The sequence below is a fragment of the Arenibacter algicola genome (genome assembly GCF_018860365.1).
In the GTDB taxonomy this organism is placed as follows: domain Bacteria; phylum Bacteroidota; class Bacteroidia; order Flavobacteriales; family Flavobacteriaceae; genus Arenibacter; species Arenibacter algicola_B.
On the sequence record NZ_JAHKPO010000001.1, the window covers coordinates 115,344 to 230,686 of the forward strand.

The following is a 115,343-nucleotide window of genomic DNA, read 5'->3' on the forward strand; positions in this document are numbered from 1 at the left end:
AGCAGGTACCAGTCTTCGAAAAATCAAGCATAGATGAATTTTATGCAGATCTTACGGGAATGGACCGGTTTTATGGTTGCCACCAATATTCTACCGAGCTACGCCATAAGATTATCAAGGAAACCGGACTTCCCATTTCCTTTGGCCTGTCGGTAAACAAGGTAGTATCCAAAGTAGCCACCAATGAGGCCAAACCCAACAATGAACTGAAGATAGATATAGGCCACGAGAAACCTTTTTTAGCGCCCTTATCCATTAAAAAAATACCTATGGTAGGTGACAAGACCTATCAGACCCTAAGAAATTTGGGGTTGCGGCAAATAAAAACCATCCAGGAAATGCCCATGGATATGATGCAGCGGGTATTGGGTGCCAATGGGGGCGTAATATGGAAACGGGCCAATGGTATAGACAACACCCCTGTTATCCCCTTTTCCGAACGTAAATCCATTTCCACCGAACGTACTTTTGAGAGGGATACCATAGATGTCATTAAACTACGGGGAATCCTTATTGCCATGACCGAGAATCTGGCCTATCAGCTGCGGAGGGGAAAAAAACTTACGGCCTGCATTGCGGTAAAAATTCGCTATTCGGATTTTAATACCTATTCCAAACAATTAAAGATTCCGTATACCAGTGCGGACCATATTCTGATTCCCAAGATTTTGGACCTGTTCAATACACTTTACAACAAAAGGCTGTTGATTAGGCTTATCGGTATTCGTTTCAGTCACTTGGTTCAGGGCAACTACCAGATAGATCTATTTGATGATACCGAGGAAATATTAAACCTATACAACGCCTTGGACAAGATTAGGGAACGCTATGGGGACAAGAGCGTTATAAGGGCCTCTGGTATGGATGCCAAGACCATTGGCAGAATGCAGAATCCGTTCAACGGCCAGCCCCCTATTGTATTGGCACATAGGAAACAGTGAGACTGTTTTTAAAGTTCAAAGTTGGAAAGTTTAAAGTTTAAAAAACGATTCGACAGTTGTAGGGAATCGGTGTGGAGTAGTGAGAAAAAAGAAACTAGAATCTAGAGACTAGAGACTAGAGACTAGAGGATATAAATCGAAAGTCATTTAGGGGATTCGGCCTACATAACTGCAGGCAGGCCTGTCTACCGGCCTCTAGGTAGACGTAATAGAAATCGTAGTAGACAGCAAAAATTGCAATCACGCTAAAAAAGGCTCCTTCCCCTAGTTAGGGGAAGGTGGGTCCTCAACTATCAGGAGAGGAGACGGAAGGGGTGCCAGCTTATGGTTTAGGAAATAGGTTTATTAAGTAGTAGTGAGCATCCTGTATTCCAAGATCTTTAACTTTAAACTTTCCAACTTTGAACATTCAACTTACGTTTAGGGAATATTCAAATACTTATGGGTCTGCAGGGACACTTTCCACTTGGGGTTTTGCATTACATACTCCACGATCCAGGGAACTACCTTGTCCCTTACGCTCCATTCCGGCTGTAGGTACAAAATACAATCCTTATTGGTCTTGGCCGCCTGTTCCTCGGCAAAAATAAAGTCGTGCTTATTGTACACGATCATCTTTAGTTCGTGCGCCTTGTCATAGATAATCCCTTCTGGCAACTTGTTCTTTTTAGGGGACAGACAGATCCAGTCCCAGGTTCCGGAAAGCGGATAGGCTCCGGAAGTCTCTATATGGGTCTTTAGGTTTTTAGCCTTTAGAGCTTTCGTTAGGGGCCCCATATCCCAGGTAAGGGGTTCTCCCCCGGTAATGACTATGGTATCGGAATATTTGGCCGCATTGGATACAATATGGTCTATCCCTGTTGGAGGGTGGGTTTCCGCATTCCAACTTTCCTTTACATCGCACCAATGGCACCCCACATCGCAGCCGCCCACACGAATAAAATAAGCCGCGGTCCCCTTATGGAAACCTTCTCCCTGAATAGTGTAAAACTCCTCCATTAGAGGCAGCATAAGGCCTTGATCTACCAACGCTAAAACATCTTCTTTTACCATGGCGCAAAGATAGAAAATACCCCGCTCTGGCACTACTAATTAAGAAAAAGATATTTTGGCAATCCCTAACCCCTGCTTTTCAATTAAAATTGTAAATTAAATTTTTATTGCAGCCTTAAGAATACACTTATAACATACGTTTGTATATGGGTATGCCTATAGTTACTGATACAGTTGTGTTATCATTCAGTACAATCCAAAATAAACAAGAGAATATTTTATGAAGCGAGCCTATTACTCCAATAACATCCAAGACTTTTTACTAGAACCTGATTCAAGTGTATTAGGTGAATTAACTGCTAATCATAGTAATAGAACACTTGAAGAATTGCAAGTAAAGGCATGGCGTAAACAAATCACCATTCTAAAAAACCAACTTCATGGATTTGAAGGTCAAATTTATTTTGAATTTGCAATTCCAAGAATGGGCAAACGAGTTGATAATATTGTGATCATTAATAATGTTGCCTTTATAATAGAATTTAAAGTTGGTGATAGCGGCTATGAAAAACATTCAATCGAACAAGTGATTGATTACACGATTGACCTAAAAAACTTCCATGAAGGAAGTCATAAAATCAACCTCATCCCAGTTTTAGTTGCAACAAATGCTACAAGTGTTGAAGAGCAGAATGTTCATATTATCGATCATAAAACTGCTGCGAAGTCCAATCAATATGATTTAGCAAAAACACTCGAGAAATTTTTAAACCTTGATAACGAACCAATAAATATTGAGTATTGGGAAAATTCAATCTACAAACCAACACCAACAATTGTAGAGGCTGCTCAAGCTCTATACAAAGGGCATAATGTTCAGGAAATAACAAGATCGGATTCTGGAACTATCAATCTCTCTAAAACCGCAGATTGTATTAATTCAGTCATTGATAAGTCAAAAGCAAAGGGAATTAAATCAATATGTTTTGTGACCGGTGTTCCCGGAGCTGGAAAAACCTTAGCGGGATTGAATATAGCAGTAGAAAGAATGAAAGCAGATGAAGATGAACATGCAGTATTTTTATCTGGGAATGGACCTTTAGTAGATGTGCTACGAGAAGCACTAACCAGAGACGAAGTATTGACAGCAAAAGAAAATCATGAAAAACTGAGCAAGAAGCAGGCTGGGATTAAAGCGAATGCTTTTATTCAAAACATCCATCACTTTCGAGATGATAATTTACTTTCAAATAAAGCTCCAATTGAAAAGGTAGTAATTTTCGATGAAGCTCAAAGAGCTTGGACAAATGATCAAGTTAGCTCATTCATGAAAAGAAAAAAGGGAATTGAAGAATTTAACAAATCCGAACCTGAATTCCTGATTGATGTAATGAATAGACATACTGATTGGTGCACTATTATTTGTTTAATAGGTGGTGGACAGGAAATTAACACTGGGGAGGCAGGATTGGAAGAATGGATTAATTCACTTAAAAATCATTTTCCTGACTGGGAAATTCATTATTCTAGTTCAATATTAGATAGTGATAATTACCTAAAATCTGACGAATCAAAAAAATGGTTAGTTAGAAAAGGTATCAGTAAAATCGGATTACACCTCGCAGTATCTGTAAGGTCGTTTAGATCAGAACAATTATCCAATTTTATCCACGAGTTACTAGATATTAAAATTGAAAATTCACAACGTATTTACTCTGAAATTAAAAATTCATATCCTATTGTTCTATCTAGAAATCTTGAAAAAGCAAAACAATGGCTTCGGTTTAAAGCCAAAGGAAGTGAAAGAATCGGATTAATAGGTTCCTCTGGTGCAAGACGACTTAGACCATTGGGCATTGATGTAAAGAATGAAATATCTGCGCCAAGTTGGTTTTTAAATAACAGCCAGGATATTCGATCTTCTTATTTCTTAGAAGAAGTAGCTACAGAATTTGATATTCAAGGACTAGAAATAGATTGGGCTTGTATCGCTTGGGGTGGTAATTTTCATATGAATAACACTGATTGGAAATATCAAAACTTTAAAGGAACTAAGTGGCAAAATATTAACAAGGAAATAGACAAAGAATATTTAAAGAACACGTACCGAGTTCTTCTTACTAGGGCTAGACAAGGAATGGTCATTTATGTTCCAGAAGGTAATGACCTCGATCACACTAGACCAAAAGAATTTTATGACAAGACTTATGAATATTTAAGGGAAATTGGAATCAATGAAATTGAATAAATAAAACCCCGCTAGCTCGAGCCTGCCTAAATCGGCATACAGGCTTCACGTCTACCTGACCCATAGGCAGGCTCGTGCCAAAAACAACTTTTTTTTAAAACTAAAAGCTTCTTACATTATTAAAGAAAAATTGTTGAATTTAGTGATGTCCAAAAATGGGTAGGTCTACATACCCCTCTAAAAAGTAAGCAAACCCAATGATTAAAATAACACAGGCAAATAGGGAGCACTCCCAAATAATTGCCGAAATAGGAAAACAGGCCTTTTGGGAATCTCACGGGCACAGCGCTTCAAAAGAAGACATCAACAGCTTTATTGCTAAAACCTATAACAAGGCGGCCATTAATAAGGAATTTGAGAATACAAATATCCTATACCATCTGGTCTATTTCAATGATAAAATTGCAGGGTTTTCAAAAATAGAATTAAACACTTCCAACAAAAACATTAACGATCTACCCATAACAAAACTGGACAGGCTGTATCTTTTAAAGGAGTTTTATGGGAAAAATTTAGGTGCAAAACTATTCGACTTTAATATTGAATTATCAAAACAAAACCATGAGAAAGGTATTTGGTTGGCTGTTTGGAAAGAGAACCAAAAAGCTCTGAACTTTTACTTAAAAGCTGGATTTAAGATTGTTGGGGAGTTTAATTTTAAAATATCGGAAACACACTCCAACCCCAATCACATCATGTATCTGAAATATTAATATTATTTGCCGAAAATTTATAAATTGCGGCGAATTACTGCAATTAAGTACCTGGTTATAGAATACTTACAAACTTATACATTATGAACCCTAAAGTTGTGGATAGATTTTTAGACAGGGCCAAAAAATGGAAACCGGAAATGACTTTGTTGAGGGAAATCTGCCTGGATTTCGGCCTCACAGAGGAATTTAAATGGATGCACCCCTGCTATACGTTCCAAGACAAAAATGTGGTCTTAATCCATGGTTTTAAAGAATATTGCGCCCTTCTTTTTCATAAAGGAGTCCTGTTAAAGGACACCAACAATATGTTAATCCAACAAACCGAGAACGTACAAGCCGCCCGTCAACTAAGATTTACAAGCCTAAAGGAAATCATAGATTTAAAACCTACTATCAAAGCCTATATTTTTGAGGCCATTGAGGTAGAAAAAGCCGGCTTGGAAGTGACATTGAAAAAGACCTCCGAATTTAATATGCCTACTGAATTTAAAAAGGCCTTGGATAATGATCCCGATTTAAAAGCTGCCTTCCAAGGCTTAACACCAGGAAGACAAAGGGGGTATTTGCTGTATTTCTCACAAGCCAAGCAATCCGCCACAAGAGCCAACAGAGTGGAAAAATATACCCCTAAAATTCTTCAGGGCAAGGGGTTAAACGACCAATAGCAATGAGGGACATTAACATATCCCAACAGTCCAAAACTTATTATAAATAAACAATGCCCAGGATTCAAGACCCTGGGCATTGCCATTACTCCAACGAACCATTTGGTTACAATGGTTATTATCTGGAGCTACCTTCTATTATACATGAATTCCACATAAAAAAGAATTACAAAACATTCATTTAGTGTCAATTAAAGTCAATTAAATATAAATCGAAATAAAGTTATTAAACATTTTCGGGAACTTCAAATCCTTCCCTATAATCTCGTCTTAACATTTTATCCGCTTCAGGGTCGTTTATGAACGACTCGGATTTTGGATTGAATGTAAGGACACGGTCCAATCTATAGGCTATGTTGCCCAAATGTGCCAAGCCAGAGGATAGATGGGCTGTTTCTACAGGCCCGTTCAAGATAGTTTTATCGCGCTTGCGCACCGCCTCTATAAAATTGGCAAAATGTCCGTCGGTTCCACCGGCACCACGGTCCATTCCACTTCCAGATTCTCCACCGTCCTCGCCAGATTTACCTGGTGTCCTATCCTGTCCTAGATATGTTTTATACTTGTCATAACCATCTACGACCAATATACCCTTATCGCCATAGAAAATGTTACCTACGGTAGCACCTTCTTCGGTATTGGTACACCAAGGGCGCACTTCAAACTGTATGATCTTTCTTTCTTCAGGGTAGTTATACACAGAGGTAAGCACTTCTGGCACCTCCTTGCAATCGTCCCAAAGATACTTTCCGCCCATAGAGGTAATCTTTGTAGGAAGCCCTACATCCAAGCCCCACATACATAGATCGGTTTCATGAATACCTTGGTTTCCTACATCCCCATTGCCATAATCCCAGTGCCAGTGCCAATTGTAGTGCACCAAATTTCTGGTAAATGGCCTTTTTGGAGCTGGTCCTGTCCATAGGTCATAGTCTATTCCTGCCGGAACGGGAGAGAAACCTTTGTCCCCGATATCGCCCCTCCAACGAAAAACAATACCTCTGGCCATATAAACCCTTCCTATATATCCGTCTCGCATTAAATTAATAGCCTCGTTCACGGCAGGGGAACTCCTTAACTGAACCCCATGCTGTACAATACGATCATATTTTGCCGCTGCCTCTACCATTTTACGGCCTTCCCAAATATTGTGGGAGCCGGGTTTTTCAACATAGACATCCTTCCCGGCCTGACAGGCCCAAATTACAGAAAGGGCATGCCAGTGGTTTGGCGATGCAATACTTACCACGTCTATATCCTTATTATCCATTACCCTACGAAGATCTTGCTCCAAAGCAACATCTTTCTTATAGGTTTCTTTAAACGTTTTTTGGCGTTCCCTTAAAAGGTTCATATCCGGATCGCACAAGGTGATAACCTGCACATTCTTTTGTGCCATGAGGCCCTGGATATGGCTTTTTCCACGGCCATTGACCCCCAAAACTGCCGCATTGATACGGTCGTTGGCCCCAAAAACAGTCGATGAGATGATGGTAGGTGCCGCAATAACGGCAGAACTTGCCACAGCCGTTCTTTTAATAAATGATCTTCTCGTAGATTTCATTTGCAATTATATTTACGTTAACTATTAATTTTATTGACATTATACAAAGGCCCGACCTAAAATCCAAAACCGTTTAATCCTTTAAGCAGCCCAGCGCCCATTCGGCATTTTTGCGTTGGAGACCAACATTTACAATTCATATAAAAGATACCTTGTCCCCTTTTGCAATGAAAGTTAGCATTATTTTTTTATTCGTTAACGTTAACAGGGGTAGTTTTTTGTTAATTTTTCAACTTTAGTTGTTGTTTATAATATATATCATACTTTTTTTTCGATAAATTTCATTTATCCATTAGCGGTCTTTATCCAAATTATGGCTTAGGACCAGTTTACGGCTACCTTCAAACCGAAATTATATCCCTCAACCTGTTTATGAGGCCCCGCCGCGCATTAGCAATTATTGGCAGCAATGGACCAAGAAATCGTACCCATTATCAATAATCAATAAGGGGATAAAGCCCAAAAAGCCAACAGATTTGTTCTTCCAAACGATTTAAAACACCCCTTTACCATTGGAAATCAGCTATTAGCATTTTCTTATTTAGATTTAATATAAATAATTTGCTCAATTCAATTCTAGAAGATATTTTTGTCGCCGAACAATTATTTATTATTAGTCTAAATAAGAATAGATGAAAAACCAACTAACATTACTACTTCTCCTTTGCCTAAATTCCATAGCATTTTCACAAGGCCCAACCGTTAGCGGAACCATAAAGGACAACACCGAAACACCTCTATTTGGGGTAAATATTCTGGTAAAGAATTCCCAAACAGGGACCCAGACCGATGAAAAAGGACACTTTGAAATCGCCAATCTTAACGACGGCGCACACACCTTATCCATTTCATATCTTGGGTTTAGAACCAGGGATGTCCCATTTACCGTTACCAACGGAAAAACACTAGATCTTGGGGACCTAATCTTATATGAAGGAAACGAGATACTCACCGAAGTAATCGTTGAAGGGGAGCGCATCAATAAATTTTCAAGAAAGAAAACGGCCTATGTATCCAAACTCCCACTGAAGGACATCGAAAATACCCAGGTGTACAACACTATTACCACCGATCTTTTGGAATCACAGATAGTGACCAACTTTGACGATGCCCTTAAAAATGCCGCCGGAGTGGAAAACCTATGGACCTCCACAGGTAGGGGCGGCGATGGGGCCGGATACTATTCCATGCGCGGATTCTCCGTACAACCACAATTGGTAAACGGCCTACCAGGTTTAACCAACGGTACTATAAATCCGGCAAATATAGAACGGATAGAAGTCTTAAAAGGACCTTCCGCAACCTTGTTCGGCAATGCGGTAAGCTCCTATGGCGGTCTAATAAATGTGGTTACCAAAAAACCCTATGCCGGTAGCGGTGGCGAACTTTCCTTTACTTCCGGTACTTACGGACTAAACCAGATTACCGGCGATTTCAATACGGCACTCAATAAAAGTGAAAACTTATATTTTAGGCTAAACACCTCCTACTCCACAGAACAAAGTTTTCAGGATGCCGGCTTTAGAAAATCCTTTTTCGTAGCCCCTTCCCTATCCTACAAGGTAAACAACAAATTATCCTTCTCCTTCTATGGTGAAATTACACAGGCGGAACAGACCAACCCTACCTTCTTGTTTCTAAATAGAGGGGCTCCTACAGAATCCAAAAACCTGGAGGAGTTGAACTATAACAACAAACTGTCCTTTACAAGCAATGACCTTAGCTTGGAAAATCCGACGCAGAATTATAGGATTGAAATGGACTATAAATTGTCCGATACCTGGCAATCACAGACCTTACTTTCCAAAAGTTCCACTTCTACAAAGGGCTACTATTCCTATCTGTACGATTATGGCATCTTAGGGAACGATACCTTTACAAGGTTCATCAACAAACAAAACGCCAATACCCAAACCACGGATATACAGCAAAATTTTATCGGCGATTTTAAGATCGCCTCCCTTAGAAACCGAGTCGTAATTGGTCTGGATTATTTCAACGCCACGGAAATCAATAATAGTACCGGCTATGCCTTCTATGGGAATGTAACTCCAGAAGGTGGGTCCAATGGGGACAATCCTTTTACTGCCGATGTGGAAACCGATACATATGCCCTATCTACGGCAGCAGTAGATGCCGTGTTGGCCTCACAGGCCGTAGGGAACCTTAAATCCAAATATCAGATTTATAGTCTTTATGCCTCGGATGTCCTAAATATCAGCAATAACCTATCGGCCATGCTGGGACTGCGGGTAGATCGTTTTGACAATGAAGGCAACTTGGCCAGTGTGGATGATGATTATGACCAAACCACTTTATCACCCAAATTTGGATTGCTTTACCAACCAATTTTGGATCAACTTTCTATCTTCGCCAATTACCAAAACGGGTTTACCAACGTTGCCCCCCAATTGGTAGGGGATCCGGACGCGGGACCGCAGACTCTGGAAACCTTTGATCCGGAACAGGCCAATCAATTGGAATTTGGAGTTAAGACCAATCTGTTCAATAATAGATTAAATGCAACCATTAGTTACTACAACATTAAGGTAAAAGACCGTGTAATCACCGATCCCTCCTCACCTTTTAACAAAATTCAAGGCGGGGAAGTGGAAAGCAAAGGTTTTGAAATTGAAATCAACGCCAACCCCGTTAAAGGTTTGAACCTAAGGGCCGGCTTCAGCAATAACGATAGTGAAACCACCAAATCTGACAATACCGAGATTTTGAATCGCAGACCCCTGGAGGCCGGTCCCGAAACACAGTATAATTTTTGGGCCAACTATGAATTACAGGAGGGTATGTTGGACGGTTTTGGAATGGGACTAGGGTTTAACGGGGCAAGTGAACGCTTTGCCATAAACTATGCCTCCACAGGAGAATTTATCCTGCCAAGTTATACCATAGCCAACGCCTCTCTTTATTACCAAGCCAACAAATATCGCATTGGCCTAAAGCTAAATAATGCCTTTAACAAAGAATATTACAAAGGCTGGTCCACTATAAATCCACAGGCCCCAAGGGTGTTATTGGCCAATTTCACTTACAAGTTTTAAGCAAAAAAATATAGATTTTCAACCTTGCACAAATGAACCTCAGAAAAATTATCTTCGAACTTCATAAAATTTTAGGCCTTACCACTGGTATCGTTGTATTTATTGTTGCGATTACCGGCTGTTGCTGGGCCTTTAGGGATGAGATTGAAAGTCTATATGACGACTATAAAAAGGTAAGCCCCCAAAACGAACCCATTCTTACCCCTACTGAGGCCAAAATGTATGCCAAGGAGGTTTTCCCCGATAACCATATACATGGCACCCTATTTAAAAAGGCGGATGATGCCATTGAGGTTATTTTTTACGACCCGCAACCAGAATTTTACCAAAGTGTTTTTCTAAATCCATATACTGGCAAGGTGATACAGGTGGATGACCATTTATCCGGATTTTTTGCCTTTATCCTAAAAGGGCATATGCGGCTATGGTTGCCAAAAGAAATTGGGGAACAGGTGGTAGGAGCGTCCATCCTTATATTTATGGCAATAATCCTTTCCGGAATCTTCCTTTGGGTACCTAAGAAGCGGAAAAATCTTAAACAACGCTTAAGGTTTAGCTGGAAAGATACTACCCGTTGGAAACGAAAGAACTTTGACCTTCATACCATAATAGGTTTTTACATATGTTCACTAGCCCTGATCCTTGCTTTTACGGGCTCGGTAATGTCCTATAATTGGATGAAGTATGTACTTTATAAATCTTTGGGGGGAGACAAGGAAGCTGCATTTATAATTCCTGAAAATATTGGCTCCCCAAGCCAAGGCGAAGGTGTAATGCCGATTGACCTTCTTATTCCCAAACTTCAGGCAGCATCGCCCGATGCGGAAAGTTTTGAACTTCACTATCCCACAGGCCCGGATGCAAGTATTTATGTAGAAGTTTCCAATAGTTCTGGTCTATACTACGATTCGGACTTTCGGTTTTTTGACCAACATACCCTAGAGGAAATAGATACCCCAGGTATATACGGTAAATATGAAAATGCCAAGGTAGCGGACAAAATTCTACGAATGAACTATGACATCCATATTGGGGCCATAGGGGGCATTGCCGGAAAAATAATTGCCTTTTTGGTGAGCCTGCTTACCGCTAGTCTGCCCGTAACCGGAATATTACTTTGGTATGGCAGGACGTATAAAAAGAAAAAGAGTTTGGTAAAAATAGAAGCCTAATACAGGAGAAAAAAATCAAAATAATTCCGTACTTTTCAACCAATAGATTTACCGATTAATCCTGCATGAAGCCCAAGATCGAAATAAAACTGGCCCAAACAACAACCGACTATTTAGCGGCAAAGGAATTGATTTTGGAATATGTAGCCTGGCTGGGCATTGATCTATCCTTTCAAAATTTTGACAAGGAAATGGCGGGTCTGCCCGAAATGTACAATCCTGAGGATGGGGGATTATATATTGCCTATATAAACGGGGAGGCCGTTGGCATCGCTGGGATACGTAGATTCAACCAGCAGGATTGTGAAGTTAAAAGAATGTATGTAAAACCCAATAGCAGAGGCTTGGGCATAGGGCAACTGTTATTGAAGCAATGCCTGGATACCGCCAGAAAACTACAATACGACAGTGTAAAATTGGACACGGCCGACTTTATGAAATCGGCCATAAAATTGTATACTGATCATGGTTTTAAAGAAATTTCTGCCTATCGCCATAATCCCCACGAATCGGCCAAGTATTTTGAATTAAACCTTAAAGAGTAATCGTTTTAAGAAACCGGAAGCCCGGATTTACAGGTGCATTCAGGAACAGCTCTCCAGAAAATTCTAATCCAACTAGAACCAATACCCCTTTCAAATTAGGTCTATTTCATATTAAAATATTCATAATAATTTGTTTAGTTAGGATTCCTTACTATATTTGTATGGCAATAGTGCTATAACCTAAATTTTAGAACAATGAAAAAATCTGTTTTTTATCACGCAGGATGTCCCGTATGCCTTAGTGCAGAACATGAGATCTTAGAACTAGTAGGAAAGGACAATGTGGAAATTGTACATTTCGGAACCAGCAAATCGCGCATTCCCGAGGCCGAAAAAGCCGGCGTTAAATCGGTTCCAGCTTTGGTCACCCCTACTGGAAATGTACTGCACATTAACTTTGGCGCCTCCATGGCAGATGTAAAGGGTTAAAAAAATTTAACCTTAAAAGTTAGGATTCCTAATATTTTAAAATTTTAACAGTGAACGCCATGAAAATATCTGTTTGGGACACTTATGTAGCCCGTGAAGACGGCAAGAACATGCATTTTGATATACTCGTACCTGCTACTATGGAAGATAAGGACAGTATTTTTAAATACGGTCGTGAATTTCTATCCACAAAACCGTTCAAAACAGCTGAACTTTCCTCCAAGGAATGCAAGTTCTGCCATATGGAACAGGCAGCAAATACCATAGCGGATATTATCAATAAAGAAGGGTATTACATCATAGAAATGGAAAATTGCGAATAATTTAATTAGGATAACTAACTTTGCCTGTCGGATAAAATCCCGGCAGGCTTTTTATATGGACAAAAGTATTTTTAATCCGGACCATCAAGAGACCGACGTTTCCAGTAAAATTGTTGCCGGGCTTGAACGTATATCCGAAGCATTCAAGGTTTTGCTATGGGATAAGGCCAAATTATTGGGATTAAGTCCCATCCAGATCCAGATCTTAATTTTTATTGCCTACCACAAAACCGAGTTCTGTAATGTAAGTCACTTGGCCAAAGAATTCAATATTACCAAACCTACTATAAGCGATGCCATTAGGGTATTGGACAAGAAAGGCTTCATTACCAAAAACTACTCCTCCAGCGATAGCAGAAGTTATTCCATTGGTTTGTCCACTGAAGGCAAAAAAATGGTGGAAGAAACATCTGATTTTGCCAATCCCTTAAAAACTGAGCTCACCACTTTGCATCAGACCGACCTGGAAGCTCTATTCGGTACACTTAGCAAACTTATCTATAAATTAAATAGAAGCGGAATTCTTACGGTGCAAAGAACCTGTTATGGTTGTAAATTCTACAGTAGGAAGACCGATCAGGACTATTGCAATTTACTGGACAAGGAATTATTGAATACAGATATTCGATTGGACTGCCCGGAATTTGAAGAAAGGCCTACCCACTAAACCCTCCAATCCAAACTCCCACTATAATTTCCAAAAGCCGAATATCTTGTCTACAACTTTGTGATATTTACCAAGATTTAGGATATTTACCGCTTCCATGTTTTAAGAAAAACTGGCAAATCCAAACCTAAGGTTATCCTAGGCTTATAAATAAAGTAAATGAAGAACACTTGGCTACTGTGCGGCATATTTCTATTGTCCATTACTCCTTGTCTTGCCCAGCAAGGAAATACCTCAACGTTATCGATCAAAGAAATTATGCAGGGCGATGACTTTGTGGGGCATCTTCCTTCCAACCCGCAATGGTCTGTGGATGGTCAGACCCTATATTTTGATTGGAACCCCGTCAAGGCCCAAAGTGACTCCCTCTACAACTACCATTTAAAATCGGACAAGACAGTAAAAACCAATTTTGAGACCGAATATGCCCTACCCAGTACTTACGGGGTCTATAACCAGGATAGATCCCTGAAATTATATGCCAAGCGGGGAGACATATTTATGTTGAACCTTAAGACCCGACACATTACCCAAATAACCCAGACCGAAGAATACGAAAGCACCCCCCATTTCACCGAGAACGACACCAAAGTGGCCTACCAAAAGGGCAAAAGTCTATTTACTTGGAACATCGCCAATGGGAGTACCGTACAGCTAACCCAAATTAAGTCCAAAAAAACAGATGACGAAAAAAGTAAAAAAGACCAATGGCTATACGAAGATCAATTAGGCCTATTTGAGGTATTGCGCGAACGAAAAGCAAAAAAGGATGCGGCCGAGGAAATGAACAAACGTCTGGAAGCCAAAGAACCCTTACCTATTGACCCCGAAGACAAATCGATTTACAATCAAAGGATTGATCCCAAAGGAAAATTTATTACTTACATAGGTGCAAAATCACCAAAAGCCAATAAGGGTACCATTGTTCCCCATTACGTTACCGAATCGGGCTATACCGAAGATGAAAATACAAGATCTAAGGTGGGCAACGAACCCTACGAATATGAAATGTTCGTATATGACATTGCCAACAGAAAAGCCTACCCAGTAGTCCTTGACAGCTTGGAAGGTTTGGATTACGTACCTGAGTACACCAAGGACTATCCGGATAAGACTTATGAAAACAAAAACAGGTTAGGGTATATTGATGGGCCTCTTTGGAGCGAGGACGGAAAATACGCGGTATTGGACATTAACAGCAATGATTATAAAGACCGGTGGATCGTACTTCTAGATCCAAAAAACGGTACGGTTGCGCAGTTGGATCGCCAACATGATGAAGCTTGGATAGCCGGACCCGGCATAGGAGGATACGAAGGAGGCGAAATGGGTTGGATGCCCGATGGAAAAAGTATCTGGTTCCAATCCGAAAAAACGGGCTATTCACATCTCTATATGATGGATGTAAGCACCAAAAAAGTAACGGCATTGACCTCGGGGGAATTTGAAATCTACGACCCACGAATCTCAAAGGATAAAAAGCGTTGGTATTTTACGGCAAATAAGAACCATCCCGGTGACCGACAGTTTTACACCATGCCCATTGATGGTGGAAAACTACAGCAGCTGACCCAGATGACCGGATCCAATGAGGTTACCCTGTCCCCAGACGAGCGTAAAATGGCCATTTTGCATTCGTACACCAACAAGCCTACGGAACTGTACCTGCAGGACAACCCTATTTGGGGGAAATCCAAAGCAGAGGCAAAACAAATCACTTTTTCCACCACCAAAGATTTTAATGGGTACGAATGGCGCGACCCAGAAATAATCACCTTCCAGGCCGAAGATGGCGAGGCAGTACACGCTCGGCTATACAAACCTAATTCCGAGATAAAAAATAAGGCTGCCGTTATTTTTGTCCATGGAGCTGGATATTTGCAAAACGCCCATAAATGGTGGAGTACCTATTATAGGGAGTATATGTTCCACAATCTCTTAGTGGACAATGGCTATACCGTGTTGGACATAGATTATAGGGGCAGTGCCGGTTATGGTCGGGACTGGAGAACAGGAATTTACAGACATATGGGTGGAAAGGACCTGTCCGACCAAGTGGATGGAGCAGCATATTTGGTAAAGGAATTAGGGATAGACCAGAATAAGATAGGCATCTATGGTGGCTCCTATGGAGGATTCATCACCTTAATGGGAATGTTTACCACCCCCGACACCTTTAAAGCGGGAGCAGCAATCCGGTCCGTGGGAGACTGGGCAGCATACAGCCACGGATATACGGCCCGTATATTGAACACCCCGGTCACGGACAGTTTGGCCTACCGAAGAAGCTCCCCTATTTATTTTGCGGACGGATTAAAGGGCGATTTATTGATCCTGCACGGCATGATAGATGACAACGTACATTTTCAGGATATGGTTCGATTATCCCAACGCTTGATAGAGTTGGAGAAACACAATTGGGAAATGGCCGTGTACCCGGTAGAAAGGCACGGTTTTGTGGAACCCAGTAGCTGGACCGATGAATACACCCGTATCTTTAAGTTGTTCCAAAAAAGCTTATTGGATAAAAACTAGCACGAACCAAACGTACTACAACAGGACAGGTCGGCCAACACTTAATGGTCGCCTGGGCATACCCATTATTCAATTCCATATGCTACTACCTTTCATTTAGACTGTACCTATAATAAATTAAGCATAGTACCTACGCTCTTAATAAGGGGTAACATCCCAGGTGAATAAGGTATTTGGTACCTTTTAAAGGCACAAAAAGCTTAATTGTACATACGTATTTAAAAAATAAGCCGTTTGCATTATATATTATCTAAATTGAATCATATCTTAACATTTAAATTTAATTTGGACAAAGTCAATTCTACAAAGTAATTGGCATTACAGGAAAAGCAACTAGGTGAGGTTTTAGGAATATGGGAACGCAGAAAAAGTATTATGGATGGAGATGGGATAAAGAAGACCCTATATTCAAGAATCTTGAATATATTAAAAATGTCCTGGGATATGTAGCTCCCGACGATCAATCATTTACTTCCAGCAGTTTCAAGGAATTATTCTATCCAGGAGATTTTGATCTACTTCAAAAATCTTGGAAGGCATATAAAAAAGGCACCGATCATTCTTTTGAAATATCCTATAGGTTCAAGCATAAGGATGGGTCATGGAGATGGATAAAAGAATCTGGTCTAGCCAATGAATTTAACACCTCCAACAATCCTATTGGAGCAATCGGCACCATACAAGAGGTAACGGACAAGAAAAAAAAGAATACCCATTTAAAATCTATCCTTAAAAGCGTTTCCATAATAATACTCCGCTTAAAACAAGATTCCAATAAAAATCTTAAAGTTGATTTTATAAGTGAGGAAGCCCTACAACATTGGAATATTCCATGCAAAACCCTTTTAAAAGATGAAAACTATTTACGTAATTTAGCTCATGTGGATGATCTTGGCAGAATTAGATCTGCCTTAAACAATTCCTTCACGAAAATGGAATTTTTCGAATGCCAATGGCGGGTGGTATCAAAGGAAGATAAGATTATTTGGTGTCAGGGCGTAGGAACACCTATAAGGGATAAAGATGGCAGTTGTTTTCTGGACATTGTAATTACGGATATCACTAAGGAGAAATTGTATACCGAACAACTTAAAGTATCCGAAGAAAAATACCATAGCCTTTTTCAGCATTCCCCCCAGCCTTCATGGGTATATAACCTAGAAACATTAGCTTTTTTGAATGTTAATACTGCTGCCATAGAAAAATATGGTTATAGCAAAGAGGAGTTCATGGGCATGACTTTGGCGGATATAAGACCAGAAGGTGAAATGACATATCTGGAGAAACAGGTTAAAAAAACTAGAGAAAATTATTCAAACCTTTTCGATGGACATTTTAAACATATTACCAAAAATGGCCAAATATTAACAGTGCATCTATATAGCAGTCCTATTACTTACAATGGCAAAAAATGTAGACAGATCATCGCTATAGATATTTCAGAAAAAATGAAATATTTAAAATATATAGAAAATCAAAATAAGAGTTTAAAAAAGATTGGCTGGATGCAGTCCCACGAACTTAGGGCTCCTTTGGTTAGATTAATGGGCCTAATAAATTTACTAAACGATCATGACTCCATATGCAAGGAAGAAATGAATTATATCAATAAGGAAATTATAAATTCGGCCAATGAAATGGATGTCATGACCAAAAACATAGCCAAGATTATTAATGATACCCAACTAAAAGAGAAAAGGAATGACGCACAGATTATTGCAGATTGATGACGATCCGGTAATTCTTTTTTTGCACAACAAACTGTTTTCAAAATACACCAATTCCAAAATTGAACAATTTAAGAATGGGAAATTGGCATTGGATCATATACTAGACAACAATGGTCCTGACATTTCATACATGTTGCTTTTAGATATCAATATGCCAGTAATGAATGGTTGGGAATTAATGGATGAGATTTGCAACCTTGGCTTGGCTAAGAGCATTAGTGTCGTAATTTTAACTTCCTCCGCAGATTATGCTGATTTGGACAAATCCAAATCATATGCCAACATTGTACATTTTATTCAAAAACCTTTGACCAAGGAAAAGATTGAAAAAATACCATTGCTTATGGAATATTTGAATTTACAGAAGTAACTTTTATGGCCGTCTGGCATATATGACTTTATTTAATAATTCTGGCAAGCAATAAACCGTTCCCATTACAAGTAGTTTGGCACAGGATCAAACAGACTGAAAAGTCCTATTGATACACCCTAACATAATCCACCTCCATAGTGGACGATACAAAATTTGGATCGACAGTGAACCAACTTCCCCCCATGGCTACATTCAAAATAATAAATTGATCTGCCGTATATGGCCAAGTATCCTTGTTTTTGAGGGTTGGATTATAAGCATAGACAAATTTATCATCGATAAAAAATCTTAGGGAATCTTTGTTCCAATCAACCCCATAGACATGAAATTCCGTATCGTAATCCGCAATAGTGGTGGTTCCAACAGTTACATCGGCGCATCCGCCATGGCAGGATGGTGTATGGGTGGCGCTTGAAATTTTCTCTGGTTCATGGCCCCAATGCTCCATAATATCTATTTCTCCACAAGCAGGCCAACCCACGGTTTCAATATTGGATCCCAACATCCATATGGCCGGCCATGTCCCTTGTCCATATGGAAGCTTAGCCCTTACCTCTACCCTTCCATAGGTAAAGGAAAAAAGCGAATTTAATCTCGCCGAAGTATATTGCTTGGTGGTTCCTTGGGCCGTGTATTGCTCCTTTTTCGCCACAATTTTGAGAGTCCCGTCCGAAACATATGCATTATCCCGTCTGTTTGTATAGTGCTGCAATTCCCCATTGTACCAGCTTCCATTATCTGGGGCTATGGTTTCCAACTTCCAATTTTGCGCGGAAAGTGCCCCATCCCCTTCAAATTCATCAGACCAAACGAGCTTGGCTTCATATTCGGTCACAAAAACAGTAATCGTTTCCGAAATATCTATAGAATCTCCCGTACTGGAATAGGCCAAGACCGTTATTTTGTAATTATGGATACCTTCCTCTGTAAAGGTATAGGTGAAATTGCCATCCATACTTACTTCCTCTGATCCGTCGTTAAACTTATAACCATATTTAACCGCATTTTTGGCTACTGCCGAAAACCGTACCTCACCTGTACCATTACCATTTGGATTATTGCTATCCACTCCCAATACCTCTACGGACAGGTTAAGCTCTGTAGGTAAAACTTTCTCCTTATCCCCATTGGTGTAGACAAAGCCACTCTCCTCATTATTATTGCCGCCACAAGCCACAATAATTACCAATAAAAAACAATATATCAATCTCATAATCCGCATTTACCCATTAAAAATCAACTGTTATAAAGAAAAACCTTGCTGTCTTTGACCATAGACCAGCAAGGTTTTTTAACAACTAAATCAACCAACCTGAAAAGGTTTGCATGCCGTTGAGATTACTTAAAATGCAATACACTTCCTTTTCAAAAAATTCAATTAAATGGACCTTTTTACAATATTCAACCTTTCTAAAGGTTGATCCATTTCCTAGTAAAACACTTTTATTGCAACTACTCCGGCTTAAAGATCCAGGTCCATCCAGTACCACCACCATTATTGGCAACATATAGGACCATTTCCTCCTCAGTCAAAGAAACAATGGTATAAAGTCCGTCCGGATTACCTCTAGGCTCCTCTGCACCCAAAATATTTGCATTATTAATTTTTAAGGTTTGATTGGCAACATCCAAAACAAAATTTCCTGATCGCGGTGTAGCATCCGGGCCTGAATAATAGGTGAAGTTTGCACCTCCATCCAGATCGAACTTCATGCTACCCGCCGCATCAGCTGGAGGACAACAGTCCCCGGCTGCATTCCACCATGCCGTTGCCCAAGCTCCTGGGTCATTTGGCGGAGACATATACCACCATCTTCCACCATCCGGTGAAGGGCCTCCATTAAAAACCCATGTCTTGCCTTCAGAAGTGTTTTCACTTACCAAATCATACCAATCCTGATCCAAGGCACTGTCCAATTGATCTATCTGAACATCTATAGTTTTGGTAAAAAATTCGGCCCCAAGAGTTCCTGTAAAGGTAAAGGTGGCCGTCCCTGGAATAGGGTATACAAATTCTACCTTATCCGAATATGCCCTACCCAAATTGTAATCCCAATAACCAGTAACCCCAGGGGTAGCCATATTAAGTTCAATTTTATTTCCCCCAGTTGTGCTTTGGGTGGCAACAAGCTGTACTCCGGCCACATCGGTAGTATTCTCCAAATAGTCCCTATCTTCTATTGGTTCGCAGCCCATGGTAATCAGGAATAGAGAAGCAATAAACGATCTTAAAATTATTATTCCATTATTTTTCATCTGTCTATATTTTTTGTGATTTCAACTATTTTACCAGCCTGGGTTTTGTGAATATACTCCCCCGGATAATCTTATCTCAGTCTCTGGCACAGGGACCAATCCTTTTGTTTCCGGACGGTAGGTAACTTTGTAAACGGCATCGATCCCAGAATTTCGAACATTGATGGCATCGTCAAAAGCTGTGTTTACATCACCCCAACGTACCAAGTCGAACCATCTTATTCCTTCAAACGCCAATTCATGCATACGCTCTTCCTTTAAAGCTTCCAAGGAATACCCTATTTCACCTAGACCTGCTCTAACCCTTACTCTGTTCATACCAGTTGCCGTTCCGGAAATTTCGGAATGCATCAACAGTACATCTGCAAAACGCATCAATATATAATCTTGGGCCGCCCATAACTGCATAGGGTCACCATTGTTCATGTCGTACAAGAAGTAGAACATACCTTTCACCCCGTCCACTCCGTCTGGATCGGGATGCTGTACCGTAGTGTATTTTTTATTGAAGAAGCCGGTCTCGTGATCACCTTTGTCCGCTTCGTAACCAGCGGTACCCTGATCGGCATTGCCCAATTCAATAATGGACCCTACCTTTCTTTTATCGGCATCGTCCCACTGGTTCCAAAGTTTTGGGTTCACGGTTCCCCAGCCCCAACCTTGTCCAAATGGGACCATGGAGTTATCACGGATACCCATAAACAACGGCATCCTATTGTTGTATTTCTGGCCTTCACCCCAGCTGGTGGTGGAATATCTGAGGGCAAACATGGTTTCCTTGTTGCCAGTACCAAATGTTGGCGAATGTCCGTCCTGTCCTACCCAGGCCAAGCCTTCAGTTTCTGCCCATGGAAGTACAGTTGTACCTGCGCTTTCATTTACATAGGAATAAGGCCATAAATTCCTAAAATCCGTGGCCAATTCATAACCACTATTATTAATACAATCATCCAAATAGGTAAGAACATTGTTCTTGGATAAAGATCCTCCATCTGCCAAAGGCAAATCTGAAGTAGACTGGCCTTCAATATTGGTCATGTACCCTGTATAGAACAGATAGGCTTTGGCCAGGTAGGCTTCGGCAACCCATTTATTGGCATGGCCATAACTGGAAGTAGGGATATCATTAAAATTAATAGAAGGCATGGTTTCTATGGCCAATTTAAAATCGGACGCAATTTGTGCAAAAGTATCGCTAAAAGAAGCCCTTGGTGCATCTCTGGGATCATCTATTGCCAAGATCAAAGGCATGCCACCAAAGAATTTCGCTGCTCTAAAGTAGTAATATCCCCTCATAAAATAGGCTTCCCCTACCGTCTGGTTCTTAAAAGCAATGGACTCCTCAGGGGTATCGAAGAAAGAAGAAAAATCTACTTCTTCCACCTTTTCTATAATGGCATTTGCACGGGTTACCCCATTGTAGGTTTCCACCCAAAGATCACGATAGGTATCCTCTTCGGGATCTTCAAATTTATCCACATTTTTAGCCGATTTATCATCTGGGCCACCACCACCCAACATCATATCGGACAGTAAATTGGCTGCAATACCTTCGTCACTATGAACACCTCCTGTATACATGGCGTTATAAACACCGGACATGGCCTCCTCTATATCTTGTGGACTGCTGTAAAAATTATCCAAACTTTTCTCGTAAAGATTTTCGGTGTCCAAAAATTTCTCGCTACAACTTGTGGCAAGCACCAAAGTTGCAATGCCTATGTTATATATTAGTTTTTTCATCATCTACTATTTTAAAATTAAAAATCAACACTAAATCCAAACATTACAGTTCTAGGTAAGGGATATAGACCAAGGTCTATACCGGAGGCCCAACTGGCATCGTGGCCAAAGGAAACCTCCGGATCCATACCCGTGTAATTGGTAAAAGTGTACAGGTTGTTGATAGCGGCGTATACTTTAATATCGGAGAATAACTTTATGTCAGAAATATAGTCGCCCAATTTAACCCCTACGGTCAGATTATTGATCCTTAGGTAATCTGCATCCTGCATATATATATCGGAAATCCAGTTGGTATTCCTGTTGGAAACCGAGCTTAAGCGAGGTAGCGTATTGGAGGTTCCCTCACCGTGCCAGCGCCCGAATATCTCGGTAGTATAGTTTTGGTCAAAACGGTCAGCAAAGGATCTATAGGATTGCATAACCTGCATTCCATATTTCCCGGACAAGGTAACGTTGGCATAGAAACCTTTGTATTCCGCGTTAAGTTGAATACCTAGTTCAAAATCGGGATTAGGATTCCCCAACATCTTTTTATCGCTCTCGTCTATAACTCCGTCCTGATTCTGATCTACGAACCTAACATCACCAGGACGTTGATCACTAAAATAAGGGGTGCCATCCGTTGGCTTCACATATGCATCAACCTCATCCTGAGTTTGTAGAATGCCGTCTGTTTCATACCCGTAAAAGAATCCTATTGGCTTGCCTACTTCCGCTCTGGAAACCGAGGCCGTACCTTGCGACAATACAGAGCTTGGTCCTTGGATAATACCGTCCGAGTTTGCTATTTTAGTAATTTCATTCTTGTTGAAGGCCCCACTTATGGTGGCCCCATATTTAAAATCGCCAATATTATCGTTCCATGACAACATAAGTTCATAACCCGTATTCTCTATGTCACCACCGTTAATGTACGGTGCTCCTGCACCCGATGTACCTTGAATAGGGGCAACCACTAACCAGTCCTTTGTAGTTTTCTTATACCAGTCGGCCGTAAAATCCAGCCTGGAATTAAAGAACCTTGCATCCAATCCAAAATTTAATTGCTCCGAGGTTTCCCAGGTTACATCCGGATTGGTTACCCTGGCAGGGACAGCTGTTGCTCCGGAAATAGGTTTGGTATCACCAAAATAATATCCTGGATTTAGATATGCGATATTAGAGCTATAGATAAAATTATCTATGGATTGATTTCCGTTCTGCCCCCAACTTCCCCTAAATTTAGCAAAGTCCAAAACACCACTGTTGTTGGATAGAAAATCCTCGTTGGTAAGGATCCATCCTGCAGATACTGAAGGGAAATAACCCCAACGGTTGCCTTTCGCAAAGTTGGATGATCCGTCTGCCCTCATGGTTGCCGATAACAAATACTTTTCCTTATAATCGTATTGTGCCCTGGCTATATAAGACAGCAATCCTCCTCCTCCTGCCGCGTAGTCTGCGCCAAAAGTATTAATGGAATTTACATCGGTCTTATCCACATTGTTCAAATAAGCGTATTCCGGCAATCCAAATCTTGTGTTGGCCATACTGCCACCAACGGAATTATTGATCTGGTTTTTATATACCTCATTACCTATCAATGCATTTATATTGTGATTCCCAAAAGTACGTTCATAGGTTAGCGTGTTGGTCCATGTTAAATTGGCTCCTAAATATTGGTATTGAGATGCCCCGTCGTTGGCATTACTGAAAAGCACTCCCAAAGCAAAGGTTGGTGTCCAGGACCGTCCGTGGCCAAACCATGAATCCAATCCGTAGGATGATCTAAATTTCAAATCTTCTATAGGCTCCAATTCCATATAAACGTTTCCGACCAAGGTATTGTCCTTGTTCCCCAAATTGCTGTAGTTACTTCTGTAAAACATAACCGCGAGCGGATTCGCCTGATCGTTGGCAAGTCCATCCAAAGTTGGAGTAAACCCATTTGCATCTGGTGATTTGTCCCAATAAGCAGGCATTAATGGGTTTTGAACCAAGGCATTGTGAAGATCGTTCCAGTAAATGTTTCCAGTGGCCACCCCTCTGTATTCCGAATTGGTATATGTAAGGTTCTCCCCTATGGTAAGAATACTATGATCATCATTTTTAAAAAGTACAAATTCGGTGTTCATTCGGGCAGTAAGCCTTTTGTAGCCCGCATCTATAATATTGCCCCCTATGATCCCGGTTTGATCCAAATATGAAACACCGAACGCATAGGTACTGTCTTCTCCACCTCCGGTAATATTTACGGAGTGGCTGGTTACAGGGGCACTTTTGGTAGACATTTCATCTATCCAATTGGTTCCTTCCCAACCATTTTGCAGCATACCCCATATTTCAGAACCTAATTCGGTTCCCAAATTATTGGGATAATTATTATTTAGCCAGTTATTATTTTGTAGAATAGCCTCCCAATTGTTCGGCTCCAAACCATCATTTACCCTTCCTTCGTCCATAATGTACATGTATTCCTGGGCATTTAAAGGGGATAGATTCTTGTATATCTTCTGAATTCCGTAATAGGAATCGTACTGTATTTGCGCCTTGCTACCTTTTCTTCCTTTGTGGGTCGTTACCAATACCACTCCGTTGGCTGCTCTAGACCCATAAATGGCCGCGGATGCAGCATCCTTTAAAACGTCAATGGACTCAATATCCGAAGAGTTTAAATAATCAATATTGCCAACCGCTACCCCATCCACAATATATAATGGACTGGAATTACCAATTGTACCCAGACCACGAATAGTAACCTTGGTACCTGCTCCTGGTTCCCCATTGTTCCTGGTAACGCTTACCCCGGGTGCAACACCTTGAAGGGCCTCCATGGCTGTTGATGTGTTCAACTCGGCAATATCTTCTCCTTTTACGTTAAGATTGGCCCCTGTGGTCAAAGCCTTTTTTTGAACCCCATACCCTACTACAACAACCTCTTCCAAAGACTCATAAGATTCCAGTAAGGTTACATTGATAGTGGTTTGCTGTCCTACGGTGATTGTTTGGCTGACCATACCTATATAGGTAAAAACCAAGCGATCCTCTGGCCCCACATTTCCAATGGAATAATTCCCATCGAAATCCGTGGTGGTTCCATTAACGGTTCCATATGCAACTACCGTTACTCCTGGCAATGGCAAGCCCGCCTCATCGGACACCAGCCCTGTTATGGTTTTGGTCTGCGAAAAGAGATTTTGCGCACAAACCATTACCAAAGTAATAATCAAGAATTTGAACTTTAGCATCATTTAAAAAAGTTTAGGTTAATTAATCGAGTTTTTGTTAGTCTTAAATTTTGTGTTTTCACTTTGAACCAAATGGCCCGTAACCGTATTATTAAAGAATAAAAAGGATAACAAAAACCAGCAATGCAACGATGGCCATTATAAGCAGCAACTCTATCAACTGCTTCCATTTGAATTTTGAATCCTTGTTTTTCATTCCTTCAAATGTTAAATAAATATTAAATTGTGCATGCCAGATATCGTGCAACCCGTAGAAGTTTTGCTGCAACTTTCATTTATAAATCTGGTATGCAACATCCTTTGCATACCCTGCATCATTTGTTATAGTATTTCTTCAATACAATGGAGAGAACCTAATTTTAAAGGACTTCCTTAAAATGACAATTTAACCTAATGTTAAAATTACCTGAGCTTAAAGAAGGCACGTGGAGGCCTTTTTATATTAAATAATAGGTTGGAGGACATGGACTGTAGATCAAAAAGTTCATGTTTTGAAATAAAGAACTATAAAAATTAAAATATAGGGCAACCGTAGATGCTTTTTGTCAAAAATTAATTGCGTTGCCATTAAGCATTTGTCGGAAATAGAAAGGCAGCACCAAACCAGCCCCCTTGAAACATTTTGTAATAGGACAGACCAATGTTCTACCCTAACATTATGACATACATATAATTCCTAAACCAGAATCAAAGAGTAAGGATTTAAGATTTTATTGGATCAACCTCTGTAGGCAGGATCCCAAAATGTTCTTTAAAGCATTTTGTAAAATATGAAGGAGTGGAGAACCCAACCTTGTAACAAACCTCACTTATATTAGTGTTTCCATTTTCAATAATTTGTTTGGCCCTTTCAATCCTTATTTTTCTCAAAAATTCATTGGCCGTTTGATTGGTAAGCGCCTTTATTTTTCTATAAAACTGACTTCGACTCAAATTTAAATGCGAAGCCAAGGCTTCTACACTTAAGTCTGGGTCATCTATATTATTATTGATGTAGTTCAGTACCTTTTCAATAAAATCCTTATCCAGGGAGGTGGTATTCTTATTCACCGGAACATCACTGATAACACTGAAATATTTATTGAAAATTAGTTGCCTACTGGTTATTAGTTGGGATAATCGAAGTCTCAGCAACCTAAGATCAAAAGGCTTAACCATATAGGCATCGGCGCCAGTTTCAATCCCTTCCATTCTATCGTCTATACGCGCTTTGGCCGTAAGCATCAATAAAGGAATATGGCTGGTCCTCATATCTCCCTTTATTTTTTTACAAAATTCGAACCCATCCATTTCGGGCATAATAACATCTGTAATAATAATATCGGGCAGTGCAGACTTGGCCAGTTCCAAACCTTCCTTTCCATTTTTAGCCAAAAGTATCCTGTATTGATTTTTGAGTTCGTTCCTTAGATAGCTCCTAAGTTCTCCATTATCCTCAACAATCAATAAGGTGTAGGAGGTCGTTGCCTCCTCTGGGTTTACATCGGATATGGCCTCAGTTTTGGATTTTACCAAGTTAACCCGTTCTTTTTGGGAATCTGGCTCCTTAACGTCCGTAAATATCTCGTTCTCTGTAAAATGCTGTGGCCCTTTTGGCAAAATTATTCTGAAGGATGTTCCGCTTCCAACCTCACTCTTAACTTCAATTTTACCTTTGTGCAATTCCACAAAACTCTGCACTACTTCCAAACCAATACCCGTACCACCGTAATAGGTCTTATTGAGGTTTTCTACTTGATAAAACCGCTCAAAGATCCTCTCGGTTTCCTCTTGTTTAAGACCTGGTCCCGTATCCGAAATTATTAACTCTACTCCTACGGTCGGCTTTGATTTATCCACTAATGGGAGGCTGTACAATTCATCCTTGGAAAGTAGTTCTATATTTATGGCACCACCTTCAGGAGTAACCTTAAAGGCATTGGAAAGTAAATTGAAAATTATTTTCTCCATCATACTCTCATCAGCCCAAATGTTCAGATCTTCGGAATCCGAATCCATACTAAGATGTATATTTTTCTCCAGTGCTTCATCCTTAAAATGGCTGACCACTTCCTGCGTTAAATTGCCCAAGTTAATTTCCTTGGCCCTTAAACCAATTTTATTTAATTCCAATTTTCTAAAGTCCAACAGCTCGTTCACCAATCTATAAAGTCGGTCCGTATTCTTATAAATTATATTGTGCTTTTCCTTTATTCTGTGTGGCAGGCTTAGACTATCGTCATTAAGAATGTCCTTAAGAGGATTAATAATTAAAGTAAGAGGTGTTCTAAACTCATGGGAGATATTGGTGAAAAATTGAAACTTTTTTTCATCCAGATCTTTTTCCTGCAACCTTTTTTCACGTTCAGAATGTATTATCTGCTTTTCCCGTATTCTGGACTGTGTCATTTTATTTAGTATGAAGACCCCTAAAACAAACAAAGCGATATAAGAAAATAAGGCCCAATTTGTTTTCCACCAAGGCGATAAAACGGTGATGTTTAAAGTTAAGGGAGTTACGTTCCAAACACCATCATTGTTGGCAGCTTTTAATTTAAAGGTATAACTCCCCGGGTCCAAGTTGGTATAGGTAGCACTTCTTTTCTTACCCACATAATTCCAGGTTTCTTCATAGCCCTCCAAATAATACGCGTATTCATTTTTTTCAGGGCGGGTAAAGTTTATGCCCGAATATTCTATTGTAAAAACAGACTGATCATGTTTCAATACAATACTATCCGTTTCCGAAATTACTTTCTTTAAGGGTGAATCCTTCTGCGTGGGCAAAACTTTTTCATTGAACAACCTAAATTCTGACAGATATAATGAAGTCTCATTGGTGTTCGTAATTATCTCAGAGGGGTTAAAATAATTGACTCCCTGATAACTTCCAAAGTAAATATTCCCTTCGTTATCCCTAAAGGCCGAATTAATATTGAAATCGTTGGCCAAGAGTCCATCATCCATGGTGTAATTTTGGAATTCCCTGGTAGCTATATCCAATTTTGAAATTCCCGCATTGCCTCCCATCCAAATGTTGCCATCCAAGCTTTCTATAATTCCGCATACATTTTCCTCTTCAAGGCCTTTAAATTTATCATACCAAATAAATGTATCGGTCTTGGGCAGGTAGTTACATAGACCCGCACCTTTGGTCCCTATCCAAATAGTATGGTCCGAACTTTCATAAATTGATAAAATGTAATTGGAGGCAGAATTATTTGTAGATTCCTGGGACATTCGGTCTATCATGGAGACCGCTGTAAACTTTTGGCCCGGTTGCTTCATTATTTTATATAGCCCTTGGGTAGTCCCCAGCCATATGTTGTCCTCAAAATCCACCAATACCTTATAAGCACTGCTTCCACTGATTCCCAAATCATTAAATGGCTGGGAATTATAATGTTTAAAAAGGCCCGTTTCCGGGTCGAAGGAATGCAACCCACTATGATAGGTTCCAATCCAAATAGTACCGTCCCTGTCCTCATCAAAACTCATTACCGTATTGGACGTTAGGCCACCTTGGGTGCTGTTGGTATTGTAGTTAATGAATTTCTCGGTTCCTTTTTTTAAAAAATAGATTCCTCCATCCCAACTTCCTGCCCAAATATTATCCTTGCTGTCCAAAAAAATGGTTTGTATGTAGTCGCTGGTCAGTCCTTTATATGCACTTTTACTGGCCTTGTTTATATGGATGTAATCATTATTTTTTAAATCTAGAATGTCTATCCCTCCACCGTCCATTCCTATCCATAACTTGCCAGAGGGATCCTTCGCGATTGAGGTAACCGAACTTATTTGCAATGAGTTGGGGTTGTTGTATAGGCTTTCTATGTCTTTAAACTTGTCATATAACCTGTCGTATACTGCTACCCCTTTATTATAATATCCCAACCATATTTTTTCATCATTGTCCAAATACAAAGTCCATATGGAATTTGACAAAAGACTTTTTTCGTCTTTTTTGTTGGTCAAATAATGTTTCAGTACAGCCCCATCCCTATTTATATGGAACAGGCCGTCATTTTCCGTACCACACATTAAGGTACCGTTCGGAAGTGCCATTAAAGTAAAAAAGGGATGGGTAGAAAAGGAGTACCTTTCCATAACGGAGGGTTGGCCTAATTCCGGATTGACAATTTTCACTTTATATAGTCCATCGTAGAAAGTCCCGACCCAAATATTATCCGCATCGTCTATTAGCAACGACCTTATGGCGACCTCTATGGTCAACATTTGTCCCTGCTTCCAAATACCCAAACGTTTAAGTATCCCCGTTTTTCCATCGATGGTATAAAGGCCCCTATTGGTCCCGACAAAAATTTTGCCGTTCGCATCTCTCTGTATTGCCCTCACTACCAAAGGATCTGCTACATCTAATTCGTTGACCGTAACTTTTTCTACCTCAAAATTATCCAAATTCATTTTGAACATTCCCGAACGGAAAGAACCAATAAGTAAATTCCCCTCATTATCTTCCATTAAAGCACTTATAGGCATTATGGGACCGTTCTGCACACTGGCGGACAATACTGGAATTCGCCTAAACTGATCTTTATCACGATCATAAAGATTTAGCCCTACCTCTGTACCTACCCATAATCTATTCCTACTATCCAAATACGAACAATTAATTTGGCTACTGCTTATGGAAGTGGAATCATTAATAATATGTTTGTAGGATTTATAATCTATCCCATCATAACGGTACAATCCAGAACCGTTGGTACCTATCCAAATAAAGCCATAATCGTCCTGCAAAATGGAATAGACCCCTACTTTGGATATCCCTTCCTTAATATTCACAAAATTTAAGATTGGAACATCCTCTTGAGCCTTCAAATCAGAAGTAAAAAGACTTAGGACTATAAAAAAAACAAAGATTCTACTAAAATCTACTGGCATTTAACCGAAGTTTAAGTTGAGCTTTTAAGACACCGGTAAAATAGGAATAAAAACATAAACTCCATATTACAATTAGCTTTTAGAAATCACAGGCATATAAATTTTGATTAATGGAGGAGCCGCAATCGGGACAATATTCCTGCATAAAAACAAGCTTCATGCAAGAAGGTATAGGAAGAACTAAAAAATCAACAACTTTTCTTTTGATTAAAATTAGTCTATTTTTATCAAAAATTAGCCCAATGGACATCAAAGACAAATTCTTTGCACATATAGAGGAAGGATATACCACAAAAGGAGACTTTATCACTATGGGTTCCGCCATGTTGAACGGGGAAACCATAACCAATGCACACGTAAAAATCCCATTAAAAACACTTAATAGGCATGGTCTCATTGCCGGGGCAACCGGTACAGGTAAGACCAAAACCCTTCAGGTAATTGCGGAAAATCTTTCGGACAAAGGAATTCCCGTATTGCTTATGGACCTTAAAGGGGATCTTAGCGGTCTGGCCCAACCCAGTCCTGGGCATCCAAAAATTGATGAACGTCACGCCAAAATAGGTGGCCTACCATTTACTCCAAAAGCCTTTCCTGTAGAAATACTTTCCCTTTCCGAACAGGACGGTGTAAAATTGAGGGCCACGGTTTCAGAATTTGGACCGGTTCTTCTCAGCCGAATTCTAGATCTTTCAGTTACACAGGAAGGTATTGTAGCGGTTGTTTTTAAATATTGTGATGACAACAAGCTTCCGTTATTGGACCTTAAGGATTTTAAAAAAGTATTGCAGTACGCCACAGAAGAGGGCAAAAAGGAATTTTCCGATTCCTATGGGCGAATCTCTACCAGTTCTACCGGGACCATTCTTAGAAAAATAATAGAACTGGAACAGCAAGGTGCCGATCTGTTTTTTGGAGAAAAATCTTTTGATGTAGAGGACCTTACCCGTATTGACGAAAATGGCAGGGGTTATATCAATATTCTTCGTTTAACGGATATACAGGACAGGCCTAAATTATTTTCAACTTTTATGTTGAGTCTATTGGCTGAAATTTACGATACTTTTCCTGAGCAAGGTGATACCGGGAGACCGGAACTGGTCCTTTTTATAGATGAAGCCCACCTTATTTTCAACGAAGCTTCAAAAGCACTTTTAAATCAAATAGAGAACATTGTAAAATTAATACGATCCAAAGGTATCGGGGTGTATTTTGTAACCCAAAACCCTACCGATGTGCCAGACGCAGTCCTTTCCCAATTGGGATTAAAGGTGCAACATGCCCTACGTGCGTTTACTGCAAAGGATAGGAAAGCCATAAAACTTACTGCAGAAAACTATCCCATTTCCGAATTTTATGATACCAAGGAAGTTTTGACTTCCCTGGGAATCGGGGAGGCATTGATCAGTGCCCTGGATGAAAAGGGAAGACCAACCCCCCTAGCGGCCACTATGCTAAGGGCTCCTATGAGCCGGATGGATATTCTTACCGACAGTGAGCTTAAAGAGGTAATAGACAAATCTAAACTGGTTAGAAAATACAATGAAACCATAGACCGGGAAAGCGCCTATGAACTCCTAAACGTTAAGATTGAAAAGGCAGAAAAACTGGCTGAAGAGGAAAAGGCCTCTTCCAGCAGTAAATCAACCCGATCTAGCTCCAGAAGGACCAGCACACGCCAAAACCCTGTAATAAAAGTATTGACCAGCGCAACTTTTATTAGGGGAGTCCTGGGCGTATTAAAGAAAGTTATGCGATAGTCCTATGGATTATCCACCAACAAGACACAAAAAAATTAATCTTTAAAAATACCTTTTACCTTTAAAATGATAAGAAAATCAATTTTTGCCGTAGCAATAAGCGCGCTACTCTTTATTCAATGTAATACCAATACCGATTTTGTAATTGCCAAAGACCAAGTAGGCAAATTGATGAAATCCAATACCGTTGATGAAATTGAAACTGTATTTGCCAGTGATTCCATAGTTAGGGATACGGCAATTACCAGAATTGGTGCAGCAGTAAAAAAGATCAACATTTATGAAAAGGGAGGCAAGCATTTACTTACCCTCACCCCCAATAAGGATAGTATTCCAAAAATAGAAATTATCCGTATTTACGATCCAAGATATGTTACTGAAAAAGGCGTTGGACTCAATAGTACCTTTAAGGATATCAAAGACAAACACAGTATTAAAAAAATTATAACAGCCCTCAACAATGTGGTGATTTTCCTTAAGGACTCCGACGCCTATTTCACCATAGCCAAGACCGAACTTCCCAGCAACCTTCAATATGGCAACAACACCGATATTGAAGCTGTTCAGATACCGGACAAGGCAAAGATCAAATATATGATGGTGGGCTGGGAATAACAGCAACGCAATTCTATGCGAAAACTATTTTACCGTACTCTGGCACTTTCCTATGGTGCCTACTTTAATTCCACGGCACTTTTCTCTGAAAAGGAGGCGGGAAAAAAGGCGTTCAAAACTTTTACGACCCCAAGAAAGGGCAGGATATTGCCAGTACAGCAAGAATACCTACAAGAGTATCTGGGCAAAAGGGTTAGGGTGAACAACACTGGGCTGCAGACCTATGAATGGCCAGGAACCGGGGAAACCGTACTTTTAATGCACGGTTGGGAAAGCAATGCCTTTAGGTGGCGGTATCTTATTGAAAAATTACAGGAAAGGGAATTCAATATCATTGCCTTTGATGCTCCGGGCCATGGATATTCCGAAGGAAATAGTTTAAATGTGGTCACCTATGCGGACAGCGCTCGGCAACTCATAGACCTATACCGGCCCAAACATATTATTGGCCATTCTATGGGGGGACTTGCCACCCTTCATAATCAATATCAAAATCCCAACACCTCCATCGAAAAAATAGTGACTTTGGGAGCCCCGGCCGAACTCTCCGAGTTAATGGCACATTACCAGAACCTGGTCAGGTTCAACAAGAAGGTGTTAGAGGCCTTGGATAAGCACGTATATGAGCATTTCAACTTTAGAATTCACGATATCTCCACCCCCAAGTTTGCCAAATCCATTGACCAGAAGGGGCTCATTATACATGATGAATGGGATACAATAACCCCGTTCAACGCTTCCGAACGTCTCCACCAAAACTGGAAAAACAGCAGCTTAATAAAAACCACCGGGCTTGGCCACTCCTTGCACCAAGAGGAAATCAACTTACAAATAGTAGACTTTTTATTGTCTTAAATTTGCAATGCAATTTTATTCCCCAACCAATTTCCTTTTTAAAATATGCTTATTTTTAGAAAGTTTTACAACCCGTATTCCATAAATTAAAGAATCTAATATATGTCTGAAATTACTCCCTTTCATATTGCCATTCCTGTCCATAATTTAGCCGAATGCCGTAAATTTTACGGGGAAATATTAAACTGTGAAGAAGGAAGAAGCAGTGATCATTGGGTCGACTTTAATCTGTTCGGTCACCAATTGGTAATCCATTACAAACCTAAGGCCAAGGGCGAAGAATTGCACGTTAACCCTGTAGACGGCAAAGATGTTCCCGTACCGCATTACGGAGTAGTCCTGCCTTGGGATACTTTTAAATCCTTTTCGGAAGAACTTATTGCAAAAGGGGTAAGCTTTGTTATTGAGCCCTATATCCGTTTTAAGGGAGAGGTTGGCGAACAGGCCACCATGTTCTTTCTGGATCCTGCAGGGAATGCCCTGGAATTCAAGGCCTTTAAGGATATGGGACAATTGTTTGCCAAATAACCAATCCAATACCTAAACTTCAACCAACCCTTAACTTTAGGTTCATGAAAAACCTTTATAGGTTTTTCATGAACTTCATATTGTGCGTCATACTCTCAAAAGGGGTACTGGCATACTCCTCTTGCTCTATAAATATATACTTAAGTCCGGATTCCTTTTTATATTTCAGCATTTGGGCTATGTCCAAACCTCCTTTTCCAAACTCGGTGCTTTCCTTTTTCACCATGTCCATATCCTTCAAATGCCATAATGGAAACCTACCTTCATACTTTCTAAAATAATCCAAAGGATCCTTCCCGGCAACCACGACCCAACCTAGATCAAGTTCCATATGCACCAGGTTGGCTTGGGTATTTTTCAACAGGATATCATAGAACACTTCCCCGTTTTCGGATTCAAATTCATATTCGTGATTATGGTATCCGAATTTAATATTTCTACTGCTACATTCTTCCCCTGCCTTATTAAAGGCTTCGGCTACGGCCTTATAGTTGTCCGCCGTTTGTCCTTCGGTAGGCATGGAGGAGCAAATTAGATATTCCTGTCCGGCCTCGGCCGCCTGATCCATGGTCTCCTTCCAATGTTCGTCCAAGGCTACATGGCCGCTTCTGAGGGTCATCCCCAGATCTTCACAAACACCTTTCATTTCTTTCGGCTTTAGACCGTAATACAGTCCCTTGGTACTTCTTGCCGATTCAATTTGTTTAATTCCCAAGGCCGCTATTCTCTTTAAAGTACCAAGAGCATCTTCCAACATCTCGTCACGAAAGGTATACAATTGAACCCCTAAATTCTTTTTTGGATTCTTATAGGGCAAAGTAAAGGATGGTAATAAAACCACACCTGCTGCCAACATTCCTGACTGCATTAAAAATTCTTTTCTCGTTGTCATATTCTATCCTTTATATTACTGTGACCAAGAGGTTGGTTTTCTATCCCACCTATGGCCTTTCAATTCCTTATATAACCCTATTGGTAAGCCTTTGCCATCACTTAAGGCCGTATTCATTAACACGTTCTTTTCCTTGCGCATTCCAGGAATTATAGTACTTACCGTTTTGTTCATTGTAATAAAGCGCAAAGCCATTTCTGCCATGGTCATCCCTTCCGGAACAACCGGTCTCAACAGATCTGCCCTTTCCGCACTTGCAATTAAATTCTCGGGAACAAAATATGTCGCCCGCCAATCCCCTTCCGGAAATTGGGTCTCTTTGGTAATATTCCCGGTCAAGGTACCTTCATCAAAAGGCACCCTTGCAATGACAGCAATATCCAAGGCTGAACATAAGGGGAAAAGAACATCCTCCGGAGCTTGGTCAAAAATATTGTAAATCACCTGCACCGCATCAAAAGCTCCTGTTTTAAGGGCCTTGATACCATTTTCTGGCTCCCAGCGGTTTACACTGATACCCATGGCTGCTATCTTCCCTGACTTTTTTAAATCTTCAACAGCTCTTTGCCACTCCTCACGATCGGACCAACTGTCGTCCCAGGTATGGAACTGCATTAAATCCAATTGCTCCGAGCGTAAATTCTTCAGGGTCTTTTCCGTATATTCTACAATATGGGACGTAGGATAGGATTCCTCTAAACTATATTCCGGTTTTGCCGGCCATTTAAAATTTTTAGCTGGGATTTTGCTGGCGGTAAAAAGTTTTTTATTGGGATATCTCCGCAATAGATCGCCCAGTAATTTTTCACTGTGCCCATGGCCATAGGCCCAAGCCGTATCGAAAAAATTAACTCCGTTTTCCACGGCCAGATCCAATGACTTGGCAGACAATAGATCGTCGGACTCTGTCCATCCGCCCATGCCCCACATTCCATATCCTATTTCACTTACATCCCACTGGGTTCTACCAAATTTTCTTTTGATCATACTTCTTGTTTACTTTCTTGCTCCTTGAAATCCCGTATACTAGTTAATGTGAGTTTAATTTAAAATTAAATACAAATACCTAAAGACCAACCTATTAAAGTTAATGCTCTGTCTCCTGGAGCGCAGTCGAGAGGTTATTGACAATTACAGCTTTAAAATAAGGTCTCGACTGCGCCCGCCTGAACGGAACGGGCAGGCTCGACCGGACAACATTACACTAAGCAACTCATTCACAATTAAAATCAATCGAACTCACCTTATTTATACATCAATACTGATGGAAGGCATCGGAGACAAATTCCAAAACCACGGGAAGGGACTCCCGCCAATAGGTCCAACTATGACGTCCTTCCCTTACCCTATATTCATGGGGCACCTCTTTCTTTTTCATGGCAATGTGCACTAAACTATTGCCTTCATAAAGAAAATCATCGTCCCCGCAATCTATGTACCATCTAACCGATTTTAAATCTTCCAGGGATGAAGCCTGTATTAGGGATAGGGCATTGTGCTTTTCATAATAGGCACTTACAAGGCCATCTTCATAACTCTCATTATTACTTTTAAGTCTTTGTTTAAATTCGTCTAAACTTAAGGCTCCGATATAGGCACTTAAAGGACAGGCCGAAGAAAACAGTTCGGGATGGCGCAACGCGTACATAAACGATCCACCGCCTCCCATGGAAAGTCCGGCTATGGCCCTAAAGCGTTTCTCCCCCTTAATGCGATACTTCTTCTCTACATAGGGCATTAACTCTTCAAAAAAGAAATCCTCATACCTCCAATCCCCTTTAATGGAATTAAAATATCCCCTGGTTCCCGTGTTGGCGTCTGGCATAACAATAACCATAGGAGTAGCCTTGCCCTCTTTAATGGCGTTATCCGTAATGCGCAACACCTCTCCAAATTGCACCCAACCCGTTTGATCATCACCAGCACCGTGCAACAAATACAATACAGGGTAACTCCTATTGGAAGTTTCGTAATCCGGTGGCAGATATACGGCAAATTTCCTTTCACTTTTTAGGATTTCACTCTTCATTGTGAGTGCGTCAAATACCTTTCCGGTCTGCGCGCTGGAGACGGCCAGGCACATTAGCGTACATAGCAATAATAGATTGTTTCGCATATTTATCAAATTTCTACCGAAGCAGTATAAATTTATGATTGGGTAAGGGAGGCAAATATTTACTGAAGCCCAGGAATTTCAACCATTTCGTTCACGTCCGCATCATAATCTACCCCATCTACCATAAACCCGAACAAATTGAAGAAATCTTTTTCATAGCCCTTAAGGTCACCAATTTTAGGCAAGGTTTCCGTAGTGGCCTCTTTCCATAGTTCTGCTACCCTGGCCTGCACATCTGCGCGCATTTCCCAATCATCTATTCGTATTCTTCCTTTATCATCTGTAGGTGTTGTGCCTGCATACAATCTATCTTGGAACAAACGTTGGATCTGCTCTATACAACCTTCATGTATACCTTCTTCCTTCATTACCTTGTACAATAGGGATATGTATAACGGAATTACAGGTATGGCAGAACTTGCCTGGGTTACCAATGCCTTATTCACGGAAACATAAGCTTTCCCATTTAACGGTTTTAAACTGTCCGATATGGTAAAAGCAGTAGCCTCCAAATGATCCTTGGCACGACCAATGGTACCTTTTCTATACACTGCCTCTGTAAGCGAAGGGCCAATATAAGAATAGGCTATAGTAGTAAATCCTTCTGAAAGCAATCCTTCACTTTTTAAATCATCGATCCACATTTTCCAGTCCTCACCTCCCATCACGGCAACCGTATTCTCTATATCATCCCCTTGGGCCGGTTCTATGGATACTTCGGACACTGCCCCAGTATGAAAGTCCACCGTTTTGTTTTGAAATTTCGCTCCTATGGGCTTTAAGACCGATTTATACTTTACCCCGGTATCCGGATGCGTCCTTACCGGTGAAGCCAAGCTATAAATAACCATATCTATTTGGCCCAAATCGGCTTTGATCAGGTCCAAGGTTTGTTTTTTAATTTCATTGGAGAAGGCATCCCCGTTTATACTTTTGGCATACAATCCTGCCTTATGTGCTTCCTTTTCAAAGGCGGCACTGTTGTACCAGCCTGGCGAGGCCGGCCTGCCCTCTGAAGGCGGTTTTTCAAAAAACACCCCTATTGTAGCAGCTCCGGATCCAAAGGCACTGGTAATCCTCGAAGCCAAGCCAAATCCAGTGGAAGCTCCTATTACCAATACTTTTTTAGCGCCATCAATGGCCCCTTTGGATTTTATATATTCAATTTGATCAATAACATTTTGTTCACATCCTTTAGGATGGGAGGTAAGGCATATAAATCCGCGTGTTCTAGGCTCTATTATCATTTCTTAATTTATTTTCTGCACTTTCCCAATATGGAATATGTAGTAGTGCATATTATTTATAATTTTCCCAATTATCGAAGATATATAAAAGATTCAAAAGATAAAGTTGTAGTGGGGAAAATTGCATCCTATTATGCAGATTTAAATAAAACTACACCAATGCTAAGGCAATTGTTCCGACAAAAATCGCTTAACATTCTCGCCCATTATGGCTCTTATCTCCAATTCTGAAAACCCTTGGTTCATTAATTCCTGAACAATAAAAGGCAGGCCGGTTACATCAATAGGTGTTGTGGCTGCCCCATCAAAATCGGACCCAAGGGCCACATGCTCAATGCCGACTAGGTCACGGACATACTTCATAGCCTCCACAATGTGCTTAATCTCCCCTTTTATGGCACCCTTAAAGAACCCAATGCCTATTAGTCCGCCGGATGCTGCAATTCTATTTATATGGCGATCCGATATATTCCGGGGGCTATCCTTGGTCCCTTTAACGCCAGTGTGCGACACCACTACTGGTCGGGTAGTTTGGTCAAGTATTTCATCTATCATTTTTGGGGAGACATGTGCCAAATCAATTATGACACCCAAGCGGTTCATCTCGTGGATTACCTCCCTGCCGAAATCGGTAAGCCCTGCCCCGGAAAGACCATGTGCAGACCCACCTAGTTCGTTATCAAAAAAATGCGTGGGAGCCATCATTCTAACCCCTTCGTAATAAAGATTTTGTAGATTATCCAAATTCCCTTCCAGACAATGGCCACCTTCAATTCCCAGGAAACCTCCGATCACCTCAGGGTCTGTTTTTTTTAATTCGATCAAATTTTTTAAATCCTGGCGCGATTTCACCAATAAGAACTTACCGGCATACTTATCTTGGTAGTCCTGCAAAGCCCTTGCCTGGTACTCGGCCCGCTTATAAAGGCTAAACCACTTATCTGGCAGTCGGCCCTGTACGAAATTCAACATCGTAATTTTATCGAAGGCATCCGCACTGTTCTGCTTAAAATTCTGTCCTTTGGGAGATTTGGTAACAATGGTAAACGCCTGCAAGCTCATATTTGCCTGTTGCATTCGCGGAAAATCCAAATGTGCATAATCCAGCTTTTTTGTCAAGTCTCTATCCCATAACAAGGCGTCGCAGTGCAAATCTGCAATAAACTCCAATGACTTATACAATTCTTTTGCTTCGGCTCCCAGTTGCCTGGGATCGCTATATTCAACAAGGTTCATCTGCTTGTCCAAGATGGGAGACACAATAAACGTTGCCAAGAAATATAGAAGGAGGACAATGGCCAAAGCGTACCTAAGAAATTTTTTCATGCAATTTCGCCTGTTTAACGAGCTAAAAATTAATCAAAATAAATTAAAAACCGCTATAAAGTATATTGATTTATAAATTTTAAAACTCAATTGAGCAGCTATCTTTTTGGTGTTCCCCGAAAACATAAAGGTCACAAAACAAAAATGAAAATTAAACGTTATTACATTAAATTGAATTTGGACACACCTACTAAAATCTGAACTCATGAAAAAAATAATCTACTTAGCCACATTCCTATTTTGCACGCTAACCATCAGCAGTTGTACCAACGACGAAGATGAGGAAAAAATTGATGTCCTAACGCCTACCGACAGTACCCAAAACTCTCTAGAGATTTTTGAACCAACGGAATAGGCATAAAAAAAGGTCGGTTTGGAGAATATCATGCTCTAAACCGACCTTTATATTATCATTCTACTTCCTTAACAAGCCCTTTCAAAGTTGCCTCCCAATCATTTAAAGGTAATCGTAAAGGTTGCCCCTTTATTAACTTCACTTTCTACCGCAATAGTACCCCCTAGACTATTAATATGATTATATACCAGGTAAAGTCCAACCCCTTTACTATCTCCATTATTATGGAATTTTTGATTGAGTCCAAAAATTTTACTCCCATATTTTTCCATGTCAAAACCAAGACCATTATCTGAATATATCAGCTGTTTTTTTCCCTCTACAACTTGTGATTTTATAGAAATTACAGGTGGAACATCTGGCCTGGCGTATTTAATGGAATTGGTCAACAGGTTCAGAAAAATACTTTCCATATAATTGAGGTTGTGCCGTACACTGCCCAGTGCAGAAAAATCTACCTTAAAAGTTACCCGTGCATTATTCAACAAGGAACTTATAGATTGTTTAACCTGCTGTAGGACTATTTCAAAGTCTACCTCCTTCAAATCTATCTGAGAGCTGTCTTTTTTAGTCAAAAGGTCCACATAGTTGTTTAGTGAATTGTTGATGCCTTCCGTAGCCATCTTCATATAATCCAAGGTTTCCAATATTTCATCATCATCAATTTTACTAAAATCCAAAAACCCGAATATGGACAATAGGTTGTTTACCGGAGACCTTAAATCATGGGATGTGGTATAATTGAGCTGTTTTAATTCTTGATTTTTATTTACTAGGTCAATAAGATGTTCTATACGCTCTTTTTCCAATTTCTTTTTGTGGGTAATATTTTTGGCAATAGCATATATAAGATTTTCATCCTCCAAGGGAATCGACGTCCAATGCAACCAAACTATTTCTCCCGATTTGCAGACATATCTGTTTTCATAATTCACCAAAGGGACATTGTTTGTCAAATTATCCCTATATCTGGCTGTCATATCCCTATCCTCCTCATAAATAAACTCTCGTATTTGTCTGGAAAACAACTCCTCTTCAGTATAGCCCAATAGTTGCACCAATGCTGGATTTACTTTTTTAAAATAGCCCTCATAACCGGCTATACATAATAAATCCATGGAAAGATTAAAAAAGGGTTCTAGGCTAAGGTCTTTTGTTTTTTGCATGCTCCTGATAAGATAAGGGTAATATACGGTTTTTAAACAAAAAAATAAATACTTCTACCGGTACTGCCCAAGACCAAACTCCGAGGTGTTTGTATAACAAACACAAAAAGCTCCTGTTTCAAATCTCGTCATGAGGATCTGGGTAAAAACAAAAAAACCGCAGATAAAATAAATGCGGTCTTTAAGCATTATTTTTGGCTTCTATGCCTTTCCCGTGCCAACAAGGTATTTTTCAACAACATGGCAATAGTCATTGGCCCCACACCTCCGGGAACCGGGGTAATATAAGAGGCCTTCTTGCTCACATTTTCAAAATCAACATCGCCAGTAATATAATATCCTCTTTCTTTGGTGTCATCAGGGACACGCGTAATACCCACATCGATGATTACCGCATCATCCTTCACCATTTCGGCTTTTAAAAAGTTGGGTACTCCCAATGCCGAAATAACTATATCGGCCTGCGAAATTATCTGGGTTATATTTTTGGTATGGCTATGGGTCAAGGTTACCGTGGAGTTACCGGGCCAGCCTTTTCTTCCCATAAGTATGCTCATAGGTCTACCCACAATATGGCTACGACCAATAACCACTGTATGTTTCCCTTTGGTCTCTACTTTATATCTTTCCAAAAGTTCCAATATACCAAAAGGCGTGGCAGGAATAAAAGTACTCATATCCAGGGCCATCTTTCCGAAATTGGTAGGATGAAATCCGTCCACATCCTTATCCGGATCCACTGCCAAAAGAACACGTTGTGTGTTGATCTGCTCTGGTAAGGGCAATTGGACAATAAATCCGTCTATATCGTCATTCTGATTAAGTTCTTCTATCTTGTTCAACAACTCCTGTTCCGAAGTAGTGCTTGGCAACTGCACCAAGGTAGATTCGAATCCTACTTTCTCACAAGACCTTACCTTGCTACCAACATAGGTAAGACTGGCACCGTCGTTCCCAACGATAACTGCCGCCAAATGTGGCACCTTTTCTCCGCGCTCCCTCATTTTAGCCACCTCAGCGGCTATTTCCTCCTTAATTTGATTCGATACTTTTTTACCGTCCAGTAATTCCATTTTTTCTTGTATTCAGTTTACAGTGGCAGTTGGCAGTCCCTTAAACACCATACTTGCCCTGGTTGTTAATCATGTATTGTAATAATCGTCCTGTTTCCAAACTTCCTTCAATAAGGTTCCTTTTTATCAACAGCTGATATATTTTGACAAGATTCGGTAAATTTCAACCAAACCTGGGTTTCCGAATTTTCACTATCAGCATCTGTCAACTTGCTGATAAAATATTTATCATATCCCCCGAACCAACTGCCATATTCCCAAATCTTCAAGCCTTTCAACCTTTGCCATTAGGACATCTCATTTACACCAGGAACCTTGAACCTTGAATAAAATTACTTCATCCCCTTCATGGCCCCCATCATCTGCATCATCTTTTTGCCGCCGCCGCCCTGCATCATCTTCATCATCTTGCTCATTTGATCAAACTGCTTCAGCAATTGATTTATTTCCTGAATGCTGGTACCACTGCCTTTGGCTATCCGCTTTTTACGGCTAGCATTTAATTTGGCAGGGGTAGATCGTTCATCCGGGGTCATGGAATGTATAATGGCCTCTATATGTTTAAAGGCGTCATCATCTATATCCAAACCTTTTAATGCCTTTCCAGCACCTGGGATCATCCCCATAAGGTCTTTAAGACTCCCCATCTTTTTTATCTGCTGGATCTGGCTTAAAAAGTCATCGAAACCAAATTTGTTCTTGGCTATCTTCTTCTGGATTTTTCTGGCCTCTTCCTCATCAAACTGTTCCTGAGCCCTTTCCACCAAAGAAACCACATCTCCCATACCAAGAATTCTCTCGGCCATACGGGAAGGGTAGAAGACATCTATGGCATCCATCTTTTCCCCAGTACCTATAAACTTAATTGGTTTGTTTACGACCGACTTAATTGAAATGGCCGCACCACCACGGGTATCACCATCCAATTTTGTTAATATTACCCCGTCAAAATTAAGAACATCATTAAATGATTTGGCGGTATTAACAGCATCCTGACCAGTCATGGAATCGACCACAAACAGGGTTTCCTGAGGCTGAATGGCTTTATGGATATTGGCAATTTCATTCATCATTTGCTCATCCACAGCCAAACGACCTGCCGTATCTATAATAACTACATTAAAACCATTGGCCTTTGCATGGGCAATACCTGCTTTTGAGATGGCAACGGGATCATTATTTCCCCGGTCCGAAAAAACCTCAACACCAATCTGTTCCCCAACTACATGAAGTTGGTCTATCGCTGCAGGCCTATAGACATCACATGCCACCAACAATGGTTTTTTAGTCTTTTTGGTTTTAAGGTAATTGGCCAATTTTCCTGAAAAGGTAGTTTTACCCGAACCTTGTAAACCGGACATTAGGATAACGGAAGGCGTACCGGATAAATTGATGCCCTCTGCGTCTCCGCCCATAAGCTCCGTAAGCTCATCCTTCACCAATTTTACCATTAACTGGCCTGGCTGAAGGGAGGTCAACACATCCTGTCCCAATGCCTTTTCCTTCACCTTATTGGTAAACTCCTTGGCAATTTTAAAGTTGACATCCGCATCCAAAAGTGCCCTACGCACTTCCTTTAAGGTTTCCGCAACATTGATCTCTGTAATTTGTCCATGTCCTTTTAGAACATGTAACGCCTTATCCAACTTTTCACTTAAATTATCAAACATAGTCTTACTGTATTATCAGGAAAGCGCAAATTTAAGAATAACTGCCGTAAGTGTGAAGCTTGGGATGAAAAATATAAAAGTAAAAAAAGGGCAGCTTCCTGAAGAAGCCACCCTTTTCCAAAAATTGGGGCAAAATTTTTATTTCTTTTCGAAGACCAGAACTTCTACACTGTTCTCATTAACCATCTTCAACTCTATACGATCATTGGTAATGGAGACAATTTTCCAATCGTCCATTAAGACCTGCATAGCAGTCGCCAAGCCAAAATTAAGATAACATTTCAATTCCCCTTCACTATCCCTGATTATTCTCCATAGTCCTGGGTAAGTAGGTCCAGTTTCTCCTGCTGTAACATTAACAGCAAGTTCGGCCTGAAAGGCAAAGGTAAAGGCAGCATAATTCTGGGTTTCATCATTATCACCCTCCATATATTTTGCAATCATCCATTCGCCACCCATCATAATATTTCTTATCTCGGCAACATCGTCATCATCGGAATTATTATCACAAACCCTTTCCAAAATAAGTTCATAATTATCATCTTCAATACTAAAGCCTAAGCGTTTGTCCCTAAGATCGGACAACAACCATTCAAAGCTTACCCCTGGCTCGTCCCCCATGGTAATTGCCATAACCAAACGCCCTTGGGCATTGGTAGTAACAGCCCATGTTCCTTCGGAAATATTGGACTCGTTACTTAAAGTCACCACTCCTTCAGCATGAAAACTAAACTCATATCCTAAAAGCCTATCAACATCCTCGTTGTTCAGCTTCACCTTTTTTATGACCCAGCTACATTCCTTCAAAATTTCCCTCAAGGTATCCGGCGTATTATCTACGATATCACATGCCTTTTTCATAATTATCCGCTCCCCTTCTCCGGCATACAATTTAATTTTACCATCTTCCAGATCATAGACAAACCACTCCAGATCAAAATCGGCCAAGGCTTCAAACTCCAACTTCAACAATACTCTGTTGTCTCCAATTCTGGTACTCCAAGTTCCCATTAAACTGTTACCGACCCTATCTTTCATTACCACATTCCCGTCTTCGGTAAAATTCATTACGTAGTCAAAATACTGACCTGTGTTGTCTACATTGGCCCTTATTACTTCATTTACCAACCATGGGCAGGCAACAAGATATTCCTCCAAACGCTCTTGGGTAAAGTCATCATAATAATCGTCATCATCATCCTCATCACATTCACTTTTAGCAGTTTCAATAGCATTGGCCAATTCGGCATTATTATTTACACTAACCTTGGTATCATCATATAACTCCAATGTAATTGGGAAATCGAAACTAAGTAGATCATCGTCCCCACGCTCCGCAAAATAGCGTCTTAATTGCATATCATTTTGCACAGTTACATTACCGGTTTGCTGCAGATTAATATCAAAGGAATAAACCACTATTGGATACACAAAATCTATACATTCTATGTCATCATCATCCCCACCTTCAATACATTCCTCGACCTTTTCACGAAGTTGTTCCTTGTTACTTATGGTTATTTCGGTATAATCCGACAAGGTAATCTGTATAGGGAAAATAATTTCCAAGATATCATCATCTACCTCCACCTCATTAAAAAGCTGCTTTATCAACTTTAAATCTTCAACAGCATCTATATTAACATCTAGGCCATTTACATTTACCACATAAGGAAAGTTGATTGCAAAACAACTTGCCCCATCCACAATATTGTCATAAGAACCATCTTTAGAGGAAGTTCTTTTTATTAATTGTGCCGTACTGGAACTTGCCAATATGGCTTCCTGACTATCCTCACCAGGCAATTCTTCAAATTCTTCCTGGCAGGAAGTAAAACTTAATGCTACAAGAAGTAGGCTCGAGAACATTAAATATGACATAAACTTTTTCATAACGATTTGGTTTTTATTTGTTCGTATATCTCTAAAACAACTCACTTTTAAAATACCCTACCCAATTTTTCATTTTTTTTAAAATATCTTTGAAAAAATTAAAAACGACCAGGATTGAAAGCTATCAAAGAAGAACATGTATGCAAGGATGACGTTTACGCCTCAATCTTCAGCACTTATTCCAAAACGGTCTTTAACTATATATATTATAAGTTTGGCAACGAGGAAAAAGCGTATGACGTTGTACAGGAAGCATTTATAAAATTATGGGAGAATTGTTCCAAGGTTGCTCCAGATAAAGCAAAGTCCTATGTATATACCATTGCCAACAATTTATACCTGAATGTTTTAAAGGCGGAAAAAGTAAGATTAAAATACGCGCCCGAGACCAGTGCAGTTGTAAACGAGTCCCCGGACTTTTTATTGGAAGAACAGGAATATAAAGAAAAATTGGAACGGGCGTTGGCGGCTTTACCCGAAAACCAACGTACTACCTTTTTATTGAATAGGATCGACGGAAAGAAATATGCGGAAATAGCCGAGATGGAAGGTGTAAGTGTAAAAGCCATTGAAAAAAGAATGCACCTGGCCCTAAAAACACTTAGGGAACAGATTGAAGGGATATAAAAGATGGTAATGAGTATTTAGTAATGAGTAAATGAGCTATTGGATTGTTTTATACTATATAGTGTTATAAAATTTATATTTTATTCAGCAGTCCCAATCCCAAAACCCAATACTAAAACCTAAATACCAATAATAAATGTTTATTTGAAAGTAGGGTATTTTCTTTTTTGATTGTTATACCTATATAAAGCTAGAAACCATGCAAGAAAATTATTTGGCAAAATGGCTCAACAACGAACTGACGGAAGAGGAGTTGGCTAAATTTAAGGAGTCCAAAGAATATGCCTCGTATTTAAAACTACGGGAGGCCACCAATAATTTGGCAGCGCCAGACTTTGACATGGCCAAGGCTTTTGAAGACCTCAACAAACACAAGGCTTCCACTAAGAGCAAAGTAATTAAACTTAATCCCTATAAAAAATACATGGGCATCGCTGCTGCCATAGCCCTGATTTTTGTTGCCTCCTTTTTGTACTATGGCAATTTAAACGAAGAAATAAGTACGCAATATGCCGAAAGGGCCCAAATAGTGCTTCCGGACGCATCGAAGGTTCAACTAAATGCCGATTCCCAAATTTCGTACAGCAAAAAAAATTGGTCCAAAAAAAGAGATATAGCACTGAACGGAGAAGCTTTTTTTAAGGTTGCCAAGGGCAAGCGTTTTACCGTAACAACAGAGAATGGAACTGTTACCGTTCTAGGCACACAATTTAATGTAGAAAATAGAAAAGGCTATTTCGAAGTAGCCTGTTACGAGGGTTTGGTAAGTGTCATCTACAACAAGGAGGAGGTTAAACTTCCCGCCGGTAATTCCTTGGTGGTTATAAATGGTGAATTACAGGCCCTGAAAATACCAAATATCAAGGAACCATCTTGGATAAGGAACGAAAGCAGTTTTAAGAGTATTCCCTTGAAATTTGTTTTGGATGAATTTCAAAGACAATTCAATATTGAAGTCGCTACCGAAAATATTGATACCAATCAATTATTTACAGGATCCTTTAGCAATACCGATAAGGAATTAGCGTTGCAAAGTATAAGTACTCCTTCTCAGATCAAGTTTAAACTAGAGGGGAATAAAGTGCTATTTTATGCTGAAACACAATAAATACGTTGTATTTGTCATTGCCCTATATTTGTTTCTACTAGTTCCTTATTCCAATTGGGCACAAGAAAATAGTGCACAAAAAGTAAATCTAATTAGCTATTTGGAAGAACTGGAACGGGAGTTCAACATTAAGTTCTCCTATGTGGATCAGGACTTGGGTCAGCTGCAGTTTTCCGTTCCGGATACCGATTCACTACCCCAAATACTGGAAGAGCTCCGCAAACAGACCCTGCTGGACATTACTAAACTCAATGACCGTTATTTTGCCATATCCAAAAGCAAGTTCGTGGATATCTGCGCCAATGTGGTGGACAACTTTGAGAACAGCACCATCATGAATGCTACCGTGGAGGTTTTGGGCAGTAATATATCCCAAATTACCGATCTGGAAGGACAGTTCAAAATAAAGGAGGTACCCAGAAATGCGAATATCGCGATCAAACATCTTGGCTTTAAAACCAAATATTTGAGCGCGGAAGAACTGGCAGCTAACAATCCCTGCAAGACTATTTTATTGTCTCCAAATTATCAGCAATTGGAAGAAGTTGTTGTCTATCAATTTCTTACCACAGGCATTACCAAAGAACCGGATGCCAGCATTGAACTCAATACGGATAAATTCGGAATTTTACCTGGTCTTATAGAGCCTGACGTACTACAGACCATACAAGCATTGCCCGGTATTAAGAGTGTAGATGAGACCGTATCCGATATTAATGTTCGGGGAGGCACCAACGACCAAAATTTAGTGTTGTGGGATGGTATAAAAATGTACCACTCCGGACATTTTTTTGGTTTGATCTCTGCCTTTAATCCCTATTTGATCGAAAATGTGAACATCATAAAAAATGGGACCAGTGTACAATATGGCGATGGTGTAAGCAGTGTGATAAATATAAGGACTAGAAACGATATCGGCGATTCATTCGTGGGCGGGGCAGGATTTAATCTATTAAGTGGCGATGTTTTTGGACAACTACCCCTTTCCGAGAAAGTATCCGTTCAGTTTTCAGGAAGGCGATCTACCACAGATATTATAAATACCCCAACTTACAATCGGTATTTTGATAAAGTGTTTCAGGACAGCGAGGTCAAGGAAAACAACAACTCCTCCAATCCCGAAAACACAGTTAGGGACGAAAACTTTTATTTCTATGACTTTACGGGTAAACTGCTTTATGACATCAATGAAAATCAGAAGGCCAGACTAAGTTTTATCAATACCAACAACCACCTTAAATACACTGAAAAAACTGAGGAGGGCACTGCTAAAAGCTTATTGGAACAGACCAATCTTTCCTTTGGGGGAAGCTTGGAAAGTAAATGGACGCCTAGATGGAGCACTCATTTAAACCTGTATTACACCCGTTACAATTTGGATTCCCAAAACATTCCTTCACAGTCCCAACAGCTTTTTCAGAGTAACCAGGTTTTGGAAAAGGCAATAAAGTTGAACTCTAATTACAACCTGGGGCAAAACCTTAATTGGTTGAACGGATATCAGCTTAATGAGGTAGGCATAACCAACTTTACCCAAGTTACCCAACCCGCATATAGAAGCAACATAAAAGGGGTAATTATGACCCATTCCTTATTTTCTGAGTTGGATTATAGGTCGAAAAATGAAAAATTTAATGCCAGGGGCGGACTTAGACTGAATTACATTAAAAACCTAAAGACCTTTAAAACCTTTGATGAAGTTATTCTAGAACCTAGATTAAACATAAATTATGCTTTGACCGACGGCCTTAAGACCGAATTACTGGGAGAATTTAAAAGTCAGACCACCAACCAAATAATCGATCTGGAACAGAATTTTCTGGGGATAGAGAAAAGGCGATGGACACTTTCTGATAATGAAATACTGCCCATTACAAAAAGCAAACAAATATCCCTTGGGATAAACTATGACAAAAATACACTTTATGTAGGTGTTGAAGGGTTCTACAAAAAGGTAGACGGTATAAGCACGGCTACACAGGGATTTCAAAACCAAGATCAATTCAACGGCGAAATAGGAAAATACGATGTATCCGGAATAGAATTCTTGATCAACAAAAAAACTGCAACCTATAGCACATGGCTCAGTTATGCCTACAACACCAATAATTACACTTTTGAGAATATAACGCCCAACCAGTTTCCCAACAATTTGGACATTAGGCACACTTTAACCTTTGCAGGCACCTATACTTATAAGAGTTTTAGAATGGGACTTGGAGCCAATTATCACACGGGAAGGCCGTACACCAAGCCACAGGAAGGCAACAATTCTATAATACTGAATGTTTTCCCAAACCAAATTAACTACGAGGATCCCAACAGCAGTAGGCTCCCAGCCTACCTAAGGGCAGATGCTTCGTTTATCTATAACTTCAAAATTAGCCAAGGTATAAAATCCTCGGTAGGTGCTTCCGTTTTGAACCTATTGAACAAAAAAAACATCCTGAACATCTATTATAGGATAAATGAGCAAAACGAAATTGAAACCATAGAAAGGGTTTCCTTGGGTATTACCCCCAACTTTAGTTTCCGAATGAGCTTTTAGCGCACCTCCTGTTTTTTACAAAACAATTAATCAAACTCACTTCAAAATAAAGGCCCTTGGATCTTTGCCATAAAAAAAGCCGGAAGCTTTAGGATAACACCTATCCAAAACTCCCGGCATATAAATAAATAATCAATCAAATTATTTGCTCAAATCCTTAATTCTAATATTTCTAAAGGCCAATTCTGCACCATGGCCCAAGAAACCAATATGACCTGTATTCCTTTCCAGGCCTGGGTGATCCTTATGGTCTGCCGTCCCGTTCTTGGACGCTTCTTTCCAATCTCCATCCACAATGACGGTGCCGTTCAAGGTTATTTTTACATGATTCCCCTTAACGATTACTTCTTGTGAATTCCACTCCCCTACCGGGTTCAGGGCACCTCTTTTGGCCGCAATAATTCCGTATACGGACCCATGGTATTGGTAAGGTTTTAGATTGGCGTATATTTCAGCTGTATCGTCCAAAATCTGCAATTCTTTACCTTCATAGGCGGCATCACCTTTTAAGGGAGCATGAATACCCAAACCGTTATTGGCGCCAGGGGTTAATTTAAAATCAAATCTGAAAATGAAATCCGAATATTCTTCAGCTGTAAACAAGTTGCCATGTCCACCTCTTTTAGGGCGTACCAAAAGCTCATTGTTTTCCATGATATAATCCGTCTTATTTCCTACCCAATGATCTAGATCCTTACCATTCAACAAAGATTTAAAACCTTCCTTCTTTTCTTCCTCGGTCAACTGATCATCACCAGAACCTATTTCCCTTACATAAATATTCCTAAAGCCCAGGTCTTCCCCATGGGCCTGCAATTCAATAGCCTCTTTGGCAAATATAGCCTGCTTGCGACCCCAATAGTTTTCCAAAACCACATTATCCGTTACCAAGACTCCATTTAAGTGTACCGTAACGCGCTCACCTACCATTTTAATTCTAAAAGTATTCCATTCATCTATGGGGTTATCGGCCACCTGTAACGGTTTGCTCTCATGTTTCTGGTTGTTGTACAAACCACCTGAACCCACTTGGGCACCAGCATCTACTCTGGCAATGTCCCATATTTGAACCTGAGGTGTACCTCTCAGATAAATACCGCTGTCACCGCCATTGGTAATCTTCCAATCCACGATCATTTCAAAATCGCCATAATCCTTTACCGTACAGATATTATTATATCCTTCCCCTTTAAAACCGATAACACCGTTTTCTATATACCAATCCTTCATCATTTGCTCATTGGCCTTGGCTTGTTCCGCTGCCAATTTTCTTGAGGACATTTTGGATCGGGCTATTGGGTTTTGCACCAATCCCTCCCATCCTGTAAAGTCCTTGCCATTAAAGATCGACACAAAGCCTTTTTCGTTGGGCATTTTATCCAAAAATTCCTTTACATCAATTTTTATATACTGACTATCGGGACCTGTAAGGTTGTCGATACTTCTAGAGACTATATCCCTAACCACTTCGCCGCTTAAACCATCTTGTTTACCAGGAGTAGGCAAAGCAATGGCAATGGCCACATTTGATGCCGTTGTCAACAAATCTTGGTCATCTAAATAGTCCGATACAAAAATCAGGGAAAGAAAGGTTTTTATAGTCCGTGCTGCAGAAAGTACTTGTTTCTTTTCTTCGATAGTTTTGGCTTCGGGCATCAACTTCCTCACCAAAAGCAACTTCTGGTCAGCAGGGTAATCAGATTTTCTAACCTTGGCCAGATAGTTGTTAAACGCATTTTTCCTGATAGCGGCATCAGAACTAGCCGTGGCCGTCTTAAATAGATATGGCAATGCATCATTGTTTTTCCAGCTGGACAAGGCATCCAATGCTATCATTTTCTCACTATCATTACCTGTAGAAAGTCTTTGGGAAACTAATTCCAATGCCTCCTGGTTACTTAAAGAAGCCAATACAGGTAATAATTTTGACTTATCCGCAGCCATTTTATACTCCTTGAACACAGCATCCGCATATTTGCCATTACTTTCATCCAGAATGCTCAATATGGCCTGCTGTGCATTTTTTATGTTTTCGGACTTATCGGTCTTGTTCAATAGACTTATTAATGTGGAAAAATCCTTCTCTGTTGAAATAGAGGGCAAAGCCTTGTATACCGCACCAGCAACATTTTCACTTCCTGATTCGATATACGCTACCAGCGTACCAAATTGATCCGTTGCGTTTCTGTCCGCCAAAACATTGACCAATACTTCCTTGCCAGCCTCATTTACATTGGGTAGCTGACCTGCTAATACCCCACTATCCTTGGCATCGCACAATCTCAATAAGGTTTCCTCCACAGCACTATATTCCTCAGGGGAAGTAGCCAATTTTAAACTGTTGAACAATACCGGCAAGGCCTTGTTCTTATCTTGATAGGATAATGATTTTATTCCGGCCTCACGTACAGAAACATCCTTGTCTTCCACTGCCTTCAAAATAACCTTATCAAAAACAACTGCGCCATCACTTTTACTGAGCATTCTTATTATAAGCGGCTTAATTTCAGCAGATGACTTCTTATACTGTTTTACCCAAAGTGAAACCTCAGTGGATGTAAGATCGGAACCAGCGGCATCCAATACGGCACCAACATAATTCTTATTGCTGTTCTTGGATTCCTTCAACAAAGTCTTGGTAAAGGCAGTGCCTTCATTGGCACTCAACATATGAATTCCCGCAGATCGATAATGTAATTGGTCATCCAGCTTGCAATTTTTAAGCAAAGCGTTGGCCACGGTGTTACTTAAGCCTTTATTGCCTTTCTTTTGCAGTTTATTGCCATAGTGAATAAAGGCTATAATACTTTTGGTGTCGTCCAATTGATAATTAGAGCTGGCTACAGCCTTTTCCAATACCTCGTATGAAGTTGGACTTCCTATTTCGGCCAAAGCCATCAAAGCTCTTTGTTGAACTGTTTTTGACGATGAGTTCACCTTAGCTTTCAATACTTCTTCGGCAGGAGCAAATTGCAAGGCTCCCAAAGCCTCTACAAAAGCAGCTTGCTTTTTCACATCCCCGAGCTCTGTAGCTTCAAGAATAGCCAAGGAGGCGTCTGTTGTGCCTATGGCCGTTAAAGCGGCCAATGCAGGCTTAAACAGGTCATTATTGGACAGATACTTGCTTAAAACCGGAACGCTTACATCTGTTCCAACGTAAATTAATCGGTCCATTAAAAAGGTCTTTACCTCGTCGTTAGAGGCGGACCCCAGCGCTTTTAACAAGGCATTTTCAACTACACCGTTCTGAATTAGAGGTTCTTCGCCGCCACTGTAAATGGCCACACTCTGGATGGCATACCTGGCCTTGGTGTCATCCCCGCTCCCTAGCGGCACAAGCTTATCCGTAATTTTTAGGATCCCATCCCCACCCAAGTCGATTATTTCCTGCATTAAGCGATCTGAATGATCCAGATCTTCCGTTGGCAACTGCATCAAAATATCGGCTACCTTGGTGTCCAAGGTTCTATTGTCCTGTGCACTAAGGGCAATTGTGCCCATAAATAGCATTAGCACACCTATGTTTTTATATAATGTATTCATTTTATAATTCTAATATTTGGTTAATAAGCCCAAGAGGACCTCATTGGTTGATCTATTAATCGATTGGCTTCCTCATCATTGATAAACTCCTGTTTTACCGGATCAAACTCCAAGGTACGACCCAATCTCAAGGCAATAATACCCATGTTCACAACCGTTGCGGAACGGTGGCCATTCTCTTCGTTAAGTGCAAATTTCTGTCTAGTTTTTACCGATTCCGAGAAAACGGTAATCTGCTCCTCAGGATCAGGTATACTATTGATCAAGCCCTCTATATTGGGGATGGTAGATTTAAATCCGTTATATATTTTCCCGTTGGGCCCTTCAATATATGCGGCATCCTTATCCCTGTTTTCACCATCGAGAATAATCTGACAACCATCGGCATAGGTATAGGTAATTCTTCTCCAGGTACCTATGGCATCATAGTGCTGCTCCGGTGCATCTACCTCAACTTTAACCGGACTGGTGTTATCTTTTCCTAAAAAGTATTGTACCGGATCAATATAGTGCTGGCCCATATCTCCCAATCCACCACCATCGTAGTCCCAATATCCTCTAAAGGTACCGTGTACCCTATGTGGATGATAAGGCTTTTCCGGTGCCGGCCCTAGCCACATATTATAGTCCAATTCTGCAGGCACGGGTTGAGGCGTTAAATTTTCCTTACCAACCCAATAGAATTTCCAATTAAATCCAGTAACCCCGCTAATGGTTACTTTTAGCGGCCACCCTAGGGCACCACTATCCACTACCTTCTTCAACTTTTTTACCGGAGTACCCATTCCATAAAAATTATCCTTAAAGCGGAACCAGGTATTTAAGCGGAACATCTTGCCGTGCTGTTGCATGGCCTCCACTACTTTTTTACCTTCACCTATGGTCCTTGTCATCGGCTTTTCGCACCAAACATCCTTTCCTGCTTCCGCAGCCATTATAGACATAAGACCATGCCAGTGGGGAGGAGTGGCTATATGTACAATATCCACATCCGGTCTCTGCAAAACTTCCCTAAAGTCGCGGTATCCTTTTACACCACTTCCCACTTTTTGTAGGGTACTGGACAAGTGATTGGCATCAGCGTCACAAATTGCCAATAGCCTTGTTCCTTCATAATCCAAATGTCCTTGGCCCATGCCCCCAACACCTATTACGGCCTTGGTCAATTGATCGCTAGGCGGAATAAAATTCGTCCCTCCCATGACATGTCTTGGAATTATACTGATTCCTGCAGCTGCCACTAGCGACTTTCTAACAAAATCCCTACGGCTGGTTGATTTTTTCTCCATCTATGCTTATTCTATTAATTATTTGAAGTTTCAATATTTAAACCCACAAAGAAAAACGGCAATGCGTAAAAAAGGGGGTAATATTTGGGGTAATAAAATTGAAAAAAGACGAATTATATAATTATTTTTAAATATCCATGGGTGCTATAAGGGGTTATTAACCACCATATCCTCAAATTTAACGGTATAAACCTCTCCATAAATCTTTTCATAAAGCTTGGCAAAATTGTCGTAAGCAGTATGCGCCAAACTTAATTTTCCCTGCCTAATAAGAATTTGCAATTTGATCTGTAACGCATGCTCATTTAAATCATCGTAGATATACATAACGGATGCCAAGTCGTACATTAAAGTGCTATGCCTATCCAGATCCAGTATTTTTGAAATATCATAGCAGAATTCTATGATTCTATTGCTCATATTTTCAACTATGGGATCCAACCATGAATCACTCATGTTTACGAAAAATCTATCTGCCTTTAATATAGAGAACATTTGCGGTAATTGCTCTTCCAAATAAGCAACCGCTATATCACTTCTACCCAAATCGTTCAAATAATTCAAAACCTCCTGATAATCACAAAAACAATTTTTTCCGATATCCAGATACCAACTTTTGTCCCGAAATGTCAAATTCATTTCTTTGGCTTCGGACAAAATGGCCCTAAGGTTCTGTATATTGGTCCCTCTGGTATTCTTGGCATTCTTTGGGCTCATCCCCGGCCAAAGTGCCTCGGTAAGTTTTTTGGTGCTAATTCCATCCTTGTCGCCAATACTATGCAATAAGACAATAACAAATAGCTGTTTTAACTTGGGGGACAATTTTTTGGCAATATCAACACCTTCAGAATTTATAATGCGCAGGGTTCCAAAACAAAGTATTTTTTCAGCTGCATTAATTAAACTCTTCTGGTCCCTGTTGTGATGTTTTTTTACCGGTTCTTTGGGTACCGGCGACAACTTTGCCCTGATTAATCCTTTCTTCCAGAATTTAAGCGCCAAGAAAATAATTAAAAATGCAGCAATAGCTATTCCTATTTTTACATACAGGGATGATACCACAGCATAGTTCACTTCTATTTTTTGGTATTCCTTGGCAATTTCATTCGCATTAAGTTCACGTTTCCATATTTTAATATTTGACAAGTATCCTATAAAAAATTCTTGCCATAAATTACTTCCTATTACAATATTATAATCGGAGGTATCATAGTCCTCAATTAGCTTGATCTTATCCGTCTGCACCCCATTCACAAAGAACAAAAGTTCATCGTTCACTTTGGAGTGCACCAGAGCCACATGGGTCCATTCATTTAATGGCACTGGAGACGTCTGTGATATATAATCTTTTATATCCGCCATGGTAAAGGTCAATAGGCCTTCGTGCAACTTTAAAACAAAGTTATCCCCCTTCCCCAATATACTGTTGTTGCTCGTTAGAACAGTTGGCTTAACCCAAGCCAAGATGGTAAAACTACCCTCCAAGGCCGTCCTACTGTCCAATCCTGCATCCACATAAGCCCCCTCATTAAAATAACCCACCTTTCCATGCACCTCATCTTCTTGAATCTTTACATTATTAACGATAAGTTCCTTGTCGTTTTTCCTAGTGGTATTCTTAATTGCCGTGCCAAAGGTAAAATGGTCTGTTAGACCGTATTCAAAATCCAAGGGAAAACCAATAAATTCCTTAAGATTACCACTATTTTCCGGGGTGGTATAAATGATATCGGGTGAGAAATAATAGCCCGCTTTGTGCGGAATAAACACGGGCAAGTTTTCATTTAGATCTATTGGAAGGCTAAAATGTCCGTTTACAACAAGGTTCCTATGATTTTTGAAGCTAACCCCATTCAACAAACCAGACTTGGACCTTACTGTTCCAAATATCCTGCTTTTTTTATTTAGGTCGAAGACAAGGCTATCTGCTTTAGCGAACAACTCGGGATCAATATGAATGAAATTGGGCATTTTTCCGGAACGCTTCCAAATATCCGTAAAAACACTATCCTTTAAAAATTCCTTATCCAACACCCTCACCTCCCCCAGTTCCTTTGCGGTATCAAATTTGGAGGCCTCTTTACCACTGGCCAATGCATCCAATTGAATAGTCTCTACCTTTTGTACTGGTATCTGCGGAACCCAAGATTGAGAAAGGAAGTCTTTTTCAAAAACCTTATCGGTCAGTAATATGAGCGAATCATTTTTTTTCGCCAATTGTTCCAAAAGAGGATTGTAATTCTCCTGATAGTCCGAAATATAGAGAGCTATGGTAGTTTTACCATTAAGCAGAAAAGGTAAATCATTACTTGTAATTTGATCAATATCGATCAAAATATGGGAATGTAGACGTATATCCCATTTATCCTCTTCGGAAAGAAGTTGATATTCCTGTGCGGTTCCCACTTTCAACAATAGAAGTAAAAACAACAAACAACATTTAGAAATTATACTTCTTTGCAACATTTACGTAATAATCCCGTATAGGGCATTTGTATCAACTACGCAATTTACTAAGAATAAATAAAATTTCGTCCGTGGAAATTATCCGAAGTATATCTGTACCGAACAATTTAATTTTAACACCTAGAATGCCATCCCATACAAAGGCTATGACCTGCCTACATCCTATCCGGCACCTGTATCCCCAAAAGTCCGAAGGCCGATTTTATAACCTCGCTAACCTTTTTAGCCAATTGAACCCTGAATATTTTTTTGCTCTGATCTTGCTCCCCTAAAATGGAAACATTTTGATAAAAGGAATTAAACTCCTTCACCAAATCATAAGTATAATTGGCAATTAGAGCCGGACTATAGTTATCGGCCGCCAATTGGATAGTTTCTGGAAACAACTGCAATTGTTTCAACAATTCTTTCTCTTTCTCGTGTAAATCCGTCAACTTTTGAGAGCTGTTCAGGTTCTGTTCCAATTCTTCCGCCTTTCTCAAAATAGATTGGATCCTGGCATAAGTATACTGAATAAAAGGCCCGGTATTTCCTTGAAAATCCACAGACTCCTCCGGATTGAACAAAATTCTCTTTTTGGGATCCACCTTAAGAATGTAATACTTTAAGGCGCCCAGTCCTATAATTTTATAAAGCTCTTGTTTCTCTTCTTGGGAGTAATCTTCCAACTTGCCCAATTCCTCGGAAATATCAGCGGCAGTTTGGCTCATATCATCCATTAATTCATCGGCATCCACTACAGTACCTTCCCTACTCTTCATTTTTCCACTGGGCAGATCTACCATGCCGTAACTTAAGTGATACAGTTTTTCGGCCCACGAAAAGCCCAACTTCTGCAAAATGAGGAACAATACTTTAAAGTGGTAATCCTGTTCATTGCCAACGGTATAGACCATACCTTTCACATCTGGGTTATCCTTTACCCTTTGTATGGCAGTACCAATATCCTGGGTCATATACACTGCCGTACCATCTGAACGGAGTACAATTTTTTCATCCAGACCCTCGTCCGTTAGGTCTATCCAAACACTGCCATCTTCCTTTTTATAAAATATTCCCCTTTGCAATCCATCCTCCACAAAGTCTTTGCCCAACAAATAGGTGTTGCTCTCGTAATACAGTTGATCAAAGTCAACTCCCATGTTTTTGTAGGTTATCTCAAAACCATCATATACCCATTGGTTCATTGTCTTCCATAGACCTACCACCTCTTCATCGCCGGCCTCCCATTTTCTCAGCATTTCCTGAGCTTCCAATAAGATAGGTGCCTCTTTTTCTGCGACTTTTCCATCAACACCATTAGATATCATGGTAGCAATTTCGGCCTTATAGGCCTTGTCAAAAGCTACGTAATAGTTCCCCACCAATTTATCACCCTTTAGCCCCGTACTCTCCGGAGTTTCCCCATTGCCAAAGCGTTGCCAGGCAAGCATACTTTTACAAATGTGTATCCCCCTGTCGTTAATGATCTGGGTCTTATAGACCTTCTTCCCTGAAGCCTTTAGGATTTCTGCCACGGAATATCCCAATAAATTGTTTCGGACATGTCCCAAATGCAGAGGTTTATTGGTATTGGGGGACGAATATTCCACCATTATGGCCTCATTAGTACTTTGGGAAACAAAACCAAAATCTTGCAGATTCCTTATTCCTTCAAAAAAATCGAGGTAATATTCATTGCTAATGGTAATATTCAAAAATCCTTTGACCACATTGAAATCGGTCACCTCTTCCACTTCCTCTTTTAGGAACTGTCCTATTTGTTCACCAATTTGTACCGGATTTCCCTTTACAAATCGCAACATGGGAAAAATAACCGCAGTAATATCGCCCGCAAAATCTTTTCGAGTAGGTTGAAATTCTACCGTTGGCAATTCAACTTTAAAAATAGAGGTAACGGCTTCTTTTACCTTTTGGCTTAGGACTTCTTGAATGTTCATTAATTTCGGCGTTTACGGCTGCAAAATTAAGCATTTTTTATTCTTTCCCCTTATTGTTAGGGATAAGTAGACTATAAAGAGGGAAGATTTTTTTAACTTTATATTTCTATGTGGTGCAAATTACCATAAGATGATGTTTTAATCTGGATATCCATAAAGTTTATGTTGCTGAACGTTTCCTATAACAATAAAGAAATTACAAGAAAAATTGATGAAGAGGTAGGCAAACCTTTTACCTTAAAAGAACGCTTTGCCTTGGACGGCATTGGATCTCCCAAATTATTCATCGTTGACAGTAGTATAGAAATTAAAAATCTATTGATCCTGGACAACAATACCAACACCTGCAATATTGAATTACGGCCCAAAGGGATCATAATTCGCTTTAGGTCCCTACTCGAGACCTTTGGGCTTATTATTCCATACTATAAGTTTACCCTGTACAAAACCGATCTTGGCCTATATACTATATACAGGGACCAGTATTTCATCAAAATAAAATCTGACACCAAGGCGATCCAGAAATTTTTTACAAAATTATTGGGACATAGGGCGGACAATGCGCCTACCAATATAGAGGACCTCTAACAACTCATAGAATAAATACCAAAAGCCAACCTATAAAACAATGAAGCTTTTTGTTACCTTGTATTAAAACCGGTATTATCAAAATATTTAATTCTTATCGTAAAATCCCATTACTTTCCGTCTCTATCGGAATCCTTTTGATATCTACATTGATTGTCTTTATCGCTACCGAGGAAACCTATAATGCCATTGAAATAGCCTCCATTTGGGTAAGAAACTATTTTGGTTATTTCTATTTATATCTTGGTTTGGGATGTGTGCTTCTATTAGTGGCTATAGCACTATCCCCTTTGGGAAAAATAAAACTGGGCAAGAAAAATGAAAAACCCGAGTTTACCATTTGGGCATGGACAGCCATGCTTTATAGTGCAGGAATGGGGGCTGGAATTTTGCTCAGGGCAGTACAGGAACCCGTTTTCATGCAACAGAATCCTCCCTACCTTTCAGATTTACCGTCAGATATCCTAGCCTTGGAATTTACTTTTTATCAATGGGGGTTTACAGCATGGGCGTTTTATGGACTTTTTGCCATGACCATAGGTTATTATCTTTTTGTAAGAAAGAAAAAAGTATTGATCAGCTCAACTATAGAGGATATATTACACAATAAAGCAGCTAGAACAGGTATTGACGTGCTCACCATTATGACCACGGTGTTTGGCCTGATTGCCGCAATAGGCCTTGGGACAACCCAAATTAATGGTGGGCTGATCCACATTACCTCCTCAAATTTCGGCTTGGTCACTACCTTATTCCTAACCACCGTTATTTCGGCATTGGCCTTTTATTCTGCATGGAAAGGAGTTAACAAAGGCATTCAGGTACTCTCAAAAATCAATATTCTTATTACCCTGGCCGTACTATTTTTTACTTTTTTCCAAAGTGATATTCTTAAGGTAGTTGGTAATTTTTTAGAGGCTAGCTTTCATTATATAATGGACTTTATCCCCATGAGCCTGGCCTATGGCAGTTACGACCCTGGATTAACCTTTCTTACCGACTGGACTTTCTATTATTGGGCATTTTGGTTGGCATGGGCACCTTTTACAGGAATATTTATTGCCCGGATCTCCAAAGGGCGCAGCCTAAGACAGCTATTATTGGGTGTTTTGATTATCCCCAGCATGGGCACCTTTTTTTGGTTTTCAGTATTTGGCACCTCGGCCTTCCAACTTATTGAGGGATGGGGAAGCTATAACAACGAATTTGACGGAGTGTTTTCCTCTATTTTTGTATTCTTTGGGAACTATCCTTTTTCCACATTCCTAAATATTACCACCATATTATTGCTGATAGGTTTTTTGGTAACCTCCGTGGACTCTGCTGTTTTTGTATTGAGTATGTTTTCGGACAGGGGCAAAAAAGACCCCAGCAAAAAACATCGCTTAATTTGGTCCCTGTTTATCTTTTTGGCAACGATTGCCCTAATTCTATTGGGCAATGCCAAACCAGAGGTAGACATATTGATTGCCGCCCAAAAGTTACTGATTATAACTTCGCTTCCCTTTGCCTTTTTCATGGTATTTATGGCCCTGGTATTTGTCAAGGAGCTATTGAGGTACCATAAGAGTTATCCTTTGATCGGCAAAAAATAGGAAACTATTATTCTTTGGGCAGAAACACCTCGGCCATCATACAACGTGCACTTCCACCACCGCAGGTTTCAATGGTATCCAAAGGACTATGGATAATGGCACAATGCTTCTCTATCGTTTGAATCTGTTGTGGCTTTAAACTATTGTATGCCGCCGTGCTCATTGCCAAATATCGTTTTTCACCCATTCCTAAAACTTGTAGCATATTCCCTGCAAAATGGTGCATTTGCTTTTCCGAAATGGAAATAATCTCCTTACCATCCTGTTTTAAGTGGTTCACTACATTCTTCTTTTCCTTTTTATCGTCGATGGAATCCAAACAGATAACGGCAAATGTTTCTGCCAAACACATCATTACATTGGTATGATAAATAGGTTTTCGGGTACCTGCCACAGATTGATTGGCCGTAAATACGATAGGGGTATACTCAAAATCCTCACAAAACTCTATAAACAAATCCTCATCCGCCCTATCCGACAGAGCGCAATAAGCCTTCTCATTTACCCTATCCAACACAACACTGCCCGTTCCTTCCAAAAAAACGCCCTCTTCCTCAGCCGAGGTATAATCCATTAGATTTTCTATAACAAACCCCCTCTGCTCCAAAAGAGCAAGAATATCTTCCCTTCTTTCATTTCTTCTATTCTCGGCAAACATAGGATAAAGCCCTACTGTTCCATCGGCATGGAAGGAAACCCAATTATTGGGAAATATGGAATCTGGAGTATCCAAATCCTTCTTGTCATCTACAACAATAACATTTACCCCCTTTTCCCTTAACTCCAATACAAAAGCATCAAACTCCTCCTGTGCCTTCACATTTATTTCCTGGTTTTTTAAATCGAGGTCCTCCTGAAAATAGTTGTTTACTGCGGTTTGCTCGTTCATTCGAAAATTCACTGGGCGCACCATCAAAATGGTATTTGTAATTTGCATTTTATTCGTCACTTTTCAAATTGGGTATTACAAAGCCTTCTCGCTTTAAATTTGTGCAAAATTAATTCATTTATTTCCCAGTATGGACTAGTATGTGAAAAATAGAAATACATTAGTCCCTTACCAAGGGCAAGGTGCTACACCTTAAAAGTCCTTCTTGTTTAGCTATCTCGGCATATGCTATTTCCTCGACCGTAAAACCGTGTTCGCGCAACCAGTTATTCAATCTGGTAAAATTACGCTCAGAGACCACTACACTGGGGGATATGGAAAAAACGTTGCTCACCATATTATACATCTCTTCCTTGCTGATCTCAAAAACATTGTCGCTTCCAAAAAAATCCAACAGCCATTGATACTCCTCTTCCCTTAAAAATCCATTCTTATGTAAAATGGCCTTATTTTTTCCAACGGGCTGAAAACAACAGTCCAAATGCAGGGCATTTTCCCTGGCATTGGTATTCGACTTTCTAAGTTCAAAAGCCTTTACCTTTTTATTTGGGAATTGATTGGCAATAAATTCCACCGCCTCTTTATTGGTACGGGCCGTAATATAATCAGCGTAGTCCGCCCCCGTATAAGTACCCATAAAAATATACTCTCCCCATGGCATAACATCGCCTCCTTCTACATGAACCTCCTTTGGAGGGTAGATTATCTGATCCTCATCTATTTTACTGAGCACATATTTAATTGCTTGAAATTCCTTTTCCCTATCCGGAAGAATATTAGCTTTCACCAACTTATTATCTATAACAAAAGCAATATCCCTAGAAAATATTTGATTGCAATCCTTTAAGACCCTAGGCCTAAACACTTGAACATCGTATTTGGCAAATACTTGGGCAAAACCGTCCATTTCCCTTACCATATCCGCTTCCATAGGATAGGTACCGGCCAATATATGCTCCAATGACTTGGGGTCGTAGGCCTCTTCAGGTTTTGGAATGGGTCCACAGCTTTTGGCAGTTCCAAGAACCACCGATCTTAACCGCGAAGTTTCATCCTGTACATTCAACTTTAGCATAACTGCTTTTTAGGTAAAGATAGAAATACTTATTTTGATAAATAAAAACTGCCCTTTGTATATTTAACACAAAGGGCAGTCACAAATAATTTGTTTTCTATCTATCTCTTGTCCAAAGGAACAAAAGATCTGCTTTTCTCACCAATATATACCTGTCTTGGTCTACCGATAGGCTCATTGTTCAATCTCATTTCCCTCCATTGGGCAATCCAGCCCGGTAAGCGTCCCAAAGCAAACATAACGGTAAACATTTCGGTAGGTATACTCAATGCCCTATATATTATTCCTGAGTAAAAATCTACGTTGGGATATAATTTTCTGTCTACAAAATATTTATCCTCCAAGGCCTCCTTGGCCAAGCCTTTGGCGATATCCAAAATTGGATCATCTATACCCAAATCTCCCAAAACTTCCTCTGCAGCCTGCTTGATAATCTTTGCCCTTGGATCAAAATTCTTGTATACCCTATGTCCAAAGCCCATTAAACGAAAAGGATCGCTCTTGTCCTTGGCCTTGGCCATATATTTTTTGGTATCCCCGCCATCGGCCTCAATTGCCTCCAACATTTCCAATACCGCCTGATTAGCTCCTCCGTGAAGCGGTCCCCAAAGCGCACAGATACCTGCAGAAATAGAGGCAAATAATCCAGCATGTGAGGATCCTACAATACGAACGGTAGAAGTAGAACAGTTTTGCTCATGGTCTGCATGCAAGATCAATAATTTATCCAAGGCCTCTATGACGATCTTATTCTTTTTATATTCCTGGTTAGGCTTTTTGAACATCATTTTATGAATATTCTCAACATAACCCAAAGAGTCGTCCCCATAATCCAAGGGCAAACCTTTTTTCTTTCTTAAGGTCCATGCCACCAAAACAGGAAATTTGGCCAAAATCCTAACAATGGCCCAATACATTTCCTTTTCCGAGGACACGTTTACCGAGGTTGGATTAAAGGCGATCAGGGCACTGGTTAAACTGGAGAGTACACCCATTGGATGTGCCGATTTTGGAAAACCATCCAAAATCTTCTTCATCTCCTCATCTACATGGGACTCAGCTTTTATATCCTGATGGAATTTATCCAACTGGTCTTGATTTGGCAAGGCTCCAAAAATCAACAAATAGGCTACTTCCAAGAAATCGGCCTTTTCCGCCAATTCCTCAATAGAATATCCTCGATACCTTAAAACTCCTTTTTCACCATCCAGAAAAGTAATGGCACTCTCACAAGAGCCCGTATTCTTAAACCCAGGGTCTATCGTTATCATTCCTGACTCGGCTCTCATAGTTTTGATATCTATAGCCAACTCATTTTCGGTACCTTCTATAACTGGAAATTCAAATTTCTTTCCGTTGTATTCTAATGTTGCGTTATTCGCCATTTCTTAAATTCCTGTTTTATTCGATTGTTCGTAAAAATACTAAAAACACCCAAGGTTAACAATTGAAGATTTTGTTATTTATTGAATAATTATGAAATATTTTGAAAACCGGATATAAATGCAATTCTATTGGTTAATGGAATATAGATATTTGTAGTAATCATCTACCGATTTTTCCCAAGTAAACCTCATCTTTTTGGCATTATCCTGAATCTCTTTCCACTTTGGCTTGTCATTTACAAAAACATCCAAAGCCTGATCAAGTACCAGGATCATATTTTTAATTTTATCATCATAGGTCTTGCCATCGAAGCTAAATCCAGTTTTCATGTGTTCCACAGTATCTCTCAAGCCACCAGTATTATGTACCAGGCATGGATTGCCATTACGCATGGCCAACATTTGGCTAATACCACAGGGTTCAAATAAACTGGGCATAAAATACAGGTCCGACTCCAAGTAAATGGAATCTATTAAATCTTCGGATTGACCGTTGGTGAAAATAAAATTTTTATGTTCATAGCTCAACTGACGAAATAGTTCCTCATATTCAGGGGCACCCGTACCCAAGAGCATAAAAATTCCATCCACTTTCTTCAGTCTTTTCAAAATCTCTACAAAGGCTTCCGGCGAACGTTTAAAAAAATAGAATTTCTGTTCGGTTAAACGTGCCACACTTGAAACTATAAATTTAGGCCTATCCGTTACAAATTCCATTACCTTTTCTCCGGTATGCGCTAGAAAATCGGCCTTGTATTTCTTGGATTCCTCCTGTAGCCACCTAAATAGTGCCTTAACAGTATTTCTATATAACAACCCCTTTTCTGCCGCGCGAATATTTTTGTAGTTGGAACCATTGAGAATCCCGAACAACCTCCCTTGATTGTTTGCTTCCTGTAAATCCGTTTCCAAACCTTCACCTCCAATAAATTCGGGCGGATTACTAGGCCTAAGCACATCTTCCTTATAAGAAGGGGATACCGTATGAACGGCATCTGCCAACCGGATACCCACAGCCATAAGGTTAATACAGTCCTGGTATCTATAGTCCATCAACTTCTTTTCATCTAAGGACAAATTGGGAAACCAATTTCCCAATGAAGAGTAATTATTATAAAAGGGACGAATACCTTGAATGGCCAAATTATGAATGGTATAGACATAGCGCATTTTCTTTAAGGCCTGATATTCCGGATGGTAGGTTTTTAAAAACAAAACCAGACTGGAATGCCAATCATGCATATGAACAATATCCAATTCCCCAAATGCCCCCACCTTTATAGCTTCTGCCACGGCAGTACAAAAAATAGTAAACTTAATATTATCCGTATAAAAAGCTTCTTCCGGATCGTCGTGATATATATGTCCTATTTCCCCTGCAGTAATTTCAGGGTGATGTATAACGTAATGATGTAAATTTGCAAACTCCTTTTTAGGGGGTACTTCGTACAGCTCTGCAACATAGACCATTCCCCGTAGGTTTAGATTAAGATTGGTAATGAAGGTTCCATTTTGATGTAATCTTGAATAGGAAGGTACTACTACATGCGCCATGTCCCCCCTTTCAGAAATCTGCCGAGGAACATCCCTAACCACATCACCCATACCGCCGGCCTTACACTTTGGAATACCGTCATTCTCAGCAGCAACAAATAGAAAGTTATTCATTTAATCTAGAATTTGGTTATATATATTGGTATACTAATAAAAGTAGGATAATATAATTATTTATTTCTGATAAGTAAACAAACCTCCATGATATTTAAAAAAAAAAGCCATTCTACATAGAATGGCTTTTCTTACGACCTTAATTTTGTATTATTTTATTTTGAAGGCTTGTACTCCTGGGTAATATGCAGTACTCCCCAATTCTTCCTCTATCCTTAACAATTGGTTATATTTGGCCATTCTATCGGATCTGGAAGCCGAACCGGTTTTAATTTGACCGGTATTCAAGGCAACTGCCAAATCGGCAATGGTGTTGTCCTCAGTTTCTCCTGAACGGTGAGACATTACGGATGTATACCCTGCGTTCTTGGCCATATTAACGGCTGCTATGGTTTCTGTTAAGGTTCCTATCTGGTTAACCTTGATCAAGATGGAATTGGCAATACCTTCTTTGATCCCTCTGGACAAACGCTCTACGTTGGTCACAAATAAATCATCGCCTACCAATTGTACTTTATCCCCAATTTTATCTGTCAAAGCCTTCCAGCCTTTCCAATCATTCTCATCCATACCATCCTCAATGGAAATAATAGGATATTTGGCACTTAAATCTGCCAAATATTGAGCCTGCTCCTCAGAAGTTCTTACTACTCCCTTATCTCCTTCAAACTTGGTATAATCGTATTTTCCATCCACATAAAATTCTGCAGCAGCACAATCCAAGGCGATCATTACATCGTCCCCTAATTTGTATCCCGCCTTTTCAACCGCTTTTGCAATAGTATCCAAGGCATCCTCGGTACCGCCGGCAAGATTCGGTGCAAATCCACCTTCATCCCCAACAGCTGTACTTAGCCCCCTATCGTGCAAAACTTTCTTTAGGTTATGGAATATTTCCGTACCCATTTGCATGGCATGCGAAAAATTGTTTGCCTTTACCGGCATCACCATAAATTCCTGAAAAGCAATGGGAGCATCAGAATGGCTACCTCCATTAATTATATTCATCATTGGTACTGGCAAAGTATTGGCACTAACACCACCCACATACCTAAACAAGGACAATCCCAACTCATTGGCTGCTGCCTTGGCAACTGCAAGGGAAACACCTAAAATGGCATTGGCACCCAATTTCGATTTATTGGGCGTACCATCCAAATCTATCATGGTTTGATCCACCAAATTTTGTTCAAAAACGGACATACCCAGAATCTCCTCGGCAATAACGGTATTTACGTTGTTAACGGCCTTTACTACTCCTTTACCCATGAATGTTTTCCCTCCATCACGAAGCTCAACCGCTTCATGCTCACCTGTAGAAGCTCCTGAAGGAACTGCTGCCCTTCCCATTACTCCATTTTCGGTAATTACATCTACCTCTACTGTTGGATTACCTCTTGAATCCAAAATTTGTCGTGCATGAACACTTAGGATGATACTCATATGTCTATCTTTTATTTTTTAGTTAAATTATTATGCAAATATAGCAAAGGAAGTGCTTTTAACCCCACTATTATTGGCTTTAATGACCCTTTGATAACAATAAAATAAAACTATAACGTTTTAGTTTACCGTGGATTGGATCATTTCGAAAAATTGGTCGAACAGATAATCTGCATCATGTGGTCCTGGACTTGCTTCAGGGTGGTATTGAACAGAAAATACGTTCTTATCTTTCATTTTAATCCCCGCCACCGTATTGTCATTTAGATGAAGATGGGTTATCTCCAAATCGGGATTAGCCTCGGCCTCTTCCCTGTTAATGGCAAAACCGTGATTTTGGGAAGTGATTTCTCCCTTTCCTGTAACCAAATTCATTACAGGGTGGTTTATACCCCTATGCCCATTGTGCATTTTATAGGTAGAAACCCCATTGGCCAATGCCAACACTTGATGCCCTAGACATATACCGAACAATGGCTTATCCGATTTTATCATTTCTTTGGCAGATGCAATGGCCTCGTTCAATGGATCCGGATCTCCGGGGCCATTGGAAATGAAATAACCGTCCGGATTCCAAGCACTCATTTCCTTGAAACTTGTATTGTAGGGAAAAACTTTTATGTAGGCGCCCCTTTTGGCCAAATTCCGTAGAATATTTTTCTTAATTCCTATATCCAAGGCAGATACTTTATATTTCGCATTCTTATCACCGTAGAAATATGGTTCTTTGGTAGAAACCTTGGAAGCAAGCTCCAAGCCTTCCATACTTGGCACTTCTGCCAACTTCTTTTTTAACCCCTCAATATTATCCACATCAGTGGATATTACGGCATTCATGGCACCGTTATCCCGGATATAACCTACCAAGGCCCTAGTATCCACATCGGAAATGGCAAACAGATTATTTTTATCCAAAAATTCCTGTAAACTTGAGTCCGCATCTGGTCTAGAATAGTTGTAACTAAAATTTTTACATATCAAGCCTGAGATCTTCACAGAATCGGATTCCACCTCCTCGTTATTGGCTCCATAATTCCCAATATGGGCGTTTGTGGTTACCATTAATTGTCCAAAATAGGATGGATCTGTAAATATTTCCTGATAACCGGTCATTCCAGTGTTAAAACAAGCCTCTCCAAAGGCAGTTCCTTCTTTGTCCCCTACGGCCTTTCCGTGAAAAATGGTCCCATCGGCAAGCAACAGTATTGCTTTTTTTCTTGTTTGATACTTCATTTTTGGTCTTACAATTTTTCGTTTTGCAAAAATAACATAAAAAAAGGATAAGCTTTTAGGCTTATCCTTTAACAATTATTAATATTTAATAACAATTTTACTCTTTAGCATCATCAGCTTTTTTATCTGCCTTCGGCTCTTCTACTTTTGGTTCTTCAGCCTTTGGACTTTCAGCTTTTGCAGTTTCTTCAACAACCGCTGTAGCATCATCTGCTTTTTTACTTCTACCCCTTCTTGTGGTCTTTTGCTTCTTAGGCTTGCCGGCATTGTAGATTTCATTAAAATCTACAAGCTCTATCATTGCCATGTCAGCATTATCCCCAAGACGATTACCTAATTTGATAATTCTGGTATATCCTCCTGGTCTGTCGGCTACCTTTTCAGCAACGCTGCTGAAAAGCTCTGTAACCGCATACTTGTCGCGAAGGCTTTTAAAAACAATACGTCTGTTGTGAGTACCCTTCTCAACTGTTTGATTATTCTCAGTCTTTGATTTGGTAATCAATGGTTCCACAAACTGCTTTAAAGCTTTTGCTTTGGCAACAGTTGTATTAATTCTCTTGTGCTCTATTAATGAACAGGCCATGTTTGCCAACATAGATTTTCTATGGGCTGCCTTTCTTCCTAAATGATTAACTTTCTTACCGTGTCTCATTGTTCTTTTCTATAGTCTTTCTTGGTTTTGGTATTCCCAATTCCGTTGAAAGTTCAATTAATCTTTATCCAATTTATATTTTGACAAATCCATTCCAAAGCTCAAACCTTTGTTGATAACCAATTCTTCCAATTCGGTCAAAGATTTTTTACCAAAGTTTCTAAACTTCATCAAATCGTTCTTGTTAAAAGAAACCAGATCACCAAGTGTATCAACTTCAGCAGCTTTCAAACAGTTCAAAGCTCTTACAGAAAGATCCATATCAACCAATTTGGTCTTCAATAGCTGACGCATATGCAATGATTCCTCATCATAGGTCTCTGTCTGTGCAATTTCGTCCGCCTCTAAGGTAATACGCTCATCGGAGAACAACATAAAGTGGTGTATTAGAACCTTTGCTCCTTCGGTCAATGCCTCTTTTGGATGAATTGAACCATCGGTTGCGATTTCAAAAACCAATTTTTCATAATCGGTCTTTTGCTCAACACGAAAGTTTTCTATACTGTACTTTACATTTTTAATAGGAGTAAAGATAGAATCTACGGCTATGGTACCTAATGGTGCATTGGATTTTTTATTCTCCTCTGCTGGCACATATCCCCTACCCTTATCTATGGTAATCTCCATATTAATGCTAACCTTGGGATCCATGTTACAAATAACTAAATCTGGGTTCAATACTTGGTAACCAGAAATAAATTTTTGAAAATCACCTGCAGTCAACTGTTCCTTTCCGCTAACAGAGATAGATACTGTCTCACTGTCAACATCGTCTATCTGTCTTTTGAAACGAACTTGTTTAAGATTTAGAATGATTTCGGTAACATCTTCCACAACACCGGAAATTACAGAGAACTCATGTTCCACCTTATCAATTCTAACAGAAGTGATAGCAAAACCTTCCAAGGACGAAAGCAAAACTCTTCTTAATGCGTTCCCAACAGTTAAGCCATAACCTGGTTCCAATGGACGAAATTCGAATTTACCTTCGAAATCGGAGGAATCAATCATTATAACTTTATCGGGCTTCTGAAAATTTAATAATGCCATAATTGGATCAGTGTTGTTTTTATTTAGAGTATAACTCGACTATTAATTGTTCTTTGATATTCTCTGGAATTTGCATTCTTTCTGGAACGGAAACAAAATTCCCTTCCATTTTTTCTGAATTCCAAGTGATCCACTCGTACACACTGCTATTTGCAGAAAGAGCGTCATCGATCGCTTTTAAAGACTTTGATTTTTCCCTAACACCAACAACGTCACCAGCTTTCAAGGTATAGGATGGAATGTTAACCAACTCTCCGTTTACCGTAATATGTCTATGTGAAACCAATTGTCTTGCTCCGCTTCTAGAAGGGGAAATACCCATTCTGTAAACAACGTTATCTAGACGCGATTCACACAATTGAAGTAATACCTCACCGGTTACTCCTTTACTTCTATTTGCTTTTGCAAATATGTTTCGGAATTGTTTCTCCAAAATACCGTAAGTGTATTTTGCCTTTTGCTTTTCCATTAACTGGATAGCATATTCAGACTTTTTACCACGACGTCTGTTATTACCGTGTTGTCCTGGAGGATAATTTCTTTTCTCAAAAGATTTATCATCTCCGAAAATCGCTTCACCGAATTTACGGGCGATCTTTGTTTTTGGTCCTGTATATCTTGCCATTTTCTTTTAGTTTGGAAACGTGATCATGAATTAAGGCTTATCCTTCGATAATCGTAACTACATCTCCTTGAAATACCCTTTTGGGGCAATTGATTACTATTAATTATACTCTTCTTCTTTTTGGTGGTCTACAACCATTGTGCGGCATTGGAGTTACATCGATAATCTCTGTAACCTCAATTCCTGAGTTATGTATGGAACGAATAGCAGATTCCCTACCATTTCCCGGTCCTTTTACATAAACCTTTACTTTTCTTAAACCAGCTTCATGAGCAACTTTAGCACAATCCTCAGAAGCTATTTGAGCTGCATAAGGAGTGTTCTTTTTAGAACCCCTGAAACCCATTTTACCTGCTGAAGACCAAGAAATTACATCACCCTTCTTGTTGGTTAAAGAAATAATAATATTATTAAAAGAAGCAGTAACATGGGCTTCGCCCACAGACTCTACTATAACTTTACGCTTCTTTGCCGCTTTTGCATTTGCCTTTGCCATAATATCCTAATTATTATTTAGTTGCCTTCTTCTTGTTAGCAACTGTTTTCCTCTTACCTTTTCTTGTCCTAGAGTTGTTTTTGGTACGCTGACCTCTTAAAGGCAGACCAGATCTATGGCGAATACCTCTATAACAACCTATATCCATTAAACGCTTAATGTTCAATTGGTTTTCAGAACGCAATTCCCCTTCAATAGTCAAAGAAGAAACTGCCTCACGAATACGACCAATCTCATCATCGTTCCAGTCAGATACTTTGGTATCCTCACTTACTTGGGCCGTAGATAAAATCTCCTTTGCCCTACTTTTTCCTATACCAAAGATATAGGTTAGGGCTATTACCCCTCTTTTCTGTTTTGGTATGTCTACACCTGCAATTCTTGCCATAATTACCCTTGTCTTTGTTTAAATCTAGGATTCTTTTTATTAATTACGTACAATCTGCCTTTTCTACGCACAATCTTGCACTCGGCACTTCTTTTCTTTATTGATGCTCTAACTTTCATCCTATTTACTTAATATCTATATGTAATTCTTGCTTTACTTAAATCATAGGGGCTCATTTCGAGCTTAACCTTATCCCCTGGAAGTAACTTAATATAATGCATACGCATTTTTCCAGAGATATGCGCCGTTACCACGTGACCGTTTTCCAACTCCACGCGAAACATGGCATTTGACAATGCCTCAATTATGCTTCCATCTTGCTCTATTGCTGATTGTTTAGCCATAATCTATGCTACCTTTCTATTTTTTCCTGATTTCATTAAACCGTCGTAATGTCTGTTCAACAAATAAGAATTTACTTGTTGCACTGTATCGATCGCCACACCTACCATAATCAACAATGACGTTCCTCCGTAAAACAATGCCCATCCTGCCTGTACATCCATAAGCTTTACAATCACTGCAGGCAATACTGCCAACAACGCAAGGAAAACAGATCCAGGTAATGTAATCAACGACATTATCTTATCCAAAAAATCTCCAGTTTCCTTTCCTGGTCTAATTCCAGGAATAAAACCACCACTTCTTTTTAGATCATCGGCCATTTTATTGGTAGGTACTGTAATCGCCGTATAAAAATAGGTAAAAACAATAATCAAGAACCCGAACAAAAGATTGTAGGCCAATCCAAATATATCTTGGAATTGAACTTCCATCCACTGTCCTACAGCGGTATTGTTAAAGGTCTTGCCCAACAATCCTGGTGCAAACATAATAGCTTGCGCAAATATAATAGGCATTACCCCAGAAGCATTCAACTTTAAAGGAATATACTGTCTAGATCCCATGATATTCTTTTCATATCCACCGGAAGCAGTCCTTCTAGCGTATTGAACAGGAATCTGACGAGTAGCCATTACCAACAACACACATAACAATATTACCACGAACCAGATGATGACCTCAATAAGCATGAACATTAGTCCGCCGTTGTTATTAGCCGTTCTGGAAATAAATTCCTGTACAAAATTCTGTGGCATATTGGCGATAATACCAACCATGATCAGAAGGGATATACCATTTCCGATACCTTTATCGGTAATTTTTTCACCCAACCACATTGCAAAAATGGTTCCAGCAACCAAAATAATTACTGAGGGAATCACAAAATCAAGTCCCTTACCAAATACGAAGGCACTATCCGGAACACCTAAAGCTCCCAAACTGTACAAATAAGCAGGAGCCTGAACGACACATATACCTATGGTAAGCCATCTGGTAATTTGATTGATCGTCTTTCTTCCGCTTTCTCCTTCTTTTTGCAACTTTTGAAGATAAGGAATGGCTATACCCATTAACTGCACCACAATGGAAGCAGAAATATAGGGCATAATTCCCAACGCAAAAACCGAGGCATTGGACAATGCTCCTCCAGTAAAGGCATTCAATATTCCTAAGATACCACTATCAGTACTGGATGCCAAAGCACCTAACTGGGTAGAATCAATACCTGGAAGAACCACCTGTGCACCAAAACGATACACCAAAAGCAAACCAAGGGTAACGATTATTCTACCCTTTAGTTCTTCAATCTTCCAAATATTTGATAATGTCTCGAAAAATTTCTTCATAGTATTCTTTGCTTATAAACTTATAGCTTCACCACCTGCAGCCTCAATTGCGGCCTTTGCGGTAGCTGTAAATTTATGTACAGAAACTTTAAGGGAAGCTTTTAGCTCTCCATTACCAAGAATCTTAACCAAATCGTTTTTACCAACCAATCCATTTTCTACAAGGATTTCCAAAGTAACCGTATCCTTAATGGCTCCTTTATCTACCAATTCCTGTAATTTTTCAAGATTGATCCCAGCGTAATCCTTTCTATTGATATTCGTAAAACCAAATTTTGGCACACGTCTCTGCAATGGCATTTGTCCACCTTCGAAACCAATTTTCTTAGAATAACCAGATCTGGATTTAGCACCTTTATGTCCTCTGGTAGCAGTACCTCCCTTACCGGAACCCTGACCTCTACCTACGACTTTACCGGCTTTTTGGACGGCACCCTCCGCTGGCTTTAAATTACTTAAATTCATAACACTAAAATTATATTAAGCCTCCTCTGTGGAAACTAAGTGTTTAACTTTATTTATCATTCCAAGAATATTTGAGGTAGCATCATGTTCTACCACCTGTCCTATTCTTCGTAAACCAAGAGCCTCTAATGTTCTCTTTTGATTTTGAGCTCTTTTAATACTGCTCTTTACCTGTTTTACTTTAATCTTTCCCATTATATTCTTGGTTTTATCCTTTAAAAACTTTTTCTAAAGAAATACCTCTTTGGTTTGCAACTGTCTTTGCTCCTCTAAGTTGCAAAAGCGCATCAAAAGTAGCTTTTACCACGTTATGAGGGTTGGAAGAACCTTGTGATTTAGATAATACATCATGAACACCTACTGCTTCCAATACTGCTCTAACCGCACCACCTGCAATTACTCCGGTACCATGCGATGCAGGCTGGATATAAACTCTAGCTCCACCGAATTTCCCTTTTTGTTCATGCGGCAAAGTACCTTTGTTCAATGGAATTCTAATAAGATTCTTTTTAGCATCTTCTATAGCCTTGGCAATTGCCGTAGCAACTTCCTTAGACTTACCTAGACCGTGACCTACAACTCCATTTTCATCACCTACGACAACTATTGCAGAGAAACCGAACGCTCTACCACCTTTAGTAACTTTGGTAACACGTTGTACCCCAACCAATCTATCTTTTAATTCTAAACCTCCCGGCTTAACAGTCTCTACGTTTTTGTATTTCTGATACATAATATTCTTAGAATTTTAATCCTGCTTCCCTAGCGCCATCGGCTAATGATTTAACTCGTCCATGGTATAAATTACCACCTCTATCAAAAGCAACAGCTTCTATTCCAGCTTCTTTTGCCTTTTCGGCAATAGCCTTTCCAACTAGGTTAGCCACTTCTGTTTTAGTCCCTTTAGCCTTAGCCAACGCCTTATCCCTTGAGGAAGCGGACACTAAAGTTGTTCCAGCGACATCATCAATGATTTGAGCGTATATCCCAGTATTGCTTCTAAAAACAGCAAGCCTTGGCCTTTCTGCAGTACCTGAGGATATTTTTCTAATCCTCCTTCTGATACGTAGTCTTCTTTCAGTCTTCGTTAATCCCATAATGCTAATTATTAAGCCGATTTACCAGCTTTTCTTCTTAATTGTTCACCAACGAACTTAATTCCTTTTCCTTTGTAAGGCTCTGGCTTACGGAAAGATCTAATCTTAGCGGCGATCTGCCCCACTAATTGCTTATCATGCGAACTTAGCTTTATAATTGGATTCTTTCCTTTTTCGGATACGGTCTCCACTTTTACCTCTGAAGCCAAATCCAAAACAATATTGTGCGAAAATCCTAAAGCTAGATCCAATGTTTGTCCTTGGTTACTGGCACGATATCCTACTCCTACCAACTCCAATTCCTTTACCCATCCTTTAGAAACTCCTTGGACCATATTAAAGATCAAAGATCTGTAAAGACCATGTTTTGCTTTATGCTCCTTGGAATCTGAAGGTCTTGTAACAAATACTTGACCATCTTCAACCTTAACAGCAGCACCAGAAAATTCTTGGGAAAGTTCTCCCAGCTTACCTTTTACAGTAATAACATCTTCCTTAACCTCTACGGTTACTCCTTCTGGAATTGCTATTGGATTATTACCTGTTCTAGACATCTTTCTAAATCTTTATAGTATTAATAAACATAACATAATACTTCCCCACCTGCATTCTCAAGCTTTGCCTGTTTGCTGGTCATTACACCATGGGAAGTAGAAATAATAGCAATACCAAGACCGTTTAATACTCTTGGCAACTCCTCGGAGCTAGCATATTTTCTAAGTCCTGGTGTACTAACTCGCTTTATTTTCTTTATAACCGGCTCTTTTGTGAATTTGTCATATTTCAAGGCTATTTTAATAGTCCCCTGAACCGCGCTATCTTCAAATTTGTAGCTTAAAATATATCCTTGATCGAATAATATTTTAGTAATCTCTTTCTTTAAATTAGAGGCAGGAATCTCAACCACTCTGTGGCCGGCACTACTTGCATTTCTAATTCTCGTTAAATAATCCGCAATTGGATCTGTAAACATAATTATTGATTTACGGTAACGGTTTTTAACACTATTGTTAAACCTGAAACCAGTTTATACTCTTTTATTACCAGCTAGCTTTTCTTACTCCCGGTATAAGACCATTATTGGCCATTTCCCTAAAAGTAACCCTAGATATACCGAAAGTTCTCATGTAACCCTTTGGTCTTCCAGTTAGTTTGCAACGGTTGTGCATACGAACAGGAGAAGCATTTTTAGGTAATTTCTGTAACCCCTCATAATCCCCAGCCTCTTTTAAGGCTTTTCTCTTCTCAGCATATTTAGCTACAGTTTTAGCTCTTTTGACCTCACGGGCCTTCATGGATTCTTTAGCCATACTAATTCTTTTTAAAAGGTAGTCCTAATTCGGTTAATAATGATTTAGCTTCTTTATCTGTCTCCGCAGAAGTTACAAATGTAATATCCATACCATTGATTCTGTTAATTTTATCAATGTTTATTTCTGGAAATATGATTTGCTCCGTAATACCAAGATTATAATTCCCTCTTCCATCAAAACCAGTGGCCTTAATTCCTTGGAAATCCCTTACCCTAGGCAATGCAGTTGTCACCAATCTATCCAAGAATTCGTACATTCTCTCTCCACGTAAGGTTACTTTTGCCCCAATTGGCATTCCTTTACGTAATTTAAATGCAGCAACATCCTTTTTAGACATCGTTGAAATTGCTTTTTGGCCAGTAATATTGGTCAACTCATCTACCGCATGGTCTATAAGTTTCTTATCCGCTACAGCGGCACCAACACCTCTACTAACAACAATTTTTTCTAATTTAGGAACCTGCATTACATTTTTGTAACCAAACTCCTCTTTAAGAGCCTTAACAACTCTTTCTTTATATTCCTGTTTTAATCTTGGAACGTAAGCCATAACTAAATTACTTCTTTAGATTTCTTAGAAAATCTTACTTTCTTACCATCTCTTACTTCAAATCCAACTCTAGTGGTCTCTCCAGATTTTGGATCGATCAATGACAGATTGGATATCTGTAAGGGAGCCTCTTTCTTAACAATCCCTCCTTGAGGATTGCTAGCACTTGGCTTTTCGTGTTTGGAAACCATATTGGCTCCTTCAACTATCGCCTTGTTTTTTTCACGGTCTACACTCACAACCTTACCTTCTACCCCTTTGTGGTCTCCGGCAATAATTCTAACAGTATCCCCTGTTTTGATTTTTAATTTTCCCATTTTGCTATTTTTATTAAAGCACCTCTGGAGCCAATGATACAATTTTCATGAACTGCTTATCACGAAGTTCCCTGGCCACTGGTCCAAAAACACGTGTTCCTCTCATTTCCCCAGTTGGGTTCAAAAGAACACAGGCATTATCATCGAAACGAATATAAGAACCATCAGGTCTTCTAACTTCTTTCTTTGTTCTTACAACAACTGCTGTGGAAACTGCACCTTTTTTAACAGCCCCATTAGGAGTAGCTTCCTTAACGGCAACTACAATTTTATCCCCAACAGAAGCATATCTTCTTTTTGTACCTCCCAACACACGAATGGTCAAAACTTCTTTTGCACCCGTATTGTCCGCTACTTTTAGTCTAGATTCTTGCTGTAACATAATTATTTAGCTCTTTCAATGATTTCCACTAATCTCCAACATTTGGTCTTACTCAATGGACGAGTCTCCATTATCTTAACCGTATCGCCAATATTGCAATCGTTCTTTTCATCGTGCGCAACATATTTCTTAGTCTTCAACACGAACTTACCGTACATAGGGTGCTTAACACGTTTAACTTCTGAAACCACTACTGATTTCTCCATTTTGTTGCTAGTGACAACTCCTATTCTCTCTTTTCTTAAATTCCTTTTTTCCATAAAGCAGAACCAATTATTGTAATTCCCTTTTAGTTAATTCAGTTGCCAATCTAGCCACCGTTCTTCTCACTTTTCTTATAAGTAAAGGGTTTTCCAATGGTGTAACCGAATGGGCCAATTTCAAATCAGAATACTGTTTTTTAAATTCAGCACTCTTTTCCTTTAACCCCTCAACTGATAATTCTTTTATTTCTGATTGTTTCATGATTCCTTGCAATTATATTAAGCAGAATAGTCCCTAGCAATAATAAATTTCGTTCTTACTGGTAGTTTCTGTGCCGCAAGACGCAAAGCCTCTTTTGCAATATCAAGAGACACACCGGCAACCTCAAACATAACCCTTCCTGGCAATACCACAGCTACGAAATATTCTGGAGCACCTTTACCTTTACCCATACGTACCTCCAAAGGTTTCTTGGTGATAGGCTTGTCCGGGAATATTTTGATCCATAATTGGCCTTCTCTCTTCATGTACCTAGTTGCAGCAATACGAGCTGCTTCTATTTGGCGCGATGTTATAAAAGAGGTATCCATTGATTTAATACCGAACATACCGTTTGAAAGCTGATGACCCCTTCCAGAGATCCCTTTCATACGACCTTTCTGCATTTTTCGGAACTTAGTCCTTTTTGGCTGTAACATTTCTTTACTTCTTTAAAAAATTACTTTCTACGACGTTGTTTCTTCGGTCCTTCTTGCTTACCACCTTTACCTGGCGCCTGGCTCTTAGCCATACCAACTAATGGAGAAAGCTCTCTCTTTCCATAAACCTCACCTTTCATGATCCATACTTTAATACCCAATCTTCCATAGGTAGTATGCGCTTCATGTAATGCATAGTCTATATCAGCTCTAAAAGTGGACAATGGAATCCTACCATCTTTATAAGATTCGGATCTTGCCATTTCAGCTCCGTTCAAACGTCCAGAAATCTGAATTTTAATTCCCTCAGCGTTCATTCTCATGGCCGCTGCGATTGCCATTTTTATAGCCCTTCTAAAAGAAATTCTACTTTCAATTTGGCGTGCTACACTGGCAGCTACAAGATTAGCGTCCAATTCAGGTCTTTTGATCTCAAAAATGTTGATCTGAACTTCCTTATCCGTAATCTTCTTAAGCTCCTCTTTTAATTTGTCTACTTCTTGACCACCTTTACCAATGATAATACCTGGTCTTGCAGTGGTAATGGTAACCGTAATCAACTTAAGGGTACGCTCAATAATAATTCTAGACACACTCGCTTTTGCCAAACGTGCATGAACATATTTTCTGATCTTATCGTCTTCGGCAAGTTTATCACCATAATCGTTTCCACCGTACCAGTTAGATTCCCATCCTCTGATAATTCCTAGACGATTTCCGATTGGATTTGTTTTCTGTCCCATACTAAATGCTCTAGCTTTGTGTGTTATTGTTAGATCCCAAAACCAAGGTAACGTGGTTGGAACGTTTTCTAATTCTATGTGCTCTTCCCTGTGGGGCAGGACGCAGTCTTTTCAACATACTTCCACCATCCACTCTGATTTCCTTAACAAAAAGTTCAGCATCCTCAACACTCGCATCCTCATTCTTGGATTGCCAGTTAGCTATTGCAGAAAGCAATAACTTCTCCAATCTACGAGATGATTCCTTTTGGTTGAATTTCAAAATAGCAAGCGCTTTCTCCACTTTTACACCTCTAACCAAATCCGCTACCAAGCGCATTTTTCTAGGGGAAGTAGGGCAATTATTCAACTTTGCAAACGCTATTTGCTGCTTTTCTGCCTTAATTCTTTCGGCCATTTGTTTTTTACGAACTCCCATAGCTTACTTTTTTCCTTTATTTTTTGCTCCAGCGTGACCCCTAAAAGATCGTGTCGGAGAAAATTCACCTAATTTGTGACCCACCATGTTCTCTGTTACAAAAACAGGTACAAATTGCTTTCCATTGTGAACCGCTATTGTCTGACCTACAAAATCAGGAGTAATCATAGAAGCTCTAGACCATGTCTTAATGACTGCCTTTTTACCAGATTCAACATTTTGTTGGACTTTTTTATCCAAACTATAGTGAACGTAAGGTCCTTTCTTTAATGAACGTGCCATTTCTTTCTACTTTTTATTTCTTTCTACGTTCTAAAATATACTTGTTGGTACTCTTGGTCTTGGAACGGGTCCTGTAACCTTTTGCAGGAATTCCGTTTCTAGATCTAGGATGACCTCCAGAAGCCCTACCTTCTCCACCACCCATGGGGTGATCAACAGGGTTCATCGCTACCGGTCTTGTTCTTGGTCTTCTTCCCAACCATCTACTTCTACCAGCCTTCCCTGACACCAATAACTGATGATCCGAGTTGGATACTGCACCTATAGTGGCCAAACAATCTGCTAAAACCAATCTGGTTTCACCTGATGGCAATTTAATGGTAACAAACTTACCGTCCTTCGCCATTAACTGAGCAAATGTACCGGCACTTCTTGCCATTACCGCTCCTTGTCCAGGACGCAATTCAATTCCCGAAATGATAGTACCCAAAGGTATTTCACTCAAAGGAAGTGCATTCCCGATTTCTGGAGCAACCCCGGCACCAGAAGATACTTCTTGTCCAACTTGTAAACCGTTTGGAGCAATTACATATCTCTTTTCGCCATCGGTATATACCAATAATGCTATAAAAGCTGTTCTGTTTGGATCGTACTGAATTGATTCAACAGTGGCAGCAACTCCTTGCTTCTCCCTTTTGAAATCAATAACACGATACCTTCTCTTATGACCTCCACCTTTTTGGCGCATGGTCATTTTTCCTTGACTGTTTCTACCTCCCGACTTTTTTAACGGAGCAAGCAAGCTTTTTTCCGGCTTATCAGTAGTAATGGCGTCAAATCCGTTTACTACTCTAAAACGCTGCCCAGGAGTGATTGGTTTTAATTTTCTAACTGACATTTTTTGTCTTTATAGATTACTGTAAAAATCAATAATATCTCCTTCTGCTACATCAACAATGGCTTTTTTGAAACCACTTGTCTTTCCGTGCTGTACACCAGTCTTGGTGTAACGCGACTTGCGCGAAGGACCATAATTCATTGTTCGAACTTTATCGACAGAAACACCATAAGTTGCTTCCACTGCTTCCTTAATCTGAATCTTGTTGGCTTTTGGATCAACAAAAAAACCATAACGATTGTGCAACTCGCTATCAGCAGTCATTTTTTCCGTAATAATTGGCTTTATCAACACACCCATGGTTCGCTTATTTAATTAAGTTCGATTCGATTCCTTCCAAAGAACCTTCCAACAACACTAGGTTGTTAGCGTTTAATATTTTGTAAGTGCTTAATTCTGAGTTAGTTATAACCTCAGAACGCTCTAAATTGCGTGAGGACAAATATACGTTATTATTTGAATCACCCAACACAATTAAGGATTTTTTATTCTCCAAGCCCAAAGACTTCAAAATTTGCTTAAAATCCTTAGTTTTTGGCGTTTCAAAATTGAAATCCTCAACCACAACTATAGCATTGTCTTTTGACTTCAAAGTCAAGGCAGACCTTCTGGCCAAACGCTTAACATTCTTGTTCAATTTTTGCTTATAATCCTTTGGTCTTGGCCCAAAAATACGTCCACCACCTCTAAACACCGGAGACTTAATACTACCCGCACGAGCAGTACCTGTACCCTTTTGTTTTTTGATCTTTCTTGTACTACCTGCTATTTCAGCACGCTCTTTGGATTTGTGCGTACCCTGTCTTTGGTGTGCCAAATATTGCTTAACATCCAAATAAACAGCATGATTGTTTGGTTCTATTGCGAATACAGCGTCCGAAAGCTCAACCTTTCTACCTGTTTCTTTTCCCTTTATATCTAAAACTGCTACCTTCATTACTTCTCAATAGTTACGTAAGCGTTCTTATGACCAGGAACACAACCTTTTACTACTAAAAGGTTCTTCTCTGGAACAATCTTTAATACTCTTAGGTTCTGAACGGTAACCCTATCGCTACCCATTCTACCGGCCATTTTCATTCCCTTAAAAACTCTTGCAGGATATGAAGCAGCACCAATGGAACCTGGAGCCCTTAACCTATTGTGCTGACCGTGGGTTGATTGACCAACACCGCCGAAGCCGTGTCTTTTAACAACACCTTGAAAACCTTTACCTTTAGAGGTACCGATTACATCAACAAATTCTCCTTCCACAAAAAGGTCAACTCCAAGAGTATCCCCTAATTTGTGCGCACCTTCTTCAAAATACCTGAATTCCATGACTTTTTTCTTAGGAGAAGCTCCTGCTTTTTTAAAGTGACCTGTAGCCGCTTTATTAGCACGTTTTTCTGCCTTGTCATCGAAACCAAGCTGAAGGGCATTGTACCCGTCCACCTCTTCGGTTCTGACTTGGGTAACTACGCATGGTCCAGCTTCGATTACTGTACATGGAATATTCTTTCCATTTTCATCGAAAATGCTGGTCATACCTATTTTTCTACCTATTAACCCAGACATATTTATAATTGATTATTAATTAATTACTATTTAAATTATCGACAAAAAAACAGGGTCAAAAAACAATTCAACCCTGAATATATTTTTTTCCGTTTTTCCTTCGCGAAACGCTCGGGACATGTCTTTCATAATTTCGAATTATGAATTCCGAAATCAGAACTATACCTTGATCTCAACCTCAACACCACTAGGAAGTTCCAACTTCATTAGGGCATCAATGGTCTTTGATGAAGAGCTGTATATATCCAAAAGCCTTTTGTAAGAACTTAATTGGAACTGCTCTCTTGCTTTCTTATTTACGTGCGGTGAACGCAAAACAGTAAATATTTTCTTATGTGTTGGCAAAGGAATTGGTCCAGTTACCACCGCACCTGTAGTCTTTACCGTTTTTACGATCTTCTCAGCAGATTTATCTACCAAGTTATGGTCGTACGACTTTAATTTTATTCTAATTTTTTGACTCATCTTAGTACGATTTAAGCTGTTAATCCTTTTGCTTTCTTGATAACCTCTTCTGAAATATTGGATGGTGTTTCAGCGTAATGTGAAAATTCCATTGTAGAAGTTGCCCTACCAGAAGACAAAGTTCTCAAAGAAGTTACATATCCAAACATTTCGGACAATGGCACTGTACCTTTAATTACTTTGGCACCTGCTCTGTCATCCATGTTGGTAACAGTTCCCCTTCTACGGTTCAAGTCACCTACTATATCACCCATGTTTTCTTCAGGAGTCAAAACCTCCAATTTCATGATAGGCTCCATAACTACAGCACCTGCAGCTTTTCCAGCAGCTTTATAACCCATTTTGGCAGCCAATTCAAAAGATAGCGCATCAGAATCCACAGGGTGGAAAGATCCATCCTTAAGAACCACTTTCATTCTATCCATTTCATAACCGGCCAATGGTCCATTTTTCATAGCAGCTGTAAATCCTTTTTCAACAGGACCGATAAATTCTTTTGGTATACGACCACCTTTGATCTCATCAACAAACTGTAAACCAGTTCCAGCAAAATCATCATCAGCAGGTCCCATCTCAAAGACGATATCACCAAATTTACCACGACCACCAGATTGCTTTTTGTAAACCTCTCTATGAGCAGCCGTCTTGGTCAATGCTTCTTTATATTCAACTTGTGGCTCACCTTGACTTACTTCAACCTTAAACTCACGTCTTAAACGGTCAACAATAATATCCAAGTGAAGCTCACCCATACCGGAAATAATAGTTTGACCGGATGCTTCATCTGTTTTTACTTGGAAAGTTGGATCTTCTTCAGCCAATTTAGCCAAAGCCATTCCCAATTTATCAACGTCAGCTTTTGTTTTGGGCTCTACCGCAATACCGATAACCGGATCAGGGAAGTTCATACTTTCCAAAACAATTGGGTGTTTTTCATCAGACAAGGTATCCCCGGTCTTAATATCCTTAAACCCAACAGCTGCACCTATATCCCCAGCCTCAATATACTCCACTGCATTTTGCTTGTTGGCATGCATTTGGTAAATCCTGGAAATACGCTCCTTGTTTCCTGAACGATTGTTCAATACATAAGAACCAGCATCCAATCTACCTGAATAAGCCCTAAAGAATGCCAAACGACCTACAAAAGGATCAGTAGCTATCTTAAATGCCAAGGCAGCAAATGGCTCCTTAACACTTGGCTTCCTGGACTCAGGCTTTTCAGTGTCAGGATTAGTACCTACAATAGCATCCTTATCCAAAGGTGATGGCAAGTAGCGACATACGGCATCCAATAAAAATTGAACCCCTTTGTTCTTAAATGAAGAACCACAGATCATAGGTATGATACTCATATCCATAACAGCAGCCCTTAAAGCAGCGTGTACTTCATCTTCGGTAATGGAATCTTCGTCTTCGAAGAATTTTTCCATTAAAGTTTCATCATACTCGGCAACAGCCTCGATCAAAGCAGCTCTGTATTCCCTAACCTCATCTTTCATGTCGGCCGGAATATCCACTACATCAAAAGTACCACCAAAGTTTTCCTCGTGCCATACAATTGCACGGTTCTTAACCAAGTCAACTACACCTCTAAAATCAGCTTCATCACCTATAGGCAATACAATTGGCACTGCATTGGATTTCAACATCTCCCTAACCTGCTTACACACGTTTAAGAAGTTAGATCCTTGACGGTCCATTTTATTAACAAAGCCCATTCTTGGCACTTTGTAGTTATCTGCCAATCTCCAGTTAGTTTCTGATTGTGGCTCAACACCATCAACCGCACTAAATAAGAATACCAGACCATCCAATACCCTTAAGGAACGGTTTACCTCAACGGTAAAATCAACGTGTCCCGGAGTATCTATAATATTAAAGTGATAAGGCTTGGTCTCATCTATAACGGCCCCATTTTTCATCGGGAAATTCCATTCACAGGTAGTAGCAGCAGAAGTAATGGTAATACCCCTTTCCTGCTCCTGCTCCATCCAGTCCATCGTAGCCGCACCATCGTGCACCTCACCTATTTTATGACTAACTCCCGTATAGAACAAAATCCTTTCGGTAGTAGTTGTTTTTCCAGCATCAATATGTGCTGCAATTCCAATATTTCTTGTATATTTTAAATCTCTTGCCATTTCTGCTTATTAAAATCTAAAGTGTGAGAATGCCTTATTGGCCTCAGCCATTTTATGAGTATCCACTCTTTTCTTAACAGCAGCACCTTCTTCTTTTGATGCAGCCAAAATTTCCCCTGCCAATTTTTGCGACATGGCCTTTTCATTTCTCTTACGAGAATAACTGATAAGCCATTTCATTGCGGTTGAAATTTTTCGGTCTGGTCTGATCTGCATAGGAATCTGAAAAGTAGCTCCTCCTACCCTTCTACTTCTTACCTCTACATGAGGCATAACATTGGACAATGCATCTTTCCAAAGCTCCAATGCTGTTTTTTCTTCGTCTGTCTTTTTCTCTTCTACGATATCTATAGCATCGTAAAAAACTTTAAAGGCTACCGACTTCTTACCATCCCACATCATCATATTAACAAAACGGGTCACCAATTGGTCATTAAACCTTGGATCTGGTAAAAGTGGTCTCTTTTTTGCCTGCTTTTTTCTCATTTCTTCTTTTTGAGTTAATGGTCAATAGTCAAATACCAAAGAACTTACTCCTTTAATAAATAACTCTTAACAAATTTTTACTTCTTAGGGCGTTTTGCTCCGTATTTAGATCTACGTTGTGTCCTTCCAGCAACACCTGCTGTATCCAAGGCACCTCTTACGATATGATACCTAACTCCTGGCAAATCCTTTACCCTTCCGCCTCTTACTAATACTATCGAGTGCTCTTGTAAATTGTGACCCTCACCTGGTATGTAGGCGTTAACTTCCTTCCCGTTGGTCAACCTTACCCTTGCAACTTTACGCATTGCAGAGTTTGGTTTCTTAGGAGTGGTAGTATAAACACGTGTACATACACCTCTTCTTTGAGGACACGAATCCAAAGCAGCCGATTTACTCTTCTTAGTAATCGTGACTCTTCCTTTTCGTACTAATTGTGAAATTGTTGGCATACTATTTTTGTATAATAAAAACTTAACCCCTCTTTTAAGGGCTGGCAAATGTAGTAATTATTCACAATAATTCAAACCCTACGCTATTTATTTTTTATATTTTTTATCCGCAACATATTCAGTAGGTCAGAATTAGATCTAATTACACCTTTTAATGAAGATTCAAAAGAACTAAAAATGACTTATCCGTGATCATGAAATTTAAACCAAAACAAGTCAAAAACAGAGAATAAACACAATACAATTCAACCATATTTTAATACATTCTCAGCTTAATCGATTAATCACAAAGAATAACATAATCAAAACCTCGAATAGCTCCCAATAATTGTGATTATTGCGAATTTGTCAATATATTAACGTGTTTTATGAAAAAAAATCCTACAAATAAGTCAGACTAATGTTTTAAATGTAAAAATATCACATACTAATGTGTTAAAAATTCATAATTAACCTCCCAAACAGACTTTTTTAACATTATTTTATTATGCGTGCATAAGAAATATGCCCAAAAGCTTGTTTTATTAACAGAGATTTAAGATTTTTGCAGTTGCTAATTCAAATAATCATAAAATGAAAACAAAGTTAAGTGGAATCCTAACGCTATTCCTAGCGTTGATTGTGCAATTATCCTTTGCACAAGAAAAAACGATTTCAGGTACGGTTACGGACCAAGACGGCCTGCCGCTCCCTGGAGTGAACATCCTAGTAGAGGGAACTACAACTGGAACCCAAACAGATTTTGATGGACTTTACTCCATCGATGCAAGCGTTGGGCAAGTTTTGGTATTCTCTTATATAGGTCAAAAAAATGCTAGTATGACAGTCGGTGCCAGTAACACCATTGACATCCAATTGGAGGAGGATGCGCAGGCTTTGGAAGAAGTGGTCGTTACGGCATTCGGGATTAAAAGAAAGCCCAAATCCTTAGGGTATTCGGTTGCATCCGTAAAATCGGAAGATATCACAGAGAATTCTGAACCAGACCTTATACGTTCCCTTAACGGTAAAGTACCTGGAGTTGATGTTAACGTCTCAACCGGGGTTGCCGGAGCTGCTAACAAAATCAATATTCGTGGAACAACTTCATTTCAAGGAGGAAACCAACCCTTATTTGTTGTAGATGGCACTCCTTATAGTAATGATGAATTGGAAACCTCTGATCAGGTTACCGATAGTGGTGGTAGCTATGAATCTGGGATATCCTCTTTGGACCCTAATGACATTGCCAATGTTGAAGTGCTAAAAGGCGCTGTGGCTGCTGCACTATACGGCTCAAGAGCCGTTAATGGGGTTATTGTTATCACAACAAAGTCAGGTCAGTCGGGCGGGTTTTCAAATAAGAAATTTGAAGTCTCCCTGAATAGCGGGCTGTATTTTGAGAAAATAGCCAACCTTCCTGAATATCAGAATACTTACGGTAACGGAACCAACTTTAATTATAACAATGCCAATGGTTCTTGGGGTGCCAGATTTGACTCCCTGGAAACCATTCCTACCTGGGGACCTTTATTATCAGCTTTCCCAGATCTATTTGGACCAACGGTTCCCTATGTAGCACAACCGAACAATGTTAAGGATTTGTTCAGGACCGGTATTGTCAGAGATAATTCGATTAACGTGAGTACGGCGAACGAAAATTCAAATTTTAGCCTAACCCTTTCCAATCTTGATCAAGAAGGATATATCCCTTACAACACATACAAAAGGACCAATATTTCTACAGGGGGTAATTTTAAACTGGAAAATGGTTTAAGGATCGGAGCCAATTTAAGCTATTCCGATAGCGAACAAGTAGGTGCTTTCTTTGGAGAAAATCAATACGCAGGAGCAGCTTCCTCCTTTGCAAGAACAATGGTGCTAGGAAGGACCTGGGATTTCAACTTACCTTATGAGCACCCAGTAACAGGAGCACCTGTAGTTCCGAACGGTGGTTATGACCACCCTTTATGGTCCTGGAAACACAACCAGATTATAAGTAGTGTTAATAGAACTGTCGCCAATGTAAATTTTTCCTATGACTTTAACGACCACATTAATGCGAGATATCAATTAGGTATCAATAAGTATGACTTGGGGAGGGTTGAAATCACAGACAAGGGTTCTAGGGCCGCCGCTGGCATAGGCCAAGTAAGAACCCAAGATTACGACAGTGAAGAAATTGAATCTACATTCCTAGTTACCTTTAATTATGATTTGGCCCAGGATCTGAACCTAAACTTAATGGTAGGTAACAATGTAAACCAAAAATCTACCCACAACGTTGGCTATACAGGTACAGGCCTTATCGCCGATGATATATTTACCATTAAAAATACGGCCAACGTAACAGCAGATTTTAATGATACTACGAGAAAAAGGATAGTAGGTGTTTTTGGTGATATGGGGCTAAACTATAAGGATTATTTGTTCTTAAATGCCACCGCCAGAAATGATTGGTCTTCAACTTTACCAAAAAATGGCAACAGTTTCCTATATCCATCCGTTTCCTCATCATTTATTTTTACCGATGCCTTTGACATTGGTGGCGATATTCTGAACTACGGTAAAATTAGAGGTGGTTGGGCCAACGTTGGCCGTGATGCCGATGCATATCAAATCAACAAGGTATATGGCCTAGGCGACGTATATGCCGGACAACCTGTTGTATTTTTACCAACCACCTTGGGGAACCCCGACTTGGTTCCTGAAAACACAGAGGAATTCGAAATTGGCGCCGATCTAGAGTTTTTGAATAGACGCTTTATGATTGATTTCACTTGGTACCAGAAGACCACGACCGACTTGATTTCTGAAGTAAATGTTCCAACATCTACAGGTTACACCTCATTCTTGACCAATATTGGTGAAATGGAAAACAAGGGAGTTGAAATTGGATTGACACTGATACCCGTAAGAACCGAAAACTTTAGCTGGACATCCTTTACTTCGTTTACCAAAAACAGAAATGAGGTTAAAGAATTGATTGATGGATTGGAAAGATTTCCAATTGATGTTAATCAAATTGCCTATGTACAAAAAGGACAGCCATTTGGTGTTTTTTATGGCACGGCTTTCGCCAGGGATGATGAGGGCAACTATCTTATTGAAGAAGGGAGCGGTGGTATTCTACAAGCTACGTCAGATGCGGTTGTAGGAGACCCGACACCCGATTTTAAAATTGGGTTCACCAACACTCTCAAATATAAAACTCTTAGTTTAAGAGCTCAGGTTGATTGGAAAGAAGGAGGGGATTTTTCCTCATCAGGTTTGGCTGCATTATTGGGTAGAGGGGTAACCAAGGATACCGAAGACCGGGAACGCACCTTTATAATACCTGGTTTTTATGGTAATCCAACTACGGGAGAACCTATTTTGGACGGTTCAGGAAACAAAATTCCGAACACCACACAAATTACAATGAACAACCTATATTTCTCGCCTACCACTACTGGTAATACTTTTGGTATTAACACAGTAGATGAGGGCACCATTTATGATGGTACCGTGTTTAGGTTAAGGGAAGTTGCCTTGGCATATGATTTACCCAAAAAATTTCTTGAGAAAACATTTATTGGTTCTTTATCCATCGCCCTAATTGGTAATAATCTTTGGTATTTTGCGCCAAATGTACCTAAGTACACCAATTATGACCCTGACGTAAATGCCTATGGAGCATCCAACTTACAAGGCATTGAAACTCAATCTGCGCCAAGTTCCAAAAGATATGGTTTTAAGATTAATGTAACATTTTAATAAAAAGAACTATGAAAAATATATTCAAAATAAATCTGAAAGGCCGTGCCATGTTCGCCGCAGCATTGGTATCCTTACTTTTCTACAATTGTAGTGACTATTTGGATGTGAATACCGATCCCAATAACCCTACGATAGCGCCCTTGGATCAGTTATTGACCAATATTGAAACTAATTTTAACGATATCACGGAATTTGAACTTTTTTCGGCAGAAATACTTTCTGCCTATGTACACCAATTTACGTACCGTGAAGAACAAGATCAATACGGAACAAGGCAAGATAATTCCAATATACAGAATACATGGGACAATGCCTATTCCGTATTTGGCGAAACAGACATCATCATTAACCAAGGGACCGAGGAAAATGAAATGATCATGGTAGGTATGGCGAAAATTATCAAAGCATATACCGCAACCATTATTGTAAACATATGGGGTGATGCTCCATTTACTGAGGCGGCTCAATTAGCCGATGGTTTAGTGAGCCCTGTATTCGATAAACAAGAAGATATCTACCAAAATGCCCTAACATTGATCGACGAAGGCATTGCGAACATCAATAGTGGCCAAGGTATAAATCCTGGTACCCAAGATCTATTTTATGGTGGTAGCATAACTCAATGGACTAGGTTTGCCAATACCCTTAAACTAAAGCTCTATAATGAAATTAGATTGTCAAGCATGTTTGATGCCGGTAAGCTGAGCGCCTTGGTCGCAGCAGATAATTTCATGTCCGGAATTGCAGATGATTTTGAATATCCATATTCAACAACACAATCCCCTTCTGACGAAAGAAATCCCCTATACACTGATTCTTATTTGGCTGGACAGGCTACGCATTATGCCAGTCCTTGGTTCTATGAGATCTTAAAAGGATGGAATCCGAACATTCACAATGGAGTGGCTGATCCAAGATTACCCTACTATTTCTTTAATCAATTAACCCCTGGACAATTGCCTCCAGATGTTGGGGATCCAACAACAGGTGATCCAAAAGCCGATTATTGGGATAGAAATACAGGATTCCATACCATTAGATTTGGTAGTGTAAGTGCCAATAGGGATTTTGCTTCCAGAAATTCTTCGACCTATCCAGGAATATATCCTGCAGGGGGCAAATACGATGATGGTCAAGGTGGAGCCGCCGATACCAATGCAGGGACAGGTGCTGCTCCCCACAGAATGCTAACATATCATGAATTTTTATTTATTCAGGCCGAATTAATTCAGGCAAGCTTGATAGCTGGGGATGCGAAGGCAAAATTGGAAGAAGCCATGACCGCTGCTTTTGCAAAAGTAGATCAGGTAGTCAGCAATTCAGAAACAAGTCAATCTGTCCCAAAACTAATCGGCTCTACTGGAGTATCTGATTTTATCGATGGCATTTTGGTCGAATTTGATGCGGCTTCCGATGCAAAGAAAATGGAAATTATCATGACCCAAAAATGGGTTTCAACCTTTGGTGACCCCTACGATCAGTACAATGATTACAGAAGAACAGGGTATCCTGTGTTGGCAAATCCAGTAGGACCTTCTCCTGAATACCAATTGGACAATGGAGATGCCTGGCCTTTGATCGACAGTGAAACAACATTGACAAGACCTTTCCAGGTTTCCCTTTTCTGGCCACAGGCCGAATTGAACGTTAATGAAAATGCACCTGCCCAAAAAGATGCAACAACGTATAAAATATTTTGGGACAATTAATTCATAAAATTCATATCATGAAAAACATATATATATTAGGCCTCTTTTTAGCGCTATTTGCGCTAAATACATCATGTGATGATGACGGAGGCACTTCGGCAATCACTACGACCAATGGAGCCCTACCCGATTTTAAAATGGTAGCTGGAAGCCCTGATTTTATTGATCTTACAGGAATAGCTAATCTAAACCTACAGTTCACAGTTGGCGTAGGTGTAGGAGAACCTACATCCTTTGACCTAAAGGCATATTACCTTACTGTAGATGGCGATTTGTACGGACCAATCACTTTGGATGCCGGTGTTACCGAATTTCCTAAGGAGTATTCAATTACTGGGACCCAAATAATAGGTGCCTTTTCAGAACTAAATAGTGCTGCTGACATACAAGTAGGAGATGTCCTTAAATTTTTTACATCCTATACCTTTAAAGATGGCTCCAAACTTGAAGTTCTTAATAGTAAAGGAGAACCAAATTATTATGCTGCAGATTTCAACGCTTATCCCGATTTTACTGTTAAATTGGATTATGTCGTGTCCTGTCTATCAGATTTGGGAGGTACCCATACATACGTAACCACCAATCTTCAAGCAGCCAACAGTCCTACAGCCTGTCCTACCGGAGAGGTCACTGGAACTGTTACATGGACAGATCAGGGTGGAGGTACTTACCTCACTTCCGACTTAGGTTTTGGCCAATACGAATCATCATGCTGGAGCGATGGTCCAGCTACTAGTGGAGGAGCTACTTTTAGCGAAGTGTGCGGCGAAATCATATCCGGAGGACTAGATCAATATGGTCTAGAATATATCTGGGTAATTACTGATGTAACCGGTCCTGAGTTAACAATGACATGGACCAATGATTATGGAGATTCTGGCACAGTTGTAATTACTAGGGAAGGCGGATTGGATTGGCCGCAATTATTTACCAAGTAACTCAATAAAATTAAAAAGCGGCCTTAGTGGCCGCTTTTTTTTTATTTCATTCCTATTGTCTAAATAATTGATCTGTAAAAGATTAATATTTTTATTAAAAACGAAATTTTGACTAATGTTTAAGCTTATTGGCTCCATATTAATTTCTTTGTTTTTCTTGTTTATAATGGGATGTTCCAATGAAGAACCAACTAACACCAATACTCCGGAACCAGATCCCGTCACAGCTATAGACACTATTAAAATTCCAGACAATAATACTCTAGGAACCATTACATACAGCTCTGAAGTATACCCTGGATACACCTTATTCACTATCCACAAGGACACCTATTTAATAAACAACTGCGGGCAAGTTATTAATCATTGGATCAGCGATTATGATAGAGGTGGTGCTTATTATTTACTGGAGGACGGTTCCCTGCTTAGAGCAGGAAAATACGACAATCCAGATATCACCTATGGCGGGTTGGGCGGAATAATAGAAAAATTTGATTGGAATGGAGACAAAACGTGGCAATATATCTACTCTACCCCCCTACATAGCCAACACCACGGACTTTACCCCATGGAAAATGGCAATATCCTATTATTGGCCGCGACAAGGAAAACATATGAAGAGGCTATTGTAGCAGGCCGGGACCCACAATATATAACCGAAGGTGAATTATATAATGAACAGGTTATAGAAATAGAACCTCAAGGTATTAACGGCGGCAATATTGTTTGGGAATGGAATGCTTGGGATCATTTAATACAAGACCTTGATAACACCAAAGAAAACTTTGGCAGTATTTCTTTAAATCCTCAATTGATCAATATTAATTTTTTAGGTATTTCGACGGGAGAAAAAGATTGGCTTCATTTTAACTCCTTACAATTTAACGAGTCTTTGGATCAAATTATATTAAGTTCCCAAAAATTGAATGAAATATATATAATAGACCATTCTACCTCAAAAGAAGAAGCCGCTACAAACAATGGAGGAAGGATGGGCAAAGGAGGAGATATTTTATATAGATGGGGGAATCCCATAGCCTACAATCAAGGTTCGGAAATGAACCAATTATTGTTTGGACAGCACAATGTACAATGGATCGACAAAGGCCTTAAAGATCAAGATAAAATTATATTATTCAATAACGGTACCGGTAGAAACCCCAATCATTCGTCTATTGATATCATTACACCACCCGTTGATTCTTTTGGAAATTACATCTATGATGAAGAATCCTCTTTTGGACCAATACAGCCTGAATGGTCCTATAAAGCACCCAATAAAGGGGATTTCTTTTCCAAAATATTATCCAGTGTACAAAGGTTACCAAACGGCAACACTTTGATTTGTGAGGGAACCAAAGGTAAATTTTTTGAGATTAATCCCAACAATGAAATTGTATGGGAATACATTAACCCGGAAACAAATTCGGGCGAGATATTACATCAAGGCGAAGAACCCATCAGCAATGTATTTATGGCTCTTAAATACAGTGAGAATTTCCCTGGATTTTCAAATAAAAATATTGCACCGGGCGATCCTATAGAGCTTAATTTTAATATTGGGAACTGTAGTCAATAGATTTTCTAATTACAAAAACAAAAAGACATTGTAGGATGTCCTTTTTTTCTACCTTTACCCCATGAAGAACACCGAACAAATTTATGGCATACGCGCCGTAATCGAAGCCATAAAATCCAATGAGCCCATAGACAAGGTTTTTATACAGAAAGGCCTAAAGGGAGATCTGTCCAGGGATATGGAAACACTGATCCGCAAAAACGGTATTACCGCTTCCTATGTGCCCATTGAAAAATTAAACCGACTTACTAAGAATAACCATCAGGGCGTTGTAGCCAATATATCCCCAATCACCTTTTTAACCATGGAAGAATTGGTTGAAAAAACATTGGAGACCAAGACAACTCCCCTTTTCCTATTATTGGACCAGCTCTCGGATGTACGGAATTTTGGAGCCATCATAAGAACGGCCGAATGTACCGGAGTAGACGGAATCATAATTCAGAAAAAAGGAGCTGCCCCGGTTACTGCTGATACTATTAAAACTTCTGCCGGAGCCGCTTTTAGAGTACCTATTGCCAAAATAGACCACATAAAGGATGCCGTATTCTATTTACAGGCTTCCGGAATAAAGGTTATTGCCGCTACAGAAAAAACAGAGAATACCATATATGAAGTTTCCTTTAAGGAACCTTGCGCTATTATCATGGGGTCCGAAGATGTAGGCATCTCCCCATCCATTCTAAAGGCCGCGGACCATATGGCGAAACTTCCTTTATTGGGAGAGATAGGTTCCCTTAATGTCTCGGTAGCTTGCGGAGTTTTCCTTTACGAAGCAGTAAGGCAACGGCAAGAAACCTCTTAAGGCGTTAGATTACATAACTTTATCAGAACTTGGCTGTATTCTAATTTCCCATATATATATTACCGAACTCCATATTATCATTCCAATCCCGAATCCTCGGGATTTTTTTTGTAATGATATTTAATTACAATATCATCTTCCTGGGCAGGAGGCCTGCTCTCAATAAAATTCCCATGTTCGTCGAAATGTTTCAAGAATTCATCCTCCTCTTCATTATAATCCTCCTTCTCCCAATCATATTTTTTCAGTTTGGGCAAAGGAGCCTTCATCACAAACGCCAAAAATATACCCGTGAGAAATCCACCTAAATGACCCTCCCAAGAAATACCGTCCTCAACAGGAAAAATATACCACAACAAACTACCATAGATAAAAACTACCATCAAGGATAAGGCAACCAAGCGGTAATGCTTGGATAGAATTCCTTTAAAAAAGATAAAACTCACCAATACATAAATCAATCCACTTACTCCAATATGATATGATGGCCTTCCTATGAGCCAAGTTATAGCACCCGATAAAAGAATGCCCCACAACAATACTTTAAGGGCTATATTCCTATAGAAATAAGCAAGGGATGCCGTAAGTATGGCTATTGGAATGGTATTGTTATAAAGATGTTCTACGGACGAATGTATAAACGGACTAAAGACAATACCTCTAAGTCCCTTTAAGGTCCTTGGATAAATACCAAAATCGTTAAAATTGACCTGAAACCGAATTTCAAACCAATATACGGTCCAGATAGAGAGTACCGCCAACAATGGAAATACCATTACCGAATTGGAAAATTTAAAATAATTGCTCTCTGTCATATCCGAAATATAATTATTTAAGCAATATGCTGACCAAAAATAGAAAATCGGTAAAAATGTCATTCGCTATATTTCATCCACCAAAAATTCCATTTTTAAAGTCACGAAAGAAAACCTCCTTATTGCAACTTTGTTTTATTTTTACATTATGAACGAGCCACTAGCAGAAAGGGTACGCCCCAAAACCTTGGAGGATTATATAAGCCAAAATCATTTGGTGGGAGAAAATGGGTCATTGACCCATCAAATAAAAAAAGGAATCCTGCCATCATTGATTCTATGGGGTCCTCCTGGAACGGGAAAAACCACCTTGGCCAATATTATTGCCCAAGAAAGTGGCCGCCCATTTTACACCCTAAGTGCCATTAGCAGTGGCGTTAAGGATGTACGGGAAGTTATAGAAAAGGCCAAGCAAAGTGGGGGATTGTTCACAACCAAAAATCCTATTCTTTTTATTGATGAAATCCATCGCTTTAGCAAATCGCAGCAGGATTCCCTGTTAGGGGCAGTGGAAAAAGGATGGGTCACCCTAATAGGTGCCACCACGGAAAACCCCAGCTTCGAGGTAATTCCGGCGCTACTTTCGCGCTGTCAGGTATATATTCTAAATCCCTTTGGAAAAGAAGATCTTGAAGCTATGCTCCACAGGGCTATGACAGAGGACAAGTATTTAAAAACCAAAAAAATAAAGCTCAAGGAAACAGAAGCCCTACTACGTCTCTCTGGAGGTGACGGAAGAAAATTATTAAACATCTTCGAGCTTATCATCAATTCGGAAGAAACGGATACCGTGACCATTACGGACGATCTGGTTTTGAGTAAAATTCAAAAGAACACAGTTCTTTATGATAAAACTGGTGAGCAACATTACGACATTATCTCTGCTTTTATAAAATCGATAAGAGGAAGCGACCCCAATGCAGCGGTATATTGGTTGGCCAGGATGATCGAAGGCGGAGAGGATGTGAAGTTTATTGCTAGGCGCCTACTTATTCTAGCCTCCGAAGACATTGGCAATGCCAACCCTACTGCCCTGGTAATGGCGAATACTACTTTTCAGGCCGTTACTACCATAGGATATCCCGAAGCTAGGATCATATTGAGTCAGTGCGTTATCTATTTGGCCACCTCTGCAAAGAGCAATGCCAGTTATATGGCCATAAACAAGGCCCAGCAAACCGTAAAACAAACAGGGGACCTATCCGTACCATTGGCATTGCGAAACGCCCCTACCAAACTAATGAAAGACCTAGGTTACGGGGAAGATTATAAATATGCCCACGACTACGAAAATAATTTTATAGCAGAAGAATTTATGCCCAAGGAAGTAGCCAAAACCAGTTTTTACCGCCCAGGCAATAATCAACGCGAAAATGCCATCAAAGATTTCCTGAAGAAGCGATGGAAAGATAAATATGAACTATAAATGGCCCATGGAAATCTAAGAGAATTTAGAATTTAATATTCAGCTCCTGCCCCATTAATTTATTGCCCTCATAATACTCAAAATACCACTTGTCGCCTTTTTTCAAAACCACACCACTATGCACATCCCCTTCGGCAATATAGAAATTGGCCTGGGAGGTAGCGTACATCCTCAGTGTTATTTTAGGCGTGCTGTCTACCAATTGAAATCCGTTTGTTATGGCCTGGGCATATAATACCCCGGCACCTTCTGTCTTGTAATCTACATTCGGCAAGGCCATGGAAGGCATATTTTCTGCCTTGGTAATATTGGACTGAACCGGTTCCATGCTTTTGTAGGACTGCTCCTCCAAAGTGGCTTTCTGTTGAACTACAGGGTTAGGTAAATTTTGTTTTGGAGCTACACTCGATTTCTCTTCAATTCTTTTAACATCATTTTTAAAGCTTACGGTCGTGGGTGCGGTATCCCCACTAGGCTCATATTTGTACCCGATTCCTGACAAAGATTTAAAACATTCCTTTATTGCCTCTGAATAAGCGGATTTGTAGTCCTTCTCCTTGCTACTACCTTCCACGGTAGTGTAGACCACATTAGATTGACAATCCTTGAGGGTCAGGGTAACCTTGGTAGTAAACATGGACGAGTCATCCTCAAGATTCAAAAGCAGACCAAGACACCTATTGGCCAACAGATCCGCGGGCATGTCATTGTCATAAACTGCTGTAAAGCCATTTTCGACAAGATTATATTTGATCATTGTACTGGTCTGATACTGATTTTCATTTTTAAAGGCTTCAAACTTGGTTGGCACTATAATATACTTGTATTTGTTTAATTCGGCCTGTGACATGCCAAAAAAGCCACACATTAAAATAAGGGGTAAAAAAAAGTTTTTCATCATTTCAAATTTCATTGTTAGTGTTGATAATGCCGCCCGGTGCTCCTTGAATTTCATTTTGGACAAAATAAAAGGCACCACCATCCTTTTGTGATCTATTCACGGGCATAAATTTTTAGACATAAATAATAATGAGAGCAAAAACTAAACCAATATGACTTTTGGAAATTAAAAGCCCTAAATATTGTTCCTTACAAAGGAACATTTAAATACATTAATGTTGGTTGTATAGTTCTAATATTATTTCTTCCCCCAAGATATAATATTTAATCCTAATTGAAAAGAGGAGTAGTGACTATCCGCCAGGTTCTTATAGGCCAATAGGTTGTCCGCCATAACATAGATATTTACCGGGCCGGCCTGTAGATTAAGCCCCAATCCAATATTGGTCCATGAAAATTTATCTACAGTATAGGTTGTTTTCAGTGCCAAAGCCCTTCCAAATCTTCGTAAATAAAAGGCGGTAAGTGCGGCTTGTGGCCCTCTGGGCCTGTTGATCATGTACAATTGTCCACCAACACCATTGGCGTATTTGGTGTAATCCCTTCTTTTGGACACCATATAATTACAATCGCAATCCATATTGTTATTAGAGGGTTCTCCCCAGTTATAACGTATGGAACCATACAGTTTGGTAGGCCTAAAGTAAATATAGCTATTATTATTGGTGCCGTGAGGAACCAAAGCATCCACCTCATCCACCAAATCTTGCCAAAAATCGGCATTGGAGTTTGAAAATGCATCCGGTAAAATAACTTCTATTCCTTCCACTGTGGCATTGCCCTTTATGGTATAGTTTTTAACGTCGGTGGAACTATATATGAACCCCAAGTCCAACAAACTTCCGGTTATTACAGTTTGCTTGTTAAGTTTATACGTAAATCCCAGATCGATTCCAAATCCCAAATCTCCCCCAAAAAACAGTCTTCTAGTTAAAATTCCAGGTAAAAGAGAACTATCATTGTCCAGAGCATCCTCAATTTCATTAAGACCGGAGGACCTTAATTCCAGGTCGGCATCAATGGTATTGGCCAAGAGGTTATTTTGCCCCTCATCGGTTACAAAATAGCCGTTGTTTTTAGTGGATGAAAAATTAAAGGCACTAGAATATATTTTAGCTCTTCCGCCAAGGGTCAGGGCCCCATCCACTCTTTTGTTTATTCCGAAATGAAACACATTGAGCATCTCCCCACGTGTTTTTAAATGCCCAAGATCAAATTTTCTACCCAATTGGTCCGCATTGCCCTCAAAGGCCAAAATAGCATAATCCTTAAACCAATAACCTGTAGCATCACCTTCGTTATAAATCCCGAAAGAATAAAAGTTATCCCGATTACGGCCGCGAAAACCTCCATTCAATAATTCCACCTGATAAGTACCGCTAAGCTCATCACGGGTACTCATACCATATATGGCCCGTTCCCTGACCTTAACGTTAAAGTCCACTCCGTCGTCTGCAAACAGATCATTTACCGTAAGTCCACTACTACCTGCCTGAAAAGAAATTCCTGACAATACCGGGATTCCGGCATACCAATGAAAGTCCGTTGACATTCCGGGATTAATCATTATGGCTTGGGGGATTTCTGTAAAATCGTACAGTATTTGCTTGTTCTGGGCAGTAATAAAGATACAACCCAGTAACCAAAATAATAAGACGAGTTTAACTTGCCTCATTTTAAACGAAGTCTGAATTTTCCGCTGGACCTAAATATAATTTTTGGATCCGGGAGGTTGGATACACTACTATTATCTCCTAAATTAAGAACACTTACCTTTATACTTGAAGTGTTTTTTATGATTTCTATGCTTCGTCCAGTACCAGTACCATAGGCCACTTGCAATTGCACAAGGGGCGTTGGAGCCGGGTCAATATGAAAATATTGGGTATCCAAGGTATTCCCCCCTTCATCCAAAAATTCAACCGTGGCCTCCATTTCCTTACTGGTAGTATTCTCAATTTCATAAAATATAAAGCCATCCAAAACCCGGTCCGAGAAGGCATCTGCACTAAAGCCGTCAAAATTAAAATCCTGGGAATAAAAATCCTGTCCGGGAATTTCATTTAACAGTCTTTCAGGCGATTCTATATATAATATACTGGCCTCTACGGTAGGAATAATTTCCAAATCATCATATTGATCGAAGTTTTGCCTTTCTATACAAGAATAGAGCGCAAGCAAAATAATGGCGGGAAGCAATATTTTATTTTTCATACCAAACTTTCCAAGAACAACTACTGGTACGGCGTTGTTATAGTGTTACTCAAGAATATAACTCTATAAATAAGATTTTATTTCACTTAAATCGTGAATCATGTCGCAATATTCGTGCTTTGGCTCATTATTAGCGTTAAAATGAAGGGTATGCAGCCCTACTGACTTTGCTCCCAAAATATCTGCCTCCAAACTATCACCGATCATCAAGGATTTATGGGGCGGCACTTTGGCCTTTTCAAGTGCCAATCTAAAGATAATTGGGTTGGGTTTTTTAACACCGGCCATTTCCGAATTAATTATATGCTCAAAATAATTGTGAATATTGGAGCCCTGCAATTTTTTATGCTGTATTTCCTGAAAGCCATTAGTGATGATATGCAATTTATAATTGGGCTTCAAATAGTCCAAAACCTCTGTTGTATTGGGAAAAAGATGGTTGTACGAAGACAAATGCTCAATATATTGATCAGATAAAACATCAATTAATTCATTGGAAATGGAATGCCCGAGTGTATCAAAGGTGATTTTCAATCTTTGAAACCTCAATTCATTTTTGGTTATTTTCCCTTCACGATAAAGCTTCCAAAATTCAAAATTTATGGGGATATATACTTTCAAAAAATCGTTGAGATCAACACTGACGGAGTTCTCCGCGAGTATTTTTTGAAATGTAAGGGCCGAGTTTTTTTCAAAATCCCATAGGGTATGATCCAAATCAAAAAAGACATCTGTAACAACGTTCTTAAACATGTACTCGTTTTAGGATACTACTATATAATTTCTTCCAATTCAATTTACTTTCACCTCCAATTAATTCATTTGAAAAAACGGTTATAAATTTTCCGTTTACCTTTTTTGTTTCCAAATAAAGCCTTTCCACTGCGGAAAATGCCTCCGTCCTATTCCTGTATTTCAACAAGCCGTAATCGTGCACCGCAAAAGGATGTATCTTAATGGGCTGCTGAACTTCCAAGGGAATATCATAAAAATAAAAAGGCGTACAGGTACCCGCCCTAAATCCAATTTCATGGGTATATCCCATGGTATAATCGTCCGTAAATCCTGCTTCGATCAAATTCCTATAGGTTTCGGGAATGTCCACCCTATTATAGCGCATACGGGAGCTACTTACAGGTCTGTTGATTACATTGGCAAGATTTTTTTTCTCTTCCTTAAGCAGGGCTATATCATTAAAGGAGCTATAGGAACAGGACAAAGAAACCTTATCGTAGTCCGCCACAGATTTAATGAGATGCTTAAATTTATTATTGTTGGGGGACACGTTTTTGTCGTAAGTGGAATATTCCGCAAATTGGAAAAAGAACATGCCCTTTACCTTGTTATTCTTATGCAGTTCTATTAGCTCAAAAAAATTGTCATAGGGATCTTTTTTTAGATTGAACCATACCGAAACCCTATCGAAAACCCTACGAATCTTGAGCGAAGCCAAATCGAAAAGAAATCCTGACATACCCCGGACAAAACCTCTATGGGCAAAACAATGGGAACTGGAAACATCTATGATGGAGGTATAATTATAATTTCTTGGCTTGTATTTAAGATCCTTGAATTTTTCCTTTAGTGCGGACAATAACTTTTGGGCCCAAATGTCTACTAAGGGTTTTTCTAGAAAATCGTGCTCAAAGGCCAAACTGTCCTTGGGTGAAAACCTCCCATGCATGTCCTTTACGTGGGGCAAATACTCTTCGTACCTACTCAACATATAAAAACTTGCAGAAAAAATATCATAAGGCAGATTGCTTCTATCCCCAGTAGCAAAAAAACAAGGTGTACCCTCCCAATCGGCTATATAGATCTGTATGTCGTTAATACCTTGTTCAAACAACAGGTCGTTGCTCCGCACAAAGAATTCATTCTGCAAAGGTTGTTTGGTGTATGTTATCTTTGGCCCGGTATGTTTAATAAAATCCTCTACTTTGGTAGTGTAGGTAACCTCTATTCCCAAAATAGTTGTGAATATATGCCGCATAATATAACTGAAGCGATGTGTAATTTTATGGGTATATATGAGCAACATAACTTTTTACTTATTCCTTTTAAAGAAGTCCTGCATTTTTAATTTCGGTAGTCTCAGCCCAAAACCATAGATTCCAAGCTCCATTTTAAAGGATATTTTCATCTGCAAAACTAAAGTATTCTTTTTGTGTGATGATGATATGGTCCAAAACTTTTATATCCAAGGCCTCTGCCGCTATTTTTAATTTTCTTGTAATTTGCTTATCGGCCTCACTTGGCCTTAAAGTACCTGAAGGGTGGTTATGTGCCAAAATCAATCCTACCGCACCTAATTCCAATGCTTGTTTTAAAACCAAGCGGACATCTACCAATGTCCCTGTAATACCTCCCTTGCTAAGTTGCCCCGCGTGCAGCACGGCGTTGGAATTATTCAGAAAAACTATCCAAAATTCCTCATGTGGCAGCTCTCCCATTTTAGGCTGCAAAAGTTCAAAGACATTTTTACTGCTATTGATTTTCGTTATTTTTTGAGCCTCTTCTCCCCTGCGTCTTCTCCCTATTTCCAGGGCAGCAGCAATAGAAACGGCCTTGGCCTCCCCTATGCCCTTAAACTGCATTAGCTGTTTAATGGACAATTTTCCCAATTCGTTCAGGTTGTTGTTTACCGAGGCCAAAATACGTTTTGAAAGCTCAACGGCACTTTCATTGCGACTTCCCGAGCCAATTAGTATGGCTATCAGTTCTGCATCGGAAAGAACAGATTTCCCTTTTTGCACCAATTTCTCTCGAGGCTTATCATCATCGGACCAATTTTTAATAGAGAAAGAAGATGGCTTTTGTTGCATAACCTAAAGATAAGAATCTTATGGTTTTATCATAATTACAAAATCAAATATTACGACTGGTCTGCAACATAATTTCATGAATAAAAAAGCCCATCTGCCATTCTGATAAAAATGGCCGATGGGCTTTTATGATTAGGTAAAATTTTAGATTTTAGAAATCCCTATACGGCGCGTCCAAGAACTTATTGGCCTCAGGTTCCGAAAATCTGGCGGTGGCGTTATCCCAATGCAATGTCTTATTTGGAAAACGCCCTGCAATAACCCCCAACAATATAGTTTCGGTAAGTCGTGCCGAATATTCAAAGGGAGCCGAGGTTTCGGCTTTACCCAAACAGGCATCTACAAACTGATGGTAATGCTTATTCCCTTCGGAATCATAGTCCCTAACCGGTTCGCCTATGGCCTCTTGATCCTTAATTATGGACAAATCCAGTTCCTGATATTTACCATCTACAATAAGTCTGGGCAATTCCATAAAATGTGGCAACAAAAGTCTCCCTTTTTCTCCGACAAACATTGCTCCTTGACCAGGTAGTTTCTCATTATTAGGCAACTTCAAGTCTTTATGTTTCCCAGGTGCCCCTTTGCCATCATACCAGATCCACTTTAAGGTATCGGCCGTATATTCGGTTCCGGGAAAGGTATAAGTAACAGTGTTTTTTTCAGGAAATCCAAATCCTGTAGGTTTTCTGCATTGGTTCTTTATAGTCATGGGCACGTCCAATTTAAGGGCGTTGTATGGGGTGTCAAAAATATGCACACCCATATCTCCCAAGGTACCACAACCATAGTCCAGTAATTTTCTCCAATTGGCCGGATGGTAATACCCCTCCTTATAAGGTCTTTCGGCAGATGTCCCCAACCACAGATTCCAATCCAAATTTTCAGGTACCGGATCTGATCCTTGCGGCTCCGGGCCATCAAAGCCCCAGTTCTTGGGAGACCATGCCCTAACAGTGCTTACCTTCCCAATAATTCCAGATTGGATCAATAAGGTGGCTAATTTATAATCGTAGAAAGAATGTACCTGAATTCCCATTTGGGTTACCAAGTTTTTTTCTTTTGCCATTTTGCGCATCGCTCTGGCTTCCACCACGTGATGGGTAAGGGGTTTTTGACAATATACCGGTTTTCCGATCTCCATGGCCATCATGGAAGCGGGAGCATGGGTATGATCCGGGGTCGAGACGATTACCGCATCGATATCACTCTTCATTTCTTTGAGCATCACCCTATAATCCTTGTAGACTACAGCATTGGGGTGCAATTTTTTGGCCTCTGCCAATGCCTTGGAATCTACATCGCAAAGTGCTACTACATCCACCAATTCATGTGAAGATATGGACGCAAGGTCTGCCCCTCCCATATTACTAACGCCGATATGGGCAGTTCGTAGACGTCCATTTTTGGACAATGCCCAAACGGAGGATGGCAGCAGTGCCGTTAAACCCAAGGCTGCGGTACTTTTTAAAAAGTCTCTTTTTTTCATAAGTAAGTTTTTTATTGTTTTTAACGGTCAAACCAAACCGACAGAATTAAGTTCTATAATTTTCTAATTTTTATATTTCTGAACCAAATGGGACTCGAGTGATCCTGAAAACCGATATACCCAGACTTGAACTTACCATAATTTTCCTCATCCTTCCATTTCCCAGAATTCTTTCTTTCATACCAATCCTTGGACCAAGGCACAAAAGATAGTACTTTTTTCCCATTGAGCCAGTGCTCTACTTGCTCTGGTGTAAATACTATTTTAGAAGAGTTCCACTCTCCAACAGGATTCAATATTTTTTGCTCGGGATCGGCCACATGCATGGCATAATCCGAGGCGGTTTGCTGTAAGGGTTGAAGTGCCGCAGGATTTTCGGTATGTCCAAGGCTAAGGTTGTATGCCGTAAGATCGTGGATTTTTGCGTAATTTTCATCATCGATCAACTGGTATTCCGGGGAAATATTTGGCGGCCCGGCATTGGGGATACCTTCCTTTAGATGGTAAAAAATACCACTATTACCCCCTTCGGGCAATTTCCATTCCACATAAAGTTCAAAATTATCAAACTCTTCCAAACCATAGATTATATCCTTTCCTCCGGTATAATCCTGCTCTAGCCCCAATTCGGTATCAAACGTCAATACACTGTCCTTTACGACCCAGCCCGGAGGCAAGGTATCCCCATTGTATGCTCTCCATCCTTTAGTAGTTACTCCATCGAACAAGTATATCCAATTTTCGGCTTCTACTGCAGTTTCAGCTTTAGCTTCGGGTTTGGTGTCGGTTTTAGTTTTGCAGGAAGATAGTACCAATGCAACGGAAAAAAAGGCAATTAGTAGTTTCATGTATTTATTATTTCAGGAGAATTTATAAGGTCATGAAGATAAAAAAAAATTACAAGAGACCTAAGATAGCGCAGTGTAATTTAAACCGTTTTCAACTCCTGCAACAAATTCTCCATATCCAATGGCTTGGTAAACATGGTCAAGGATCCGTCCTGCTCATAGGTCCATAGGCTTTTTGGGCGGTCCCAATACAATTCCACCCCATTTTTGTCGGGGTCGTCCAAATAAATAGCTTCCGAAACACCATGGTCACTGGCCCCGGTCAATGGATATTCTTCCCTAAGCAAGCGTAGATATATTTTTGCAAGATCCTTTCTTGTAGGGTATAAAATTGCTGTATGAAACAAGCCCACACTATTGGTCGATGCAGGAGGAAGCCCTCTACTATGCCAGGTATTTAAACCAATATGATGGTGATATCCACCGGCCGAAATAAAGGCGGCTTGGTTTCCGTACATGGTGGTTACTTTAAAGCCCAATAGATTACAATAAAAATCCAAGGACCGTTCCAAGTCTGCTACCTTTAAATGTACATGCCCTATTCGGGCCTGTGCTGGAATAGTATATTTATTGTCCATTAGAGGAGTACATTAGACGTAAATTTCAATTTGTTATTACTGCCCAGCAATTTCGTTCACCAACGACCGTGGATATGATCAATATTTATAAATTCTTGCGGCGTAGGCTTTAGTGGTATCAATTGGATAAATAGTCATGGGATAGTTGCCAGAAGGCCTAACAACGGGCATTTCTACCGTCTTTTTCTCTGAATTAATTTTAGTGGACCTCTTATGGTCCTTTAAACCAATAAGCCCATCCTTAAAATTGAATCCAAAAACAATAGAATCCTTTATCCCAATTCCCTTTTTTCCAAATGCATTGGCCTCATGCTTGCTCCAATCCTTTACCAATATATCGTTATTGGCATTTTCATCTGGGGACGATATGGCGCGTTGTTGGGCATTGAGACTACTACTACCTATAAAAAATAATACCAAACATAAAAAGATGAAATATTTCATTTTATACTTTTTGTGGGCATAACACAAGAGTAATTCTTTAAAACTCCTCGCAATGAATACCCTTTTCCAATTGTTTCCTTAAGGCGGTTACCATACTTTTCAATTCCTCGGGTTCCTTGCCGTACTCAAAGGTCACCTTGGACTTCTTGCCGGAAAAATTTTCAATCTCCAACCACTCTGCCCCTCCATCTGCACAATCCGGACATCCCAAGATTTCAGGCAAAGAATTAAATTCATTTAAATCTACTGTTTTTTTAAGAGAGTCCCAACTCAATTGGGTCATGTTTTCTGTACACTTAATAGGTTCTACCTGATTATTCCAACCCGAACGGGAATAGATTACCGTACCCGACTTTAACAACATCTCGTTCTTACAATAGCCCACGCACATACCAAAGGATGTGCCATAACCCAACTGTTTGATATCTGAAGGATTTACTTCATTTTTTTCGCAAGAAAGCAATAGGCCGATTATAAATAAAAGAAATGCGCTCTTTTTCATTGGTTACCTCTGTTAAAAATTAAGCTTGTTCCAAAGAATTCCCTTTGGAGACGTATCGCCAATTAAAATACTGATGGTAAGATGTTTATAATGATATTTGGTTGCGTAAATTATTTAAGGTCTATTAGAAACCCATTAATTGGATCATGCTTAATAGTTCAATGAAATCGACCAAAGGGATTCATGAATACCTTCTTCTTTCATTTTCTTTGCTTGTCCAAAGAAAACGAAACAAAAGAAAAGACACTTCTTCACTATGTGGTCCCTAAAATCTCGAGATTTTAAGGACCGATACCATGGCCTAAATTATTTCCAAGGCTTCAATAATTCTTTACGGCCATGACATCTCCACCACGGAAGAAGACCGACCCAACAACAAACTTCAAAGGCAATTTATGGTGGTATTCGATAAAAAACAATGATCTATCGACACTATTGGATAAATGTAACAAAGGTACGGCCTATTTTCAATTTCGTCTTAAATCAAGTGGTTTTCGCATTGGATGGCGGAAGCCGTCCATAGAGCATTTCACCCAAGTGAAAGCGGCCTGGGCGGTGCGGCCGTGGAAAGTGCGTAGATTTAAAGAAATTTAAAATCAGCCTAGCGTTTTTTGGTTCGTTTTTTGGGCGATGCAAAAAATGAACAGGACACGAATACTGCGATAATTTATATTATCTTTTTCTAACTTACACCCATTTTGAGGATGACCCCATTAATTTTCAAGGCTATCCAAATTGAATAAAAAGGTATCAAATAACAGGAACAAATACCATATATCAATATCGGAAACTTATTAAATTTACTTGGGTCCTTATTAGTACACTCAATCAGAAATACTAGGGAGTAAAGGTCCAAAGGAAAATTACTTTCCATTCAATTTGGGCATATCGGCCAAAAGTGCTTTGAGCCCATCCCTATTAAGAAAAATAAAGCCAAAAATTAAAAGGACAAAAATTGGATTGATCAAAAAGAAGCCAACTTGAAACTTTAGATAGACATAATATATATCGATCAAACTAAACAATCCAGCTAATAAGGTTGCGCCAAAAGCAAATAAATAAATCTTCTTATCCACAAAGTAAAAAAATGATGCAACACTTAACCATCCAATCCCTATGTACAATGCTCCATCAAGTTCAATATCCACAAATAAATTCATACCTATGGAAATAAGAACCAAAATTATAGCCAACAACAAAGGAATTATATCTTTTTTCATTGATAATTTTTTTCAATTTAATTTCTCCTTTTGGATTCTATGAAATAACCAATCTACTCTTCCTAATTTGTCCCCAGTGTTAAATATCGGCATTTTAAGACTAACAATTTAGTAGAAAATCAGTTTTTCTCCATCTTCAAAATTTTACTGTATAAACGAATCAATCCTAATTATATTGAGTAATCTACCAGGGTTTTGCTCAAAAGCGGTTATGCAACAACCTCTCCGATCAAAAGCCCTATTACCTCCTCCAAGGTATCCAATACCCCAGGGTTGGTACAGTTGATTAGAATGGAGAAAACCATATCCTGTTCCGGATACACATAAAATACGGCATAGCCCCCAACCCCATTGCCCACATGGCCATAATAGGTCCTTCCCAACTTATCCTGGGTCACCTGCCAACCTAGACCATAGTAAGTTGGAGTTCCATCTATAATCCCAGAAGTAAGGAATTGGGACTGAATCCTATTCTCCCGAAACTTGGAATCCAAATATTCCTGTCCGAAAAGTGCAATATCCGCTGAAGTGGACAAATATCCCCCTCCGGCCAATTTGTAAGTATTGTTTACGGGGATAGCCTTCCTGAACCCCAACCTGCCCCTTGAATAAAAAGTGGTACAGTTGGGAGGGAGTTTCCCAGGAACTTCGGGGAGTGTATTTTTTAACCCATAAGGATTTAATATTTTTTCCCGAACATAATCAGCAAAGGGGATACCACTCACCTCCTGCATGGCCATGGAAATCAGCACCCAATCAAAACTGGTATACTGAAAGCCTTTACCCGGCTCAAAAAGAAGATCGTCATCCTGAAAAAGGGCCAAAGCTTCCTTATTGGTCATTGGCTTGTTCAATCCATATTCCCCGCCACGATAACCTCTAATTCCGGCAGTATGTCCTGCCAACTGACGCAGCGTAATGTCTACCTCCTTTTTTGGAAAGTACGGAACATACTTATAAATGGAAGCGTCCAAATCCAATTGCCCTTCCTCTACCATGGTGGCCAAAGCAGCCGCTGCTACGGGCTTGGATACACTGGCTATTCTAAAGATCGTATTTTGTGGATCTATGGGCGACTGTTGTTCTACATCCGCATATCCATATCCTTTCTCAAAGTACACTTCATTATTTTTGCGCACGGTAATCGCAAGACCCGGAACCTGCTGGTCATCTATAAGCTTTTGTAAGATTTGATCCGCTTGGATCTTACCCAATAATTCCTTATCCCCACCTATGACCCGTTGGGAGGCAAATAAATTCTTCAGGTATTTTATAATAGGATTCATCGGCGAAATTGTATGCTGCTTATAAATTATCGGAAATAGAAATTGGACCGCGACTGTAGACTTTGGGTGCTAGTCAATAAAAATAAGTTCCCCTTTATACAATTGCTCCACCTCTACTGTGGCCGGTCTATTAAAACTTACCACATCACCGGTACCGCGCAAGGTCCCCTTTAGCGATTGCTGTGGGCTTATACGTATATCATTGGAACCTCTATGATTAAAACTAACGTTTTCCGCTATTAAAGCCTCGGCCTCCAAACGGGAATCCCCTGAAGCAAAAATAATATTAAAATTAGTTGTTTTGCCCCTTAAATTATAGAACGAAATTCCATTGGAAACAATGGTTAAACCTTGGGTGTCCAATTCCATATTGAACTCCCCACTGGTATAGCCGGCATCAGGGTCATTAAAACTTTCAGAAACAAGATTTAAACTAGGATAAGCCAATACGCCATCACTTAAAATATCCAGTCCAGTGCTACTTCTTATCTCCGTAATATTGGGAGCCGTAACATATACTTTGGTAAGTCCGTATTTTCGGGTAAAATTACAATCATTGGTATCGCGCAACAACAATCGGTCATCCACAACCTTCACCTCAACTTCGCTCCGTAAATATTCCCCAGTTTCCACTTCTACCTTTAATGGACTTCCCTGTCTAAGGGTCAATTGTACATTCTCATAGACCGTAATTGTGGTAAAATTAGGCACTTCCACAATTTCCCTGCTAATATCCCCGGCATTTTGAAAGCAATCAGGGGCATTTTCACTGTTACAATTCCATAACAAGAACATTACCAACACAAGTATACCCCACCTTGAAACAACTCGAAAACTGTTTCTCCACCTATATTTTATCATCAAAATGAAATAGTTCATCTTATTAAATCTTTATAACCTACTGTTACCAAATTCCGTCTTCCTGTGTTAGCCTATAGCCGCACCCCTACTCCGAATTCCACGGCTTCGGCTTTTGCCCCATGGGATTTTAAAGTTATAGCGCCGTATACCTTGTCCGAAAAATATCGTTTTAGGCCAATTCTATTGTAAACCTTGCCTTCAAAATCGAAAGGATAATATACATAATAGCCCAACTGGGCAATAACGGACATTTTATTGATGAAGAGTTCATGGCCCAAAAACAATCCAACCCGTTTATAATCGTCATCAGCTTGCACCCCATATTCTGGGAAGGCTACCGACTGATAACGAATTAGTTCCTTTAAAAAGTTAGAAAAATACACATCCGCCCCAAACTGCAGAGCACTCTTTCTTGTAAAGCGTTTGTCCATATAAGCCGAAAAAATGTAAAAAGCATATTGACCGGAGTCCACCACATCACTCTCATTAATACCTGACCTAAAGGCGAGATTAAGTTTAATAGGCTCTGAAACCTTTAATTTTTCGGTTCTAATATATTCCCGTTCCTGGCCACCATCCAGATCATAGGTCAATCCCACATTTAGAGCCATGGTATTGGTAGAGGTATTGGGTGCGGTAACGTTGGCATTGGAGTAATGTACTAAAGAAATCCCTGCCGTAAGCCCTAAGCCCTTAAATAAATTCTCTTTGTGATAGTTGAACATTAAATAGGTAGAACTCAAAAAGTGGGAGCCATAGGCGTTGTTCCTGAAATTTTCATTCTTATCAAAGGGATTGGTGTTATAGGCTATACCCTGCCCCAACCTAAATTGAAGGTTTCTTCTAAAAAAATAAAAATTATAATGGGCATATAGTCCAAAATTCTCTCCCAAAGTACTGTTGTTCATATTCTGATAAACGAACGAAAAACCAGTATCCGGATAATTGTAGAGTTGCTGCCATTCCTCGTCCCCATAAGTCTTCCTATTATATCCCAAGATAATACCACCGGGATGATTGGTGATCAAATGTGAAATATCCGGATTGTGCAAGAGTACAGAACCATAGTATTGGCTAACATCCAAGGTATATCTCTTGGTTTCTTGCCGGTTTTGTGAAAAGCAAAAAGCTGTCGACAGACAGCTTAAAAGAAATAGCTTTAGTTTCATGGGGAGCAAATGTAATGAAAAATTAAAAATAGGCGTTTCTAAAACTTGGCAATACTAAAACCTTCCTTGAACTCCTGAAATTAATTCAATGCAGAACCTATTCCAATCCGTTTCACAGCGCTTGTAACCTTGAACAAACCTTAAAACAACTCTTTGGCAATGGCCTCAATATTATCGGATTTTCCCATAGAATAATAGTGCAGTACAGGAACTCCTGCCGCTTTCAGCTCCTTGGATTGCTGAATGGCCCACTCTATACCTACCTGTCTCACATCCGCATTAGTGGAACAATCCTCAACAGCGTCTATCAAGTCCTGTGGCAGATCTATTTTAAAGACCTGTGGCAATAATTGTAAATGTCGCTTTACGGCAATAGGCTTAATCCCTGGAATAATGGGTACGTTGATTCCCATTTTCTTCGCAGCTTCCACAAACTCGAAAAATTTCTGATTATCAAAAAACATTTGTGTAACTACATAATCGGCCCCAGCCTCTACCTTTTCCTGTAAACGTTTTAAATCCGTAATTAAGGATGGTGCTTCCAAATGCTTTTCAGGATACCCAGCTACTCCGATACAAAAATCGGCACTATGTACCGTCTCCACCTTGTCATGTAAATAATTTCCGTGATTTAAGGCGTAGATCTGTTTCACCAGCTCGGAGGCGTAAGCATGTCCACCCTTGGTAGGATTAAAATACTGTTCCTCTTTCCTTGCATCCCCACGAAGGGCCATCACATTTTGGATACCCAAATATTGACAATCTACCAACACATATTCGGTTTCTTCCTTGGTGAAACCACCACAAAGCACATGTGGAACAGTATCTACCCCGTATTTGTGTTGTATAGAGGCGCAGATACCCACAGTTCCGGGTCTCATACGGGTCAATCTTTTATCCAACAACCCGTCCCTATCTATGTAAACGTATTCCTCCCGAGAAGTCGTAACATCAATGAAGGGTGGCTTAAACTCCATTAGTGGGTCAATATTATCATATAATTCCTGTATACTTCTTCCTTTGACCGGTGGTATGATCTCGAAGGAAAACAATGTCTTCCCATCCGCTTTTTTTATGTGTTCCGTTACTTTCATAATTTCTCCCTCTTTCCTCTTCCAAAGAAAAGGCCTATTAGCGATTATATTATTTATTGCCCTATACAAGGGCTATTCTTAATTCTTATTTTCAATTTTTTTTGCGACCTGGACCTAGACCAAGACCTGCAAGGTTTTCAAAACTTTGTAGGTCTCATTGACAAAAATAATCATCCTCAATATTATGCCTCAGACCTTTGCAAGGCCTACAAGGTTTAAAAAAAACCTTGCAGGTCCCATTGGCAAAATTAATTATCCTCAATATTCCGCAGCAAGCCTTTGCAAGACCTACAAGGTTAAAAAAAACCTTGCAGGTCCCTGTCCTTAATCATCCGCAATATTAGGTGCCAACCATCGGGTTGCCTCCTCCATAGGAATTCCTTTCCTTGCTGCAAAATCGGCCACTTGGTCCTCCTTTATTTTGCCTACTCCAAAATAACGCGCTTCCTTATTGCCAAAATAGTATCCACTTACACTGGCAGCTGGCCACATGGCCAAACTATCTGTCAACTCTACCCCGATCTTTTCCTTCACCTCCATTAATTCCCACAACGTCAACTTTTCCAAATGGTCTGGACAGGCCGGATAACCCGGAGCAGGCCTAATTCCTATATAGGACTCCTTGATCAGCTCTTCATTACTTAAGCCTTCATTAGCTGCATATCCCCAATGGTTGATCCTTACCTCCTTGTGCAAATATTCCGCAAAGGCCTCCGCTAAACGGTCTGCGAGTGCCTTGACCATTATACTGTTATAGTCATCCAAATTTTTACGATAACCGTCTGCCAATTCATCCGTACCAAAGCCTGTTGACACGCAAAAACAACCAATATAATCCTGCAGACCACTATCTTTGGGGGCAATAAAGTCTGACAGCGCAAAATTAGGTTTCCCCACATATTTTTTGGCCTGTTGCCTTAAAGTCCTAAAAACAAACTCCTCCCCATTGTGGGCAAGGGCTATATCATCATCATTAATGGTATTGGCAGGAAACAGTCCGAAAATAGCCTTTGCTTGGAAAAGTTTACCATCCAAAATCTTCTTCATCATTGCCTTGGCATCCGCAAAAAGCTCGGTTGCCTGTTTGCCCACTACCTCGTCTTCCAAAATATCCGGATACTTGCCATGCAGCTCCCAACTTCTAAAGAAAGGGGACCAATCTATGTAAGGCTCCAATTCCCTGAGGTCAAAATCCTCGATCATTTGGATACCCAAAGTCTTTGGCTTTACAATTTCTGCCTTTGACCAATCCAACTGATATTTATTTTTTCTTGCCGCCTCAAGGGTTAAATACTCCTTATGTTTGCCCCTATTCAGGAATTTTTGTCTAAAGTCGGCATAGTCCAATTTAATGTTTTCCTTATACCTATTGGAGGATTCCTTTTGTAGAAGGTCGCCCACCACTGTAACTGCCCTGGAAGCATCATTTACGTGTACCACGGCACTCTTATACTGCGGGTCTATTTTAACGGCAGTATGTGCCTTACTGGTAGTAGCACCACCGATAAGCAAGGGAACCGTAAAATTTTGCCGTTCCATTTCCTTGGCCAAAAAGACCATTTCATCCAAGGAAGGGGTAATAAGTCCGCTCAGACCTATAATATCCACATTTTCTTCCTTGGCAGCATTAATAATCTTCTCAGGGGGGACCATTACTCCCAAATCTACGATCTCGTAGTTATTACAGGCAAGGACCACACTTACAATATTTTTTCCTATATCGTGAACGTCGCCTTTTACGGTCGCCATTAGTATTTTACCGGCAGACGAGCTGCCTCCTTCCGGCTGGGGATTTTTAAGTTTTTCCTCCTCTATAAACGGCAAGAGATAAGCCACTGCTTTTTTCATAACCCTGGCCGATTTTACCACTTGGGGCAAGAACATCTTACCACTTTGAAAAAGATCGCCCACCACGTTCATTCCGGTCATCAAATGCCCTTCGATAACTTCTATTGGGGCTTTCACACTTAAACGGGCCTCTTCAACATCCTCTACAACATATTGATCTATTCCCTTGACCAAGGCGCGGGTAATTCTATTTTGCAAGGGTTCTTCCCTCCAAGAAAGGTCTACCTTATTTTCCTTCTCCTTACCAATTACGGTTTCTGCAAATTCCAATAATCGCTCCGTGGCATCTTCCCTTCGGTTGAGGATTACATCCTCTACATGTTCCAAAAGGTCCTTTGGAATATCATCATAAACCTCCAGCATACTAGGGTTTACAATTCCCATATTCATACCCGCCTTTATGGCGTGATAAAGAAACACGGAGTGCATTGCCTCCCGTACGGGATTATTCCCCCTAAAACTAAAGGACACATTACTCACCCCTCCACTTACACTACAAAAAGGCAGATTTTCTTTTACCCACGCGGTAGCCTTTATAAAATCGAGCGCATTTAACTTATGCTCATCCATTCCCGTGGCCACGGGAAAAATATTAAGATCAAAAATAATATCCTCCGGGGGGAACCCTACCTTATTCACCAAAATATCATAAGAGCGTTTGGTGATTTCCAATCGCCTTTCGTAGTTATCGGCCTGCCCTACTTCATCAAAGGCCATAACAATGACGGCAGCACCGTATCGCCTGATTAATTTTGCGTGGTGTATAAACTCTTTCT

Annotated in this window: 106 protein-coding genes (2 of these 106 cut by a window edge); 29 read left to right on the forward strand and 77 right to left on the reverse strand. The window is 39.8% G+C overall.

Annotated features, from left to right (window positions below):
* On the forward strand, positions 1 to 941 hold the 3' portion of the coding sequence (locus tag KO529_RS00525; RefSeq protein ID WP_215945997.1) for a DNA polymerase Y family protein. Its footprint begins 274 nt before the window's first position; 941 of the gene's 1,215 nt are visible here — the last part of the coding sequence; its start codon lies beyond the left edge, outside the window; its stop codon occupies positions 939 to 941.
* Between the two features lie 420 nt (positions 942 to 1,361).
* Here KO529_RS00525 and KO529_RS00530 read toward each other — a convergent pair whose 3' ends face one another.
* Positions 1,362 to 1,994 (reverse strand): 7-carboxy-7-deazaguanine synthase QueE, encoded by a 633-nt coding sequence (locus KO529_RS00530; protein WP_215945998.1) that lies wholly within the window; start codon positions 1,992 to 1,994, stop codon positions 1,362 to 1,364.
* A gap of 220 nt (positions 1,995 to 2,214) precedes the next feature.
* Between KO529_RS00530 and KO529_RS00535 the strand changes: the two genes are divergently transcribed.
* The 3 genes from KO529_RS00535 (at position 2,215) to KO529_RS00545 (ending at position 5,563) form a co-directional block, all read left to right on the forward strand.
* A complete protein-coding gene (locus KO529_RS00535) occupies positions 2,215 to 4,182 on the forward strand; it encodes a DUF2075 domain-containing protein (protein ID WP_215945999.1) in 1,968 nt (655 codons plus the stop codon).
* Between the two features lie 197 nt (positions 4,183 to 4,379).
* Complete coding sequence (locus KO529_RS00540) at positions 4,380 to 4,895, forward strand: GNAT family N-acetyltransferase (protein WP_215946000.1); 516 nt, start codon at positions 4,380 to 4,382, stop codon at positions 4,893 to 4,895.
* Between the two features lie 83 nt (positions 4,896 to 4,978).
* On the forward strand, positions 4,979 to 5,563 hold the full coding sequence (locus tag KO529_RS00545; protein ID WP_215946001.1) for a YdeI/OmpD-associated family protein: 585 nt from the start codon (positions 4,979 to 4,981) through the stop codon (positions 5,561 to 5,563).
* 226 nt (positions 5,564 to 5,789) lie between these two features.
* Here the strand turns inward: KO529_RS00545 and KO529_RS00550 are convergent, their stop codons facing one another.
* A complete protein-coding gene (locus KO529_RS00550; protein ID WP_215946002.1) occupies positions 5,790 to 7,127 on the reverse strand; it encodes a Gfo/Idh/MocA family protein in 1,338 nt (445 codons plus the stop codon).
* 632 nt (positions 7,128 to 7,759) lie between these two features.
* Between KO529_RS00550 and KO529_RS00555 the strand changes: the two genes are divergently transcribed.
* The 9 genes from KO529_RS00555 to KO529_RS00595 all read left to right on the forward strand — a co-directional run bounded on the left by KO529_RS00555 (position 7,760) and on the right by KO529_RS00595 (position 17,954).
* A complete protein-coding gene (locus KO529_RS00555; protein ID WP_215946003.1) occupies positions 7,760 to 10,183 on the forward strand; it encodes a TonB-dependent receptor in 2,424 nt (807 codons plus the stop codon).
* A gap of 32 nt (positions 10,184 to 10,215) precedes the next feature.
* Positions 10,216 to 11,355, forward strand: coding sequence for a PepSY-associated TM helix domain-containing protein (locus KO529_RS00560; protein ID WP_215946004.1), 1,140 nt, complete (start codon positions 10,216 to 10,218; stop codon positions 11,353 to 11,355).
* Between the two features lie 65 nt (positions 11,356 to 11,420).
* Positions 11,421 to 11,900 (forward strand): GNAT family N-acetyltransferase, encoded by a 480-nt coding sequence (locus KO529_RS00565; protein ID WP_215946005.1) that lies wholly within the window; start codon positions 11,421 to 11,423, stop codon positions 11,898 to 11,900.
* Between the two features lie 195 nt (positions 11,901 to 12,095).
* Positions 12,096 to 12,329, forward strand: coding sequence for a thioredoxin family protein (locus KO529_RS00570; RefSeq protein ID WP_111624247.1), 234 nt, complete (start codon positions 12,096 to 12,098; stop codon positions 12,327 to 12,329).
* 59 nt (positions 12,330 to 12,388) lie between these two features.
* The gene (locus KO529_RS00575) at positions 12,389 to 12,652 is read left to right on the forward strand and encodes a DUF2024 family protein (protein WP_215946006.1); all 264 of its coding nucleotides are present in this window, start codon (positions 12,389 to 12,391) and stop codon (positions 12,650 to 12,652) included.
* 55 nt (positions 12,653 to 12,707) lie between these two features.
* On the forward strand, positions 12,708 to 13,319 hold the full coding sequence (locus KO529_RS00580; protein WP_215946007.1) for a MarR family winged helix-turn-helix transcriptional regulator: 612 nt from the start codon (positions 12,708 to 12,710) through the stop codon (positions 13,317 to 13,319).
* Between the two features lie 159 nt (positions 13,320 to 13,478).
* Positions 13,479 to 15,854: a S9 family peptidase gene (locus KO529_RS00585; protein ID WP_215946008.1), complete on the forward strand. Its 2,376-nt coding sequence runs from the start codon at positions 13,479 to 13,481 to the stop codon at positions 15,852 to 15,854.
* A gap of 353 nt (positions 15,855 to 16,207) precedes the next feature.
* Positions 16,208 to 17,581 carry a PAS domain-containing protein gene (locus tag KO529_RS00590; protein ID WP_215946009.1) on the forward strand — a complete coding sequence of 458 codons (1,374 nt, stop codon included), beginning with the start codon at positions 16,208 to 16,210 and terminating at the stop codon, positions 17,579 to 17,581.
* Positions 17,556 to 17,954 carry a response regulator gene (locus KO529_RS00595; RefSeq protein WP_215946010.1) on the forward strand — a complete coding sequence of 133 codons (399 nt, stop codon included), beginning with the start codon at positions 17,556 to 17,558 and terminating at the stop codon, positions 17,952 to 17,954. The genes KO529_RS00590 and KO529_RS00595 overlap by 26 nt, the downstream gene beginning before the upstream one ends.
* A 106-nt stretch (positions 17,955 to 18,060) precedes the next feature.
* Here KO529_RS00595 and KO529_RS00600 read toward each other — a convergent pair whose 3' ends face one another.
* The 5 genes from KO529_RS00600 to KO529_RS00620 all read right to left on the reverse strand — a co-directional run bounded on the left by KO529_RS00600 (position 18,061) and on the right by KO529_RS00620 (position 30,070).
* Positions 18,061 to 19,170 carry a family 16 glycosylhydrolase gene (locus tag KO529_RS00600; protein WP_215946011.1) on the reverse strand — a complete coding sequence of 370 codons (1,110 nt, stop codon included), beginning with the start codon at positions 19,168 to 19,170 and terminating at the stop codon, positions 18,061 to 18,063.
* Between the two features lie 239 nt (positions 19,171 to 19,409).
* Positions 19,410 to 20,213 (reverse strand): hypothetical protein, encoded by an 804-nt coding sequence (locus tag KO529_RS00605; RefSeq protein WP_215946012.1) that lies wholly within the window; start codon positions 20,211 to 20,213, stop codon positions 19,410 to 19,412.
* Positions 20,214 to 20,243: 30 nt separating this feature from the next.
* On the reverse strand, positions 20,244 to 21,956 hold the full coding sequence (locus tag KO529_RS00610) for a RagB/SusD family nutrient uptake outer membrane protein (RefSeq protein ID WP_215946013.1): 1,713 nt from the start codon (positions 21,954 to 21,956) through the stop codon (positions 20,244 to 20,246).
* A 17-nt stretch (positions 21,957 to 21,973) separates the two neighbouring features.
* Complete coding sequence (locus tag KO529_RS00615; RefSeq protein ID WP_215946014.1) at positions 21,974 to 25,189, reverse strand: SusC/RagA family TonB-linked outer membrane protein; 3,216 nt, start codon at positions 25,187 to 25,189, stop codon at positions 21,974 to 21,976.
* 699 nt (positions 25,190 to 25,888) lie between these two features.
* Positions 25,889 to 30,070 (reverse strand): hybrid sensor histidine kinase/response regulator transcription factor, encoded by a 4,182-nt coding sequence (locus KO529_RS00620; RefSeq protein ID WP_215946015.1) that lies wholly within the window; start codon positions 30,068 to 30,070, stop codon positions 25,889 to 25,891.
* Between the two features lie 242 nt (positions 30,071 to 30,312).
* On the opposite strand from KO529_RS00620, the gene KO529_RS00625 reads away from it, so the two are divergent.
* The 4 genes from KO529_RS00625 to KO529_RS00640 all read left to right on the forward strand — a co-directional run bounded on the left by KO529_RS00625 (position 30,313) and on the right by KO529_RS00640 (position 33,828).
* Positions 30,313 to 31,830: a helicase HerA-like domain-containing protein gene (locus tag KO529_RS00625; protein WP_215946016.1), complete on the forward strand. Its 1,518-nt coding sequence runs from the start codon at positions 30,313 to 30,315 to the stop codon at positions 31,828 to 31,830.
* A gap of 66 nt (positions 31,831 to 31,896) precedes the next feature.
* Complete coding sequence (locus KO529_RS00630; RefSeq protein ID WP_215946017.1) at positions 31,897 to 32,445, forward strand: hypothetical protein; 549 nt, start codon at positions 31,897 to 31,899, stop codon at positions 32,443 to 32,445.
* A gap of 15 nt (positions 32,446 to 32,460) precedes the next feature.
* On the forward strand, positions 32,461 to 33,300 hold the full coding sequence (locus KO529_RS00635) for an alpha/beta fold hydrolase (protein ID WP_215946018.1): 840 nt from the start codon (positions 32,461 to 32,463) through the stop codon (positions 33,298 to 33,300).
* Between the two features lie 102 nt (positions 33,301 to 33,402).
* Entirely contained in the window at positions 33,403 to 33,828 is a 426-nt protein-coding gene (locus KO529_RS00640; RefSeq protein ID WP_215946019.1) for a VOC family protein, read from the forward strand.
* A gap of 55 nt (positions 33,829 to 33,883) precedes the next feature.
* On the opposite strand, the gene KO529_RS00645 is transcribed toward KO529_RS00640, so the two are convergent.
* The 5 genes from KO529_RS00645 to KO529_RS00665 form a co-directional block, all read right to left on the reverse strand.
* Positions 33,884 to 34,720, reverse strand: coding sequence for a sugar phosphate isomerase/epimerase family protein (locus KO529_RS00645; protein WP_215946020.1), 837 nt, complete (start codon positions 34,718 to 34,720; stop codon positions 33,884 to 33,886).
* 15 nt (positions 34,721 to 34,735) lie between these two features.
* On the reverse strand, positions 34,736 to 35,707 hold the full coding sequence (locus tag KO529_RS00650) for an aldo/keto reductase (protein ID WP_215946021.1): 972 nt from the start codon (positions 35,705 to 35,707) through the stop codon (positions 34,736 to 34,738).
* Between the two features lie 268 nt (positions 35,708 to 35,975).
* On the reverse strand, positions 35,976 to 36,836 hold the full coding sequence (locus KO529_RS00655; RefSeq protein WP_252734271.1) for an alpha/beta hydrolase: 861 nt from the start codon (positions 36,834 to 36,836) through the stop codon (positions 35,976 to 35,978).
* 59 nt (positions 36,837 to 36,895) lie between these two features.
* On the reverse strand, positions 36,896 to 38,083 hold the full coding sequence (gene fabV / locus KO529_RS00660) for an enoyl-ACP reductase FabV (RefSeq protein ID WP_215946022.1): 1,188 nt from the start codon (positions 38,081 to 38,083) through the stop codon (positions 36,896 to 36,898).
* Between the two features lie 162 nt (positions 38,084 to 38,245).
* Positions 38,246 to 39,409: a dipeptidase gene (locus tag KO529_RS00665; RefSeq protein WP_215946023.1), complete on the reverse strand. Its 1,164-nt coding sequence runs from the start codon at positions 39,407 to 39,409 to the stop codon at positions 38,246 to 38,248.
* 205 nt (positions 39,410 to 39,614) lie between these two features.
* Here KO529_RS00665 and KO529_RS00670 point away from each other — a divergent pair, with 205 nt between their 5' ends.
* Positions 39,615 to 39,764, forward strand: coding sequence for a hypothetical protein (locus KO529_RS00670; protein ID WP_215946024.1), 150 nt, complete (start codon positions 39,615 to 39,617; stop codon positions 39,762 to 39,764).
* A 98-nt stretch (positions 39,765 to 39,862) separates the two neighbouring features.
* Here the strand turns inward: KO529_RS00670 and KO529_RS00675 are convergent, their stop codons facing one another.
* The 5 genes from KO529_RS00675 to KO529_RS00695 form a co-directional block, all read right to left on the reverse strand.
* Positions 39,863 to 40,930: a sensor histidine kinase gene (locus KO529_RS00675; protein WP_215946025.1), complete on the reverse strand. Its 1,068-nt coding sequence runs from the start codon at positions 40,928 to 40,930 to the stop codon at positions 39,863 to 39,865.
* 188 nt (positions 40,931 to 41,118) lie between these two features.
* Positions 41,119 to 42,003: a bifunctional 5,10-methylenetetrahydrofolate dehydrogenase/5,10-methenyltetrahydrofolate cyclohydrolase gene (locus tag KO529_RS00680; RefSeq protein WP_215946026.1), complete on the reverse strand. Its 885-nt coding sequence runs from the start codon at positions 42,001 to 42,003 to the stop codon at positions 41,119 to 41,121.
* A gap of 107 nt (positions 42,004 to 42,110) precedes the next feature.
* Positions 42,111 to 42,272 (reverse strand): hypothetical protein, encoded by a 162-nt coding sequence (locus KO529_RS00685; protein WP_215946027.1) that lies wholly within the window; start codon positions 42,270 to 42,272, stop codon positions 42,111 to 42,113.
* 63 nt (positions 42,273 to 42,335) lie between these two features.
* Positions 42,336 to 43,673: a signal recognition particle protein gene (gene ffh / locus KO529_RS00690; protein ID WP_072863704.1), complete on the reverse strand. Its 1,338-nt coding sequence runs from the start codon at positions 43,671 to 43,673 to the stop codon at positions 42,336 to 42,338.
* A gap of 138 nt (positions 43,674 to 43,811) precedes the next feature.
* A complete protein-coding gene (locus KO529_RS00695) occupies positions 43,812 to 45,566 on the reverse strand; it encodes a hypothetical protein (protein ID WP_215946028.1) in 1,755 nt (584 codons plus the stop codon).
* 114 nt (positions 45,567 to 45,680) lie between these two features.
* Between KO529_RS00695 and KO529_RS00700 the strand changes: the two genes are divergently transcribed.
* The 3 genes from KO529_RS00700 to KO529_RS00710 all read left to right on the forward strand — a co-directional run bounded on the left by KO529_RS00700 (position 45,681) and on the right by KO529_RS00710 (position 49,849).
* Positions 45,681 to 46,193, forward strand: a complete 513-nt coding sequence (locus KO529_RS00700) for an RNA polymerase sigma factor (RefSeq protein ID WP_215946029.1) — start codon at positions 45,681 to 45,683, stop codon at positions 46,191 to 46,193.
* 199 nt (positions 46,194 to 46,392) lie between these two features.
* Entirely contained in the window at positions 46,393 to 47,301 is a 909-nt protein-coding gene (locus KO529_RS00705) for a FecR family protein (RefSeq protein WP_215946030.1), read from the forward strand.
* Positions 47,285 to 49,849 (forward strand): TonB-dependent receptor, encoded by a 2,565-nt coding sequence (locus KO529_RS00710; protein ID WP_215946031.1) that lies wholly within the window; start codon positions 47,285 to 47,287, stop codon positions 49,847 to 49,849. The genes KO529_RS00705 and KO529_RS00710 overlap by 17 nt, the downstream gene beginning before the upstream one ends.
* 141 nt (positions 49,850 to 49,990) lie before the next feature.
* On the opposite strand, the gene KO529_RS00715 is transcribed toward KO529_RS00710, so the two are convergent.
* From KO529_RS00715 to argS, 4 genes are all read right to left on the reverse strand, one after another.
* The gene (locus KO529_RS00715; protein WP_215946032.1) at positions 49,991 to 53,392 is read right to left on the reverse strand and encodes a DUF1080 domain-containing protein; all 3,402 of its coding nucleotides are present in this window, start codon (positions 53,390 to 53,392) and stop codon (positions 49,991 to 49,993) included.
* Between the two features lie 20 nt (positions 53,393 to 53,412).
* Positions 53,413 to 54,681, reverse strand: a complete 1,269-nt coding sequence (locus KO529_RS00720; protein ID WP_215946033.1) for a Gfo/Idh/MocA family oxidoreductase — start codon at positions 54,679 to 54,681, stop codon at positions 53,413 to 53,415.
* A gap of 144 nt (positions 54,682 to 54,825) precedes the next feature.
* The gene (locus tag KO529_RS00725) at positions 54,826 to 57,111 is read right to left on the reverse strand and encodes a LamG domain-containing protein (RefSeq protein ID WP_215946034.1); all 2,286 of its coding nucleotides are present in this window, start codon (positions 57,109 to 57,111) and stop codon (positions 54,826 to 54,828) included.
* A gap of 191 nt (positions 57,112 to 57,302) precedes the next feature.
* Positions 57,303 to 59,087, reverse strand: a complete 1,785-nt coding sequence (gene argS, locus KO529_RS00730; RefSeq protein WP_215946035.1) for an arginine--tRNA ligase — start codon at positions 59,085 to 59,087, stop codon at positions 57,303 to 57,305.
* Positions 59,088 to 59,249: 162 nt separating this feature from the next.
* Here argS and KO529_RS00735 point away from each other — a divergent pair, with 162 nt between their 5' ends.
* Together KO529_RS00735 and KO529_RS00740 are read left to right on the forward strand one after the other, a co-directional pair.
* Positions 59,250 to 59,675 carry a hypothetical protein gene (locus KO529_RS00735; protein WP_215946036.1) on the forward strand — a complete coding sequence of 142 codons (426 nt, stop codon included), beginning with the start codon at positions 59,250 to 59,252 and terminating at the stop codon, positions 59,673 to 59,675.
* Between the two features lie 50 nt (positions 59,676 to 59,725).
* Positions 59,726 to 61,270: a BCCT family transporter gene (locus tag KO529_RS00740; protein ID WP_289847731.1), complete on the forward strand. Its 1,545-nt coding sequence runs from the start codon at positions 59,726 to 59,728 to the stop codon at positions 61,268 to 61,270.
* A gap of 7 nt (positions 61,271 to 61,277) precedes the next feature.
* On the opposite strand, the gene ctlX is transcribed toward KO529_RS00740, so the two are convergent.
* The 38 genes from ctlX to rpsL all read right to left on the reverse strand — a co-directional run bounded on the left by ctlX (position 61,278) and on the right by rpsL (position 86,279).
* Complete coding sequence (gene ctlX / locus KO529_RS00745; protein ID WP_215946037.1) at positions 61,278 to 62,207, reverse strand: citrulline utilization hydrolase CtlX; 930 nt, start codon at positions 62,205 to 62,207, stop codon at positions 61,278 to 61,280.
* 112 nt (positions 62,208 to 62,319) lie between these two features.
* On the reverse strand, positions 62,320 to 63,234 hold the full coding sequence (locus tag KO529_RS00750) for a dimethylarginine dimethylaminohydrolase family protein (protein WP_215946038.1): 915 nt from the start codon (positions 63,232 to 63,234) through the stop codon (positions 62,320 to 62,322).
* Positions 63,235 to 63,335: 101 nt separating this feature from the next.
* Complete coding sequence (locus KO529_RS00755) at positions 63,336 to 64,619, reverse strand: citrate synthase (RefSeq protein ID WP_215946039.1); 1,284 nt, start codon at positions 64,617 to 64,619, stop codon at positions 63,336 to 63,338.
* Positions 64,620 to 64,745: 126 nt separating this feature from the next.
* Positions 64,746 to 66,287: a glycogen synthase gene (locus KO529_RS00760; RefSeq protein ID WP_215946040.1), complete on the reverse strand. Its 1,542-nt coding sequence runs from the start codon at positions 66,285 to 66,287 to the stop codon at positions 64,746 to 64,748.
* A 150-nt stretch (positions 66,288 to 66,437) separates the two neighbouring features.
* Complete coding sequence (gene eno / locus KO529_RS00765; protein ID WP_215946041.1) at positions 66,438 to 67,730, reverse strand: phosphopyruvate hydratase; 1,293 nt, start codon at positions 67,728 to 67,730, stop codon at positions 66,438 to 66,440.
* A gap of 120 nt (positions 67,731 to 67,850) precedes the next feature.
* Positions 67,851 to 68,963, reverse strand: a complete 1,113-nt coding sequence (carA, locus tag KO529_RS00770) for a glutamine-hydrolyzing carbamoyl-phosphate synthase small subunit (protein ID WP_215946042.1) — start codon at positions 68,961 to 68,963, stop codon at positions 67,851 to 67,853.
* A 97-nt stretch (positions 68,964 to 69,060) separates the two neighbouring features.
* Positions 69,061 to 69,618, reverse strand: coding sequence for a 50S ribosomal protein L17 (rplQ, locus tag KO529_RS00775; RefSeq protein ID WP_215946043.1), 558 nt, complete (start codon positions 69,616 to 69,618; stop codon positions 69,061 to 69,063).
* A 57-nt stretch (positions 69,619 to 69,675) separates the two neighbouring features.
* Positions 69,676 to 70,668, reverse strand: coding sequence for a DNA-directed RNA polymerase subunit alpha (locus KO529_RS00780; RefSeq protein WP_031445092.1), 993 nt, complete (start codon positions 70,666 to 70,668; stop codon positions 69,676 to 69,678).
* A 19-nt stretch (positions 70,669 to 70,687) separates the two neighbouring features.
* Complete coding sequence (rpsD, locus tag KO529_RS00785; protein WP_031445093.1) at positions 70,688 to 71,293, reverse strand: 30S ribosomal protein S4; 606 nt, start codon at positions 71,291 to 71,293, stop codon at positions 70,688 to 70,690.
* 103 nt (positions 71,294 to 71,396) lie between these two features.
* Positions 71,397 to 71,789, reverse strand: coding sequence for a 30S ribosomal protein S11 (rpsK, locus tag KO529_RS00790; RefSeq protein WP_031445094.1), 393 nt, complete (start codon positions 71,787 to 71,789; stop codon positions 71,397 to 71,399).
* Between the two features lie 13 nt (positions 71,790 to 71,802).
* On the reverse strand, positions 71,803 to 72,177 hold the full coding sequence (rpsM, locus tag KO529_RS00795) for a 30S ribosomal protein S13 (protein ID WP_031445095.1): 375 nt from the start codon (positions 72,175 to 72,177) through the stop codon (positions 71,803 to 71,805).
* Positions 72,178 to 72,179: 2 nt separating this feature from the next.
* Positions 72,180 to 72,296: a type B 50S ribosomal protein L36 gene (gene ykgO, locus KO529_RS00800; RefSeq protein ID WP_013621733.1), complete on the reverse strand. Its 117-nt coding sequence runs from the start codon at positions 72,294 to 72,296 to the stop codon at positions 72,180 to 72,182.
* A 9-nt stretch (positions 72,297 to 72,305) separates the two neighbouring features.
* The gene (gene infA, locus KO529_RS00805) at positions 72,306 to 72,521 is read right to left on the reverse strand and encodes a translation initiation factor IF-1 (protein ID WP_013549436.1); all 216 of its coding nucleotides are present in this window, start codon (positions 72,519 to 72,521) and stop codon (positions 72,306 to 72,308) included.
* A gap of 3 nt (positions 72,522 to 72,524) precedes the next feature.
* On the reverse strand, positions 72,525 to 73,868 hold the full coding sequence (gene secY / locus KO529_RS00810; protein ID WP_215946044.1) for a preprotein translocase subunit SecY: 1,344 nt from the start codon (positions 73,866 to 73,868) through the stop codon (positions 72,525 to 72,527).
* A 12-nt stretch (positions 73,869 to 73,880) separates the two neighbouring features.
* Positions 73,881 to 74,333 (reverse strand): 50S ribosomal protein L15, encoded by a 453-nt coding sequence (gene rplO / locus KO529_RS00815; RefSeq protein ID WP_215946045.1) that lies wholly within the window; start codon positions 74,331 to 74,333, stop codon positions 73,881 to 73,883.
* Positions 74,334 to 74,348: 15 nt separating this feature from the next.
* Positions 74,349 to 74,528, reverse strand: a complete 180-nt coding sequence (gene rpmD / locus KO529_RS00820; RefSeq protein WP_072865343.1) for a 50S ribosomal protein L30 — start codon at positions 74,526 to 74,528, stop codon at positions 74,349 to 74,351.
* A gap of 13 nt (positions 74,529 to 74,541) precedes the next feature.
* A complete protein-coding gene (gene rpsE / locus KO529_RS00825; RefSeq protein WP_031445099.1) occupies positions 74,542 to 75,066 on the reverse strand; it encodes a 30S ribosomal protein S5 in 525 nt (174 codons plus the stop codon).
* A gap of 7 nt (positions 75,067 to 75,073) precedes the next feature.
* The gene (gene rplR, locus KO529_RS00830) at positions 75,074 to 75,430 is read right to left on the reverse strand and encodes a 50S ribosomal protein L18 (protein ID WP_215946046.1); all 357 of its coding nucleotides are present in this window, start codon (positions 75,428 to 75,430) and stop codon (positions 75,074 to 75,076) included.
* A gap of 11 nt (positions 75,431 to 75,441) precedes the next feature.
* Positions 75,442 to 75,984: a 50S ribosomal protein L6 gene (gene rplF, locus KO529_RS00835; RefSeq protein WP_072865345.1), complete on the reverse strand. Its 543-nt coding sequence runs from the start codon at positions 75,982 to 75,984 to the stop codon at positions 75,442 to 75,444.
* Between the two features lie 20 nt (positions 75,985 to 76,004).
* Entirely contained in the window at positions 76,005 to 76,403 is a 399-nt protein-coding gene (gene rpsH / locus KO529_RS00840; RefSeq protein WP_215946047.1) for a 30S ribosomal protein S8, read from the reverse strand.
* Between the two features lie 67 nt (positions 76,404 to 76,470).
* Positions 76,471 to 76,740 carry a 30S ribosomal protein S14 gene (gene rpsN, locus KO529_RS00845; protein WP_110357439.1) on the reverse strand — a complete coding sequence of 90 codons (270 nt, stop codon included), beginning with the start codon at positions 76,738 to 76,740 and terminating at the stop codon, positions 76,471 to 76,473.
* 1 nt (position 76,741) lies between these two features.
* Positions 76,742 to 77,293, reverse strand: a complete 552-nt coding sequence (gene rplE / locus KO529_RS00850; protein ID WP_117020122.1) for a 50S ribosomal protein L5 — start codon at positions 77,291 to 77,293, stop codon at positions 76,742 to 76,744.
* 2 nt (positions 77,294 to 77,295) lie between these two features.
* A complete protein-coding gene (gene rplX, locus KO529_RS00855) occupies positions 77,296 to 77,610 on the reverse strand; it encodes a 50S ribosomal protein L24 (protein ID WP_110357441.1) in 315 nt (104 codons plus the stop codon).
* A gap of 13 nt (positions 77,611 to 77,623) precedes the next feature.
* Entirely contained in the window at positions 77,624 to 77,992 is a 369-nt protein-coding gene (gene rplN, locus KO529_RS00860) for a 50S ribosomal protein L14 (protein ID WP_031445106.1), read from the reverse strand.
* Positions 77,993 to 77,994: 2 nt separating this feature from the next.
* On the reverse strand, positions 77,995 to 78,252 hold the full coding sequence (rpsQ, locus tag KO529_RS00865; RefSeq protein ID WP_031445107.1) for a 30S ribosomal protein S17: 258 nt from the start codon (positions 78,250 to 78,252) through the stop codon (positions 77,995 to 77,997).
* A 13-nt stretch (positions 78,253 to 78,265) separates the two neighbouring features.
* Positions 78,266 to 78,457, reverse strand: a complete 192-nt coding sequence (gene rpmC / locus KO529_RS00870) for a 50S ribosomal protein L29 (protein ID WP_031445108.1) — start codon at positions 78,455 to 78,457, stop codon at positions 78,266 to 78,268.
* Between the two features lie 17 nt (positions 78,458 to 78,474).
* Positions 78,475 to 78,894 (reverse strand): 50S ribosomal protein L16, encoded by a 420-nt coding sequence (gene rplP, locus KO529_RS00875; RefSeq protein ID WP_072865349.1) that lies wholly within the window; start codon positions 78,892 to 78,894, stop codon positions 78,475 to 78,477.
* Between the two features lie 20 nt (positions 78,895 to 78,914).
* On the reverse strand, positions 78,915 to 79,637 hold the full coding sequence (rpsC, locus tag KO529_RS00880; RefSeq protein ID WP_031445110.1) for a 30S ribosomal protein S3: 723 nt from the start codon (positions 79,635 to 79,637) through the stop codon (positions 78,915 to 78,917).
* Between the two features lie 10 nt (positions 79,638 to 79,647).
* Positions 79,648 to 80,055, reverse strand: a complete 408-nt coding sequence (gene rplV / locus KO529_RS00885; RefSeq protein ID WP_031445111.1) for a 50S ribosomal protein L22 — start codon at positions 80,053 to 80,055, stop codon at positions 79,648 to 79,650.
* Positions 80,056 to 80,058: 3 nt separating this feature from the next.
* Complete coding sequence (gene rpsS / locus KO529_RS00890; protein WP_026810026.1) at positions 80,059 to 80,337, reverse strand: 30S ribosomal protein S19; 279 nt, start codon at positions 80,335 to 80,337, stop codon at positions 80,059 to 80,061.
* A gap of 13 nt (positions 80,338 to 80,350) precedes the next feature.
* A complete protein-coding gene (gene rplB, locus KO529_RS00895) occupies positions 80,351 to 81,175 on the reverse strand; it encodes a 50S ribosomal protein L2 (protein WP_215946048.1) in 825 nt (274 codons plus the stop codon).
* A gap of 9 nt (positions 81,176 to 81,184) precedes the next feature.
* Entirely contained in the window at positions 81,185 to 81,475 is a 291-nt protein-coding gene (gene rplW, locus KO529_RS00900; protein WP_215946049.1) for a 50S ribosomal protein L23, read from the reverse strand.
* A gap of 7 nt (positions 81,476 to 81,482) precedes the next feature.
* On the reverse strand, positions 81,483 to 82,112 hold the full coding sequence (gene rplD, locus KO529_RS00905) for a 50S ribosomal protein L4 (protein ID WP_215946050.1): 630 nt from the start codon (positions 82,110 to 82,112) through the stop codon (positions 81,483 to 81,485).
* The gene (gene rplC / locus KO529_RS00910) at positions 82,112 to 82,732 is read right to left on the reverse strand and encodes a 50S ribosomal protein L3 (protein WP_031445115.1); all 621 of its coding nucleotides are present in this window, start codon (positions 82,730 to 82,732) and stop codon (positions 82,112 to 82,114) included. Before rplC ends, rplD begins: the two co-directional genes overlap by 1 nt.
* A gap of 159 nt (positions 82,733 to 82,891) precedes the next feature.
* Positions 82,892 to 83,197 (reverse strand): 30S ribosomal protein S10, encoded by a 306-nt coding sequence (rpsJ, locus tag KO529_RS00915; RefSeq protein ID WP_010230113.1) that lies wholly within the window; start codon positions 83,195 to 83,197, stop codon positions 82,892 to 82,894.
* An 11-nt stretch (positions 83,198 to 83,208) separates the two neighbouring features.
* Complete coding sequence (fusA, locus tag KO529_RS00920; RefSeq protein WP_215946051.1) at positions 83,209 to 85,341, reverse strand: elongation factor G; 2,133 nt, start codon at positions 85,339 to 85,341, stop codon at positions 83,209 to 83,211.
* Positions 85,342 to 85,350: 9 nt separating this feature from the next.
* Positions 85,351 to 85,827, reverse strand: coding sequence for a 30S ribosomal protein S7 (gene rpsG, locus KO529_RS00925; RefSeq protein WP_072865355.1), 477 nt, complete (start codon positions 85,825 to 85,827; stop codon positions 85,351 to 85,353).
* 77 nt (positions 85,828 to 85,904) lie between these two features.
* The gene (rpsL, locus tag KO529_RS00930; protein WP_031445118.1) at positions 85,905 to 86,279 is read right to left on the reverse strand and encodes a 30S ribosomal protein S12; all 375 of its coding nucleotides are present in this window, start codon (positions 86,277 to 86,279) and stop codon (positions 85,905 to 85,907) included.
* Positions 86,280 to 86,852: 573 nt separating this feature from the next.
* Between rpsL and KO529_RS00935 the strand changes: the two genes are divergently transcribed.
* The 5 genes from KO529_RS00935 to rlmB all read left to right on the forward strand — a co-directional run bounded on the left by KO529_RS00935 (position 86,853) and on the right by rlmB (position 95,048).
* On the forward strand, positions 86,853 to 90,014 hold the full coding sequence (locus KO529_RS00935) for a SusC/RagA family TonB-linked outer membrane protein (RefSeq protein WP_215946052.1): 3,162 nt from the start codon (positions 86,853 to 86,855) through the stop codon (positions 90,012 to 90,014).
* 11 nt (positions 90,015 to 90,025) lie between these two features.
* A complete protein-coding gene (locus KO529_RS00940) occupies positions 90,026 to 91,726 on the forward strand; it encodes a SusD/RagB family nutrient-binding outer membrane lipoprotein (RefSeq protein ID WP_215946053.1) in 1,701 nt (566 codons plus the stop codon).
* Between the two features lie 17 nt (positions 91,727 to 91,743).
* Entirely contained in the window at positions 91,744 to 92,664 is a 921-nt protein-coding gene (locus KO529_RS00945; protein WP_215946054.1) for a hypothetical protein, read from the forward strand.
* A 115-nt stretch (positions 92,665 to 92,779) separates the two neighbouring features.
* Positions 92,780 to 94,243, forward strand: a complete 1,464-nt coding sequence (locus tag KO529_RS00950; RefSeq protein WP_215946055.1) for an aryl-sulfate sulfotransferase — start codon at positions 92,780 to 92,782, stop codon at positions 94,241 to 94,243.
* 61 nt (positions 94,244 to 94,304) lie between these two features.
* On the forward strand, positions 94,305 to 95,048 hold the full coding sequence (gene rlmB / locus KO529_RS00955) for a 23S rRNA (guanosine(2251)-2'-O)-methyltransferase RlmB (RefSeq protein WP_215946056.1): 744 nt from the start codon (positions 94,305 to 94,307) through the stop codon (positions 95,046 to 95,048).
* 77 nt (positions 95,049 to 95,125) lie between these two features.
* Here the strand turns inward: rlmB and KO529_RS00960 are convergent, their stop codons facing one another.
* Positions 95,126 to 95,863 carry a rhomboid family intramembrane serine protease gene (locus KO529_RS00960; protein WP_215946057.1) on the reverse strand — a complete coding sequence of 246 codons (738 nt, stop codon included), beginning with the start codon at positions 95,861 to 95,863 and terminating at the stop codon, positions 95,126 to 95,128.
* A gap of 148 nt (positions 95,864 to 96,011) precedes the next feature.
* On the opposite strand from KO529_RS00960, the gene KO529_RS00965 reads away from it, so the two are divergent.
* On the forward strand, positions 96,012 to 97,289 hold the full coding sequence (locus tag KO529_RS00965; RefSeq protein ID WP_215946058.1) for a replication-associated recombination protein A: 1,278 nt from the start codon (positions 96,012 to 96,014) through the stop codon (positions 97,287 to 97,289).
* A gap of 25 nt (positions 97,290 to 97,314) precedes the next feature.
* Here KO529_RS00965 and KO529_RS00970 read toward each other — a convergent pair whose 3' ends face one another.
* The 17 genes from KO529_RS00970 to metH all read right to left on the reverse strand — a co-directional run.
* The gene (locus tag KO529_RS00970) at positions 97,315 to 98,244 is read right to left on the reverse strand and encodes a hypothetical protein (protein WP_215946059.1); all 930 of its coding nucleotides are present in this window, start codon (positions 98,242 to 98,244) and stop codon (positions 97,315 to 97,317) included.
* A gap of 183 nt (positions 98,245 to 98,427) precedes the next feature.
* Positions 98,428 to 99,864, reverse strand: a complete 1,437-nt coding sequence (locus tag KO529_RS00975) for a DUF5723 family protein (protein ID WP_215946060.1) — start codon at positions 99,862 to 99,864, stop codon at positions 98,428 to 98,430.
* Complete coding sequence (locus KO529_RS00980; protein ID WP_215946061.1) at positions 99,861 to 100,403, reverse strand: hypothetical protein; 543 nt, start codon at positions 100,401 to 100,403, stop codon at positions 99,861 to 99,863. The genes KO529_RS00975 and KO529_RS00980 overlap by 4 nt, the downstream gene beginning before the upstream one ends.
* A 63-nt stretch (positions 100,404 to 100,466) precedes the next feature.
* Positions 100,467 to 101,156 carry a YjjG family noncanonical pyrimidine nucleotidase gene (locus KO529_RS00985; protein ID WP_215946062.1) on the reverse strand — a complete coding sequence of 230 codons (690 nt, stop codon included), beginning with the start codon at positions 101,154 to 101,156 and terminating at the stop codon, positions 100,467 to 100,469.
* A complete protein-coding gene (locus tag KO529_RS00990) occupies positions 101,149 to 102,444 on the reverse strand; it encodes a polysaccharide deacetylase family protein (protein WP_215946063.1) in 1,296 nt (431 codons plus the stop codon). The genes KO529_RS00985 and KO529_RS00990 overlap by 8 nt, the downstream gene beginning before the upstream one ends.
* Positions 102,445 to 102,529: 85 nt before the next feature.
* Complete coding sequence (gene radC, locus KO529_RS00995) at positions 102,530 to 103,228, reverse strand: RadC family protein (RefSeq protein ID WP_215946064.1); 699 nt, start codon at positions 103,226 to 103,228, stop codon at positions 102,530 to 102,532.
* Positions 103,229 to 103,379: 151 nt separating this feature from the next.
* Entirely contained in the window at positions 103,380 to 104,717 is a 1,338-nt protein-coding gene (locus KO529_RS01000; RefSeq protein WP_215946065.1) for a Gfo/Idh/MocA family protein, read from the reverse strand.
* Between the two features lie 53 nt (positions 104,718 to 104,770).
* Positions 104,771 to 105,565 carry a 3-keto-disaccharide hydrolase gene (locus KO529_RS01005; RefSeq protein WP_215946066.1) on the reverse strand — a complete coding sequence of 265 codons (795 nt, stop codon included), beginning with the start codon at positions 105,563 to 105,565 and terminating at the stop codon, positions 104,771 to 104,773.
* Between the two features lie 80 nt (positions 105,566 to 105,645).
* Entirely contained in the window at positions 105,646 to 106,143 is a 498-nt protein-coding gene (locus KO529_RS01010) for a VOC family protein (protein WP_215946067.1), read from the reverse strand.
* A gap of 78 nt (positions 106,144 to 106,221) precedes the next feature.
* Positions 106,222 to 106,587, reverse strand: coding sequence for a hypothetical protein (locus KO529_RS01015; protein ID WP_215946068.1), 366 nt, complete (start codon positions 106,585 to 106,587; stop codon positions 106,222 to 106,224).
* 37 nt (positions 106,588 to 106,624) lie between these two features.
* Complete coding sequence (locus tag KO529_RS01020; protein WP_215946069.1) at positions 106,625 to 107,089, reverse strand: hypothetical protein; 465 nt, start codon at positions 107,087 to 107,089, stop codon at positions 106,625 to 106,627.
* Between the two features lie 863 nt (positions 107,090 to 107,952).
* The gene (locus tag KO529_RS01025) at positions 107,953 to 108,309 is read right to left on the reverse strand and encodes a hypothetical protein (RefSeq protein WP_215946070.1); all 357 of its coding nucleotides are present in this window, start codon (positions 108,307 to 108,309) and stop codon (positions 107,953 to 107,955) included.
* A 209-nt stretch (positions 108,310 to 108,518) separates the two neighbouring features.
* On the reverse strand, positions 108,519 to 109,595 hold the full coding sequence (locus KO529_RS01030; RefSeq protein ID WP_215946071.1) for a serine hydrolase domain-containing protein: 1,077 nt from the start codon (positions 109,593 to 109,595) through the stop codon (positions 108,519 to 108,521).
* Between the two features lie 69 nt (positions 109,596 to 109,664).
* A complete protein-coding gene (locus KO529_RS01035) occupies positions 109,665 to 110,474 on the reverse strand; it encodes a head GIN domain-containing protein (protein ID WP_252734272.1) in 810 nt (269 codons plus the stop codon).
* 53 nt (positions 110,475 to 110,527) lie between these two features.
* Complete coding sequence (locus tag KO529_RS01040) at positions 110,528 to 111,625, reverse strand: acyloxyacyl hydrolase (RefSeq protein WP_215946072.1); 1,098 nt, start codon at positions 111,623 to 111,625, stop codon at positions 110,528 to 110,530.
* 140 nt (positions 111,626 to 111,765) lie between these two features.
* A complete protein-coding gene (gene metF / locus KO529_RS01045; RefSeq protein WP_215946073.1) occupies positions 111,766 to 112,719 on the reverse strand; it encodes a methylenetetrahydrofolate reductase [NAD(P)H] in 954 nt (317 codons plus the stop codon).
* 324 nt (positions 112,720 to 113,043) lie between these two features.
* Positions 113,044 to 115,343, reverse strand: partial view of a methionine synthase gene (gene metH / locus KO529_RS01050; RefSeq protein ID WP_215946074.1) — the 3' portion only. Its footprint extends 415 nt past the window's final position; the window shows 2,300 of its 2,715 coding nt (coding positions 416-2,715); the start codon falls outside the window, past its right edge — the gene reads right to left on this strand; it ends in the stop codon at positions 113,044 to 113,046.

Coding starts and splice junctions, on each gene's coding strand:
- KO529_RS00550 (WP_215946002.1), bottom strand. CDS start 7,127: ATGAAATCTACGAGAAGATCATTTATTAAAAGAACGGCTGTGGCAAGT.
- rpmC (WP_031445108.1), bottom strand. CDS start 78,457: ATGAAACAATCAGAAATAAAAGAATTATCAGTTGAGGGGTTAAAGGAA.
- ffh (WP_072863704.1), bottom strand. CDS start 43,673: ATGTTTGATAATTTAAGTGAAAAGTTGGATAAGGCGTTACATGTTCTA.
- KO529_RS00565 (WP_215946005.1), top strand. CDS start 11,421: ATGAAGCCCAAGATCGAAATAAAACTGGCCCAAACAACAACCGACTAT.
- rpsG (WP_072865355.1), bottom strand. CDS start 85,827: ATGAGAAAAAAGCAGGCAAAAAAGAGACCACTTTTACCAGATCCAAGG.
- rplF (WP_072865345.1), bottom strand. CDS start 75,984: ATGTCTAGAACAGGTAATAATCCAATAGCAATTCCAGAAGGAGTAACC.
- rpsS (WP_026810026.1), bottom strand. CDS start 80,337: ATGGCACGTTCATTAAAGAAAGGACCTTACGTTCACTATAGTTTGGAT.
- radC (WP_215946064.1), bottom strand. CDS start 103,228: ATGCAACAAAAGCCATCTTCTTTCTCTATTAAAAATTGGTCCGATGAT.
- KO529_RS01020 (WP_215946069.1), bottom strand. CDS start 107,089: ATGAAAAAGAGCGCATTTCTTTTATTTATAATCGGCCTATTGCTTTCT.
- KO529_RS00615 (WP_215946014.1), bottom strand. CDS start 25,189: ATGATGCTAAAGTTCAAATTCTTGATTATTACTTTGGTAATGGTTTGT.
- KO529_RS00630 (WP_215946017.1), top strand. CDS start 31,897: ATGATAAGAAAATCAATTTTTGCCGTAGCAATAAGCGCGCTACTCTTT.
- rplO (WP_215946045.1), bottom strand. CDS start 74,333: ATGAATTTAAGTAATTTAAAGCCAGCGGAGGGTGCCGTCCAAAAAGCC.
- KO529_RS00640 (WP_215946019.1), top strand. CDS start 33,403: ATGTCTGAAATTACTCCCTTTCATATTGCCATTCCTGTCCATAATTTA.
- rpmD (WP_072865343.1), bottom strand. CDS start 74,528: ATGGGAAAGATTAAAGTAAAACAGGTAAAGAGCAGTATTAAAAGAGCT.
- KO529_RS00675 (WP_215946025.1), bottom strand. CDS start 40,930: ATGCAAAAAACAAAAGACCTTAGCCTAGAACCCTTTTTTAATCTTTCC.
- KO529_RS00720 (WP_215946033.1), bottom strand. CDS start 54,681: ATGGAGAAAAAATCAACCAGCCGTAGGGATTTTGTTAGAAAGTCGCTA.
- rpsH (WP_215946047.1), bottom strand. CDS start 76,403: ATGTTTACAGATCCAATTGCGGATTATTTAACGAGAATTAGAAATGCA.
- rpsQ (WP_031445107.1), bottom strand. CDS start 78,252: ATGGAAAAAAGGAATTTAAGAAAAGAGAGAATAGGAGTTGTCACTAGC.
- KO529_RS00650 (WP_215946021.1), bottom strand. CDS start 35,707: ATGATCAAAAGAAAATTTGGTAGAACCCAGTGGGATGTAAGTGAAATA.
- KO529_RS00940 (WP_215946053.1), top strand. CDS start 90,026: ATGAAAAATATATTCAAAATAAATCTGAAAGGCCGTGCCATGTTCGCC.
- KO529_RS00555 (WP_215946003.1), top strand. CDS start 7,760: ATGAAAAACCAACTAACATTACTACTTCTCCTTTGCCTAAATTCCATA.
- KO529_RS01000 (WP_215946065.1), bottom strand. CDS start 104,717: ATGAAAAAAAGAGACTTTTTAAAAAGTACCGCAGCCTTGGGTTTAACG.
- rpsD (WP_031445093.1), bottom strand. CDS start 71,293: ATGGCAAGATATACAGGACCAAAAACAAAGATCGCCCGTAAATTCGGT.
- ctlX (WP_215946037.1), bottom strand. CDS start 62,207: ATGCAAATTACAAATACCATTTTGATGGTGCGCCCAGTGAATTTTCGA.
- KO529_RS00545 (WP_215946001.1), top strand. CDS start 4,979: ATGAACCCTAAAGTTGTGGATAGATTTTTAGACAGGGCCAAAAAATGG.
- KO529_RS00635 (WP_215946018.1), top strand. CDS start 32,461: ATGCGAAAACTATTTTACCGTACTCTGGCACTTTCCTATGGTGCCTAC.
- rplQ (WP_215946043.1), bottom strand. CDS start 69,618: ATGAGACACGGTAAGAAAGTTAATCATTTAGGAAGAAAGGCAGCCCAT.
- infA (WP_013549436.1), bottom strand. CDS start 72,521: ATGGCTAAACAATCAGCAATAGAGCAAGATGGAAGCATAATTGAGGCA.
- KO529_RS00960 (WP_215946057.1), bottom strand. CDS start 95,863: ATGACAGAGAGCAATTATTTTAAATTTTCCAATTCGGTAATGGTATTT.
- rplB (WP_215946048.1), bottom strand. CDS start 81,175: ATGTCAGTTAGAAAATTAAAACCAATCACTCCTGGGCAGCGTTTTAGA.
- KO529_RS01030 (WP_215946071.1), bottom strand. CDS start 109,595: ATGAATCCTATTATAAAATACCTGAAGAATTTATTTGCCTCCCAACGG.
- rplE (WP_117020122.1), bottom strand. CDS start 77,293: ATGGCTTACGTTCCAAGATTAAAACAGGAATATAAAGAAAGAGTTGTT.
- KO529_RS00670 (WP_215946024.1), top strand. CDS start 39,615: ATGAAAAAAATAATCTACTTAGCCACATTCCTATTTTGCACGCTAACC.
- KO529_RS01005 (WP_215946066.1), bottom strand. CDS start 105,565: ATGAAACTACTAATTGCCTTTTTTTCCGTTGCATTGGTACTATCTTCC.
- KO529_RS00610 (WP_215946013.1), bottom strand. CDS start 21,956: ATGAAAAAACTAATATATAACATAGGCATTGCAACTTTGGTGCTTGCC.
- eno (WP_215946041.1), bottom strand. CDS start 67,730: ATGAGTATCATCCTAAGTGTTCATGCACGACAAATTTTGGATTCAAGA.
- metF (WP_215946073.1), bottom strand. CDS start 112,719: ATGAAAGTAACGGAACACATAAAAAAAGCGGATGGGAAGACATTGTTT.
- KO529_RS00625 (WP_215946016.1), top strand. CDS start 30,313: ATGGACATCAAAGACAAATTCTTTGCACATATAGAGGAAGGATATACC.
- KO529_RS00935 (WP_215946052.1), top strand. CDS start 86,853: ATGAAAACAAAGTTAAGTGGAATCCTAACGCTATTCCTAGCGTTGATT.
- rpsK (WP_031445094.1), bottom strand. CDS start 71,789: ATGGCAAAGGCAAATGCAAAAGCGGCAAAGAAGCGTAAAGTTATAGTA.
- KO529_RS00780 (WP_031445092.1), bottom strand. CDS start 70,668: ATGGCATTATTAAATTTTCAGAAGCCCGATAAAGTTATAATGATTGAT.
- rplC (WP_031445115.1), bottom strand. CDS start 82,732: ATGTCTGGGTTAATAGGTAGAAAAATAGGTATGACCAGCATTTTCGAT.
- rpsC (WP_031445110.1), bottom strand. CDS start 79,637: ATGGGACAGAAAACAAATCCAATCGGAAATCGTCTAGGAATTATCAGA.
- rplD (WP_215946050.1), bottom strand. CDS start 82,112: ATGAAGGTAGCAGTTTTAGATATAAAGGGAAAAGAAACAGGTAGAAAG.
- KO529_RS00750 (WP_215946038.1), bottom strand. CDS start 63,234: ATGCTAAAGTTGAATGTACAGGATGAAACTTCGCGGTTAAGATCGGTG.
- KO529_RS00570 (WP_111624247.1), top strand. CDS start 12,096: ATGAAAAAATCTGTTTTTTATCACGCAGGATGTCCCGTATGCCTTAGT.
- carA (WP_215946042.1), bottom strand. CDS start 68,963: ATGAAGTATCAAACAAGAAAAAAAGCAATACTGTTGCTTGCCGATGGG.
- KO529_RS00985 (WP_215946062.1), bottom strand. CDS start 101,156: ATGTTTAAGAACGTTGTTACAGATGTCTTTTTTGATTTGGATCATACC.
- KO529_RS00760 (WP_215946040.1), bottom strand. CDS start 66,287: ATGAATAACTTTCTATTTGTTGCTGCTGAGAATGACGGTATTCCAAAG.
- KO529_RS00710 (WP_215946031.1), top strand. CDS start 47,285: ATGCTGAAACACAATAAATACGTTGTATTTGTCATTGCCCTATATTTG.
- rplP (WP_072865349.1), bottom strand. CDS start 78,894: ATGTTACAGCCAAAAAGGACTAAGTTCCGAAAAATGCAGAAAGGTCGT.
- KO529_RS00665 (WP_215946023.1), bottom strand. CDS start 39,409: ATGAAAAAATTTCTTAGGTACGCTTTGGCCATTGTCCTCCTTCTATAT.
- KO529_RS00975 (WP_215946060.1), bottom strand. CDS start 99,864: ATGAGGCAAGTTAAACTCGTCTTATTATTTTGGTTACTGGGTTGTATC.
- KO529_RS00620 (WP_215946015.1), bottom strand. CDS start 30,070: ATGCCAGTAGATTTTAGTAGAATCTTTGTTTTTTTTATAGTCCTAAGT.
- KO529_RS00970 (WP_215946059.1), bottom strand. CDS start 98,244: ATGAAATTCAAGGAGCACCGGGCGGCATTATCAACACTAACAATGAAA.
- KO529_RS00705 (WP_215946030.1), top strand. CDS start 46,393: ATGCAAGAAAATTATTTGGCAAAATGGCTCAACAACGAACTGACGGAA.
- fabV (WP_215946022.1), bottom strand. CDS start 38,083: ATGATAATAGAGCCTAGAACACGCGGATTTATATGCCTTACCTCCCAT.
- KO529_RS00605 (WP_215946012.1), bottom strand. CDS start 20,213: ATGAAAAATAATGGAATAATAATTTTAAGATCGTTTATTGCTTCTCTA.
- rplX (WP_110357441.1), bottom strand. CDS start 77,610: ATGGGAAAATTAAAAATCAAAACAGGGGATACTGTTAGAATTATTGCC.
- secY (WP_215946044.1), bottom strand. CDS start 73,868: ATGAAGAAATTTTTCGAGACATTATCAAATATTTGGAAGATTGAAGAA.
- KO529_RS00540 (WP_215946000.1), top strand. CDS start 4,380: ATGATTAAAATAACACAGGCAAATAGGGAGCACTCCCAAATAATTGCC.
- rplN (WP_031445106.1), bottom strand. CDS start 77,992: ATGTTACAGCAAGAATCTAGACTAAAAGTAGCGGACAATACGGGTGCA.
- KO529_RS00990 (WP_215946063.1), bottom strand. CDS start 102,444: ATGTTGCTCATATATACCCATAAAATTACACATCGCTTCAGTTATATT.
- rpsM (WP_031445095.1), bottom strand. CDS start 72,177: ATGGCAAGAATTGCAGGTGTAGACATACCAAAACAGAAAAGAGGGGTA.
- rpsL (WP_031445118.1), bottom strand. CDS start 86,279: ATGCCAACAATTTCACAATTAGTACGAAAAGGAAGAGTCACGATTACT.
- rlmB (WP_215946056.1), top strand. CDS start 94,305: ATGAAGAACACCGAACAAATTTATGGCATACGCGCCGTAATCGAAGCC.
- rplR (WP_215946046.1), bottom strand. CDS start 75,430: ATGGGATTAACGAAGACTGAAAGAAGACTACGTATCAGAAGGAGGATT.
- KO529_RS00530 (WP_215945998.1), bottom strand. CDS start 1,994: ATGGTAAAAGAAGATGTTTTAGCGTTGGTAGATCAAGGCCTTATGCTG.
- KO529_RS00575 (WP_215946006.1), top strand. CDS start 12,389: ATGAAAATATCTGTTTGGGACACTTATGTAGCCCGTGAAGACGGCAAG.
- ykgO (WP_013621733.1), bottom strand. CDS start 72,296: ATGAAAGTTAGAGCATCAATAAAGAAAAGAAGTGCCGAGTGCAAGATT.
- KO529_RS00950 (WP_215946055.1), top strand. CDS start 92,780: ATGTTTAAGCTTATTGGCTCCATATTAATTTCTTTGTTTTTCTTGTTT.
- rpsE (WP_031445099.1), bottom strand. CDS start 75,066: ATGTATCAGAAATACAAAAACGTAGAGACTGTTAAGCCGGGAGGTTTA.
- KO529_RS00715 (WP_215946032.1), bottom strand. CDS start 53,392: ATGAATACATTATATAAAAACATAGGTGTGCTAATGCTATTTATGGGC.
- fusA (WP_215946051.1), bottom strand. CDS start 85,341: ATGGCAAGAGATTTAAAATATACAAGAAATATTGGAATTGCAGCACAT.
- KO529_RS00590 (WP_215946009.1), top strand. CDS start 16,208: ATGGGAACGCAGAAAAAGTATTATGGATGGAGATGGGATAAAGAAGAC.
- rplW (WP_215946049.1), bottom strand. CDS start 81,475: ATGGGTGTGTTGATAAAGCCAATTATTACGGAAAAAATGACTGCTGAT.
- argS (WP_215946035.1), bottom strand. CDS start 59,087: ATGAACATTCAAGAAGTCCTAAGCCAAAAGGTAAAAGAAGCCGTTACC.
- KO529_RS00965 (WP_215946058.1), top strand. CDS start 96,012: ATGAACGAGCCACTAGCAGAAAGGGTACGCCCCAAAACCTTGGAGGAT.
- KO529_RS01040 (WP_215946072.1), bottom strand. CDS start 111,625: ATGAAACTAAAGCTATTTCTTTTAAGCTGTCTGTCGACAGCTTTTTGC.
- KO529_RS00680 (WP_215946026.1), bottom strand. CDS start 42,003: ATGGAATTACTGGACGGTAAAAAAGTATCGAATCAAATTAAGGAGGAA.
- KO529_RS00655 (WP_252734271.1), bottom strand. CDS start 36,836: ATGCGAAACAATCTATTATTGCTATGTACGCTAATGTGCCTGGCCGTC.
- KO529_RS01015 (WP_215946068.1), bottom strand. CDS start 106,587: ATGAAATATTTCATCTTTTTATGTTTGGTATTATTTTTTATAGGTAGT.
- KO529_RS00980 (WP_215946061.1), bottom strand. CDS start 100,403: ATGAAAAATAAAATATTGCTTCCCGCCATTATTTTGCTTGCGCTCTAT.
- KO529_RS01025 (WP_215946070.1), bottom strand. CDS start 108,309: ATGAAAAAAGATATAATTCCTTTGTTGTTGGCTATAATTTTGGTTCTT.
- rpsJ (WP_010230113.1), bottom strand. CDS start 83,197: ATGAGTCAAAAAATTAGAATAAAATTAAAGTCGTACGACCATAACTTG.
- KO529_RS00645 (WP_215946020.1), bottom strand. CDS start 34,720: ATGACAACGAGAAAAGAATTTTTAATGCAGTCAGGAATGTTGGCAGCA.
- KO529_RS00585 (WP_215946008.1), top strand. CDS start 13,479: ATGAAGAACACTTGGCTACTGTGCGGCATATTTCTATTGTCCATTACT.
- KO529_RS01035 (WP_252734272.1), bottom strand. CDS start 110,474: ATGAACTATTTCATTTTGATGATAAAATATAGGTGGAGAAACAGTTTT.
- KO529_RS00945 (WP_215946054.1), top strand. CDS start 91,744: ATGAAAAACATATATATATTAGGCCTCTTTTTAGCGCTATTTGCGCTA.
- KO529_RS00535 (WP_215945999.1), top strand. CDS start 2,215: ATGAAGCGAGCCTATTACTCCAATAACATCCAAGACTTTTTACTAGAA.
- rpsN (WP_110357439.1), bottom strand. CDS start 76,740: ATGGCTAAAGAATCCATGAAGGCCCGTGAGGTCAAAAGAGCTAAAACT.
- KO529_RS00595 (WP_215946010.1), top strand. CDS start 17,556: ATGACGCACAGATTATTGCAGATTGATGACGATCCGGTAATTCTTTTT.
- KO529_RS00560 (WP_215946004.1), top strand. CDS start 10,216: ATGAACCTCAGAAAAATTATCTTCGAACTTCATAAAATTTTAGGCCTT.
- KO529_RS00755 (WP_215946039.1), bottom strand. CDS start 64,619: ATGGCGAATAACGCAACATTAGAATACAACGGAAAGAAATTTGAATTT.
- KO529_RS01010 (WP_215946067.1), bottom strand. CDS start 106,143: ATGGACAATAAATATACTATTCCAGCACAGGCCCGAATAGGGCATGTA.
- KO529_RS00600 (WP_215946011.1), bottom strand. CDS start 19,170: ATGAGATTGATATATTGTTTTTTATTGGTAATTATTGTGGCTTGTGGC.
- KO529_RS00580 (WP_215946007.1), top strand. CDS start 12,708: ATGGACAAAAGTATTTTTAATCCGGACCATCAAGAGACCGACGTTTCC.
- KO529_RS00695 (WP_215946028.1), bottom strand. CDS start 45,566: ATGAAAAAGTTTATGTCATATTTAATGTTCTCGAGCCTACTTCTTGTA.
- rplV (WP_031445111.1), bottom strand. CDS start 80,055: ATGGGAGTTCGTAAAAAACAAATGGCCGAAAGAATTAAGGCAGAAAAG.
- KO529_RS00735 (WP_215946036.1), top strand. CDS start 59,250: ATGTTGCTGAACGTTTCCTATAACAATAAAGAAATTACAAGAAAAATT.